Origin of the sequence: Pseudomonas fluorescens, from assembly GCF_001307275.1 — a bacterium.
GTDB lineage: Bacteria > Pseudomonadota > Gammaproteobacteria > Pseudomonadales > Pseudomonadaceae > Aquipseudomonas > Aquipseudomonas fluorescens_AA.
Genome location: NZ_CP012831.1, coordinates 6,649,125 through 6,764,467 on the forward strand (window position 1 = coordinate 6,649,125; position 115,343 = coordinate 6,764,467).

Below are 115,343 nucleotides of genomic sequence, written 5' to 3' on the forward strand. Positions count from 1 at the left end.
ATCAGCGAATTGCCCGGGATCGTCAACGATTTTCGCCAGGCGGCAGCGAACGCCATCGCGGCAGGATTTGACGGCGTAGAGATCCACGGCGCGAACGGCTATCTGCTGGACCAGTTCCTCAAGGACGGCGCCAACGTGCGCACCGACGCCTACGGTGGCTCGATTGAAAACCGTGCTCGCCTGCTGCTGGAAGTGACCGCGGCCGTCGTGAAAGAAGTCGGCGCCGAACGCACCGGCCTGCGCATTTCGCCTGTGTCGCCGGCCAATGGTGTGTCCAGCAGCGCGCCACAAGCCCAGTTCGACTACCTGATCGACCAGCTCAACGCCCTGGACATCGTTTACCTGCACGTGGTCGAAGGTGCGACGGGCGGGCCGCGCGATGTTGCGCCCTTCGACTTCGCCGCGTTGCGCCAGCGCTTCAATAACACCTACATCGCCAACAACGGCTACGACCTGGACCTGGCCACTTCGCGACTCGCCGAAGACCAGGCTGACCTGATCGCCTTTGGCCGGCCGTTCATTGGCAACCCAGACCTGGTGGAACGACTCAGAACCGGCTCGCCGCTGTCGGCGTTCAATCCCGCCACCCTCTACGGCGGCGGTGCGGCGGGCTACATCGACTACCCAACACTCGCGCAATCCAGCGCGCGGTAACACTGCCCCGACCCCAACCGAGCGCCTGGACAACAGCGCGCGATTCACTCATCAATCCCTGAAGAAGAGAATCACCCATGGACACTCGCACAACCGTTCTCATCACTGGCGCCTCCACCGGCATCGGCGCAGTCTATGCCCAGCGCTTTGCGCAACGCGGCCACAATCTCGTCCTGGTGGCCCGCGACGGCGCGCGCCTGCAAGCCCTGGCCGCCAAGCTGCGCAGCGAACACACTGTTGCCATCGACATTCTCCAGGCCGACCTGACCCAGATCAGCGACCTGACGAGCGTCGAAGCCCGCCTGCGGGACGACGCCAGCATCGGTATCCTGGTCAACAACGCCGGCGCCGCCCAGTCCGGCACCTTCATCGAGCAGTCGACCGACAGCGTCGCGAACCTCGTGTCGCTCAACACCACCGCGCTGGTCCGATTGGCCAGCGCCATCGCCCCCCGCCTGGTCAAAGCAGGTGACGGCGCGATCATCAACATCGGCTCCGTGGTCGGCCTGGCACCGGAATTCGGCATGTCGGTCTACGGCGCGACCAAGGCGTTCGTGTTGTTCCTCTCCCAGGGACTCAGCCTGGAACTGTCGCCTAAAGGTGTCTACGTGCAAGCCGTCCTGCCGGCCGCGACCCGTACCGAGATCTGGGAGCGCGCGGGCATCGACATCAACACCTTGAATGAAGTCATGGAAGTCGGTGACCTGGTCGACGCCGCGCTGGTCGGTTTTGACCGTCGCGAGCCGGTGACCATCCCGCCGCTGCAGGAAGAGGCACGCTGGGATGCCTTGCAGGCGGCGCGCCAAGGCCTGCTCGGGCAAATCAAGCAGTCCCAGGTTGCCGAGCGCTATCAAGACCTGGCGTAATCATCGTTCAGCGGGCGCCGGCGCGAAGGACAGCGCTGGCATTCCTGGATGCCTGGCCGGGTGACCAGTCCGCAGCATCCCTTATGAGAGCAAAGCACCATGAAGGCATTTTTAATCGACCGCTACGCCAAGCACAGCGGTCGTATTGGCGACATACCGGCCCCAGCAGTGGCTGACCAAGACGTGCTGGTCCGCGTGCATGCCGCCAGCGTCAACCTCCTGGACTCAAAGATCCGCAAAGGCGAATTCAAGCTGATCCTGCCCTACTCGTTTCCCTTGGTATTGGGGCATGACGTGGCCGGGGTCGTGATGCGGGTGGGATCCCGTGTCGAGCATTTCAAACCGGGGGATGAAGTCTATGCCCGCGTCCCGGATGGGCACATCGGCACCTTCGCCGAGCAGATTGCAGTGAACGAAAATGCCCTGGCCCTGAAACCCACAAACGTCAGCCAGGAGGAAGCCGCCGCCCTGCCCTTGGTCGCCCTGACGGCCTGGCAGGTGCTGGTTGAAACCGCCCAGGTAAAGAAAGGCCAAAAGGTGTTCATCCACGCCGGTTCAGGTGGCGTCGGCACCCTCGCCATCCAACTGGCCAAACACCTCGGCGCCTTCGTTGCGACCACCACCAGCACCGCCAATGTACCTTGGGTCAAGGCGCTGGGAGCGGACGTTGTCATCGATTACAAACAGCAGGATTTCTCAAGCGTGCTGCAGGACTATGACGTCGTGTTGAACAGCTTGGGCGCCGATGAACTGGAGAAGTCGCTGAAGATCCTCAAACCCGGTGGCCAACTCATTTCCATCTCGGGGCCACCCACCCCACAGTTCGCCCAGGCCCAGGGATTTTCCTGGCCGCTGCGGCTGATCATGGGCCTGCTGAGCAGTGGCATACGCCGCAAGGCCCGCCGAAAGGGGGTGAGCTACGCCTTCGTGTTCATGCGCGCCAGTGGTCCTCAACTGCGTGAGATCGCCACGCTCGTCGAGTCCGGCAGCATCAAGCCGGTGGTTGACCGATCCTTCGCCTTCGACGCGACGGCGGATGCCCTGGATTATGTCGAGCAAGGACGGTCCAAGGGCAAGGTCGTCATCAAGATCCACTCGGGAATGGCCGATGAGTGAAACCCATTTGCCTGCGCTCATCACCAAACGGCAATATGCGAATCCGCCCGGGGTTCGGTCCCGCCGCACAGCACACCACTGACCGGGTCACGCAGGATGATCTGGCCGCGCCCATAGTCGGTCAGGTCGCTGGCGATCTGCACCTCATGTCCCCGTCGCGCCAGGGCATTGGCCAGGTCCCGTGAAGCCCCGTGTTCGATCCCGACCTTCATGTCTCCCAGCCATTGCCAACGCGGTGCGTCCAAGGCCGCTTGCGGGTTCAGGCCGAAATCCACCAGGTTCATGACCATCTGCACATGCCCCTGGGGCTGCATGTAGCCGCCCATCACGCCGAAGGGGCCGAGGGCCTCGCCATTACGGGTAAGGAACCCGGGAATGATGGTGTGGAAGGTTTTCTTGCCCGGGGCCAGGCAGTTGGCGTGGCTCGGATCGAGGCTGAACTCCTGCCCGCGATTCTGCAGGGCGATTCCGCTGTCGGGCAGCACCACGCCGGAGCCGAACCCGTGGTAGTTGCTCTGGATGAACGAGACCATGTTGCCCTCCCCATCCGCGGTGGCCAGGTACACCGTGCCGCTGGCGTGGGGGTCGCCGGGCGCGGGCGGTTGGGCCTGTTCGCCGATCTGCCCGCGCCGACGGGCGCTGTAGTCATCGCTGAGCAGGTCAGCCACCGCCACCCGCATGTGCAGGGGGTCGGTGATGTAGTGCAGGCCGTCGCTGTAGGCCAACTTCATCGCTTCCAGTTGACGATGCCAGGTCTGTTGGCTGTCACGCTGATCGAAGTCGAAACCTTCCAGAATCTTCAGCGCCATCAAGGCCACCAGGCCCTGCCCGCTCGGCGGGATTTCCCAGACATCCACGCCTCGGTAATTGACGTGGATCGGGTCGACCCACTGGGCGCGATAATCCCTGAGGTCCGAGGCGCGCAGGTAGCCGCCGCTGGCCCGGGAGTGGGCGTCCAGGCGTTCGGCCAACGCCCCGCGATAGAGGCTTTCACAGCCGGTGTCGGCCAATTCCTGAAGCGTGCGCGCCTGGGCCGGGTTGCGAAAAATCTCCCCGGCCCGAGGCGCCCGGCCCTCGATCAGGAAAGTCTCGAACCAGGCTTCCAGGACGGCATCGCGATGGGGCGTGAACTCGTTCAGCGCGATCTGCCATTGATGGGCAACCACCGGCGACAGCGCAAAGCCGTCCCGGGCCAGGCTGATGGCCGGTTGCAGCAGCTCGGCAAAGGGCAGCTTGCCAAAGCGCTGCGACAACTGCGCCCAAGCCGATGGGCAGCCAGGAACGGTCACCGGTGTCCAGCCATGGATCGGCATCTGCCCATGACCGGCGGCCTTGACCGCCTCGATGCTCAAGGCCGCCGGCGCATGCCCGTTGCCGTTGAGGCCGTGTAGCTGGCCCTTGCACCAGACCAGGGCGAAGGCATCACCGCCGATGCCGCAGCCAGTGGGCTCCACCACCGTCAGCGCCGCTGCCGTGGCGATGGCGGCGTCGATGGCATTGCCGCCTTTTTGCATGATCTCGATGCCCGCCTGGGCCGCCAGGGGCTGGGACGCGGCGACCATGCCCCGACGGGCGAAAACGCTCTGGCGCTGGGATGGATAAGGGTATTCGTGGGCAGAAAATGTCAGCATGGCGAAGACTCTTCAATACGGGAATTGATTGACCGGACTCAAGGGGGTAAACAACTTTGCAGGGGTCATAGCACCCGGCTGAGGAAAGCCCGGGTCCGCGGATGAATGGGGTGACAGAAGATCTGCTCCGGCGGCCCTTGCTCGATAAGCTCGCCCTGGTCCAGGACCACCACACGGTCGGCCACTTCCCGGGCGAAGCCCATCTCGTGGGTCACCACGACCATGGTCATCCCCTCCTCGGCCAGCTCCTTCATCACTTGCAGCACCTCGCCGACGGTCTCCGGGTCGAGGGCGCTGGTGGGCTCGTCGAACAGCATGGCCTGGGGTTTCATGGCCAGGGCCCGGGCAATCGCCACCCGCTGTTGCTGGCCGCCGGAGAGCATCGACGGGTAGTGATCGGCCTTGTCCGCCAGGCCGACCCGCTCCAGCAACCCGCGGGCCTGTTCCAACGCAGCGACACGCGACACCCCGAGCACCTGGATGGGCGCCTCGATGATGTTCTCCAGGGCGGTCATGTGGGGGAACAGGTTGAAGCGTTGGAACACCATGCCGATATCCCGCCGCTGCCGGGCGATGTTGCGCTCCGACTCACGCACCAGGCTGCCGTCGGCCCGCTCGCGGTACCCCATCGCCCGGCCATTGACGCGGATGCGTCCGCCCTGGATGTCTTCCAACAGATTGATGCAACGAATGAAGGTGGTCTTGCCGGAGCCCGACGCACCGATCAGCACCACCACTTCACCACGCCGCACTTGCAGGGAAATGCCCTTGAGAATCTGCAACTCGCCGAAGGACTTGTGAACGTCCAGCGCCTCGATGATCAGCTCTTCGCTTTTATGCGCCATGGTTAACGTGCCCTCAGCAGGTTCAAGGTGCTGCGACCGAACATTCGCGTCGACGCCGGCGGTGGCGACGAAGGCCGATCCGATTGGCCGAAACGGGTCTCCAGCCAGCGCTGGAAAAAGCCCCACAACGTGGTCAGCAACAGGAAGTAGATCGCCACCACCAGGTACAGCTCGAACACCCGGAACGTCGCCGACGTGACCATCTGGGTACTGAGCAACAGTTCCTGGACGCCGATCACACTGACCAGCGTGGTGTTCTTGAGCATCACGTTGAACTCGTTGCCCAGCGGCGGAACGATGACCCGGAACGCCTGGGGCAGGACAATGCGGCGCATCAATTTGGCGAAGGTCATGCCCAGGGAACGCCCGGCCTCGTATTGGCCCTTGTCCACCGCGCCGATGCCGGCGCGGATAATCTCGGCCATGTAGGCCCCCTCGTTGAGGCCCAGGGCGATGATCGCCGCCTGGATATTGCCGGGGATCACCAGGCCGAACAGGTCGATGTCTTCGAAGCGGAAAATTCCGCCGGCGGCCAGCGCGGTGTAGAGAAAGACGATCTGCACCAGCAACGGCGTGCCGCGCATCAGCCACACGTAAAAGCGCACCGGCAAATGCAGCAAGGGGTTGCTCGACAACCGCAGCAACGCGGCGGCCAGCCCCAGGGCACAGCCCAGCAGCATCGCCAGCACACTGATCAGGCAGGTCAGCCAAAGCCCGGTGAGGTAAACCCCACTGGGCTGCAGCAGGTACTGCCAGAACACATCCCAATTGAAATTCATCGATGGTTCACCTCAATCAAGTGTGTCACTGGCGACATGCCATTTGCCAAGCAGTTGGCTGTAGCTGCCATCGCTGCGCATATCGCCGATCACCTGCTGCACGGCGGCGGTCAGTTGCGGATCGTCTTTGCGGATGCCCAGGCCGGTGAGGATCCGGCTGAAGGCCGGCACGCCTTCCTCGAACAGGTCGGGCGCCATGGCCGCGTAGTAACCGGCGGTTTCCACGGTGGTGCCGTAGGCGTCGACCTGGCTGATGCGCAGGGCCTGGAAGGCATCGGTGTCGGTGTTGTAGACCACCAGCTTCATCGCCGGCTTGCCGGCCTTGGCCAGGGTTTCGTTCTCGGCGTCGAGCAGGGTCTTGATGGTGGAACCGTTGAGCACCGCGACCTTGTGCCCGGAGAGATCCGGCAGTGTCTTGAGGCCCTTCGGATTGCCCTTGGGCACCACCACCGCCTGGCTGGAATACATGTAGTTGACGATGTCGATCACCTCGCGGCGCTCGGGCTTGTCAAACAGCTGATCGACGATCATGTCGCACTGGCGGGCCAGCAACGCGGGGAGCAATCCGGAAAAGGGAATGACCCGCCACTCCACCTTCTTGTCACCCAGGCGCTTGGCGATTTCCAGCCCCAGGTCCACGGTCAATCCCTTGGGTTTCTGCGCTTCATCAAAAGACACCAGCGGCGGCGAATCCATGCCTGAGCAGTAGACGAGTTTGTCGACCTTGAGCAAACGCTCCGGGACAACGGGCGCGGCAACCGCCCACTGCGCACAGAAACCCAAGGATAAAACGGCAACCAACAGGCGAGGCTTATGCATGACCAGACACTCCAGTTCAGTAGGTAACGGGCAGTACTCAAAGTCAGAACACGGGCAGGCTCGGGGCCTGCTCTCGTTATTTTTTCGATTGCAGGAACTCGATCAATTCAGGAACGGTGCCTTCGATGTGCCCACGCACCACCGCCTCGGCCTTCTCGGCATCGCCCGCACGCAGGGCATCGAGGATCAACATGTGCTCCTGACGCGCACTCAGGGGCTTTTCCACATGCTGCAGCCATAGGCGCATGGGCGCTTCGATCAGGGAATAAAGCGCGCTGATCTGCTTGAGCAGTCGCGGGCGACCGCTAAGGCTGCACAGATATTCATGGAAGGCGCGATGGCGGCTGACCCACTCGGCGCTTTCCTCGCGGTAGTCGTCCATCTCGTCCAGCAAGCGCTCCAAGGCGGCCAACTGGCGCTCGCCAATTCTTGCTGTCGCGACACGGACCGCCAGGCCTTCCAGGGCGCTGCGCATTTCGAAGACTTCGTGCAGCTCATCAATGTCCAAGCCGCTGACAACCGCCCCGCGATTGGGCCGCAGGGTCACCAAGCCCTGGGCATCCAGACGGCGAAAGGCCTCGCGCACCGGCATCCGGCTCATGCCGATCTCGTTGGCAATGTCCTCGGCAATCAACCGGTCACCCTTGCGTAACCGACCACCACAAATGGCATCGAGCAGGAAGTTGTAGGCCTCCTCCTCGGCGGTCATGGGCGGGCGTTCAGCGTACGTCGGAGCAAATTGCATGGCAGCACCTTCTGCATTTTTGTATCCAATTATCCATGGATTCAAAAAAGCAGAATGCGTGCCAACTTCTCACGCAATCGTGCAAGCGTTTGATTTGAAGGAATTTACCGAGGAAAAGTGACTGGCTGCCGTGAGCCCTGCCACTGGCGAGGCTGCAGCCGTGTGCTACCAAACAGCTCAGTGGCTGCCCTTTACAGGTGCGCGATGGTGCTTCGGTAACACCGCAAACGGCGGCTCATCACGCCGGCGCCCTGGGCGTATCCGAAGGTGACTCGCCAAACAGCGCCCGATAATGGAACGCAAAATGGCTCAGGTGGAAAAAACCCATCTCCACGGCGATCTCACTGACGTTCTGCGCCGCCGCACGGGTCGTGATCAAACGGCGACGCACGGCATTGAGCCGTAGGTTGCGCAGGTACTCCACCGGGCGCATCCCGGTCACCGCCTGGAAACTGTTCTGCAGGGTCCTGCGGCTGACCCGCAATTGCTCGCACAAGTCGAGAATGCTCAAGGGCACATCGGCACTGGCGACGACCAGCTCCTGGCAACGCTTGACCAGGTAGGCACTGACGGCAAAATTGCCGCGTCGGCCACGCACCTCGTCCGAGGCGTGGCTGAACAGATCGAGAAAGGCATTGAGCAGAACGTCTTCGAGGATTTTTTCCGAGGCGGGATTGACGGCGTCCGCCTGTTCCAAAAGGCGACGAAACAGTGGGTGGATGCGTTGTTGCACGCGGCGCAGTACCACCTCATCCACGCTGACCTGGGACACGTTTTTCAAACGCTTGAGCTGTTCGCTCGACAGTTCGTAGGCCGCCAGCTTGGCGAACCGCACCGTGTCGACATTGGCCGCGAAGAAATGCATGCCCTCCGGGGCGTGCAAGACGAAGTCCTCGCCATCACGCAACAACACGACGCTGTGAGCGCCCACCTGGTGCCCCTGGACCACCGGCGCACCGCCCAGCGACATGGCAATGCACAAGCGCCCTTTTGGCGCGCAACCGTGCTGCACCACGCGTTTATCCAACACCTCCTGGAAAATCTGGAAACGTTCGGCGCACACCTGGCGCAGCTCGCTGGAAAGACATCCACGCCCGAGCTGGTCATAGACTTGTTGCCAGCCCAGGATCGAACCGGCGTGTTGCTGAGGATCATTGAAAGTACGGACTTCGGCGAACATGATCATTGTTCCTCGGTGGCCCTGCGTTTATTGCCTGGTACGGTTGTTCAAGGACCTCTAAAACCCGTGGCGAGGGAGCTTGCTCCCGCTGGGTTGCGCAGCAGACCCATTTTTGTGAGCGCTTCGCACTCAAGCGGGAGCAAGCTCCCTCGCCACGGGCTCCTTTGGGTGAACGGTGCTTACTGCCGGAAAACCAAAGCCAGTTCCATGCCAAGCATGTACAACCGGTACTCGGAGGCCTTGATCTCCAACGGTGCCAACAAAGCGCCGGACAGCACCACCTGGCCCGCTTCAACACACTGCCCGTCGGCCAGCAAGCGCCGGACCAGCCAGCACAGGTTGGCCTGGGGCGTGTCTTCGCGCGCCTGGGCATTGCCCTCGCCACAGGGCACCCCATCGCACGCCAAGCGATAGTTCAGGTGGGCCAATTGCTCGGGATGGAACCTGACCCGCGGCCCCAGGCAATACAGCCCCGCGGCGGCATTGTCGGCAAGAAACGCGCCGACGCCGAAACGCCAGCCCTGCCAGCGACAATCGGCAATTTCGAATGCCGGCGCGATCTCGGACACCGCGGCGAGGATGTCCTCGTCGCTGTAGAAACCGGGCACCAGCGTACGCCCCAGGACAAACGCCAGCTCGATTTCCAACTTCGGCTGGATCAGCCGCGCAAGCGACACCCCACGGCCGGGTTCCACGACCATGGCATCGGTCAGTGCGCCCAAGACCGGCTCATCAATACCGAAACGGTCCTGGGCGGCGCGGCCGGCGAAGGCCACTTTCCATCCGGTCAAGCGCTCACCACCGGCCTGGCGCCGACGCAGCGCCTCGCGCTGCAAGGTGTAGCCCATCGGCAGGTCGACGGCCTGTGGCTCCAACGAAGGCAAGGCGTGCACGGCCTGCGCGGCATCGTGAAGCCGGACCAACAGATGATCTTCGCGGCTCATGAGAGTTGCTCCGCCAGTTTGCGCAACACGCCCTCGAGCCGCTCGGGCGTGGTGATCGCGGCCACGAACCGATCCGGCCGCACCACCACGATGCAATCACGCACCTTGGCAAACCATTCGCCGAGGCGGTTATCGACATCCTCGACGCAAATGGCCCCGCTGGCCGACAAGGGTTGGTTGCGCCCCACGCCACTGCGCGAGCGATTGATCTGGATGAAGCGCGTCTCCCAGCGCGCCCACCAGGCGGCGGTTTCTTCGCTGAGTTGTTCGTTCGGATTGACCCGATACCCCAGCACCGCATAGGAATGCCCCAGCACCTCGTCCAGGCGTCGGCGCTGGCCCTGGGCATCTTCGATGGACGGTTGGATGAACAACTGCCCGACCAGATCATCCTCATGCAGCTCGGCGCGCTCGTGATACACCAGGCCCTTGGTGATGGTCGCCTTGGGTTTGAACTTGAACTCCAGCAAATGCGAACGCAGGTTGTCGACGCTGTTGACGGCCTGGAACAACCAGTCCCGCACACCCGCCATCAACGGGTTGGTCAGCCCCAGGACGGCGCCCATGTTGTCGGCCAACGCGATGAGATCGGTCGCATGCCCACGGCGCTCCTGGTCGTAACTGGCCAGGATCGTCGGCGACGCCCGCCCTTGGAGAATCGCGGCGAGCTTCCAACTGACGTTGGCCACATCACGCAAGCCCGAATTGAGCCCCTGCCCGGCCCAGGGCGGGGAAATATGCGCCGCGTCCCCCACCAATGCCACACGGCCCTGGACAAAGCGCGCCGCGACCCGGGAGTTGTGGGTGTAGGCGCGGATCCGGATGATTTCCAGCTGGTCGACCGCGTCGCCGATATGCCCACGGATCAAGTCCCGGATCGTCGCTTCTTCGCACATCCGGGTTTCGTCTTCGCCCTCCAGGAGCATGAACTCCCAGCGCCGCTGCTGATACGGCAGGTAGATACAGACGAAAGGTCGCTGGGGGTCGGCATGCAACGCCGTATAGGGTGCATCCAGGCTGTCGTTGGCCGTGTCGATGACCACCCATTTGCGCGGATGGGTCAGCCCCAGCAGTTCGATGCCGAGTTTCTTGCGCACGCTGGAGCGTCCGCCATCGGCACCGATCACGTACTGCGCCTGCAATTGATAGAGCTCGCCCCCGGCATCGCGCACCTGCAAGGTCACGCCCTCGGCATCCTGCTCCAGGTCGAGCATTTCATGGCCCTGGCGCAACTCGACACTGGCGTGCTTGCCCAACTGCTCGCGCAATGTCGTTTCAAGCAACTGTTGCATGAAGATATTGCGCATCGGCCAGCCATAGTTCGCCGTGCTCGGCTTGACCTCGGCAAAACAGACGCCTCGTGCATTGTAGTAACGCAGGGGCACGTTGCAGATCATGTCGCGCGCGGCCAGCTCGGCGATGCCGATGCCCTGCAACACCCGCAGCGCCTCGTCATCCATGCCCACCGCGCGGGGATACGGCAGGACGCCGTCAGCCAATTCCAGGACGATGCAGTCGATACCGTACAGCCCCATGTAATGAGCGGCCGTGATCCCGTTCGGGCCGCCGCCCACGATGACAACCTGGGTCTTCTCCTGCTTCATCGTTATTCACCGCTTTGTTGTTGTGGTTGTAGGCATTGGTCGTGCAAGTAATCCATGACCACACGGTTGAACGTGTCCTCCTGGTCGTCATGGACATAATGGCTGGCGTCGGCGATTTGCGCTGTATGCACGCGTGGATTGGCCTCCTTCATGGCCTCCAGGGTCGCCTCGGGCAGAAAATCGGAACGCGCACCACGGATGAACAGCGTCGGGCAATCCAGTGCCCGGACCGCCGGCCACAGATCGGTCGGGGTGATGCTCAGGCGCGCCTGGGCAATGCCGGCCTGATCATGACGCCAGCCGATGCCTGCCGGGGTTTCCTTCATCGAATGGGTCAACCTGGACGCCAGCCCCTGGGCGGACAGACCGGGACGTGAGCGGCGCCAGAATTGCGCGGCACTTTCCCAGTCGGGAAACGACAGGGGCGTCTGGCTCATCTCGCGACGGATGCGCTCGGCACCGTCGCCGCTGATCGACGAGCCGGGGCCGATGTCTTCGATCACCAGGGCTTGCAGGCGTCGAGGATTGAGCCGGGCATATTCCAGCGCATTGGTGCCGCCGAGGGAATGCCCGACCAGGACGAAACGCTCCAGCCCCAGGTGCGTGACCCAATCTTCCAGATCGCTGACATAGGCTTCGGTCCGGTAGCTGGAAGCCTCTGCCCAGTCGCTGTCGCCACGGCCGCGCTGGTCCAGGGCGTGGCAACAGAATTGCTCGCCCAAGGCATTGGCCAGGGACGCCCAGGTCTGGGCATAGGCCCGCAGCCCATGCAGCAGCAACACGGGAATGCCTGACGCATTGCCCCACGACAAGTAGTGCAGGCGCATCCCCGAACAATTGGTGAAGAACTGGCTGTTTGCAGACATTCGTTGGCTTCCCACGTCAGCGCACCTCAATACAGGCCGTCATTGCCCTTGACGTCAGCGGCCTGCAGACCACCCAGACGAGCATGCAAACGCCCACGCGTGGCGAAGGCCCAGATGATGATCAACTCGTCGGCCGAGGGACCATCGCCGAACGACAGGGAAATGCTGTCGTAATGGGAGCGGACATACAGCGCGTCCTTGTGGGCCAGCGGTACGTCGATGGTCACGCCAGGCCCGCCACGCTTGCCGGTGGAGGGCACCCAGGACTTGCCACCGCCCAATGCGACACGGATCGGATCCGCCGCCGGATTGGTCAGCAACGCATTACCGTGCTCGTACTCGCCCTGGCTGCCCACCAGGCACGCCTTGCCGTAACTGACAATCTCACGCTCGCCGGCCAGGGCCTGGATACGCCGGCCAAACTCCTGGCCCAGCAAGGGTGACGGCTCTATCAACTCGGCCAGGCTTTCGCTGAAACGTCCGGCATAAGGGTTGGCGATCACCGCCCCAATGGCGTACTTGAACAGCGGCTCGCCATCGGCCAACTGGCCGGTTTCGTTGGCCAGGGTTTCCTCGACGAAGCTGTACCATTTGCGGATGTGATAACTGGCGAAATTTGCGGTCTTCATCAGACTTGCCTCTTTAAAGTGGGTCGAGATCGAAATGCCGGCTGGGGGCCCCAGCAGCCTTGAAGCGGGCCTTGCCGCGCTCGTCGTCGTGTTCGGACTCGAGGAAAAACTCCATGCGATTGCCATCGGGGTCGTTGAAGTACACGCCGTTGCCGATCTCGTGGTCAGTGATCTTCACCACCTCGACGCCCTTGTTCAGCAACATGCCGTAGAGCTTGCGCAGGGTGGTCATGTCGCCCGCGATCTCCAGCCCGTAGTGCTGCAAACCCAGTCCGCCCTGGTGAGCCCCGGGCTCTGCGCGGAGCAACGCGATGTCGTGATGCTTGGCACCAAACGCCATCATGATCCAGCTTTCACCCCGGGCGCTTTCATGCATGCCCAGCACATCGGCGTACCAACGGGCCGACACTTCCGGGTCGCTCACGAACAACGACAGGTGAGTACGAACGACTTCGACTTTCATCGCGCGATACCTCAGTTTTTCTTGATGATGGATTGATGCCCGGACTTGATTTGCGCCACGGCGGGGGTCCAGAGCACATCAGCGATTTCACTGAACTCACGCCACTGCTTCTGCCAGCCGTCACCGCCATTTTCGGAGGTGAACAGATGCCCGTACTTGGTGCCGACGACGATCTGGCGAGGGTCGGCAGGGTTCAAGGCAATCGCCCAGACACAGGAGTTGGGTTGTTGCGGCAGCGGCAGCACTTCCCAACTGAGGGCGGCATCCCGGGAAACCAGGACCTTGCTGGTCGTGCCTGGGGTGCCATCGGAGATGCTCAGGTAGAGCGTATCCTCGCCGCCCAACGGTGCATTCATGGCGCGCACGTAATACAGACCGAAAGCTTCCCGGGCGACGATGCCGGTCCAGGTCTGCCCCTCGTCGAGGCTGCGGTAGACGGCGTTGACGCACACCACGACGATGACCTTCTGCCCATGGTTGGGCAGGACCACGATGTTGTGCACGTCCGAGTTGAAGTCCCACAACAAGCGATCATCGACACGGGTCCAGCTCTCGCCCCCGTCGCGACTGTGGAACAACCCGCCCTCTTCCAGGCCGAACCAGAGCTGGTTGCGGTCCGTCGGATCGTAGGCGAAAGCCAGCAGGCGTGGACGACTGACGCCGTCGCAGAACTCCGGGATCTCCACGGGGGCACGGTCCCAGTGCTGGCCACCGTCGAGGGTGCGCCACAGCACGGCGCGCGAAGGCGCACCGGTGCCCACGAAAATGCGCTGTGCATCCTGGGGATCCACCGCCACCTTCCAGACGGTCTGCCCGTTGAACGGCGAATCCACCCGCTGCCAATGGCCGCCGGTATCACGGCTGATGCACAAGCCAACGTCGGTGCCGGCGTAGATCACCTCGGGCGTAGCCGGGTGGAAACTCAGGGATCGGGTGATCGCATCGAATTCCAGGTCCTGGCCCAGGCCCAGGCGATGCCAGGTACGGCCATCGTCGGCGCTGCGGATCACCGCTTGCCCTACGGTGGCGACCAAAAGGGTTCCGTTACTCATCACTGCTGCTCCTCAAATGAAGATGCCACGGGTCAAGCCGCCGTCGATGCCAATGGATTCCCCGGTCACGGCGCCCGCCTTGGGGGATGCGAGGAAACCGATCAGCCAGCCCATTTCGATGGGCGCCAGGGTGCGCCGGATCGGCGTCGCGTCGATGTAGCCCTGCTCCACCTGCTCAGGCGTCTTGCCCTGCTTGACCCCTTCGCGCTCGTACAGCTCCTGGATGTGCGGGGTGTCGACCACACCGGGGTGGATCAGGTTGACGGTGATGCCGGAAGGGCCCAGTTGGTCGGAGAGCGTCTTGGTCATGTGGGCGATGGCCAGGTTGCGCATGCCCGAGAGGACCTTGCTGCCACGCCCGGTCAAGCCACCGATGTTGATGATGCGACCGAAGCCACCGGCCTTCATGTGCGGGGTCACCGCCTTGGCGCAACGGAAATAGCCGATCACCTTGGTGTTGAGGTCCGAAAGCAATTCGTCGTCGCCGGCATGTTCGATGTCGTTGCGCACCACGCCGGACGGTGCCGCGGCGCCGTTGACCAGGATGTCGATGCGGCCGAAGTGCTTGTGGGCCGCCTCGACCATGTCGGACACTGCCGACATCTGGTTGGTGTCACAGTACAGCGGCAGCACTTCGTTGCCGGTCTCGGCGGTGATTTCCTCGGCGGCTTGCTGGAGAAACTCCATGCGTCGCGCACAGATCACCACCTTGCAACCTTCCTGGGACAAAAAGCGCGCGACCTCCTTGCCGATGCCCATACCGCCGCCGGTGACGATCGCCACGCGGCCTTGCAATTCCAGATCCATAACAGTTCCTCTTGTGATTATTCGGTTCAGGCCAGATCGACGTAGACACTTTTGGTTTCGGTGTAGGCATCGATCACGTTCTTACCCATTTCCCGACCCCAGCCGGATTGCTTGTAGCCGCCAAATGGCGAGGCCGGGTCGACGACGTTCCAGCAGTTGATCCACACCGAACCGGCCTTCAACTGCGCCGCCACGCGATGGGCGGAGCGCAAGTCACGGGTCCAGAGACCCGCCGCCAGGCCGTAAGGCGAGTCGTTGGCGCGCAGCACCAGTTCATCGATTTCGGTCCAGCTCATGACGGTCAGTACCGGGCCGAAGATTTCTTCCCGGGCGACACAGGCGCGCTCGGCGCGGTCGAGAAACACGCTGGGGCGGATGAAATGACCACGCTCCAGGTGGGCCGGCCGATCACCGCCGCAGATCAGTTCGGCGCCCTCTTCCTGGCCCCGTTGCAGGTAGCCACGCACCGTGCCTAATTGCCGGGCCGAAACCAGCGGGCCCATGCTGCTGGCCGGATCCAGGCCCGGCCCCAACACATGGGCGGCCGCGTGGCGCTGGAGTTCTTCAAGCACCTGGTCGAGGACGCTGGCGTGCACGTACAGACGCGATCCAGCGGTGCAAACCTGGCCCTGGTTATAGAAAATGCCATCGGCGGCGCCTTTGGCGGCCCGGACAATGTCGGCGTCCGGCAGGATGATGTTGGGGGACTTGCCCCCCAGTTCCAGGGAGACCTTCTTCATGTTGCCAGTGGCCGCCTGGGCGATCAGTCGTCCCACCTGGGTCGAGCCGGTGAAGGCGATCTTGTCCACGTCCGGGTGCTGGGCCAGCGGTGCACCGGTCTGCGCACCCAGGCCAGTGAGCAGGTTGACCACCCCGGCCGGGAAACCGGCGGCCTCGATCAACTGCACCAGGCGAATGGCAACCAGGGGCGTCTGCTCGGCGGGCTTGAGCACCGCGACACAACCGGTCGCCAGCACCGGGCCGAGTTTCCACACGCACATCGTCAGCGGGAAGTTCCACGGCACGATCAACGCGCAGACGCCCACCGGCTCGCGCAAGGTGTAATTGAGCATCGGCGCGCCACTGGAGGGCGACACCGGCAGCGTGCTGCCTTCGATCTTGGTCGGCCAACCGGCGAAGTAGCGAATGATATTGGCCGCACTGGCCGCTTCGCCCCGGGCCGCGCCGATTGGCTTGCCGTTTTCCAGGGTGATCAGTTGCGCCAGCTCTTCGCGATGCTGGTCGAGCAGTTCCGCCAGGCGAAACAGCAGCAACCCGCGCTGGGCCGGGGACTGCTGTGCCCAGGTCCCCGTGAAGGCCGCGCGGGCGGCAGCGACGGCGGCATCCACGTCGCGTTCGCCACCTTCGGCGACTTCAGCCAGGGTGTGTTCAGTGGCCGGGTTTTCCACGGCAAACCGGCGGCCATTGGCGGCGTCCTGCCAAGTCCCGCCGATAAACAGACGCCCCGGTTGCGACAGGAACTTCTCGACCGCAGGTAACAATTGAATCGGGTTCATATCCGCTCCTTCACAGCGCCATTTCGATCAGGCAAGGACCACCGTCGGCCTTGGCGTTGGCCAAGGCGCGTTGCAACTCACCGTTGGTGTGCACAGTGCTGGCCGGCAAGCCGTAGCCCTTGGCCAGGGCCTTCCAATCGATACGTGGACGGTCCAGCACCGTCAGGCTCAGGGCCTCGGGGCCCAGCTCGGTCATGCCGAAGCGGCGCAGCTCGTTCTGCAGGATGGCGTAGCGGTGGTTGGCCGCGATCAGGATCACCACCGGCAGTTGCTCGCGGGCGATGCTCCATAAGGTCTGGATGGTGTACTGGGCACTGCCGTCCGATTGCAGGCAGAACACCTTGTTGCCACGCTCGGCCATGGCGGCGCCAAAGCCCACCGGGATGCCCTGGCCGATGGCTCCACCGGTGTTGGTCAGGACCCGATGCCGTGCGGCATGGGCCGAAGCGGTGAAGAACGGATAACCGCACGTGCCGCCTTCCACCGAAACGATGCAGTCGTCCGGCAACGATGCGGCCAGCACCTGGCCCACCGATTGCGGTGTCAACGTGGCTTCGCCGGGCGGCAGTTCGATACCGGTTGGCGTAGGCACGTAAGCCGGCGCCTCAAGCGCATCGGCCAGCGCAGTGAGCGCCCCGGCAACGTCATCCCCCACCTCGGCCAGACACAGCAGGCGTTCACGCTCTGCCAGCCGGGAGGCAATGCCTTCGTAGCCGAAGTAACTGATGGGCTCGGGGACGCCGGCACAGACCACCGCGTCGTATTGGTCAAGGATCTCGATGGCCACTTCGGGGAAGTAAGGCAGGCGATCCAGGTCTGGCAGGCCACCGCCGCGATAACTCAGGCGCGGAAAGGTTTCGGCGAACAGGCGCACGCCCGGCAGTTGCGCCAGGCGCCCCGCCGCTTCCAGGCCGGCGACGGACAAGCCTTGGTCGCCGACGATAAATACCAGGCGCCGACCATCGCGCAAGGCCTGGGCGACCGCCTCGACCCGGTCACCGGCAAAACGCCGGACCGGAGCCTGCAATGCCGTGAAGGCTTTCTCGTGCTGCACGGTGTTGGCTTGCAGGTCCATCGGCAGAATCAGGCTGGCGATCTGACCGTTGGCTTGCCAGGCGGCACGCACCGCCTCCTGGAAATCCTCACCGACGCCCGACGCCGTGCGCGAGGTCCGTACCCACTTGGAAACGCTGCCGGCCAAGGCCTGGATGTCACTGGCCAGCGGTGGATCGTAATTGACGTGCCAGGACGCGTGATCGCCGATGACGTTGACGATCGGAGTGTTGGCGCGACGCGCGTTGTGCAGGTTGGCAATGCCATTGGCAAAGCCTGGGCCGAGGTGAGTCAGGGTCATCGCCGGCTTGCCGGCAATCCGGCCGTAGCCGTCCGCCGCACCGGTGCATACCCCTTCGAACAAGGACAACACCGGCTTGAGGGCTGGCGCGCTGGCCATGGCTGCCACCAGGGGAATTTCAGTCGTTCCGGGATTGGCGAAGCAGTATTCGATACCGCTTGCCACCGCCGCCTTCACTATCAGTTGCGCACCATTCATTTCCAGCCCTCTTCATCGAGCGTTTGCAGTGGCTGAGATTTATCACACAGCACAATCGACAAAACAAGCTATTTTTCTGCATTAAAATCATATTTTGAGATTAATGCATATTTTGTAGTGGTAAACGACTGAAAATACGCTTGTATTTCTCAAGCATTGGGTTACCGTGGCGACGCGCTCCTGAGCGAGTGCGCGGGCTTTTCATCAGCGCCGCGGCTACCTATAGTGCTCACCCAACGACCCCCTACGCGCCATTCCCCCCTTTAGGAGCGAAATGAGCAGTCTGAGCAAAATGCTGAGTGTGCTGGACCTTTTCGGCCCGGCCACATTGAAGATCGACCCCGAGACCATCGCCGAGCGCATGGGCCTCTCACGGGCGACCGTGTACCGCTACGTCAAGGACTTGTGCGATGCCGGCCTGCTGGTGCGGGTGGATGCCGGCAGCTACGGCCTGGGGCCACGCATCATTGAGCTGGACTGGATGATGCGGCAGTACGACCCGATCCTCGTGGCAGGCCGCGAGTTGATGCACGAGCTGTCCGACGCCACTGGCCTGGCGGTGTTCGCCAGCGTTTTCTACGACGGCCGCATCATCAACACCTACATCGCCGAACCCAGTGACACCTACCAGTTCTCATTCGGCCGCGGCCAACCACTGCCGTTTTTTCGCGGTGCGCAATCCAAGGTATTGATCGCCTTCCAAAAGGGTCGGCGCCTGCAACGCCTGTTCGAAGAACACCTGGCCAACGACCCCGACAGCGGCCATGACTGGGCAAGCTTTTCCAAGGCCACGAAAAAAATCCGCAAGGATGGCTATTGCATGACCCACGACGAACTCAACCTGGGCCTCACCGGTATCGCGGCGCCGATCGTCAACCCGGAGCTCGACGAGGTGGTGGGCAGCCTTTCGGCCGTGGGCAGCACCCACAGCTTCAAACTGCTGCGCCAGGAAACCGTGGTTGAAATGGTGATGGACACCACCCGGCGGATTGCCGAGCGGATGCATACCCAGCCTGCCGTCGGCTAGAAACCGGAGGTGCAGCCATACCAGTGCCCTGTGGCGAGGGAGCTAACCGCTCTGGGCCGAGTTTCGGGATGACTGCAGGATTTGAATTCCCCCCAAATTCCCTGTGGGAGCGAGCTTGCTCGCGATTGCGGTGGGTCAGTTGAGATGGATGTTGATGGGGCCGCCGTCATCGCGAGCAAGCTCGCTCCCACAAGGTTTTATCGAACAACTCCGGCCTCAGAACGGCACGGCCACCGTCACCTGGCTGTACACGTTGGTGCCATTGCCCGTCACTTGATTGCCTCCCGTCGTCGCATCCCGATCCGGCTTGTAGAGGCCGATCAGCGGGGTGACGATCAAATGCTCGTTGACGACCCACTCGGCATACACATCCAGCTCGCGGGCATCCAGGTTCAGGGCGTTGTCTTTACGTACGGTGTTGTAATCGAAGTACAACGCACCGAGGGTCACGTTCTCCAGCGGCGTGGCTGTCAGGCCGACATGATGAATGCCCGTGTTGCTGTTGAAGGGCCCGGCATAATTGCCCGCGACTTCACCCTGGAACCACGTGCCATAACCCGTGCTCTGCCCGGTGAACAGCGAATCCCACTTCTGCGAATAGCGGCTGTAGCGGTACGTCAGCTTGGGCGCCCAGGCGAGATCGGCAAATCTATAACCGGCCTCGGCGTACCAGGCGTTCTGCGGGCCGGCGTCCTTGTCCTGCCAGGCGTATTCGAATGCCAGGCTGGCGTTCTCGATGCCCACGTCGCCTTCACCACGAATGCTGTAGACATCCATGCCCTTGCGTTGCTTCTGGAAGTCACTGGCCCACTGGTCGCTCACATCCAGGCCATGGATCCAGGTCAAGCCCAATGTCCCGGCCTTGACGGTGTAGTCCAGCGTGCCAGCGGCCAGTTCGGTTTCGGCCTGGGCACGGTTGTCGGACTTGAGCCAGACCGCACTGCCATGCAACCCCTCCTGCCCGCCCAGACGCAATACGGCGGTCTGGTCGAACGCATGCCGGGCGGCCAGGTAATAGGCCCCCCCGCGATTCAAGCGACCATCGGCAGGCCCTTTGCCCAGGTTCGGCCCGTCATCGTTGATCAAGAATCCCCTGCCCAGCTTGACCACCTGGCGACCGCCGGAGATATCGACACCGTCCTGCCCCAACACAGGGAACAGATCGGCGGAGCGCCAGCCCAGGTAAGCGTCTTCGATCTTCGTCGTACGCTCGCTGCCCAGTGTATTGCCGGCCGCGTCGCCATCGCCCCAGGTGGCGGAGCTGACCAGGCTGAACGCACCGTAGGCGCTGCCACGACCGGCCAGGCCCTGGTCGCCGCTGACGCCATACTTGATGAAGCCTTCGCGCCAGGTTGAACCGCCGGGCCTGCCGTCGTAGTTCTTGCGACTGTTGAAATGGCCGAACACCGCTAGCATGTCGGCGTTGAGGTGAGTGTCGTCATCGGCATACAACGCATAGGCCTGGACCTGACTCGCGGCGCAGAGCGCCAGCGTACAGGCAAGGCCACTGCCGAAAAATTCCATACGCGATAGGTTCCGCATGGCGGGAGCTCCTTGTGGTGCGCCTTCAAAGGCTGTCTTTATATTCAGGAGCCGGCGCAGCACGCTGCGCCGGCGGGTCGGGCTAGCGGCAGTCGGCGAGCGCGCCGTCCAACGCACCAACCATCATGGCGGCCTCGTCGGAGGTGAGGGTCAGCGGTGGCGACATCACGATTTTGTTGCCTATCGGGCGCACCAGTACGCCGGCGCGGCGCGCCTGCTCGGCGATACGCGAGGCCAGGCCGTTGGCCGGGTCCAGCGGCTCGCGGGTGACCTTGTCCGCCACCAGGTCCACGGCGATCATCAAGCCCTTGCCGCGCACTTCGCCCACCACGGCATAACGTTCGGTCAGCGGCTGCAGTTGCTCCAGCAATTGGGCACCGACTTTCCCGGCATTGCCCGGCAAGTCCTCGGCTTCGACGATGTCCAGCACCGCCAGGGCCGCCGCACACGCCGTCGGGTGGCCGCTGTAGGTGTAGCCGTGCATGATCACGCTGCTGAAACCCGGACCGTTCTCGATGGCATCGGCGATACGCTGGTTGAACACCGTCGCCCCCATGGGGATGTAGCCGGCGGTGATGCCCTTGGCCAGGCACAGCACGTCGGGCGCGACGCCCCAACCTCGACTGCCGAGCATGCAGCCGGTGCGGCCGAACCCTGTGACCACTTCATCGGCGATCAACAAGATGCCGTGGCGATCACAGACTTCACGCAGCCTCTTCCAGTAATGCGCCGGCGGCACGATTACGCCACCGGCACCTTGCACCGGCTCGGCGATCAACGCGGCAATGGTCTGCGGCCCCAGCAGCGCGATCTGGTCTTCCAACTGGCGAATGCAGTGAGCCGTCAACTCCTCCGGATCGCGGCAGTCCCAGGGATTGCGGTACAGCCACGGCGTATCGAGCAGATGACAGCCGGCCAACAGCGGCCCGTGGTTGTAGTGATAGACCCCGTTGCCGCCCACGGAGGTGCCGCCCACGTGCACGCCATGGTAGCCATTGCGCAACGACAGGAAGCGCGTGCGCCCTGGCTCGCCGCTGGCGATCCAGTATTGACGGGCCATTTTCAGGGCCGTCTCGACCGCATCGGAACCGCCGGAACTGAACAGCACCCGCGCCATGTTTTCCTGGGCGAACATCGACGTCAGCCGCTCGGCCAGGTCGAACACCCGCGGATGGGCGATGCCGTCGAAGGTCTGGTAATAGGCCAATTCGTCCAGTTGCGCGGCGATGGCCGCCTTCACCGAAGGCCGGTTATGGCCCACGTTCACGTTCCAGAGGCCACCCACACCATCGAGCATGCGATGGCCCTCGATATCGGTGATGTAGTTGCCGTCGCCACGGGCGATGATCAACGTCTTGGAGCGGTTGGCTGGCGCCGAAGAACTCATCGGGTGCCAGAACTTCTTCTGCGCTGTCTTGTAGTGCTCGTACATGGTTGCAGTCCTCACTCAGTTTCACGCTTGCGTACGTACAGCAGCTGCTGGCCGGTAAACTCCAGCAGCCCTTCAAGGCCGAACTCGACGCCGAACCCGGACATCTTGCTGCCGCCAAACGGCGTATTCGGCTGGATCTGCGCATGGCAGTTGACCCAGGCCATGCCACATTCCAGGCGACTGGCCAATGCCTGTGCCTGCTCGCTGTCGCGGCCCCAGACCGACCCTCCCAGGCCCATGTCGCCGGCATTGGCGCGGCGCAGGACATCCTCGACATCCTGATAGGCGATCAGGGGCAACACCGGACCGAACTGTTCTTCGTCCACCAGGCGCTGTCCGTCGGTCACATCGGCGACCAGCGTCGGCGGATAGAAAAAGCCCGGGCGGTCCAGACGGGCACCGCCGCACAACACCCGCGCCCCCTGGGCACGGGCGTCCGCCACCAGTTCCTCAACCAGTGTCAGTTGTTCGAGGTTCTGCACCGGGCCAAACGTGACCCCAGGCGCCAGGCCGTCACCCACCACCTGACGCCTGGCGATAACGGTCAGGGCCTCGGCAAAGGCCTCGTACTGGGATTGGTGGATGTACAAACGCTTGAGGGCGGCGCAGGTCTGTCCCATGTTCAGGAAGGCCGCCTGGAAAATGTCTTCGGCCACTGCCTCGACCGGCGTGCCGGGCAGCACGATGGCGGCATCGTTACCGCCCAGTTCCAGGGTCAGGCGCTTGAGGTTGCCCGCGGCGCCGCGCATCACGCTTTGGCCGGTGGCGGTCGAGCCAGTGAAGACGATCTTCTGGATGCCGGCGTGGGCAGTGATCGCGCTGCCGAAACCCTGTTCGCCGGTCACGCTATTGATCACGCCCCGAGGGACATGGCGCGCGATGATCTCCACCAGGCGTAAAGTGCTCAGCGGGGTCAGGCTCGACGGTTTGCTGATCACGCAGTTGCCGGCCCGCAACGCCGGCATGATGTGCCAGACGGCAATCATGAAGGGCCAGTTCCAGGGCGTGATCGATGCGACGACGCCCAACGGCTTGCGGTGCAGTTCAATGCGCTGGCTCGGGGTCTGCTCCACCAACTCCACGGGGATCTGTTGTTCGGCGGCGTAACGCGTCCAGGCCACCGCGCCCATCACTTCGGAAAACGCCAGTTCCAGCGGCTTGCCCTGCTCCAGGACAATCAGCCGGGCCAACGACTCGGCGTCCTGTTCGATGTCCGCCGCGATGCTCTGCAGGCGCTGGCGGCGATCTTCATGGCTGCTGTATCGCCATTCGATAAAGGCCGACTGCGCCGCTTCGACGGCGAGGTCCAGCTGGGCCAGGGAACCGGCCGCGCAACGGGCGAACACGGTGCCGGTCGCCGGATTGATCACATCGAAGTGGCCGTTTTCGCCGTCGACCCGGGCCCCATTGATGAGCATTTGATAATCGTGCATAACATCTTCCTTTCACGCGCGGCCGGACCGTCCCGAACGACAGCGCAATTTTTTGTGTGGTTTGACGTGGTCGCGTGGCGCCCTAGAGCTTGTGGCTGCCCAACGCCATGAACCGCTCGGGCGAGGACTTGCGCAATCGGGCGGCGAGGAATACGCCGACAATCAGCGCGGCGGGAATGACGGCGCAAAGGCCGTAGGACAACAGTTGGCTGGCGCCGGTCAGCACGTCGAAATGCATCACCGCAAGGGCCAGGACCGCCAGCAATGCCAGGCACGAAAAGCCCGGAAGAATCCGTCCACGCCAGAGCCCCAGCTTCAACTCCGGATGCGAGCGGAAATAGACCCATACCGCCGCCGAGGTCAGGGCCATGAGCAGGATCACGCACAACGTGGCCAGGTTGGAGAACCAGGCGAACAGTTGCAGGATCGGATCGGCGTCCAGCGCGGCGAAGATCAGCACCACCACCGCTGCGATCAGGCTCTGCAGGACCGAGCCCATGTGCGGACTCTGGTGCACGCGATGGGTGGTGCCCAACCGGCTATGCAGCAAACCGTCACGCCCGATGGCGTAGAAGTAACGGGCCGCGGCATTGTGGAACGCCAGCAGGCCGGCGTAGATGCTGACCATGAACAGCACACGGATGATCTGGGTCAGGTGTGGGCCGACAAAGTGATCGGACATGCCGTAGATGAACGTGGTGGGATCCTGGAGCGCCTGCAAGGTCGGTACGATCTTGTCCGCGCCTACGCCAACCACCATGGCCCAAACCGACAGGGCATAGAAACCGCCGATCAACAGCACCGAGCTGTAGGTGGCGATGGGAATCGTACGGTGCGGGTTCCTGGCCTCCTCGCCGTAGATGGTGGTGGCCTCGAAGCCGATGAACGCCGCGAAGCAGAACAGCAAGCCGATGGACGGCGTGCCGCTGAACACATGGCTGCGATCGAACGAATCGAGATTGATGCCACTGTCGCCACCGGTCTTGAGGATGGCGAAATCCAGCGTCAGGATCGCCAGGTACTCGGCAATGACCACCACCGACAGCACCCGGGCCGACAGGTCGATCTTGCGATAACCGAGAATCGCGATGCTCGCCATCGCCAGGAGCGAATACGTCCACCACGGCAAATCCAGGCCAAAGACACTGGCCATCGTGCCGCTGACCACGCCACCGAACATGCCGTACAGCCCGACCTGGAGAATGTTGTAGGCGAACATCGCCAGCACCCCCGCCGCGCCACCGGCCAGGCCACCCAAACCGCGAGAGGTGAACGCATAGAAACCACCGGCGTTGGTCATGTGCCGGGACATGGCCGTGTAGCCCGCCGAGAAGGCCAGCAACACCAACAGCGCCAGGAGCAGCAACGCTGGCGTACCCGCGCCGTTGCCCAGCATGATGCCGATGGGGAAACCGCCGGCGATGACGCTCAAGGGGCTCGCCGCCGAAATCACAAAGAAGATGATGAAGCCGACGCCCAGGGCGCCGCGCTTCAACTCCGTCGAGCTGCTGATCGGGAAAGATACACTCATTGTTCTTGACCTTATTGTATGAGGCAGTTGTTGCTGGATCGGAGACGGCCAGTTTCGCCGACTCCAAAAGCTTATTGTTCTGCTTGCACGCTGGATTCGATGCTAGGCCCTTGCCAAAACCCTTCGCTATCCCAAAACGGCAGCATCCGAGGCGGCGCCCCAAAACAGGTCAGCCCAATGCTGTAACGCTGATCATGTCCCTGGACCAAACGACAACCTGTGGCGAGGGAGCTTGCTCCCGCTGGGCCGCGAAGCGACCCCTCTTTTCTGGGCCTGCTGCGCAGTCCAGCGGGAGCAAGCTCCCTCGCCACAGGTTTTGTGTTTTCTTGGCGGAACCGCATTGCCCAACGCCGGGGCACAACGGCTGCCGATTAGGGATAACCGGTAGGCGCTTCCTGCCGCAAGATAGCCTCGCCCGTCGTTCAAACAGTGCGGGGCACAGAACAATAAAAATCCCTAAGCGCAGGAAAATCTCAGCATGTTCTTCGCTCGTCTCTCTATCCAATGGCGGATCACGCTCCTGAGTGGGCTGTGCCTGCTGGCCGTCGTCGGGGCATTGACCGGTACCTCCCTGTATCAGAACCAGCAAGGCGCAACGCTGCTCAAGCAGCAAAGCAGTCAACTGCTCGGGCGCTCGGCCCTGGAAGGCCTGCAGGCACAGGGCCTGGCACACGGTCAGCGGGTGGAGCGCTTTTTCAGCGAAACCGCGATCTATGGGGAAGGTTTTGCCCAGCAGGTCCTGCAACTGCGCGCCCAGGCTTGGAACGGACGACTGACACCGGGGCAACTGCGCCAGGACCTGATCGCCGCGACCCGCCAAGCCCTCCAGAACCGCGAAAAAGTCCTCGGCTTCTACGTGGTGCTGTTTCCCGACGCGCTGGTCGGTGAAGATGCCGGTTTCATTGGCCAGCGCGATCTGGCCGGCAACGAAAAGGGTCGCTTCGCCTTGTACTGGTCGCAAAGCCAACCCGGCCACTTGGTGCAGGAGGTGCTCAGCGAAGCCCAGATCAGCGCCAACACCGCACCACCGGGCAGCGAGCCGGCCAACGCCTGGTACGTCTGCCCGCAGACCCTGGGACGCACCTGCGTGACAGAGCCCTACGCGATCGAGGTCGAAGGCCAGAAGACGTTGATGAGCAGCATCTCCATACCGCTGCTGGACCAGGGCAACGTCATCGGCGTAGTGGGCATGGACATCAGCCTCGATACCCTCCAGCAACTGGCCGCCAGCCTGGCCAACGACCTGTATCCCGGCCACAGCGAGATCAACATTCTTTCCCCATCAGGGCAAGTTGCCGGCCATAGCGGCACGGTTGACGGCACCTCGGTCGACGTTCGGCAAGCCGTGCAAACCGCTCCCGACAATAGCCCCTGGCAATTGCAGATACGCGTACCTGAAGCGCTTGTGCAAGCGCCAGCCCTGCACATGCAAGCGCAGTTGGACGACAAGTATCGCCAGGCCAACTGGCTCAACCTCAGCCTCGGCTTGCTGGCTGCCGGCTTGGGACTGTTGCTCATCTGGCTCACCGCTTACGGCGTCACCCGGCCACTGCTGAGGGTGGCGCATATGCTCGATGCGATTGTCGAAGGCGACGGCGATCTCACCCAGCGCCTGCCCAACGACCGCCATGATGAGTTGGGCCATCTGGCCAGGGGTTTCAACCGCTTTCTCGACAAGTTGCAGCCCATTATCCGCGATATCCAGCAAGCCTCCCTGGACACCCGCAACACCGCCGATACGTCGGCGCAGGTGGCCCGGGAAGTCAGCGCCGGCATGCACACGCAGTACCGGGAAGTCGAGCTGGCAGCGACCGCCTTGCATGAAATGAGCACCAGCGCCCAGGAAGTGGCTCGCCATTCCCACCAGGCGGCCGATGCCGCCACCGTCGCCGAAAACGCAAGCCGATCGGGGCGGGAATTGTTCGCCAACGCAGTCACCAGCATCGACAGCCTCGACCGGCGCCTGGAAACCACACTCGTGCAAGTGCAGGCGCTGGCCGGCAACAGCCAACACATTGGCCAGGTGCTGGACGTGATTTGTGCCATTGCCCAACAGACCAATCTGCTGGCCTTGAATGCCGCCATCGAAGCGGCCAGGGCCGGTGAACAGGGGCGCGGCTTCGCCGTGGTGGCCGACGAAGTTCGCCATCTGGCCAGCAACACCCAGAACTCGGTCGAGCAGATACGCACGGTGATCGAAGCGCTGCAACAGTTGAGCCAGGAGGTCGTGCTCAGCACCCAACTGAGCCGCGAACAGGCCAGGGACAGCGTCGCTCAAGTCGAAAAGACCCATGTGGCGCTGCAACACATCACCGACGCCGTGGAAGTGATCGAACACATGAACCAACAGATCGCCAGTGCCGCCCTGGAGCAAAGCACTGTCGTGGAAGACATCAGCCATCGCGTCAGCGACATTCGGGCAATCAGCGAAACCTTGACCAGCCGGATGCAAGAAGCGTCGCAGGCGAGCCACTCGTTGCATGCCATGGCCAACCATCAACAGCAGTTGGTGGGGCATTTTCGGATCTAGTGGCCTGTGCGCTTACACAATTTCACAGAGCACCTACAAAGCTTCACCCCTGGCATTGGCCTCGATCCCTACCATGGGCGGCTCAATATTGGGGAAGCACCATGTCCAAGATTCCTTTCGTCACACTGGGCTTGTTGGTCGGCGCGCTGCTGCTCAGTGGCTGTGATAGCGCTTCGAACCCGCAAGCCTCCGCCCCCCTGGCAAGCGTGCGTGTCGAAACGGTCCAGGCCCGGCCGCTGTCGATCAGCAACGAGTTGAGCGGCCGGATCGCCGCGCCACGGGTCGCCGAAGTCCGGGCACGGGTCGCCGGCGTGGTCTTGCAGCGGGTGTTTCACGAAGGCCGCGACGTCAAACAGGGCGAGGTGCTGTTTCGCATCGATCCGGCGCCGTTCAAGGCTGACCTGGACAGTGCCGAGGCGGCGTTGCGCAAGGCCGAGGCCAATGCGTTCCAGGCCCGCTTGCAGGCACAACGTTACGCCCAGTTGATCGATGACAAGGCGATCAGTGGCCAGGACTACGACAACGCCAGGGCCAACGTGCGCCAGACGGCCGCGGACGTCGCCGCCAACAAGGCCGCGGTGGAACGGGCGAAACTGAATCTCGGGTATGCCACGGTGACCGCGCCGATATCCGGGCGCATCGGCCGCGCCCTGGTGACGGAAGGTGCTTTGGTGGGGCAGAACGAAAGCACGCCGTTGGCGTTGATCCAGCAACTGGACCCGATCCACGCCGACCTCACGCAATCGACCCGCGAACTCAATGACCTGCGCCGCGCCTTTCGCGCAGGGCAACTGCAAGCGGTCGGCCAGGGCCAGGCCAAGGCCACCTTGATCCAGGACGACGGCAGCCCTTATCCGCTGCCCGGCAAGTTGCTGTTCACCGACCTCAGCGTCGACCCGAGCACCGGCCAGATCACCCTGCGCAGCGAGTTCCCCAACCCCGACCTGGACCTGCTGCCGGGCAGTTTCATCCGCGTGCGCCTGGAACAGGCGGTCAACAGCCAGGGCATCACCGTGCCGCAACGGGCCATCTTGCGCGACAGCGCCGGCATCGCCCAGGTGTTGCTGCTGGACGCCGAGCAGAAGGTCAGCCAGCAACCAGTGCAACTGGGCGCCGCGCAAAACGATCGCTGGGTCGTCACCCACGGTTTGAAACCCGGCGACCGCATCGTCATCGAAGGCCTGCAACACGCCCGTCCCGGCGAGCACGTCCGGATCGACGACTCTCCACTCCCCCTCGCCCAGGTTCCCGGGCCACAGGCAGGACACTAAGCCATGCCGCAATTTTTCATCGACCGTCCGGTATTCGCCTGGGTCGTCGCCTTGTTCATCTTGTTGTCCGGTGTCCTGGCCATCCCACAACTGCCGGTGGCGCAATACCCGGTGGTGGCGCCGCCACAAATCGAGATCTACACCGTCTACCCGGGCGCCTCGGCGCAAACCGTGGACGAAAGCGTGGTCAGCCTGATCGAGGCAGAACTCAACGGCGCCGACAACCTGCTGTATTTCGAATCCCAGAGCAGCCTGGGCAGCGCCACCATCACCGCGACCTTCCAACCCGGGACCAACCCGGAACTGGCCCAGGTCGACGTGCAGAACCGCCTCAAGGCGGTGGAGTCGCGCCTGCCGCAAGCGGTCACGCAGCAGGGCCTGCAAGTGGACAAAGTCTCCGCCGGCTTCCTGCTGCTGATCACCCTTACCTCCAGCGACGGCAAGCTCGACGACGTGGCCCTCAGCGATTACCTGGCGCGCAACGTGATGAACGAGATCAAGCGCCTGGACGGTGTCGGCAAGGCCCAGCTGTACGGGGCCGAGCGCGCCATGCGGATCTGGATCGACCCGCAGAAACTCGTCGGCTTCAACCTGACCCCGGCCGATGTTAATGCCGCCATCGTGGCGCAGAACGCCCAGGTGTCGGCAGGCAGCCTGGGGGAATTGCCGAGCCGCAGCACCCAGGAAATCACCGCGACCATCGTCGTCAAAGGCCAGCTCAACACGCCGCAAGAGTTCGCCGACATTGTGCTCAAGGCCAATCCCGATGGCTCGACGGTGCGCATCGCCGACGTGGCACGGGTGGAGATCGGCAGCCAGGAATACCAGTTTTCCACGCGCCTGAACGGCAAGCCGTCCACCGCGGTGGCGGTGCAACTGTCGCCGGGCGCCAATGCCTTGAACACCGCGACCCTGGTACGCAACAAAATGGACGAGCTGTCGCGCTACTTCCCGGCCGGCGTGGCGTACAAGATTCCCTACGACACCTCGCCGTTCGTCAAGGTCTCGATCACCAAGGTGATCTACACCCTCGGCGAGGCGATGTTGCTGGTGTTCGCGGTGATGTTCCTGTTCCTGCAGAACATCCGTTACACCCTGATCCCGACCCTGGTGGTGCCGGTGGCATTGATGGGTACCTTCGCGACGATGCTCGCGCTGGGGTTCTCGATCAACGTGCTGACCATGTTCGGCATGGTGCTGGCCATCGGTATCCTGGTGGACGATGCCATCGTCGTGGTGGAGAACGTCGAGCGGATCATGGCCCAGGAAGGCTTGTCGCCCAAGGAGGCCACACGCAAGGCCATGGGGCAGATCACCGGTGCGATCATCGGCATCACGCTGGTGCTGGTGGCGGTGTTCATTCCGATGGCGTTCATGCAGGGCTCGGTGGGGGTGATCTACCAGCAATTCTCGCTGTCGATGGCAACGTCGATCCTGTTCTCGGCCTTTCTCGCCCTGACCTTGACCCCGGCGCTTTGCGCGACCTTGCTCAAACCGATCGCCCAAGGTGATCACCACGCCAAAAGCGGCTTCTTCGGCTGGTTCAACCGTGGCTTCGACCGCTTCGGCGACCACTATCAGGGGTGGGTGGCCTATGCGGTGAAACGCAGCGGCCGTTATCTGCTGATCTACGGCGTGCTGCTGGTGGGCATGGGCCTGTTGTTCAGTCGCCTGCCCTCCTCGTTCCTGCCGGTGGAAGACCAGGGCTACACCATCACCGACATCCAGCTGCCACCGGGTGCGAGCAAAAACCGGACGGTGCAGGTGGTGGAGCAGATCGAAGCCCACAACGCCGGCGAGCCGGGGGTCGGCGACAGCACGATCATTCTCGGTTTCAGCTTTTCCGGCAGCGGGCAGAACGCAGCCCTGGCCTTCACCACCCTCAAGGACTGGTCGCAACGCGGCGCCGAGGATTCGGCGGCGTCGATTGCCGACCGCGCCAACCTGGCCCTGGGTCAAATCAAGGATGCCATGGCGTTCTCGGTGCTGCCGCCGCCCGTGGATGGCCTGGGCACCTCCAGCGGTTTCGAGTTCCGTTTGCAGGACCGTGGCGGACTCGGCCATGCCACCTTGATGCAGGCCCGCAGCGAACTGCTCGCCGCCGCCGAAAAAAGCCCGATGCTGATGAATGTGCGCGAAAGCGCCCTGGCGGAAGCGCCGCAGGTGCAACTGGAGGTCGACCGCAAGCAGGCCAATGCCCTGGGCATTTCCTTTGCCGATGTCGGCAGCGTGTTGTCCACGGCGGTGGGTTCGGCCTACATCAACGACTTTCCCAACCAGGGGCGGATGCAGCGGGTGGTGGTCCAGGCCGAGGGCGACCAGCGCAGCCAGGTCGAGGATCTGCTGAAGATCCACGTGCGCAACAACAGCGGGAAAATGGTCCCGTTGTCGGCATTCGTCCAGGCCCGCTGGACCCAGGGGCCGGCGCAATTGACCCGCTATAACGGTTATCCGGCGGTGAGCATTTCCGGCGAACCGGCACCGGGCTACAGCACCGGACAAGCCATGGCCGAAATCGAACGGCTGGTGGCCCTGGGGCCGACGGGCCTGGGCCAGGAATGGACCGGGTTGTCCTTGCAGGAACGCTTGTCCGGCAGCCAGGCACCGATCCTGTTGGGCCTGTCGTTGCTCGTGGTGTTCCTGTGCCTGGCGGCGCTGTACGAGAGCTGGTCGATCCCGACCTCAGTGTTGCTGGTGGTGCCACTGGGTGTGCTTGGCGCGGTACTGGCCGTGTCGTTGCGCGGCATGCCCAACGACGTGTTCTTCAAGATCGGGTTGATCACCATCATCGGCCTGTCGGCGAAGAACGCGATCCTGATCATCGAGTTCGCCAAGAGCCTGTACGACGAAGGCCACGACTTGATCGACGCCACACTCCAGGCCGCACGCCTGCGCCTGCGACCGATCATCATGACCTCGCTGGCGTTCATCCTCGGGGTGGTACCGCTGGCGATTGCCACCGGTGCCAGCTCGGCGAGCCAGCAGGCCATCGGCACCGGGGTGATCGGCGGGATGATCACCGCCACGCTGGCGGTGGTGTTCGTGCCGGTGTTTTTCGTGGTGGTGATGAAGCGTGTCAGGCGGGTTGATCCAAAGTGAGGCCCGGCCGGGCCAGCGCTATCGCGAGCAAGCTCGCTCCCACAGGGGTATTGGTAAGGCATCAATATGTGTAGCGCCTCGGAACAGTGTGGGAGCGAGCTTGCTCGCGATGGCGTCTGGTCAGTTGAATGGATGCCGGCAGACACACCGCTATCGCGAGCAAGCCCGCTCCCACAGGGACCTGAGGGGGCAGCGAGCCCTGCGATCAGTCCGCCTGCACCGTGACCTGACGCTGTTCGCCCAAGCCCTCGATCCCCAGGCGGATGGTCTGGCCCGGCCGCAGGAACACCGGGGCGGGCTTGATGCCCAAGCCGACGCCGGGTGGCGTGCCGGTGGAGATCACATCCCCCGGTTGCAGGCTCATGCAGCGGCTCAGGTAGGCAATCAGTTGCGGCACGCTGAAGATCAGCGTTCGGGTATTGCCGTTCTGATAGCGGTGTCCGTCAACCTCCAGCCACAGATCCAGCGTATGCGGGTCGGCGATTTCATCCCGGGTCACCAGCCAGGGGCCAAGTGGGCCGAAGGTGTCGAAACCCTTGCCCTTGTCCCAGGTGCCGCCGCGCTCCAGTTGCCACTCGCGCTCGGACACATCGTTGATGACGCAGTAGCCGGCGACATGCTCCATGGCATTGGCTTCGTCGATGTAGCGCCCGCCTTTACCGATGACCACGCCCAGCTCGACTTCCCAATCAGTCTTGAGGGAGCCGCGCGGGATCTGAATGTCGTCGTTCGGCCCGCAGATGGCACTGGTCCATTTGTTGAAGATGATCGGCTCTTTCGGCACCTCCATGTTCGACTCGGCCGCATGGTCGGCGTAGTTCAGGCCGATGCAGATGAATTTGCCGACCTGGCCGACGCAGGCACCGATACGCGGCTGGCCGGCAACGAGCGGCAGGCTGCGCGGGTCGAGGGCGGCGAGCGCTGCCAGGCTGTCCGCGCCCAGGACCTGCCCGGCGATGTCCGGCACACGGCCCGAGAGATCGCGCAGCTGATTGTCGGTATCCAACAGCCCGGGTTTTTCCGAACCTTTTTCGCCGTAGCGCAATAGTTTCATGTCGTGCTCCTGCTCAAGTGAAGACCGGGGTTCAGATGCTCATGCCACCGTCGATGACGTGAATGGCACCCGTGGTGTAGGCCGATGCATCGCTGCCCAGGTACACCGCCAACTGGGCGATCTCTTCAGTGCTGCCGATGCGTCCCATGGGCTGACGGTCGAGGAATTGCCGGTAGACCTGCGCCTCATCGACGCCCTGTTGCACGGCCTGGTCGGCGATGCGCTGGCGCAGCGAAGGCGAGTCCACGGTGCCCGGGCAGATCGCGTTGCAACGGATGCCCTGGCTGACGAAGTCGATGGCGACAGCCTTGGTCAGGCCCACCACCGCCGCCTTGCTGGTGGCATAGGCGAAGCGATTGGGCACGCCCTTGACGCTGGAGGCCACCGACGACATGTTGATGATCGAGCCGCCGCCACGGGCCAGCATGCCCGGCAGAAACGCGTGGATCATCCGATACATGGCCGTGACATTAAGGTCCATCGAACGCGCCCAGGCTGCTTCGTCGCATTGCAGTATGTTGCCGCTGTGCACGTAGCCTGCGCAGTTGAACAGCACATCGAGCCCGCCGATGCGCTCGCAGGCGGCGCTAATGGCAGCGGTCGAGGTGACATCCAGGGACATGGCGGTGACCTCTTCGATCCCCGCCAGTGCATGGATATCGATGTCCGTGGCGATCACCTCGGCCCCGGCCCGGGCGAAGGCAATGGCGCTGGCCAAGCCAATGCCCTGCCCCGCTGCCGTCACCAGCACGCGCTTGTTCTGCAGGTTCATGCGGCCTCCAGTTGCGCTGCCGTGGCGGCGTGCTTGGGGACCCTGCCGAGCATCGAAGCGGGGATGGCCAGGATCAGCCCGCCGCTGACCAAAAGACACAAGGCCAGTACATAAGTGCCGTTGTTGATGTTGCCCGTGAGGGTTTCGGCCACGGCAGTGATCATCGAGCCGGTGAAGCCCGACAAGTTGCCGATGGCGTTGATCATGCCAATACCGGCTGCGGCGGCGACCCCCGACAGCACGGTGCCCGGCAGGGTCCAGAAAATCGGCATCAGGCTGAGGATCCCCGAAGCGGAGACGCTGAGAAAGAGCACGGACAACACCAGGTTGTCAGCGAAGAAGGCACTGAGGATCAGGCCGACGCCGCCAATGAACGCCGGGATCGCCGCGTGCAAGCGCCGCTCACCGGTGCGGTTGGAGTGCCGAGCGTTGAGCAGCATCGCCACCACCGCCACCGAATAAGGGATGGCGGTGAGCAAACCGATGTGCAAGCTGTTGGTGATGCCGGTGCTCTTGATGATCGAAGGCATCCAGAACGCCAGGCCATAGAAACCGGTGTTGAAGGTCAGCAGGATCAATACCAGCAACCACACCCGCGGGTTGAAGAACACTTCGCTCAAGCGCGTGGCCTTGCCCTGGTTGTCGGTTTGCAGATTGGCCTTGAGCAGGGCTTTTTCCGCGACCGTCAGCCATTTGGCTTTGTCGATGTTGTCGGCCAGGCAGACGATCACCACGAACGCCATGATGATCGATGGAATGCCTTCGATGAGCAGCATCCATTGCCAGCCGGACAAGCCATGCACCCCTTGCATGCTGTTCATCAGCCAGCCGGAAAGTATGCCGCCCAGGGTCAGGCTGACGGGCAGCGCCAGCAGGAACCCGGACATCACCCGGCTCTGCCGGTGGGTCGGAAACCAGTAGTTGAGGTAGAGGATCACGCCAGGGAAAAAGCCCGCTTCGCAGATGCCCAACAGGAAGCGCAGCACATAGAACATCGTGCTCGATTCGATGTGGAAGAAAGCCGCCAGCGGCACGGTGTAGGCCACGGCCATGGAGATCACCGCCCAACTGAGCATGATCCGGGCGATCCAGAACCGTGCGCCAAAGCGATGCAGCAACAGGTTGCTGGGCACTTCGAAGAGGAAATAGCCCCAGAAAAACATACTGGCGCCCAAGGCATACACCGTGTTGCTGAATTGCAGCTCGTTGAGCATGTCGAGCTTGGCGAACCCGATGTTCACACGATCGAGGTACGCCGCCATGTAGCACAACAGCAACACGGGCAGGATCCGCCAGATCACCTTGCGGTAGGTCCGGTCTTCGAAATCCAGCTGGCCGGCTTGTGCCTGGGCGGGCAACGGCTCGGAGATGGTTTGCATGAGGTAACCCCTGATTGTTTTTATTGGGTCACGTCGAATGAGTGACTCATCCGGCGATTGAACGAGGACTCTACTGTCGGGAATCGATTCTTTCCCAATGGCATTTTTGGATTAGTCGATAACGTATTGTTATCGAGGCTTGGGTTTGGCAAGGGGGCTACTGCGTAGCCCAGCGGGAGCAAGCTCCCTCGCCACAGGGTTCAGTGCAGGCTGATCCGCCGCCATCGCGAGCAAGCTCGCTCCCACAGTTGTTTCGTGTTGACTGAAAGATCCGCGACACTCCCGCCTCCTGTGGGAGCGAGCTTGCTCGCGATGGCGGCGGCACACTCAACCGCTCAGACGGGCGTTGTCCTTGAGAATCTCGGCAAACTCCAGCGCCGCGCCCACCAGCGGTTCGTCCTTTCGCGTGAGGATGCCGTAGTCCTGGGGCACCAGGTGCAGCGGGGTATCGAGGGTCTTGAGCTGGCCGCTGTCGAGCAGCGGATCGACCATGGCATTGGGCAGCATGCCGATCATGGGCCCGCGTTGCAGCACCTGGAGGAAGGTCTGCATGGAAATGGTGTCGATGGTATTGCGCGGCATTCCCACCCCGGCCTCGGCGAAGGCCAGTTCCATGCGTGCACGGATCGGCGTGCCGACCGGGTAGAGAATCCACGGCAGGTCCACCAGTTGCTGCAGGGAGGTCGGCCCGGCGTTCGCCAGGGGATGGCGGTCATTGACCACGATGCAGAACGGTTCCGGGGCCAGGGGCTGGAAGTCGTAGCGCTGTTGCTGGCTTTGCTCGGTAAACCTGGCTACCGCCAGATCGAGTTTTTTCTCTTCAAGCATCTTCATCAGATGGTTGCTGGTCTGCTCCACCACCTCGATGGACAGCAAGGGCCAGCGTTGCTTGATCTGCAGGATCGCCTCAGGCAAGGCCACCGCCGTCGCGGCAAAGATACCGCCGACCTTGAGGTAGCCATGGCCACCTTCGCGCAGGCTGCTGATTTGCTCGACGAACGAACGGGCATCGTTCAAGGCGATCTGCGCGTAACGCAGTACGTGCTCACCCAATGCGGTGGGCGGCATGCTCCGGGAGCGGCGCTCGAACAGGGCGAAGCCGAGCAGGCTTTCGATTTCCTTGAGCATCTTGCTCACGGCGGGCTGGCTGAGGTTCATCTGCTCGGCCGCCAGATGCATGTTGCAGGTTCGCCCCAAGGTATCGATCAACAGCAGATGGCGGAATTTGAGCCAGCCGCAGAAGCTGGAGAAAGACAGATCGGACATGGGCAATCCTCGACGATGCAATAACCGGACGTTATCAGATACTGAATATATCTCATTGGAGTTCATCAACCGCGGGCCCTAGCTTGAAAGCTTTACGAACCCGGAAGACTGCCCATGTCACTGATGCTTACTCCCGAGAACACCCTGCCCGTCGATGGCGTCGCCGGCACCCTCATCGGTCGTGCCTGGGTGCCTGGCCGTGTCGCCGGACCTTCACCCGTCGTGTTGCGCAGCGATGGGGTGTTCGACCTGTCGGACCGTTTCGCGACCTTGAGCGATTTGCTGGAAACGTCCTCACCGTTGGCGGAAGTCAGGCAAACGCCCGGCATTTTCATCGCCAGCGTCGAAGCGCTGCTGGCCAACACCGGCATTCATGCCGACCCGGCCAAGCCATTTCTGTTGCCGCCGCTGGACTTGCAAGTGATCAAGGCCGCCGGCGTGACCTTCGCCGCCAGCATGATCGAGCGAGTGATCGAGGAACAGGCCGGCGGCGACGCGGCAAGGGCCGAGGCGGTACGCGCCACCGTGCACAGCGTGATCGGCGATAACCTGCGGACGATCGTGCCGGGTTCCGAGCAAGCCATGCGCCTGAAAGCCTTGCTCATCGAACAGGGCATGTGGTCGCAGTACCTGGAAGTCGGCATCGGCCCGGATGCGGAGATCTTCACCAAGGCACCGATCCTGTCCGCCGTGGGCAGCGGCAGCCAAATCGGCATTCATCCGGTATCGCACTGGAACAACCCGGAACCGGAAGTGGTGCTGGCGGTAAACAGCCGTGGCCAGATCCACGGCGCCACCCTGGGCAACGATGTCAACCTGCGAGACATCGAAGGTCGCAGCGCGCTGTTGCTGAGCAAGGCCAAGGACAACAATGCGTCCTGCTCTATCGGGCCGTTCATTCGCCTGTTCGACGAACACTTCAGCCTGGATGACGTACGCGCCTGCGTGGTCGACCTCCAGGTACAAGGCGAAGATGGCTACCGCCTGCACGGTTCGAGTTCCATGAGCCAGATCAGCCGTGACCCACAGGACCTGGCAAGCCAGACACTCAACGCCAACCACCAATATCCGGATGGTTTTGTGCTGTTTCTCGGTACCCTGTTCGCCCCCACCGAAGACCGCGACCATCCCGGCAGCGGTTTCACCCACAAACGCGGGGACCGGGTCAGCATCAGCAGCCCCTTGCTCGGCAGCCTGCATAATGAGGTGACCCACAGCTGCGACGCCGCCCCCTGGACCTTTGGCGTCAGCGCCTTGTTGCGCAACCTCGCTGCCCGCGGACTGCTGGGCCGCTGACGCTACGACCGTGACCGATTCATCCAATTACAAGAGAGACATGAATCATGAGTGACACGCCTGAACGCCGCCTGCGCAGCGAGCAATGGTTCAATGACCCGGCTCACGCGGACATGACCGCCCTGTATGTCGAACGCTACATGAACTACGGCATGACCCGCGAAGAGCTGCAGTCGGGACGCCCGATCATCGGCATCGCCCAGACCGGCAGCGACCTGACGCCCTGCAACCGTCATCACCTGGAACTGGCCCAACGGGTCAAGGCCGGCATCCGTGACGCCGGTGGTATCCCCATGGAGTTCCCGGTGCACCCGATCGCCGAACAGTCACGGCGCCCCACCGCTGCCCTGGACCGCAACCTGGCCTACCTGGGGCTGGTGGAAATCCTCCACGGCTACCCGTTGGACGGCGTGGTGCTCACCACCGGTTGCGACAAGACCACGCCCGCCTGCCTGATGGCGGCGGCGACCACCGACTTGCCCGCCATTGTCTTGTCCGGCGGGCCGATGCTCGACGGCCATCACAAGGGCGAGTTGATCGGCTCGGGCACCGTGCTTTGGCATGCGCGCAACCTGATGGCCGCCGGCGAGATCGATTACGAAGGTTTCATGGAAATGACCACTGCGGCATCGCCATCGGTGGGTCACTGCAACACCATGGGCACCGCCTTGTCGATGAACGCCCTGGCCGAAGCCCTGGGCATGTCGCTGCCCGGTTGCGCGAGCATTCCGGCGCCTTATCGCGAGCGCGGGCAAATGGCCTATGCCACCGGCAAGCGCATCTGCGAGCTGGTGCTGCAAGACATTCGTCCGTCACAGATCATGACCCGCCAGGCCTTCGAGAACGCCATCGCCGTCGCCTCGGCCCTGGGTGCTTCGAGTAACTGCCCGCCGCACCTGATCGCCATCGCCCGGCACATGGGCGTCGAACTGAGCCTGGATGATTGGCAGCGGATTGGCGAGGACGTGCCGCTGCTGGTCAATTGCATGCCCGCGGGCAAGTACCTGGGTGAAGGTTTCCATCGGGCCGGCGGTGTGCCCTCGGTCATGCACGAACTGCAAAAAGCCGGACGCCTGCACGAAGACTGCGCCACGGTCAGCGGCAGGACCATCGGCGAAATCGTCAGCAGCAGCCTGACCAGCAACGCCGACGTGATCCATCCCTTCGACACCCCGCTCAAGCACCGCGCCGGCTTCATCGTGCTCAGCGGCAATTTCTTCGACAGCGCGATCATGAAGATGTCGGTGGTGGGCGAAGCGTTTCGCAAGACCTACCTCTCCGAGCCCGGTGCCGAGAACAGTTTCGAAGCCCGGGCCATCGTGTTCGAAGGACCGGAGGATTACCACGCCCGCATCGACGATCCGGCGCTGGACATCGACGAGCGCTGCATCCTCGTGATTCGCGGTGTCGGCACCGTGGGCTACCCCGGCAGTGCCGAGGTGGTGAACATGGCCCCACCGGCCGCGCTGATCAAACAGGGCATCGACTCCCTGCCCTGCCTGGGCGACGGGCGCCAGAGCGGCACCTCGGCGAGCCCATCGATCCTCAACATGTCCCCTGAAGCAGCCGTGGGCGGCGGCCTGGCGTTGCTGCAAACCAACGACCGGCTGAAAGTGGACCTGAATACACGCACCGTGAACCTGCTGATCGACGACGAAGAGATGGCCCGGCGTCGACTCGAATGGACACCGAACATCCCACCGTCGCAAACGCCTTGGCAGGAACTGTACCGGCAACTGGTCGGGCAATTGTCCACCGGAGGCTGCCTGGAGCCTGCCACGTTGCATCTGCGCGTGATCGCCCGCAGTGGCGAGCCGCGTCATTCGCACTGAGTCCAAAGCGGCCGATTGTTCACGTACGTTGAATTCAGATGCCAATCCAGAAGGGTTTATTCCACAGGCGTAAAGGAGAAAGATGCGCGCCAGGGGCCATCGCCCCTGGCGAATCTTTCACACCTACGGAGTCGATCCATGCCATTTGCCAACTACAAATTTCCCGAAGGAATCCTGGACCACGCCCGCAAGGAAGAGATCATCCATCGCACCACGGAAATGTTCGTCGAATACTTCGGCGAAGGGGTCCGTCCATTCACCATGGTCCTGGTCGAAGAGGTGGCAGACGGTGGCTGGGGGCGCGCCGATGAAACGCTGACGCTGGCGAAGATGGGGCTGCCTGCCAAAGGCCAATAATGCTGTTCGCTTAAGGTTTGTCTGGCCACAGGTTCATCGTTTTTCCTAAGTGAACAGCATTACCCTATATAGAAGAGATCGGGAAAGAAAAGTGAGAGGGGTGACCCTGTGCTAGAGCCACCCCTCGCCATGCCTCAGAAATCCACCGTGGCCGACAATTGCAATGTGCGCGGCGAGCCTGGAGAGAAGGCGCCGTACGAGGCGACCCCCGACCAGTACTCGCGGTCAAAGACGTTCTGGACCGTGGCTCGGAAAGTTGTCGGTCGACCTTCGATCTTGGTGGCGTAGCGAGCGCCCGCATCGAAACGGGTCCAGGCATCCAGCTCCTGGGTGTTGGCCTGGTTCACGTATTGGCTGCTGGTGTAGATCGCGCCACTGGTGAGGGTAAAGCCTTCCACCCACGGGGTGTCCCATTCGGCCCACAGGTTGGCTTGTACGTCTGGCACACCCACCGGCTTATTGCCACGGTTGGCCGCGGTGGCGGAATCCGTCAGCTCACCGTCGAGCAATGTCACGCCACCCATCAAGCGTGTGCCGGGGGCCACTTCGCCGAACACGCTCAGCTCCAGGCCACGGTTGCGCTGTTCAGCCTGTACGGAGAAAACATTGTTCGCACTGAGTTCGCCACTGGGCTTCTCGATCTGGAACAGCGCCAGGGTGGTCATGAACGTGCCGTGCTCGTACTTGACGCCCATCTCGTGCTGCTTGGATTCATAAGGTGCGAATGTTTCTAGAGGATTGTTCGCGTTGGCTGGCGCAACGTCACCTTTACTCAGCCCTTCGACATAGTTGTAGTACAGCGACACGTCCTCCCAGGGCTTGACCACCACGCCGACCATCGGGGTCGTGGCACTGTCGTCATAACGGGAACTGACCGAACCCGTCTCGCTGTAATTGCGTGATTCGACCTTCTGCCGGCGCAACCCCAGGGACAGTTGCAGACGGTCATCCAGTACCGACAAGGTGTCGGTCAAGGCGAAGCCGGACAGCTGCGACTCGGAAACCCGCAGCACCTTGGGCGCATTGATGGCCGGCTTGGGCACGTCCACCGGGTGATAGATGTTCGAGCGGACCTCCGGCCCATTGTTGATCCCCCGGGACAGTTCATCCTGGTAAGTGGTCGCCATCAGCGTGGTCGTGTGGCTGACAGGGCCGGTGTCGAACACCCCACGAACCCCCACATCGGCTGTCGAACGGTCTACGTTGAATTTGTAATACCCCGGCGTGTTGCTGATATCGCCGGCGTTGTTGAGGATTCTTGGTACCTGGTCGGACATCCGCTTGACGTCCGAGCGACCACCGCCGGCGTGGGCAAACACCGTGACCGCGTCCGTCAGGTCGTATTCGCCACCCAGCAAGGCCGACTGCTCCTTGGTGTCCGACCAACCCCATTTCTGTGACGCATTGGTACGACCGTTGGGGGCGGATGGAATTTCAACGCCACGCGCGACAGTGAAGGGCCGCGAGGCACCCTCAAAGCTTTCTTTCTGACTGATGAAGTCGAGGTTCAAGCGCAAACGCTCGCCCCGATAATCCAGGGCGATAGCACCGATGTTGAGCTCGCGTTCCTGGTCGTCGATGGCCGTGTCGCCACCCTGGAGGCTGCCGTTGAAGCGCACGCCGAACTGGTTTTCCGAGCCGAATCGACGGCTGACATCCAGGTGCCCACCCACTTGGGAGTCGGACGCGTAGCTGCCGGTAAAGCGCGTCAGGTCTTCGTCCAACGGACGCTTGGGAACGATATTGATCACCCCGCCCACCCCGCTGTTCGGAGACATGCCGTACATCAGCGCACCCGGCCCCTTGAGCACTTCGACCCGTTCGGCGTAGTCGGTGAAGACCCGGTAGTTGGGTGCCACGCCGTATACGCCGTCGTAGGCCAACTCACCGAGGTTGCCCTCGCCGATGGGAAAACCACGGATGAAAAACGAATCGACGATGCCGCCCACCTGCCCCGTAGAGCGCACCGAAGGGTCTCGTTGCAGGGCGTCGGCCACGGTCACGGTTTGCAGGTCGGCCAGGGTCTTTTCGGTGTAGCTGGTCACGCTGAACGGCGTGTCCATCACGTCCTTGTTGCCCATCATCCCCAAGCGTGCACCGCGCGCCACCTGACCGCCGGCCAGCACGGGCGGTAGTGCGCCTGGGTCGTTGTGGGTGCCGCTGATGGTGGTGGCGTCAAGGGTCAAGCCTTGCCCGTTGCCCTTGGAGGCGTCCTGGGTTGTATCGGCGGCAGGCGCCTGTCCGGGGGTTGCCGCCCAGGCGGTGGCGCTTCCTGCGACCAGAATGAAACTCAGCGTGGCGTTACGAATCGCGAGGGATAACGCAGACTCACCACAAGGTCGACGTGCAACAGACATGGCTTAAGGATCCTTTCCAACGAGAGAAAATGGTAATCACTCCTATTGCCAGTCGACCTGCGGAAAAGTATCACCTCCTGGGGATTATTTTTCAGACTGCGCCGGATCCCTCAGGCATACAGGCGTTCCAGCGGTATCGCGACGACGGGCAGGGCCGGGTCGAACGCGTGCCGCGTGGTCTTGTAGGGGAACAGCTCGCCCCGGGCGATGGTGCTGAAAATCCGCGCCACCTCGAACGCCTTGCCGGTCTGCCAATGCCGCACACACACCCGCGGATCCGCGTAGTCGAGCTGGATGCACGGGACCCGCTTCAAGCCCAATTGCAACGCCGCGTTGAAGCGATGATTGCCGTCCATCACGATGCCTCGCGAACGCTCGACGATGATCGGCTCCAGCCAATGCCCGGCACGGATGATCGACTCCCGCAGCCATTGCACATTGGCCGGATCGACATGCTCCGATTGCAGCACTTCGCACAGCGGTCGCAGCGCAATCTGATAACCCTGGTGTTCCATGGCGAATCTCCTGGTCGGCAGCGGGTTCAGCAGGCGTCCGCCTTGGCGGGCACCGCGTAGAGGCTGGCCACGTCCAGCAGGCGCTGGGCATGTTCGATGAGCGGCAGATCCACCATCTCGCCGTCCACCTGCACCGCATGGGAGCCGCTGGCCACGGCACGCATCACGCGATCGGCCCAGGCCAGCTGACCCGCATTGGGCAGGAAGGCCCGCTGGACCGTGTTCAATTGCGCAGGATGGATACACAGCTTGGCGCCAAAGCCCAGGGACCTTGCGTAATGCGCATCGTGATTGACCATCGCCAGGTCGCTGATGGCCGGTGTCACACCATCGATCGGCGCAGGCAAACCGGCCGTGCGCGATGCCAGCACGATCCGATTGCGGGCGAACAGAAACGCCTCGGGCACCTGGCTGCAGTTGATGTCGAGGGAAAAATCCAACGAACCGAACGCCAGGCGCGACAGCCCGGCAATGCCGGCAATCGCCTCGACCTGCTGCAAGCCCTTGGCCGTCTCGATGATGGCGACGATCTGCAACTCGGGCTGCCACGCCAACAACTGCTCGACCACTTGGCACAAGGCCTCGCCGTACTGCGCCTTGGGCAAGAAAATCCCCGCGCAACGCTCGGGATAGCGCATGTCTCCCAGCCATGTCAGATCTTGGCGCAGGAAGGTGCTGTCAACGCTGTTCAGGCGGATGTAGCGCTGGCAAGCAACACTCGGCACGCTTTCCTGCCAAGCCCAAATGGCCGCTCGAGCCGCGGCTTTGCTGTCGGGATGAACGGCATCCTCGAGGTCGAGAATGATCGCATCCGGCGTCGCGTCGACCGCCTTGGCGAACCGTTCGGGGCGGTTGCCGGGAACGAACAGGTAGCTGATGGGAAGCGTGGCGACGGTATGGGGGCGTTCAGTTGTCATGGAGCTCTCCTGGGTATGCGTCAGTGGTGATCAGCGAAAATTTCATGTACCTCAGGCAGGGAAATCCCGGTCTCGGCTGCGGCCTGTTCCAGCGCTCCTTAACTCCTTTTCCATCAAGGCATTAAGGTACTTCTTCAACTGCGCAAGAACGCTTACAAGCACCTGCAAACAAGCGCTTATGCACGCTCGTTCAGCGAGTAATTATTTAAAATTTTTGAAAACCTTACTTGATAATCGTTCGCGTTAGCAATATGGTTCTCGCCATCGAGCTGATGCAAGCCAATCATCAAAGGAAGTCTTTGTCATCACAGGAAGTGCATAGCGGTGATGTCATTTGAATGCCATTCATTGGCTATTTAACACGGACGCGCCATCCGTCGATGGCGGCTGCTCCGCTCTTCGGATAAACCTTAGGGAATGGGTTTCTTATGCCGTGCTTTGTGAAATATTTATTACGTCCGGCCTGATGATTTTATCTTCAGGCTTCGTTTGGCTTACACCGCCAAATACAGAAATTTCTTAAGCCTGAAACGGACGTTTTATATCCGCCTCGACAACAGCGGTTGTCGAACTATGAAAAATGGCATGTTCGACGCCAGGGGTTAACTATGCCTAATGTTTCCACGCCAATATCCAACAACCGAACCAAAGTGCATCAACCCACACTGTTGACACCCCTACTCGACCCGGCGATCGGACAATTTATTCATGATCATTCACAAAGACTTATAGAACTTGTTTCACAACACGGATCACCCCTGAACCTGATGTGGCCCCATGCATTTAAAGCCAATACAACGGCGCTGAAGAGCGTGTTGAAGAAATACGACGTGAATCACGTCATCTTCTATGGTGCCAAAGCCAACAAGTCCCAATGCCTGCTTCGCGCGGCAGAAGATTTGGGTATCGGCGTCGATGTATCGAGCATTCACGAACTGAATGCGGCCCGGCGCGCCGGCACGCCGGGCGCGCTTTTGTGCGCAACGGGGCCGGCCAAAACGGCTGTTTTCCACCGGGCACTGGTAGAGGCTGGCTCACTGATCTGTGTGGATTCGCTGGAAGAATTCGCTCATCTCAAAGCGCTGGTAAAAGCCACGCGCCCTCCCTTACAGGCCAGGGTTTTACTGCGTTACCGGCCGCAGAGCTGCCTGGCGAGCCGTTTCGGAATGGGCACCGATGACTTGCTGGAGTGCCTGCGACAATTGACCGAAGAAGGCGAACATTTTCACTTCGAAGGCTTCCATTTCCATCTGGGCGGCTACGGGTACGAAACCCGGGTACAGGCCTTCCGAGAGGTGACCGCCTTTGTCGAGGCGGCGCACGAGATGGGCTTGACTCCGAGCATGATCGACATGGGTGGAGGGCTGCCTATTCGTTATGTCGATCCCGAGACCTATAACAGTTTTCTGCAGAACGACAATAAACCCGGTCATTACTACAACCATTCAGTGCCCGAGTCGTTTTATCCCTATGGCGGCAGTTTGACAGCCAGCCAGTGGTTGGAATTTTTTCTGGAATCCGATCATTCACCCGGTCGTTCGATAGCGAATTACTTAAAGTCACGCAATATCACCTTGTCGTTGCAACCCGGTCGAAGTCTGGTGGATCAAGCCGCCATCTCGGTATTTCGAGTGACCCGCACCAAAAAGCTGGCCGACAATAAAACCGTGATCTTCGTCGAGGGCAGTAGTTTCAGCGCGTGTGAAACCTGGTTCGCGTCTGAATATCTGGTCGACCCCATCTTGATAAGCGCAACGCAATCGCCCCATAACCCGACTCAAGCATACATCGCCGGCCATAGTTGCCTGGATGATGACGTCATCAGTTATCGCCTTATCAACTTCGAATATTTACCCCAGCCCGGCGACTTATTGATCTACGCCAATACCGCCGGCTATCAGATGGATTTGCTGGAAAACGAATTCCATCGCCACCCCCTACCCCGTCGATTAATGGCGACTTGTTGTACACAAGGCCACTACGCGTTTTCACCTGACTGCTAAAGGGAGTACTTCACATGATACTTAATAAAGTTTCCGACCTGATCGGTAATACCCCCATGCTGGGCATTGATATACCCGACACTCATGCCAGGCTGTTGCTCAAGATTGAAAAGAACAACCCCGGCGGCAGCATCAAGGACCGCATGGCGCGGAACATGGTACTGGCCGCGCTCAAGTCCGGACGCTTGAAGCCCGGCGGCGTGGTCGTGGAGTCCTCTTCCGGCAACACCGGCATCGGCCTGGCCATGGCCGCTGTCGAATTCGGCCTGCATTTTATCGCCGTGGTCGACCACCATGCCGCCCAGGACAAGATCGCCGTCATGAAAGCGCTGGGCGCCGACGTTCGATTTGTCGCCGGCCATTATCGCGAGGATGAAGTCGCGGTAGTCGAGCGCCAACGGATGGCCGCCGAACTCGCGCAACAGATCCCGGGAGCGGTGTTCATGAACCAGTCGGACAACGCCGCCAATGCCGGCGGCTACAGCGACTTCGTCCGCGAAACCATTGCCCAGGTGGAAGGCAAGGTCGGCGCCTACGTCGGTTGTGTCGGCACCGGCGGCTCGATGACCGGCATCGCCCGCGGGCTGAAACTGCACAACCCCGACACCGTGACCGTCGCTGTGGAACCCGCCGGCTCCATTGTCTTCGGTCATCCCGGCTACCCGTACTATCAATCCGGCACCGGTACCCCGGCCGGCGACACCGTGGGCCTGGTGCTCGACTACAGCTGCATCGACCTGGGCGTCCAGGTCACCGATTCCCAAGCCTTCGAAACCGCCCGTTATATCGCTCGCAACCTGGGGCTGCTGGTGGGCGGCTCTACCGGCGGAGCGATTTTCAAGGCCCTGGAATTCATTCACAAAGGTGTGCTGACCGGCAATGTCGTGGTCCCGATCGCCGACGGCGGCGAGAAGTACCTGCACACCGTGTTCGACGATCAATGGCTGCAAGAGCGCGACTTGCTCGACCCAGGCGTCGCCGTGCAACTGGACGGCTGGCTGGGCAAGACCCAATGGCTGGAATCCAGTTCTGCGCCGCTGCAATTGAGCGTCGCATGACCCTCCACCCACACAGGAACGCCTCTTCATGAACGTGCTGAAAGTCGCCATTTGCGGCGGTGGCAGAACCGGCCATCTCAATGCCGTCCTGTTCAAGCAATTGCCTGATGTCCAGGTGTCGCTGCTCACCAGCAATCAGGACATCGTCGACCTCCACGCCCGCCAAACCCCCATTCAGGCGTTGATGCCCGATGGTTCGACGCTGAGCGCGCGGCCGGACCGGGTGACCACCGAGGCAAAAGTCGCCGTCGAGGACGCCGACATCGTCATCATCACGGTGCCGGCCCATGCCCGGCCGCAGGTCCTGCAGGACATCGCACCGTACCTGAGCACGACCAAGCCGGTGTACGTCGGTGCCATTCCAGGCTTCTGCGGTTTCGACTGGCTGGCCCAAGCCACACTGGCGGATAAACCGAACCTGGTGATCTGGGGCATGAAGGACGTCCCGCACACGGCGTTCGACCTGAAACCCGGACGCTCGGTGAAGATGGGCGGCGGCAAAAGCCAGTTGTATGTCGCCACCCACGCCCGGGAAACCCAGGCGTCGCGCCAGCAGCTCCAGCAAATGCTCAGCAGGCTGTACGGCCCTTGCGTGACCCTGCTCGACCATTACCTGGAGATCACCCTGACCCCGGGCAATCCGATCATGCACAGCTCGGTGATCTACGGCTTGATCGGCCCTTACGGCCAGTGGCACCGCAAGATCTTCCCGCAACGCCTGTGCTGGTGGACCGAGTGTCCGGAATTGGGCGCCTATTTCCTCGAACGCATGGATGAAGAAAGCCAGAACCTGTGCGCAGTCATCAGCCAGCGCATGGGCGTGGACCTGTCCTCGGTCAAGTCCTTGAAACAGGAGATCGTCGAGGCCTACGGCGAGCAGATCCGCGACCGCAGCAGCATGCTTTCGATCCTGCGCACCAACCGGGCCTACAACGACATCCTGGCGCCCATGGTGCCGGCCGACGGCAACCGCCCCGGCTATGTGATCGAGCGCCAGAGCCGAGCCTTCAATGAAGACGTCGCCTATGGCCTGGTCCTGCTGGTGGAAATGGCCAAGCGTTTCGAACTGAAAGTCCCCTACATCGAGGAAGTCCTGCAGTGGAGCATCGCCTACATGGAAGGCTTGCGCGACTCGGCGCTGGACTACTTCCCGACCCACTGGCCGCGTTCGGCCTGAACCGGGCTTCACCCTCTTCCTTATTCATCGACGAGCAGATACCGATATGGATGACTTCAAGACACTGGTCACTTATTCACGCAAAAACGCCATGCGACGCTTGGTTCGCTGCCTGTTTGCCGAGAACATCCTGGACCGTTCGGCCCTGAGCTTTTCCGCGGACGGCAGCGAGGCGACCTACCCGTTGAAAAATGCACGGGCCCAGCTGTTTTTCTCGCAGATTACCCTGGCCCCCGCCGACACCTTGATCAGTGACGGTGACGTGGTCCTGCTGACCGACGAAGGCGTACGCCAAGTCATTCACAGCCATCAGGACTTGCTGGACGTGCTGCGCGACAGCTTCGACTTCGAACCCAGCGACGAAGGCGTGGCCGGCCTCAAGTCGGACATGGAAAACAGCCTGATGAACGATGCCCACGCCCGCCAGCATCGCCAGCAATGGAACGCGCGCCTGGCCCAGGCCGCTGAAAGCCACGGGCTCGCCAGCCTGACCGACTACCTGCGCCAACACACCAGCACCAAGGACGCCGCGATCCTGTTGGACCAATGGGGGTCGCTGGAAGGCCATCCGTATTATCCGACCTGGAAATCCCGTCCAGGTCTCAGCGATGCGGAAGTCGAACAACTGTCCCCCGAGTTCAACGCCCAGGTCCCCTTGCGCATCGCCGCATTGCGCGCCGACATGGCCAAAAGTGAAAGCATGCCCCACGTCACCAGCTACCACCGTTGGTTCGCCAGTAACTTCCCGGCGCAATGGGCACAGTGGACCGCCGCCCTCAATGCCAAGGGCCTGGACGAAAACCAATGGCTGCCGCTGCCCATCCATGCCTGGCATCTGCAGGCCTACGTACTCAAGACCTTTGCCGCGGAAATCGAAGCTGGCATCCTGATCACCGAGGGCCCCGACCTCCAGACCCTGCCGACCATGTCCTATCGGACCATGATGCCGGTGCTGGACGAGACCGCGCCGCTGATCAAGTTGCCCATCGCCGTGTGGATGACCAGCGAGCTGCGCAGCCTGCAAGCCAAGTCGATCCACATGGGCCCGCGGATCAGCACGGTGATCACGAAAATCCTCGCCGCCGAAAACGGCTTCGACCAGCGCCTCGAGATCTTCCCGGAAGAGATCGGCGTGCGGTACCGCAACGCGATCACCCAGGACGATGCTCCCGGACGACACCTGTCAGTGGTCTATCGCGCCAGCCGAGCGGCGTTCGAACGCAACGACGACTGCCTGCCCATCACCGTGGCCTCGTTGTTCACCCGCCTGCCCGGCGGCCGTCCGCTGTTTACCGACCTGATCGAGCGCGATGGGGTTCGGGCCGAGGCCCAGGGCGTTGAAGACTGGTTCCGGCAGTACGCCGCCGTGGTCACCCGCCCAGTGGTCGCGATCTACCTGATGTACGGCATCGGCCTCGAAGCCCATCAGCAAAACACCATGGTGCTCTTTGCCCCCGATGGCACAGCGCGTAGCCTGCTGATCCGCGATTTCGGCGATGGCAGGACCTACGCGCCCCTGCTGGAGGAACGCGGGTACACCTTGCAACCTCATGTGCAGCCGGGCATCTTGCCGACCGTGTTCGTGGAAGATATCGAACCGGTGCGCATGTTCGTGCTCGACGCGGCGTTCCTCACCCACCTGCACGAGATCGCCTTGTGGCTGACACGGGAATACGGGTTGGACGACACGCGACTGTGGAGGGTGCTGCGGGAGGAAACCGAGGCGGCGTTCGAAGCCGTGCGCGAGCGTGTCGCCGCGCCATTGTGGGAAACCGAACGCCAGGCGTTCATCCAGGACCCGTGGCCGACCCGATCGTTGTTGCGCATGCACCTGTTGCAGTACTCCAACTATCGTTTACAGCACACGCTGACCAACCCGCTTGCGAGCGTTTAACCACCGAGGCTGAGTCATGTCCCACGCAGGTGCCATCCAGGGTTCGAACGTCAGAATCCTGATTTACCTTCTATTCGCGATCCAACTGATCTCCATGGGCGCGATGGAAATGAGCGGGCCGTTCTGGCCGGTCCACCTGCGCGGGCTGACGTCCTCGGAGTCGGTCTTCAGCTTCGCCAGCATCGCCGTGTATGTCGGCCCGATGCTGGGCATCATTCTGACCAGCGCCTTATGGGGCCGTATCGGTGATCGCTACGGTCACAAGTTGATGATGATCCGCGCCCTGGCGGGCCTGTCATTGACGCAGCTCGGGCTGGCGCTGTGCAGCGATATCTGGATCATCCTGGTGCTGCGCTTCCTGCAGGGCGCCTTTGCCGGGTACATCGCCCCGGCCCAGGCCTATGGCGTCAGCATCGAAGCCCCCTCGCGACGGGCGCGGCTGTTCGCGATCCTGCAAATATCCACCAACGTCGGCTCATTGCTCGGCGCGGTGGTCGGGGGCCTGATCCTCGACTACGCCACCTTCTTCTGGATCAACATCATTGCCTCGGCCTTGTGCGCGGTGTGCACGGTGGTGGCCGCCGTGACCTTGCCGGACGTGCCTCCGGTGAAAAAACCCGCGACCAGCCAGGCCCCGACGACAGCGAGCCGTACCGACAGTGTCTGGCAAGGATCGCCATTGCTGTCATTGCTGTGGGTCATGGGCATCCTGCTGTTGGCCCGGATGCTGCCACAGACCTCATTTTCCTTGTATGTGAGCTCGGTATTCGACGTCAGCAACTCGGTGGTCGGCCTATGCTACGGCTTGCTGGCGCTGGGTTTCATCCTCTCGGCCACCGCCTGGTCGCGCTATTTCGAGCACCGTACCCAGCAGGACACCTTGCACCGCATCATCTACATCGTGCTCGGTTGCATCGCCCTGACTGCCCTGGCGGGGGTCACGCGCAATGCCATCGTCTTTGTCGTCGTCTACTTCATCTGGGGCGTGCTGCTGGGGGCTACCACACCGGTGCTGATGGCGCTGATCTCGAAATCCGCCGACAGCGCACGCCAAGGCCAGGTGCTGGGCATTGCCCAGGGCACCGCGCAATTCGCCTCGATCGCGGGCATCTCGGCCGGTGGGTTGCTCAGCCAGGTCTACGGTCTGCAGTACACCTACCTGTTCGTTTGCCTGGCCTATGTGTTGGCCCTGATTCCCATCGTTGCCTTGCGGTACTGGCCCGCGAGCCTGCAAGCCAGCCCCGCCCCACCCGGGGACTGATCAAGGAGTTTCCCTTTGAACGTTGAACAACTGCGCGCCGATACGCCCGGTGTCGCGCATCTGGTCCATTTCAACAACGCCGGTGCGGCACTGATGCCTGAACCGGTGATCGAGGCCGTGACCAACCACCTGCAACGGGAGGCGCGCCTCGGTGGTTACGAGGCCGCCGGGCAACAGGCCGCGGCGCTGGACAATGTCTACAACGCCATTGGCCGCCTGATCAACGCCCAGCCCGACGAAATCGCGGTAATCGAAAACGCCACCCGCGCCTGGGACATGGCCTTCTATTCATTGCCGCTGCGGCCCGGCGATGTGGTGCTGACGTCCACCACCGAATACGCCGGCAACTACATCCCCTACCTGCAACTGAAGAAACTCCGCGGTATCGAGCTGCGGATCATTCCCAACGATGAACACGGCCAGGTGTCGCTGCCGGCCCTCAAGACGCTGCTGGAGGATGATCGCGTCGCCTTGGTGTCCTTGCCGGTGATTGCCACCAACGGCGGACCGGTCCAACCCGTCGAACAGATCGGCGCCCTGGCACGGGCCGCCGGGGTGCTGTTTATGCTCGATGCCTGCCAAGGGGTCGGGCAAATGCCGATCGATGTGAAACGCATCGGCTGCCACATGCTCGCCGCGACCAGCCGCAAGTACCTGCGCGGCCCCAGGGGCATGGGTTTTCTCTATGTCGAAAAGGCCCTGTGCCAGAACCTTGAGCCGGTTTTTCTCGACCTGCATGCCGCCTCGCTGCAAACACCTGACACGTTCAGCCTGCGTGGCGATGCCAAGCGTTTCGAGAATTGGGAATGCAACGTGGCGGCCAAGCTGGGGCTCGGCGCGGCGGTGGAATATGCTCTGGCCCAAGGCATCGAGCCGATGTGGCAGCGCATCCAACACCTGGCCAGCCATTTGCGCGAACGCCTGACGGCGATTTCGACAGTGACGCTTCAAGACCAGGGCACGCTCCAATCCGGCATCGTCACATTCACTCACCGACACGGCAGCGCGACCCAGGTCCAGCAATGGCTGGCGGGCCAGGCCAAACGGATCAACGTCAGCACATCGACGTTCCGCTCGACGATGCTCGACATGCAGCAACGCGACTTGCTGGAAGTCAGCCGCGCCTCCGTACACGCCTACAATACCGAAGCTGAAATCGACACCCTGGCGGCCGCGCTGGCGCACCTGCCGCGCACCTGAGGGATGGTTCAGGGCTTTGCTCAAAAACGGTGGGAGCGAGCCTGCTCGCGATGGCGTCGGTACAGCCAACATCCCCGCAAGCTGACACACCGCTATCGCGAGCAAGCTCAGCTCCCACAGAGGATCGATGGTGGACGCCTGATCTGTGAACGCTCAAAAAAACTGTGGGAGCTCGCTACCACAGGGGATTCGGGGTGTATCTCAAATCTCATCATCATCCCGAAAACGGTGGGAGCGAGCCTGCTCGCGATGGCGCCGGCACAGCCAACATCCCCGCAAGCTGACACACCGCTATCGCGAGCAAGCTCAGCTCCCACAGAGGATCGATGGTGGACGCCTGATCTGTGAACGCTCAAAAAAAACTGTGGGAGCTCGCTACCACAGGGGATTCGGGGTGTATCTCAAATCTCATCATCATCCGGAAAACGGTGGGAGCGAGCTTGCTCGCGATGGCGCCGGCACAGCCAACATCCCCGCAAACTGACACACCGCTATCGCGAGCAAGCTCGCTCCCAGTCGATGCCGCTTGCGTCGCGAGCAAGTTGTCCTTTAGCATTGGGAATACTTCTCAATTGCAAAAAAGTCGCAGCCATGAGCGAAACCCTGCCCGCGAACAACGACCAGCATCTGCGCGTGATCGAAGACCTGTACGCCGGCCATCACAGCTGGCTGTACAACACGCTGAAGAAGAAGCTGGGCAACGCCATGGATGCGGCGGACCTGGCGCAAGACACCTTCGCGCGCATTCTCGCCTCCCAAGTCACGGCCATTGACCAGCCCCGGGCCTACCTGAGCTGCGTGGCCAAGGGCATTCTCATCAATTGGTATCAGCGCAAGGCCCTGGAACGTGCCTACCTGGAGGCGCTCGCGCATTTGCCGGCCCAGGAAGTGCCCTCCCCGGAATTGCGCTTTCTGGTGCTGGAAACCCTGCACGAAATCGACGCCATGCTCGACACCCTCCCGGCGCCGGTCAAGCGGGCATTCCTGCTGTCGCAGATCGGCGGCCTGAAATACGACGACATCGCCCAACAGCTGAACGTCTCGCTGATCACGGTCAAGCGCTACATGAAGCAGGCATTCGTGCAGTGCTTGATGTTGGTGGAATGAATGCTCACTCGTCGCCGTGAGCCGCCGCTCGACCCCAAGGTCCTCGAAGAAGCCGCCGAATGGCTGATGCGCTTGAGCGAAAGCGACCTCAGTGACACCGAGCGCGCCGAATGGGAATGCTGGAGGGCCAGCAGCCCCGAGCGCGGCCGGGCCTGGTCTCGTGCGCAATTGCTGCAAAGCAAGCTCGGCGGCTTGCCACGCGCATTGGCGATGTCGGCGCTGGATCGCCCAAGCAGCCCCGAACGACGCGCGGCCCTCGGCAAACTGGCGTTGCTGCTGGCAGCGGTGCCTGTCGGTTGGGGCAGTTGGAAACTGGCGCAATCGCAGCAATGGTCCGCCGACTACCGCACCGCCATCGGCGAGCGCCGCGAGTTGACCCTGGCCGACGGCTCTCACCTCACCCTCAATACCGGCACGGCCATCGACGTACTGTTCGACACCCGCCAGCGGCTCCTCCATGTGCGCGAAGGGGAAGTCCTGGTGCAGACCGCGCCGGATGCCTCACCCCAGGCCCGACCGTTCCTGGTCAGCACCCGCGAGGGCCGGATGCAGGCCCTGGGTACGCGGTTCATCGTGCGCCAGCTGCCATCGCGCACCCATCTGGCGGTACTCGAAGGCGCAGTGCGGATTGAATTGACCGAGGCTCGCCAGGCCGCGCCGCTCATCGTCAACGCCGGACAGCGTACCGACTTCTCGTCCCAGGCCTTCGGCCCGTTGACCCCGACAGATCGTAACGCCAGCGCCTGGACCCAAGGCATGCTGATGGCCGACAGGATGCGCCTGGCGGATTTCGTCGCCGAACTGGCGCGCTATCGCCGCGGCTTCGTGCGTTGCGACCCGGCCATTGCCGAGCTGCGGGTGTCCGGCGCGTTTCCCATCAGCGATACCCAGCGCACGCTCAACATGCTGGTGCAAACCTACCCGGTCCTGGTCACCGGTCATTTGAGCGGTTACTGGGTGACGCTTTCCCCGGCCTGACCCCACAAAAATTATTTGCTGCTCGGGTGATACTTTTTTTGATCTCAACTGGCAAAGAAAGGAATAACCATTTCATCTCGTCCATAGGGTCATCCATCCATGCTCGTTGCGCGGCCCCTGCGTCCGGATCGTCCGTCCAAGCCCGTCATGCGCAGTGTGCTGTTGAGCCTTGCGTTGAGCACGGTCACCGGGCCGTTCGCCTTCGCCGCCGTGCCCGCACAACTGGAAGCCGTCGCCCCCCGCGCCTATGACATCGCCCCGGGGCCGCTCGGCCCTGCCCTGTCGAGCTTTGCGGTGACCGCCGGCATTGCCTTGTCGTTCCAGCCCTCGATCACTGAGGGCCTGGTCAGCCCGGGGCTTTCCGGCACTTATCCGGCCACGCAAGCACTCACCCAGCTGCTGGCCGACAGCGGCGTGGAAATGGTTGCCCGCGACGATGGCAGCTACACACTGGTGCTGCGCCAGGTGTCCCTGCCGCAGATCAGCGTCGACGCCGCCGGCAGACGCAGCAGCGACCTGCCACCTACCGACGCCAACGGCCAGGTCGCTCGCGGCGCACGCCTCGGCCTGCTGGGCAACGCCGATGTGATGGATGCACCGTTCAGCGTCAGCAGCTACACCTCGACGATGATCAGGGATCAACAGGCAACCACCGTGGGCGACTTGCTGGAACGCGACGCTTCGGTGCGCTCCACTGGCCAGGCGGGCGGCATCGTCGATTCGTTCTTCATCCGCGGTTTTCCGTTGGGGGAAGGCAACCTCGGGGAGTTGGCTTTCGACGGCGTGTATGGCGTGGCGTCCAATTACCGGGTGTTCACCGATTACGCCGAGCGCATCGAACTGGTCAAGGGGCCCGCCGCGCTGCTGTATGGCATGTCGCCCAACAGCGCGGTGGGTGGAGTGATCAACGTGGTCCCCAAGCGCGCCCTCGACGAGGACCTGACCCGCTTCACCAGCCGCTACGCCACGAACTCGCAACTGGGCGGCCACCTCGACGTCAGTCGGCGCTTTGGCGAGGAACGCCGGTTCGGAATCAGGCTCAACGGTAGCCTGCAGCAGGGTGACACGGCCATCGACAAGCAGTCCCGAGACGTCGGTACCGGCGCCATGTCCCTGGATTACCAAGGGGATCGCCTGCGCATGACCCTGGACCTGATCAGCCAGGATGAAAAATTCGACGCCGCCTCCCGCCCTTTCCTGATCGACTCTGGCGTGCAAATCCCCTCCGCCGCCAACGGCCGCACCAGTGTCAGCCAGGACTGGGGACGCTCCCGGGCCCGGGACAAATCGGCGTTGCTGAGTGGCGAGTACGACCTCAGCGACCAACTGACCCTGTTTGCCCACGCTGGCGGTGGAAAATCCGAGGTCGAGCGCATGTCCGACCAGACCCCGACCATCATCAACGCCGCCGGCGACACGTCATCGGTTCCCGGCTATTACAAATTCAACGTCCAACGCTACACCGTCGATGCCGGCGCACGCCTGGGCTTCGACACCGGGCCGGTCAGCCACCGCGCGGTGCTGCAAGTCAGCCGTTATCGCGATGAATTGTCCCGGGGCATTGTTTCCGGCCCCGTTATCCTCTCGAACATCTATCACCCGGTCGATCGACCCAGGCCCAACATCGCCGAACCTCACACGCCAAAAATCTCCGAGAGCGAACTGTCGGGCGTCGCCCTGGCCGACACCTTGTCGGTGCTCGATGAGCGCCTGCAACTCACCCTCGGATTGCGCCGACAAAACATCCAGTCGGACAACTACAACACCACCGTTGCCACCCCGTCCTACGACAAAAGCAAGACCACCCCACTGCTCGGTATCGTCGCCAAGCCCTGGGACCATGTCGCGCTGTACTACAACTACATCGAAGGCCTGAGCAAGGGCGACATCGCACCGGCTGCCGCCACGAACGCCGACGAAGTTTTTTCACCCTACATTTCCCGCCAGCAGGAGATCGGGCTCAAGCTCGACTACGAGCGTTTCATGGCCACGCTGGCGCTGTTCCAGATCAAGAAACCCAGCGGCGAATTGTCGTCCAGGGTGTTTTCGGTCCAGGCCCAGCAACGCAACCGTGGCGTGGAACTGAACCTGTCCGGCGAGATTGCCAAGGGCACGCGCCTGCTCGGTGGCGTGACGCTACTCGATGGGGAACTGACCCGCACCAGCGTGGCCGCCAACCGCGGCAATACACCGGTGGGCGTGCCCAAGGTCCAGGCCAACCTCTGGGCCGAGTGGGACACCCCGGGCATCGATGGGCTGACGCTGACCAGCGGCGCGATCTACACCGCCAGCCAGTACGTCGACCAGGCCAACACCCAGGAACTGGATGCCTGGACCCGCTTCGACGTCGGTGCCCGCTATGCCACGCGCATTGCCGAACGGCCCACGACATTTCGCGCCACGGTGCAGAACGTCTTTGACCGCGCCTATTGGTCGGGGGTCGCGTCCTATGGCGCGTTTTCCCAAGGCGCACCGCGCACGCTGTTGTTATCCGCCACCGTTGATTTCTGAAACCTGCGGGCCGGGGCGGCGACTTGCGCCGTTGTCCGGTCCGGCTTTCGTAAAGGCATGAACCATGGTTACCGTTTTTCGCCGCCCTCACACCCTTGCCGCCCTGCTGTTCACCGGGCTGCTCGGTGTGTCGTTTCTTTCGCTGACGCCCCGCAGTGCCCTGGCCGCCGAGGCGGACCCTGCCCTGGGCAGCGTGACCGACCTGCTCGGGCGCCAGGTCAAGGTCCATCTCCCGGTCAGGCGGGTGATCCTCGGCGAAGGCCGCCAGTTGTACCTGGTGGCGGCACTGGACACGCAAAACCCCATCGAACGCGTCGTCGGTTGGCGCAAGGACCTGATCCAGTCGGATCCGGACACCTACGGCGCCTACCTGCGCAAATTTCCCGAGATTGCCAAGATCCCGACCTTCGGCGGGTTCGAGGACGGCACCTTTGACATCGAACAGGCCATCTCCCAGCGTCCGGATGTGATCATCCTCAATATCGAAGCCCAGCACGCCACCGAGGATGCGCGCTACATCGAGAAGCTCGACGCCTTGGGCATCCCGGTGGTCTACGTGGACTTTCGCAACAACCCGATGCAGAACACCGAGCCGACCATGCGCCTGTTCGGCCAACTGTTCGGCAAGCAAGCCCGTGCCGAAGCCTTCATCGATTTTCGCAACCAACAGATTCGACGGGTCACCGACGTCATTGAAGCGCGCCACCCTGCCCGGCCCAAGGTCTTCATCGAGCGAATCGGCGGCTACACCGATGATTGCTGCCTGAGCTTCGGCAACGAGAATTTCGGCCTGTTCGTCGAAATGGCCGGTGGCGACAACATCGCCAAAGGCATCATCCCCACCACGTTCGGCCAGTTGAATGCCGAACAAGTGGTGGTCGCCAACCCGGCACAGGTGGTGGTCACCAGTGCCAACTGGGAAGCCTTTGCACCCGGTGGCCATTGGGTCGGCGTCGGCCCCGGGGCGGATATGGCCCAAGCCAGGAAAAAACTGGCGTGGTACACCCGGCGACCGGCCTACGCCGGCATCAAGGCCCAGGACGACCAGGCGTTCCACGCCATTTGGCACCAGTTCTACAACAGCCCCTATCAGTTCGTGGCCATCCAGCAATTGGCCAAGTGGTTCCACCCGACGTTATTCGCCGACCTGGACCCGGACGCCTCGTTCCGTCAACTGCACGAGCAGTTCCTGCCAGTTCCTTATGAGCCGGGTTACGCCGTCAGCCTGGACCAGACCGAGGACAAGCCATGACGTCGTTGAACGAAACCCTGGTGATGCAACGTGACACCTACCGGCGCCTGGTGCTGCGCAAGCGGCTCATTCTCGGCGGGCTCACGCTGTTGCTGATTTGCAGCGTCCTGCTCGACCTGGCCCTCGGGCCGGCACGCTACAGCCTCGACGAAGTGCTCGGCGCACTGTTTTCGCCGGACAGCGCTTCGCCCCAGGTTCGCGTGGTGATGTGGGACATCCGCCTGCCTGTGGCGCTGATGGCTGTCGCGGTCGGCGCCGCGTTGTCGCTGGCCGGCGCGCAGATGCAGACGATCCTCAACAACCCGCTGGCCAGCCCGTTCACCCTGGGCATTTCCGCTGCCGCCAGTTTTGGTGCGGCCATGGGACTGGCGTTTGGCGTGGCCTTGTTCCCATTGGCGGCGCAGTACATGGTGCCGGTGAACGCGTTCATCATGGCCATGTTGTCGGCATTGTTGATCCACTTCCTGAGCCTGCGCCGCGGTGTCACCGCCGAGACCATCGTGCTGCTTGGCATCGCCCTGGTGTTCACCTTCAATGCGTTGCTGGCGCTGGTGCAATTCTTCGCCACCGAGCAAGCCGTGGCCGCCGTGGTGTTCTGGACGATGGGTAGCCTGACCAAAGCCACCTGGCCCAAGCTCGGGGTAATCTGCCTGGTGATCCTGGTCACCCTGCCGGTTTTCGCCCGGCGCGCCTGGGCCTTGACCGCGCTGCGGTTGGGGGACGACAAGGCCGCGAGTTTCGGCATCAACGTGCGCAGCCTGCGCTTTCAGACGCTGATCATGGTCAGCCTGCTCGCCTCGTTCCCGGTGGCGTTTGTCGGCACGATCGGCTTCATCGGCCTGGTCGGCCCGCACATCGCGCGGATGCTGATCGGTGAAGACCAACGGTTCTTCCTGCCGGCGTCGGTGCTGACCGGCGCCCTGATTCTGTCCGCCAGTTCGGTGATCAGCAAAACCCTGATCCCTGGGGCCATTTTCCCCATCGGTGTGGTGACGTCGCTGATCGGCGTGCCCTTCTTCATATCCTTGATTCTCGGCGGGAAGAAAAACTCATGGTAACGATCCGGCTGGAGAATCTCGGAGCCCGCTATGGCCAGCGCACGGTCATTCACGGCGTGACCACGGCAGCTTTTGTCGGCGGCCAGGTGGTGGCGGTAGTCGGCCCCAACGCGGCGGGCAAATCCACCTTGTTCAAGCGCATGGCCGGGTTGATCGACGGCCCCGGGCAGGTGATCCTGGAGGGCTCGAAAAAGGGACCGCAGGGCATCAGCTACATGCCCCAGGGCTTGAACGCCAGTGCCCGGTTGACGGTGTACGAGTCGGTGCTGCTGGCGCGCAAGCAGCTCACGCCGGGCTGGGTCGTCCACGATGACGAACTGAAGCGGGTGGATGACATTCTCGCCGCGCTGGGCATCACTGAGTTGTCGTTCCGTAACCTCGGAGAGCTCAGCGGCGGACAGCAGCAACTGGTGTCGATCGCCCAGACCCTGGTGCGCGAACCGGAAATCCTGTTGATGGATGAGCCGACCAGCGCCCTGGACATGCATCGGCAAGTCCAGGTGCTGAATTTCATGCGGGCCCTGGCGCGCAAACGCCAGGTCATTGTGTTCATCGCCATCCATGACCTGAACCAGGCGCTGCGCTTTGCCGACCAAGTGCTGGTCATCGCCGACAACACCGCCCAGGGCAGCGGCCCGAGCGCCGAGGTGATCACCGAGTCGATGCTGCGCCAGGTCTACAAGGTCGAAGCGCGGATCGAGCAGTGCAGCCGCGGCGAGCGCCACATCCTGATCGACGATATCGTTTGAACGCACAGCCGGGCCTTGCGCCAAAGGCCCGGGGCCGCAGGAATTAGGCGACCTTGAAGCGATTGACCAACTGTTGCTGGTACTCGGCCAGGCGCGCCAGTTCCTGGCTGGTGATGGCCGTCTGCTCGGCACCGGCACTCACCTGGATCACCAGGTCATTGATCTCGTTCACGTTACGATTGATGTCCTCGGACACCGCGTTCTGCTCTTCGGCTGCGGAGGCGATCTGGATGTTACGGTCGCTGATCGTCGCCACGCCCTCGGCGATCTCCACCAACAACGTCCCCGCGCGCTCGACTTTGCTCGCCCCGTCCTGAGCCTTGTCCAGGGTCTGCTGCATGGACAGCGCCGCACGATCCGACCCGGCTTGCAGGTTGCTGATCATCTGTTGAATGTTGCCCGTGGACTCCTGCGTCTTTTGTGCCAGGGTGCGCACCTCGGAGGCGACCACCGCAAACCCGCGCCCATGATCACCGGCCCGCGCCGCTTCAATCGCCGCATTGAGCGCCAGCAGATTGGTCTGTTCGGCAATGCCGCGAATCACGTCGAGCACGGAAGAGATCGCATCGCTTTCCAGCTTGAGATCACCAATGATCCCCGCGGTCTCCTCGGCCTGCCCGGACAATTGGCGAATCAGCCCGATGGTACTTTCGATTTCCACGCGCCCTTGCGCCGTGCTGAGGTTGACCTGTTGCGACATGTGCGCCGCATCGTTGGTACTTTGCGCCACCTCGCGCACCGTGGCGCTCATCTGATTGATCGCGGTGGCCACCTGCTCGGTGCCTTGGCGCTGTTGCTCGACACTCGCACTGGTCTGGACCGTCACCGTGGAAGACTCTTGCGCGGCGGTGGCCACCTGCGCCGTGGCATTGCCGATTTCCTGCACGACTTCGCTGATCTCCTGCGCCATGCGATTGAGGTTGCGCGAGATCTGGCCGAATTCATCCCGACCCTCGTACGTGGCCCTGGCAGTGAGATCACGTTGTGCCAGGCCGTTCAGGGCCCGGTTCACATCGCGTACCGCCAAATCGATCATGCGGATGATCACATACGACAGCACCGTCACCGCCAGCAGCGCCACGACGACCGCACCGAGGGTCAACCACAACGCACGGCTGGCTTCATCGCGCCCGTGTACCGCCAGGCGGCTGACGTTTTGACCGAGGGCTTCCTCCACTTGGCCCATCATGTCGATGCGCTGAGTGGAGAGTTCAAACCAGGCCTCTGGCTTGATGCCCAGCGACTGCCCCAATGGCACTTCGAAAGCCAGGCGCTGCAACTTGCCCACTTCGACCGCAGCGGGTTTGAGCATCTGCTCGGTAAACTGTTGAAGCAAGGCTGGCTGGGCCTGGCGACGGAATGCGTCGGAATAAGCAGAGAACTCACCGAGATTACGGCTAAAACGCGACAACAATGTCTCGTCGAAACGGTCCTGGCTGAATACCAGGCCCAGCACGACCCGCTCGCGTCCAGCCCGTTCTTTCATCTCGATAAACTGATTGAGCGCACCGAGTGCATGAACAATGGTGGCGTTATTGATCGTCGCTTCCAAAGAGTGGGTATAGCCCACGAGCGCTTGAATGATCTCGGTATAACGAACACCCGATTCGGTGCTGCTGATACCCAACTTATCCACTTGCCCACGAATGGCGGGCAGTTGCGCCAAGGCCTGGAGGACGTTGTCCAATTGCGCGCTCCCCGACGCAGACAACCGGCTCACCACCTCGACAGAAGCATTGGAATCCTGGCGCGCCTGGGCCATCCGCTCACCCATGGACTTGCCCGCGCTGCCCAGGAACACCCCGCTGGCGCCGCGTTCACGCTGCAATACCGTAATCAGTTGGCTCAACTTCTGCGCCGTGGCGCTGGCGGTGACCGTGGCGTCCATATCGCGCAGTGTCTTGTAGTTATCCACGACAAAGACGCCGGCCAAAATCAGGAATCCCAACAAGGGAAGGAGCAGGATCAATAAAAGTTTCAGACGCAGCGGTGCATTCCTGAGCATTTCCGTTCAAGCCTCATTTAAAAATGAATTAGTGACGCGTGAACTTATTGTAAGAAGGCTGTTATACACGCTGACTTGACGTGATCTTAGCGCAATACCAAATAGCCATCACCCCTGATATTGCACCGCTTGGCACATATAACGGCCGTGAAGCGGGAATATGTATTTGCCTTGATCGAGGTCAAGCTTTCGACAAATAACCGTAAGTATCCGGTAAGGGAAGACGCTCAACGATAGGCGCGCATTTCATCCTGTCCCGTTGGAGCACCCCATGCATTTGCTGCGCTTAGCCGTTTCCACCATCCCGAGCCTGATCCTACTCACTGCGCCCCCTTCAGCGCTGGCCGCACAGGCCGCCGAACCTGAAACCGCCAAACCGTCTTCGTCCTGGGGGCTGGGGGTCGGCGCCATCAGCAGCCAGCAGCCCTATACCGGCATCGATCGTGACAACAAGGCGATACCGCTGATCTACTTCGAGAACGAATACCTGCGGGTGTTCGGCCCGAACGCCGAGGCCAAGCTGTCGCAGCTCGAGATCAACGACACCCAGCACATCGATTTCAGCCTCGTGGGCCAGTACGACTTCAGTGGCTATGATGCCGATGACTCGCGGGTTTTCGATGGCATGAGCGACCGTAAAAGCAGCTTCTGGGCCGGAGCGAAAGTGCAGTGGCACACCGACTGGGTGGACGCCCACGCCGAGTGGCTGGCGGATGTATCGGGCAACAGCAAGGGGCAGCGCTTCAACCTGGGCCTGGAGCGGACCTGGCGACTCGACGACCGCATCACCCTCACGCCCCACGTGACGGCGATGTGGCAGGACAAGAAATACGTCGATTATTATTTTGGCGTACGCGACAGTGAAGCCCGCATCGATCGCGCGGCCTATGATGGCAAGTCCGCCCTCAATACCGAGTTTGGCGTCCGGGGAAACTACATGTTCGATAAGCACCACTCTGTGTTCCTCGATATCAAGGCGACCCGCTTCGCCAGCGAGATCAAGGACAGCCCGCTGGTAGATCGTTCTACCGAAAACAGCGCGCTGTTCGGCTACCTGTACCGCTTCTGATGAGCCGCATTCTGTTGGTCGAGGACCACGAACGCTTGGCCCAACTGGTCAGCACGGGATTGACGAACGCCGGGATCGCCGTCGATGTGATCAACCGCATGGACGGTGCATGGGCGGCCATCCAGCGGGTGCCCTACCAGGCGCTGATCCTCGATCGCGGCTTGCCGGACGGCGACGGGCTGGTCTTGTTGAAGCGCCTGCGCAGCGCCGGGCTTGGCCTGCCGTGCCTGGTGCTCACGGCACGGGATGCCCTGCATGATCGGGTACAAGGGCTCGATGCCGGTGCCGATGACTATCTGCCCAAGCCGTTTGCCATGGATGAAATGGTCGCCCGGGTGCGGGCTTTGCTGCGGCGCCCCGTGGACTGTCGCCCACTGGCGCCCAGCCACGGTGACCTGAGCCTGCAACCCGAGACCGGCACTCTGTGCTGTGCGAATGAAAGCATTACCCTGGCGCCGGCGGAAATGCAGATCATGTTGCTGCTGTTGCGCAAGCCTGGGGAAATCGTCCGCCGCCCCAGCATAGAGGCGGCGGGCTGGGGCTTGAGCGAGGCGGTCACGCCGAACGCCCTGGACGTGGCCCTGCACCGTATCCGCCGCAAGCTGCTTGCCATCGGCTCCCGCCAACGCATTGTCAACTTGCGAGGTCTCGGTTATGCGCTCCGCCAGGTCGACGTGGTTGAGTAGCCTCCGGTTCAAGGTGCTGCTGGCCTATATCGCCGGCGTGGCGCTGAGCATTCTGTTGATCGTGTCGGCGGCGTTGGCCCTGGTCAGCTCACAGAGCGACATCCTGTCGGTCATGAACATGGCCGAACGCACCCAGGAGCTGGCGGAGAAACTCCAGTTCGATGCTGGCGGGCGCCCGGTCGGATTCGATCCCAGCGAGGCGGATCGAATCTGGACCTATGACAGCATGGGACAGGAGATCGGCTACCGCGTGCTGGACGCCTCGGCAAACGTGGCCCTGGCGTCCACCGATGCGACCTTCTGGCCAGCGAGTGCCTCGCTGCACCCTTTGGAGCACGAACCGTTCAAGTTCGAGCGCCAGGGCATCTTGATGTACGGTGCCACCGCGCCAGTCGAACACGACGGCCAGACCTGGTTCCTGCAGCTTGCCGTCAGCGAACGGTTGATGGACCTCTTTCACGGCGCCTTCGCCCTGCCCTTCATGGGGGCCGGCATCGTCCTGTTCAGCCTGGTACTGCTCTTCGTCTTTGGTGCCTGCGCCTATGTCATCCTGGGTTATACGCTCAAGCCCTTGCGCGAAGTGTCCGAGTCGGCCGCGGCCATATCGCCTCGCTCGCTGCATTCGCGCTTGCAGGTCAGCCGCGTACCTTCCGAAGTCTTGCCACTGGTGGACAGTTTCAATCGGGTCCTCCAGCGCCTGGAAAATGGCTACCGGATCCAGCAGGAATTTCTGGCGACAGCGGCGCACGAGTTGAAGACACCGCTGGCGCTGATACGCGCGCAGATCGAATTGATGGCAGACAGTCCCGATCGCAGCGCGCTCCTCAACGACGTCGCCCACATGACCCGCCAAGCCCAGCAACTGCTGCTGTTGACCGAAGCCAGCGAGGCGCAGAACTATAGGTTTGCCGCGGTCGAACTGGCCGATGTCGCGAAAGAAGCCGCCGACTATCTACAGCGCATGGCCGAAGCCGTCGACGTACGCCTGGTGCTGGCCGACGATTGCACGGGCGTTGCCCCCTGGCAGGCTGATCGCAGCGCCCTCTTCACCTTGCTGAAAAACCTGCTGGAGAACGCCCTCCAACACGCCCCTCGAGGCACCGAGGTGCGAGTGGACATCGGCAAGGATCGCCTGAGCGTACGCGATTGGGGCCCCGGGGTTGATCGGGAGCAACTGCCGCAGCTGTGCGTGCGCTTCTGGCGCGGGCCCCATCGCCGCGACCATGGCGCCGGCCTGGGCCTGACGATCTGCCAGGAAATCGCCCAGGCCCATGGCTGGACGCTTTCAGCCACAAGAGCGGAACCAGGACTGCTGCTTCAGTTGTCTCGCCGGGAACACGCCAGCGACCCCGCCCGGGCTTGAACAGCGCGGGGTCGAACCGGGTACGCGGCCTCAGGCGACCCCGCCGTCGGGCACCGCAAGGGTGTCGGCCTGGGACACGCGGCTTGGCCTGAAGGTCTCGGGCATCGCCAGCAACAGGCCGAATGCCAGCGCGGCAATCGCCGCCAGGGTCAGGAACGCCGCGCTGTAGCCAGCCCCTTGCACCACGAAGCCGGCCAGGCTGTTGCTCAACGCGGCGCCGAGCCCGAACACCGTCGACAACACCCCGAGACTGACGTTGAAGCGCCCGGTGCCCTGGGTCAGGTCCTTGACCACCAGGGGAAACAGCGCGCCAAACAGCCCGGCACCAATACCGTCCAGCAGTTGCACCGCCACCAACCAGTAGGGGTCGTCCGAGAGCACGTACAACACGCCGCGGATGGGCAGGATCAGGAAGCCGGCCAGCAGCAACGGCTTGCGGCCCCAGGCATCGGCCTTGACGCCCACCAGCCACGCCATGGGCACCATGACCAGTTGCGCCGCAACGATACAAGCCGATGTCAACGGCGTGGCCAGGTGCACATTGGCCTGGGCGAGCTTCTGGCTGACCAGCGGGAGCATCGCCGCGTTCGCCAGATGGAACAGCCCGCAGCAAATGGCGAACAACAGCAGCGTACGGTTATCCAGCAGGACCCGCAGCGTCGAGGGTACAGGGCCGTGAACCAACTGCCCCGCCTCCAGGCCCCGTGCCACGTCATGGTCGATGGCCTCGGCGGACACACAACTGACCGCCACGATGCTCGCCAATGCCATGGCGGCCATCAGGTAGAACACCGCGATGGGACCGAACAACCAGGCGAACCCACCCGCCAGCAGCGCGGCGCAGGCATTGCCCGCGTGATTGAATGTTTCGTTGCGCCCCGTGCGCCGTGTAAAGGCCTTGGCGCCGGTAATGCCCAGGGAAATCGCCGCGATAGCCGGCGCAAAGACTGACGCTGCCACGGCGCCGATGGCCTGGGTCAATGCCACCAGGCCAAAGGACGACGTGAACGGAAGTACCAGGCAACCCAGCGTCACCACCAATGCCGCCACGGCCACCACGGCACGCTTGCTGCGCACCCGGTCGATCAACGCGCCGGCAGGCGCCTGGGCGACAAGCCCGGCCATGGCCGCCACCGTCATCACCACGCCAATGCTCGCCGGGTCCCAGCGATGCACCGCCAGCAGGTAGATCGCCAGGTAAGGACCCAAGCCATCGCGCACATCCGCGAGGAAAAAATTCAGGCCATCCAGGGAAAGGTTGTTGCGTCGGTCTCGGTTTCGATCCACAGCGGCCTCGACGGGCATTGCCCCAAAGAAAATTGACGCAATGATGTCGCAAAGAATCGAACCGGGCCACCGTGATGAGCGCGGGGCCACTGAGAAAACCGTGGCGAGGGAGCTTGCTCCCGCTGGGTCGCGAAGCGCCCCCAAAACCTGCCGAACGCGTAACACAGACACACCGCACCCGCCGGTTCACGACTGCTTCGCAGCCGAGCGGGAGCAAGCTCCCTCGCCACAGGTCCATCGTTGTTTCTTAGGTGAACTGCATGACCTACCAAATCCATCGTTGTTTCTTAGGTGAACTGCATGACCTACCAAAGCGCGATGTCGTAGGTAAAGTAGACCCGGTTGCTGTCACGACCACGGGAAAAGTCCGAGCGATAGACGTAGTTTCGCAACTTCACCCCCAGCCCCTTGAACGTTCCCTGTTGCACCACATAGGCGATCTCTGCGTCACGTTCCCACTCTTTGACCGCGGTGTCGGACTTACCGTCGTTACCGCTCAGGTAGCGGGTGGAGAACGTCAGGCCGGGCACACCGAGGCGCGCGAAGTCGTAGCCGTAACCGAGCATCCAGGTCTTCTCGTCTTCCTCGATGAACTTGCCGATCCCGACGTTGCTGAAGGAGTACACCGTGGCGCCGCTGACGTAAGGCAGGCCCGCCTCGCCGCTGAGGGTCTGGTAACCGGCGCTCAGTGTGTGGCCGACAACGGCGTAGGACAGCGACCCGCTGAGCATGTCGTTGTCGATCTTGCCGCCGTAGGCCGACCCCGAATCGACGCTGTTGAAGTAGCGCAGGTCGCTGGTCAATACCCCGGCGCCCAGGGGCAGATCATGCTGGATGCCAACGAAGTTCTGTCGATAGAAATTCTCCAGCTCGCCATAGAAGTAGCTCAGGCGGATGTGCTTGCCCAACTTGTAGTCGGCGCCGGCATAGCTGAAGTCACCGGACTTATCGCCGCCGTAGCCGTCCGGCACGATGGGCATGCTGTCGCTCGAATCCCGCAGCTTGAAACGCTCCAGGTGCCCGCCGGTGACGGTGAGGTTGTCAATGTCGTTGCTGCTGATCTGGGTGCCTTGGTAAGTCTGGGGCAACAGCCGCGCATCGTTGTAGACCAGCACCGGGGTCTTGGGCAGCAAGGTGCCGTATTTGAGCGTGGTCTTGGCCAGCCGGGCCTTGGCGGTCATGCCCGCACTGGCGAACTCGTCGGCGGCGCGACCGTCGTCATGCACCGGCAGCAGGCCGGTGCCACTGCGACCACGCCCGGAATCGAGCTTGACCCCGAGCAGGCCCAGGGCATCGACCCCGAAGCCGAGGGTGCCCGGCGTAAAGCCTGACTGGTAATCCAGCAGGAAGCCCTGGGCCCATTCGGTGCGCTCACTCTTGGCGGTCCTCGCCGCCCGGGCGCTCATACCGTGCTCGTCGCGGAAATTTTCGTTGAAGTAGACGTTGCGCAATTGCAGCTTCAGCTTGCTGTCATCGATGAAACCTTCGGCGCTGGCCGTGGCCAGGGGCAACAGGCCAAGGATTGGAAACAAAGCCCCGCGGGTCAGCAAAATGGTCATGTCTGGCTACTCGTTGTTGTTATTGGGCGTGCAGGCCTTCTCACCCCCATTTGCAGGGGGCGTGTCAGGCAGGAAAACAAGGTTGTCGGGTGAGTCAGGAAAACAGCGTCAGTGCCCCGGTCAGCAAGGCCAGCGCGGTAATCACCAGGGAGGTGAGCACCGCCCATTTGACGGTGGCTTTCTGGAAGTCGCCCAGGTCGCGGTCGACCATGCCCACCAGCAACAGGGTCGAGGCCACCAGCGGGCTCATCAGGTGCACCGGCTGGCCGAGAATGGAAGCCCGGGCAATTTCCACCGGATCAATCCCGTAGGCAGCGGCGGCGTTGGCCAGGATCGGCACGACCCCGAAGTAGTAGGCATCGTTGGACAATACGAAGGTCAGCGGCATGCTGGTAATCGCCACCACCAGCGGGAACAGATGGCCCCAGGAAGGCGGAATCCAATCGACCAGGGTTTGCGCCAGGGCATCGACCATTTTCGTTCCGGAGAAGATCCCGGCGAAGATGCCCGCGGCAAACACCAGCAGGACCACGGTCATGGCGTTGCCCGAATGGGCGAGAATGCGCTCCTTCTGAATATCCAGTTGCGGATAGTTGATCATCAGCGCCAGGACGAAACCGATCAGGAACAGAATCGCCGAGTGCATGAGCCCCATCACCAGCGCGACCATCACCGCGACCACCAGCAGCAGGTTGACGTAGGCCAGTTTCGGGCGCTTGTGTGGCGTGTCCTCGATGATCGCGTTGATGTAGCAGTCACCGCCACCGCTTTGCAGCTGGACGTTACCAATGCGCTTGCGCTCGGCACGGCCCAGCAGGAAGGCCGTGAACACCACCCACATCGCACCACCGATCATGGTCGGCAGCAACGGCACGAAATACTCACCGGCATCCAGGCCCAGCGCTGCGATCGCACGGGTCGCCGGGCCGCCCCAAGGGGTCATGCCGCTCATGATGCTCAGGGAGAGCATGGAAATGGTCGCCAGGATCATCGGGTTCATGCCGATGCGCTTATACAGCGGCAGCATCGCGGCACAGGTGATCATGTAGGTCGTCGTGCCGTCACCGTCCAGCGCCACCAACAGCGACAGCAGCGCGGTGCCCACGGCGATTTTCATCGGGTCGCCATTGACCCGCTTGAGGATCTTGCGGATCAGCGGGTCGAACAGACCGGCGTCGATCATCAGGCCGAAAAACAGGATCGCGAACAACAGCAGTGCCGCCGAGGGCGCGACCATTTTCAGGCCGTCCAGCATCATCTTGCCGGTGGTCCCGCCAAAGCCGCCGAGCACGGCAAAGACGATGGGCACTACCGTCAGGGCGACAATCGGGGACAACCGTTTGGTCATTATCAGGAAAGTGAAGACCACCACCATGGCCAAGCCAAGTAAAGCGAGCATATGTCAGATCTCTTGTTGTTATGAGTAGCTTGGCAGACACCCAGGCACACGCCCTCCCACCCGCCAGGCAACACGCTGAAGTGTGCCTGGCGAGAGGTATCGAGTGAGCTTGCGCGGTGCTGTCGAGTCAGCCGTGAGCGGCTAGATGTGTTTGGCGACCTTCGCGCCGTCCCAGCTCGAGTCCGTTGCCGGGGTCTGTGTCAGGGCGGGTTTGCCATCCAGGGTCTGCAACAGCACTTCGCGGTCACAGGCATTCTCCGAGAGGGAGATCACCACGGTCGCAACGGCGTTGCTCGCCAGGCTGGTCAACGCCCGCGCTTCGGACATGAACCGGTCGATCCCGATCAATAGGGCCAGGCCCGCCAGGGGAATGTCGTGGATGACCGTCAAGGTCGAGGCCAGGGCGACAAACCCGCTGCCGGTCACACCCGCGGCCCCCTTTGACGACAGCAGCATGATCGCCAGCATGGTGATGACCTGGGTCAGCGTCAGGTCGATGTTGCAGGCCTGGGCAATGAAGATCGCCGCCAGCGACAGATAGATCGCCGTGCCGTCGAGGTTGAACGAGTAGCCGGTCGGCAGCACCAGCCCCACGACCCCTTTCTTGCAACCCAGGGCCTGGAGCTTTTCCAACATCCGCGGCATTACCGGTTCGGTCGAGGACGTGCCGAGCACCACCAGGAACTCTTCACGCAGGTAACGCAACAGCTTCCACAGGCTGAAACCGTGGGCGCGGCAAAGGCTGCCCAACACCACAAAGACGAAGAAAGCGCAGGCGATGTACAAGGTCATGATCAACTTGGCCAGCGAGCCCAGCGACGTGATGCCGTACTGCCCCACCGTGAAGGCCAAGGCCCCGAAAGCGCCAATCGGAGCGAAACGCATCAGGTAGGAGAAAATCTTGAACACCATGTGCGAAGCCGACTCCAGGACCTCCAGCACAGGCTTGCCGCGCTCGCCCAGGGACGATAGGGCAAAACCGCAGAGCACCGCGATAAACAGCACCGGCAGCACCTCGCCTTTATTGAAGGCGCCGATGAAGGTGTCGGGAATGATGTGCATGAAGAAGTCCACCACGCTCAGTTTCGCGGCGGATTCGGTGTACTGCGACAGCCCCTGGGTACTCAACTGCGTCGGGTCGATGTTCATGCCTGCGCCGGGCTTGAACAGGTAGACCGACACCAGGCCGATGATCAGGCTGATCACCGTCAGCGCCAGGAACAACAGCATGGTCTTGCTCAACAAACGCCCCAGCGAGCGCTTGTCGCTCATACCGGCGATGCCAGTGACAATGGTGCAGAACACCACCGGCGCGATCATCATCTTGATCAGCTTGATGAAGGCATCGCCCAGCGGCTTCAAGGCAATTGCCTGTTGCGACCAGAAGTGCCCGACGACCACGCCCAGCAGCACGGCGCAGATGATCTGGAAGTAGAGCGATTTAACAACTTTCATGGCATCACCCATTTTTAGAATTGTTCTGATGCAAAAGACCCTGGCAACCAGGGTTATCCGGCCAGCCGTTGGGACGCCGTGGCGTAGACGTAACCCGAGAAAAGCCGGCGCGCGGTACGTACTACCGAAGCCCGAATGGTCTCACCCTTTTCACCGGTGTAGGACAGTACGACATCAATACCGCCGCTTGGGTGTTCGATCCGAACCTGTTGCAAGCGCGGTTCGCTGACGTTGCCGAGCAACTGTGCAACGACGCTGCCTTCGGTTACGCACGCCGTGGCCAAGCCAATGGAGCCGGTGATCGCCAGGGCGCGGTGACAGTTGTGCGGCATGAAGTAGCGCACCTGGATCGTCCCGCCGCACTTGGCCGGAGACACCAGCACCGGCTTGGGAATGACCTTGTCGCTGACATCACCCAGGCCCATCGCCAGGCCGGCTTTCAGCCGCAAGGACTCCAGCCGCTGCAGGAAGGCTTTATCGGCGTCCAGTTCGGCAGGGCTTTCGTCACCGCGTTTGCCGAGCTGGCTGGCCTCGACAATCATCATCGGCATCGCCATGTCGATGCAGGTCACCAGGATGCCGTCGATCAGGTCCAGGAGTTGCCCGGTCGGGAAGAGTTTCCCCGTCTTGCTGCCCGCCGCATCGAGAAACGTCAGTTGTACCGGAGCGGCTGTGCCAGGCACGCCGTCGATGGCGGTGTCGCCTTCATAGCTGACCTTGCCTTGCGGGGTTTGCACTTCGGCATTCACGAACGTCCCGGTGTTGAGGTTGCGAATGCGCACCCGGGTCAGATCGCCAGAAGGCTTGACCAGCCCCTGCTCGATGGCGAACGGGCCGACGGCGCAGAGCATGTTGCCGCAGTTGGGGGCGGTATCGACCCGACGCTGGGAAACCATGACCTGGACGAACAGATAATCGACATCCGCGTCAGGGTGCAGCGATGGGCTGACGATCGCCACTTTGCTGGTTTGTGGGCTGCCGCCACCGATGCCGTCGATTTCCAGCTCGTGGCCGGAGCCCATCAGGTTGAGCAGCAGCTCGTCACGTTCGGCGATGGCGACCGGCAGATCCCAGGCGAGAAACACCGGGCCTTTGGACGTACCGCCGCGCATTAGCACACAAGGAATTCGCTGCATGATCACTAACTCTTGTTGATCAATCTGGATAATTGATGCTCTGGACACAAGAGTGGCAAAGTTTGAAAAGTGTTTCCAATGCAAAGATCAGAGAGATTATTGCGTTTCACAAATGAATTACTTTACGATGATTTGCACTACGCATCCCCTCTGCGGTGAGGTAGAACATGGAATATGAGCTCCAGGACATACGATCTTTCGTGAAAATCGCCGAACTGGGCAGTTTCCACGAAGCCGCCGATGCGCTGCATCTGTCACAACCGGCCCTGAGCCGACGGATGAAAAAACTCGAGGAAGGCCTGGGAACCGCTTTGCTCGACCGCACGACCCGCAAGGTCAGCCTGACGAGTGTCGGCCGTGACTTCCTGCCCAAGGCGCGGCGCCTGCTGGATGATTTCGACGACTCGATTCTCAACATCCGCGAGCTGGCGGAGCGGCAGATCGGCCGGGTGACCTTGGCGTGCATCCCCACGGCGGCGTTCTATTTCCTGCCTTCGGTGATCCGCCTCTACAACGAGCGCTACCCGAAAATCCGCATCCGCCTGCTCGACCTCAGCGCCAACGAAGGGCTCGAAGCCGTGCTGCGCGGCGAAGCCGACTTCGGCATCAACATGATGAGCGGCCAGCACCCGGACATCGAGTTCGTGCCCCTGGTCAACGAACCCTTTGTGCTGGCCTGCCGACGCGACCATGAATTGGCTGAACGCAGTGCGGTCACCTGGTCGGAACTCAGCGACTATCGGCTGATCGGGGTCGGGCGCCTGAGCGGCAACCGCATGCTGCTGGACCACGCGCTGTCGGGCCTGAGCTGGCGCCCACAGTGGTTCTACGAAGTCCAGCACTTGTCTACGTCGCTGGGACTGGTCGAGGCCGGCCTGGGCGTGTCGGCGATGCCCAGCCTGGCCATGCCGGCCGGGGATCATCCAACCCTGGTCAGCGTGCCGCTGATCGAGCCGGTGGTAAACCGCTCCCTGGGCCTGGTCTACCGCCGGGGCGCATCGCTCTCCCCGGCCGCGGAGAAATTCGTCTCGATCCTGCTTGAGCAGTGGCCGCAATGAAGCGAGCGTCTCCACACCACCAGCGCGGCGAGGCTGATCGAGGCGCCCAGCAGGCTGACCGCCATCCAGCCCCACAGCGCATAGACCTGGGTCGCGGCGGTCGCGCCCAATGCGCTGCCTACCGAGTAGAAACACATGTAGGCGCCGACCATGCGACTCTGGGCGTCGGGCCGCGCGGCGAAAATCAGGCTCTGGTTGGTGACGTGCACGGCTTGTACCGCGAAGTCGAGTAGCACCACGCCGCAGACCAGTGCGATCAGGGAGCTCTCGGTAAACGCGATGGGCAGCCAGGAGAACGTCAGGAGCCCCAGCGACCAGCCGGTAACCCGTTGTCCAAAACCTTGATCCGCCCAACGACCGGCGCTTCTGGCCGCCAGGGCACCGGCGACACCCGCCAGGCCAAACAGGCCAATGGCCGTGTGTGAAAGTGACAGCGGCGCGGCGCTCAACGGCAGCACCATCGCAGTCCACAACACCGAAAAAGCGGCAAAGATCAGCAAGGCCAGCAGGCCTCTGGTCCGTAGCATCGGCTCGGTCACGAACAGCACGAACAGCGAGCGGATGAGCGCCAGGTAGGGCTGCCGGTGACGGGGCGACACAGCGGCGGGCACCACGACCCAGAACACTGCCGCGATGGCCAGCATCAAGCCCGAGGACACGAAATAAACCCCGCGCCAGCCCGCCAGGTCGGCGATCACCCCGGAGGTGAACCGCGCCAGGAGAATCCCCAGTACAACGCCACTGGTGACGGTGCCCACGGTCTGTCCCCGTTGGGATGGCGAGGACAGCACGGCGGCATAGGCCACCAGCACCTGGACGACCACCGCCAGCAACCCCATCACGACCATGGCGCCCAGCAAAGCCAACCAATGCTGGGCTGCGCCGACGGCCGCCAGCGCGATGGCTGACAACACCAATTGCGCGAAAACCAGCCGTTTACGGTCGACCCTGTCCCCCAGCGGGACGATGAACAGCAACCCCAGCGCGTACCCCACCTGGGTGGCCGTCACCACTCCCCCGATCAATCCGGAAGCGACACCCAGGCTCTCGGCCATCGAGGCGAGCAAGGGTTGGGCAAAGTAGACATTGGCGACGGCCAGGGCGCAGGTCACGGAAAACAATAACGTGAGCGACGGCGAAAGCCCCGGGCACTGCTGTTCATTCAAAGAGCCCGTGGTGAGGGCGCTTGCTCCCTCGTCACCCTGACTTTCCGAAGGCTGCTGGGTGAAACAGTCGGCCTCTGCTGTCATGCACGTCTCCTTGGCGCTAAACTGGTTTCAATTAAAAACCTGTCTGAATTGTTGCTTGATCAGGTTTCAATTTGCAACCACATAATTCCGACCAACTTGGCAATGCTTTCCAGAGGGTCAATCAAATGGAAACCGCTTCATCGCAAAACAACGAATGCCCGGTCGCCAGGACACTGGATGTGATGGGTGATCGCTGGTCACTGATGATCATCCGCGACGCATTCGACGACATCCGTCGATTCAGCGAATTTCAAAAGAGCCTGGGCGTGGCCAAGAACATTCTGGCTTCGCGACTCAAAGCCTTGGTCGAGGTCGGCGTATTCGACGTTCGACCCGCCTCGGATGGGAGCGCCTACAAAGAGTACGTCCTGACAGAGAAAGGCCGGGAGATCTTTCCGGTGGTGGTCAGCCTGCGACAGTGGGGCGAACGTTTCCTGTTCGAGCCGGGGGAAACTCGTTCCGTACTGTTGGACAACGCCACCGGCCAGGCCCTCATGCCGATGGAAGTGCGCTCGGCAAGCGGTCAGAAACTCGGGCCGACTGATTGCCACAGAGTGAGGCTCATGACCGACGACCTGACGTGAGCATTTTTATCCCTGCAAGACCAGGGACATGTCCGGGTACCTGGCACACATGAAATCGACAAACGCCCGCACCTTCGGCGCAGCAAGTCGTCGGGACGTGTGCAGGACCCAGAGTTCGGCTTCTTTCCCCGATACCGTGCCCCACTGGACCAACTCGCCACTGGCCAGTTGGTTCCATGCCATCGACTGCGGGATAAGGGCCGCCCCACCACCGGCGATGGCCGCATCGCGGATCATCAGGAACGAAGAGAACCGCAGCCTGGGGACCGGTTCCAGAACCAAGTGGCCGCCATCGAGTGCCCATTGGGTGGGCTCGAAACCGGACGCCACAATGCCGGGAACCGAGCGGATGGCCCCGGGTGCAGGCATTGGCAGTCCAGGTGCGGCCACCACCACCAGCCGGTCCTTGGCGAAACAGCGACCGACTAAATCGCTGTCCGGGCCGGGGTTGATCCGGATGGCGACATCAAATTGTTCCTCGACGAGATCCACCACGCGATCCTCCGCAACGACGTCGATCGTGACGTCAGGGTAAGCCGCGCCGTGACGCCCGACGAGGTAACACAAGCCCTCATCACCTTGAACCTCGCTCGCGAGGCCGGCATCGAGCGCATCGTCTACCTGTCAGTGATCCATGCCGACAAGTTCACCTACGTGCCGCACTTCACCGGCAAGCATACGGTGGAGCGCATGATCGAAAGCCTCGACATCCCGGCGACGATCTTGCGCCCGGCTTACTTCATGCAAAACGAATTCATGGTCCAGCAGACGATTCAGGATTACTCGGTGTACCCGATGCCGATCGGCTCGGCGGGCGTGTCGATGATCGATACCCGGGACATCGCCGATATCACCGCTGCCGAGTTGCTGCGTCGCGACAAGGCACCTTCGGCCCTGGATCGGGTCACCCTGGAGTTGGTCGGCCCGCACGCACTGACCGGTACCGCCGTGGCGAAAATCTGGAGCGCCGCCCTGGGTCGCGAGGTTGCCTACGGCGGTGACGATGTGGTCGCCTTCGAAGCACAATTGGCTGCGTACGGCCCTGCCTGGCTGGCTTATGACATGCGCCTGATGATGTCCGGTATCCAGAAGTTTGGCATGCAGGCCGCTGAAGGCACCGTGGAACGGCTCCAGGCGATTCTGGGACGCCCGCTGCGCACCTATGAAGACTTCGTTCGCGAGGCTGTCGCCGGGGTTTGAGTAACCACCACACCGCCCACCATCCGACCTCCCCGTCATCGTCCCAAGGGAAATCGAACTGAAGAAAATGCGTCGGCCAGCCGCCTGGGGCGGCTGCTGTCTGCAGGAGGAGAACATGGAACAACGCTCAACATACTAGGCCAACGGGCCGCTGGATATCGAGCCCGAACTCTGACTGGACCGCCTGGACAATACCGCTGATGACATCGGTCACCAACAGCTTTCCCTTGTTGGCGCTGGACCCCAGCGCAGAGGACAGAACCCCGCTGGCAGGCACCCATTCGATCCGCGTGGGGTACATATCATAGACCGGGAACTCGGCCGGCCCGTGGTCAGGAATCTTGTCCAGGGCAACCATCGCTGGGTAGTAATGCAACATCATCGAGGTTTCGATGACCGCTGCATGTTCCAGGGCGATTCCCGGAAAGCCGTCCATAAAAATCTTGTCGAGTGTCCGTGGGTTGACGAACTCCCAGTGTTCCAGGCGCATGACTTCCAGCCCGCTGTCCGGGCCAATGTCGCGCATTGCCAGCTCTATGCCCTCGGTCACGAACCACTGGTTTTCATAGTGCCCGATCACTAGCACCAGCCGCTTCACACCGTGACGATGAAACTCACGAATGGCATCCCGAACCATGGCGATCAAGGTTGCACCGTCCACGCTGGTTGTGCCACAGAAGTGCTGCCCGCCGCCACACTTGGGCTGGGATTTATAGCCATAGGACAACGTCGGGGCAACGATGCCGTCGATTGCCCGGGCCACATCCTCGCTGATAGCGCTGGCCAGTAAGGCGTCGGTTCCCAAAGGCAAGTGAGGTCCATGCTGCTCCGTTGCGCCGATGGGAAGAAACACCACGACACCTGATTGCACCCGATGCTTGTACTCGACCCAACTGATGTTATCCATCCGAACACTGTTCATGAGGTTGTCCTCCTGATGTCATTTCAAGGTGGCGAGCACCTCGGCGCATGACAGCCATCAGCGCCGAGGTGATGCCGCGTGGGCTTATGCGCGCGGCGGGTACCACGACTCCGGTTCCGGATAATCCCAATCGGAAGGAAATGCATAGGTTTCAAATACGGTGGTGGTATCGGCCTCGGTACCAAAGAACGCGAAATGATTCACGCCCATCCAAGAACCTGACTGAACGCATTTGAAACCACGTCGCTCCAGTTCAGCGAGGCGATCTTCGAACGGAATGTTGTTGCAGTCATACGCGACGTGTTGGATGCCTTCGCCATGCTTGTCCAGGAAATCGGCGAAGATTGTCGGCCCGGAAACAGGCTCCATCAATTCCCAGACCATGTTTCCGGACTGTGCGAAACAGACTTTCAGTACAAAGTCGGCCGGCTCACCGTGGTAAGTCTGGTTCTGGGTGTTTTCCGGGCTGAAGGTGTAGACCCGCCACGGGCCGATCCCCAGCTTGAGCAAGCCATCCATGGTGCGTCTGTGGTCACGCGTCACGATCGCGATTTCCACGACATTGCCCAGAAACGCATCGATCTCGGCACCGCCATTCAACGCCGCCAATACATTGGTTTGTTCAAGATGAGACATTTGCATAACCTCGCTTAATGAATAACAACATTGTTTTTACTTAGCCATGGCCGACGAGCGAGCAACCTCCGCCTGCCGGGATCGGTGCAACACATAATAAATACCGCCGCTGACAGCAAACCCTGCCAACCAAGACAGATCAATGCCGCCCAATGCCATCGCCAGGGGACCTTGCAGTGATTTAATAGTGCCTACTTGGAATAACCAAGCCGCCAGTACGCCAGCTGCAAGTGCAAACAGGCCTTTCCAATTCACGTCCGTGCAGGCACTTTCCAAGTGATGACAATAAAGCGATTGAAGATCGAGCTGACCACGGCGAATCAGGAAGAAATCAACCAATGTGATACCGGCCCAGGGACTGATCCACACCACGAAGAAAACCATCAGGTTCTCAAAGGTATGCACGAATTCACCTGATTGCAGGAACAGATAGAGGATGAACAGCGCGACCACGCCCGAGACGGTTGAAACTACCCAGCGTGGCACTCGCAGATCCAGCGACAACGTTGCCAGTGCCGCCGAATAAATGACCACGATGTTAGTGGCCACCGGACCATGCAGCAGTACCAGAAGCACCGGCAACGCCATGGTTCCGAACACCGCAATGATGAGCTGCGCCGGGTCCGAGCCTGCGCCCGCAGAAGCAATGGCAGCGCCAAGAAAGGCCAGCCATACCGTGGGCAGGAACATGCCGAGGAATGTCGAGCGGAACACCTGGCCATCGGAGAGTTTGCGCTGGGTGAAGCGGGTGTAATCCGAGGCATATACCAGCCAGGAAATACCCCAGCCGATCCCGATCGCCGTCATCAGGCTGCTCATGGCCGACAGTTTGCCAATGCCCTCGGTGGTCGAGGCCTGCCATTGGATGTCCACATGAGTGAAGGCGAGCCCGGTCATCACGACCATGATCAGTAGGATCACCGGCATGGTGTAGCGCTCGAAGCACTTGATAGCATTGAAGCCCCAGGCTGCGATACCCACCTGGATGACCATGACGCCCAAGGCGATGCCGTACTTGAGCTCCATGCCTGCGCTGATACCGACCTTTTCCAGGGCCGCCATCGCCAGGTCCAGGACTATCCAGGTGTTGGTGGCGACCCAGCCCATCGGCATCAGTATTTGCATTATGGTTGGCAGGTAGGCGCCGCGTCTGCCGAAGGCCAGCCGGGAAAGCACCATTTGCGGCACGCCCGTGCGGTGGCCCATGATGCAGATGGCACCGAACAAGGCGGCGCCCAACAGGTTGCCGACGATAATCACCAGCAGAGTTTCAATCAGGCTCAAACCCAACTGGATACCGATTGCCCCCAGCACCCAGTTGATCGGCGCGACATTCGCTCCAGCCCAGATCCAGAACTGGTCCAACGGCGTTGAAGTACGATGGCTATCGGGCACCGGCTCAATGCCCAGCGCATCGTAGTTGGCCTCGTTCGTTAAGTTTCTTATAGATTCGCCACGCATTGACATTATTATTTTCCTCGCTGACCGGCGACACATGAATCGCCCCTGGTCATTAAAGCGAGGTCTATATCTTTATGTAATTGACCATAACTAAACTACCCTTTAGAAAAATTGCCGGGTAAAGCTTTTCTCAAGCCCATCATTCATCCAGACATGAAATACCCACGCCATGTCAAAAACAGAAAGCTTTTCAACCCAACCCGACAAATAAAAATCGCTTATTGAGTTTTACTTAACGCTCTTCAAACAAACATCAATAGCCGAAGCGGCGAGGGACGTGCCAATTTGTTGCAGTCGCTGAAGTAACTCCACTTCAGGGTTAACAGGAATGATGAAATGACCACCCTTCTTCATATTGATGCCAGTGCGCGATCCGACCGTTCCCTAAGCCGTAAACTGTCCCAGGCTTTTGTCCAAGCCTGGGTCGAACGTGATGGCAAGGCGCAAATCATCGCCCGTGACGTCGGGCGCAACCCTCCTCCATTCGTGACCGAAGCTTGGATCGCCGCAGTTTTTACCCCCGAAGAACACATGACGCCGGAAAAACGCGAGGAAATCCGCCTCTCGGATGAACTGATCGACGAGATCGACCGGGCCGACATCATTGTGATCGGTACGCCGATGTACAACTATGGGATGCCGGCGGCCCTTAAGTCCTGGTTCGACAAGGTGATTCGGGTCGGCAAGACTTTTACCTTCGATCTCGAGCGCGGCGACTACCCACTGGAACCCATCATGAGCGGCAAGAAGCTGGTCATTTTATCCTCCCGTGGCGAGTTTGGATTTGGCCCAGGTGGCGTTCGTGAAGCCATGAACCATCTGGACACGCACATTCAGACCTGTGCGCATTACCTGGGCGTGAATGAAACCCATGTCATCTCTATCGACTACCAGGAATTTGGCGACGCTCGCCATGAAGCCTCCATCGCGAATGCGTTCGATGCCGTTCCGGTCCTGGTCAGGCAAATGATCGAGGCACGGCAAAGCCAGCTCTCTCCGGCTTGATGCCGCGTATCCCCGCCAAAACCAACGATGGGGAAGCCGGCTGAACATGTCGGGCGTGGCAATCCCATCCGGAAAGGAAAGTACCGGGTTTGCCACCTCGACCCTGTTTTCGACAACCCGGGGTCACGACGATCAACGGCTCGCTGCAGCCCTGACGATGAAGTCGAGCTTATCTGCCTCAGCGCTCAAGACGTCAGCGCCATTTGATGCCCTGCCACCTCATCAAGCGTGTGCTCCCTGAACGACTTTGCCTCGCCCAGCAGCCATTCCCTGAACAACGAAAGGCTATGGCGAGGATTGCAATGGTTATCTTCTATCAGGTGGTAGGTAAAACCGGCCAAGGTCGGCCCCACCACCCGTCGAATCCGACCCGAGCGAAGCTCATCGTCAATCAATACGTTGCTGCACAGCAAAGGGCCTAATCCCCGCTCCATCGCATGCAGCGCAAGCGTTTCCTCGCTGTACCAGGAGGTGCGCAAGTCCCGGGAGGCACCGTGCTCGGCCCGGGCCAGCCAGGCTGACCACGCGGGAGCTTCGAGAGCCTGATTCTTCCATTTGAACGCCAGCAGTGGTCGATTATGGAAGTCGTCGATCGTTGCCATGCGTTCGACTGGACAGATGCTTTTATCCGCGACCGCAATGTACCGATCCTCGAACAGCACCGGACCTCGCACATCGGCCTCGACTGGACCATATCGAATCGCCAGATCAATCGTCTCGGAACGCAGATCCACCAGTTTCTCCGAGGCGTGGATCGACACCACGATGTTCGGATAGATCTCATTGAACTTCACCAGGCGCGGCATGAGCCATCGCTCCGCAAATGCACGCGTGGTGGACACCTGGATCGCATCGCCCTCCTTCGCCCCATTTAACAGGGCAAAGGCCTGGGCAATCTGATCGAAGCCGTCCCGCAACAGCGGATAGATGGCTTTGCCCGCAGGTGTGAGGGTCACCGTCCGCCCCCGCTCAAGGAGCTTTTGTCCCAACCCGTCCTCCAATTGCCGGACTTGATGACTGACCGCGGCGACTGTCACGGAGAGCTCGTTCGCTGCCACGGAAAAACTCTGGTGGCGTGCAACCGCTTCGAATGCTCGCACCGAATTCAGAGGGGGTATCTTGCGCATGATGGTCTCCTGGCACCTGGACGGTATGACGTGCAGCGGATTCAGAGAATGCAATAGTGAACGTCCCGGGGCTCCATTCCATTTACGGCAGTAATGTCCTGGGGACAAGCAGAGAGCACCACAATCGCGTCCATTTCCGCCGTAAGGCACACATACTGCCCAGGCTCACTGACCGGCGCGGCGAACTCGATACGCCCGTCCTGATGAACCGGCACGTTCATGAACAGGTTCAAGGGACTCGGGGTTTCAGTCACCACCAGGCCGAGGACGTCCAGAGCCAGAAAGAGATTTTCATTACAGCTATCGTGATGGCCCACTACGCCCAACTGCACGTAACGCGTCGGGTCGCAAGCGGCCACCAGCGTGTCATGCACACCGGGCGAACTGTCTTGCGTAAGCGTGAGGATTTTCCGGCGTTTGTTGGTCACCAGGCTGTCCCCCTTGCACGGATTGAGCTTCAACCAAAAAGGTCGACTGTGCTCCATCGACATGACTTCGCAAAGATCATCCGGGTTGAACGCCCAAGTATCAACGACCTGCTTGCCATGTGTGTTGATGAGCTTGAGGGTTCGCCCTTGATGCAACCGGAGCGCAACACCTCGCCGGGCAGGCAAACGGACCAGCTCTGTGCCGTGGATGGTATCTACTGCATTCATGTTCTTGTTTCCTCGCAAGACTAAAGGCCGACGGCCGAGTACTTGCCATCAAGGAAAACACAGCACAAAACCGCAAACCAATAATATAAAGTGGCCTCGGTATAAGTTGAATTTATAGGGCAAGCCATGCGAATCCGTCAGCTTGAGTGCTTCAGGACCTTGATGATCCACGGCACGATGACCCGTGCCGCAGAGCTTTTGAACATCTCCCAACCGGCCATAAGCAGCACCATCGCCAATCTGGAGCATGAGACTGGCCTCAAGCTGTTCGTGCGCAAGGGCGGTCGCCTGCAACCCACACCTGAAGCCCGACTGTTTTTCGTCGAGGCTGAGCGTGCGCTGGAAGCGGTGGAAAAAACCCATCGCATCGCCAAGGAAATCAGAACAGGAAAACGCGGCCACCTGGCAGTGGCTGCCTATGCAAGCATCTCGATCAATCTGCTGCCACGATTGATGGCCGAGTTCGCGAAAGAACGTCCAGGGTTGGAACTCAAGATTATCACCCGAAACTCCCAGTCCGTCCGGGAGCTGATGACGACGCAGCAATTCGACCTGGCCATCGCCGAACTGCCGCTCGATTACCCCACCTCCAACATGGAGGTGATTTCGTATGAGTGCCAATGCATGATGCCGATGGGTCACCCTCTCGCAGCGTTGGACGTGATTACCCCGGCAGACCTGCATGGTGTACCGTTCGTTTCGCTGTTCAAGGGCGATCCTGTCTATCAGCAGTTGGCCATGGCTTTTTCGACCTATGGATCATCCTGGAACGTGGTGGCCGAAACAGAGTTTTTCTCGACAGCATGCGAACTGGTCGGCGCCGGCCTGGGTGTGGGGATCGTCGATCCAGTGGTCAGTAAGTCCTTCACTCGGCACCTTGTCCTGAAACCCTTTTTACCAGCGATCAGATACGAAATTGCGCTGCTGCTTCCCACACAGGAAGAGTCATCACAGTTGGCACGAGAATTTATCCAGTACCTTGGAGAACACCTTCAAGTGCGTGTGCATTCATCCTGAAGGATGGATCAGGTATTCGGTGAGAGCGCAGCGGCGTTGGCTTCCTCCTCCGCCGGGGGTTGAATCCCCAGGGCGAGGGAGCGGGTTCGAATCATTCAGAGAGGCCTACTCCTCGGCAGGCCTCATATGAAAAATCGTATAGGGCAGAATCAACGTATCGGCCACGACACTGAAAGGCAGGTCAATGATTGCAAACGGTGCCAGCGCGCGTGAATACACATCGTTGTCGTTCATCGAGTCCTTGATGATCTCGATATCGGTCGCCGCACCGCAATAAGGCTGCCGGCCGCAAAGCTGCCCCATGCCAAAGGTTTCGTTGGCCGTCGCGCATCCCCCGAGCAGCGCCATCGTCAAAGCCAATACCACGATCTGCATGACGCTTTCTCCCCTGGAAAGACGGGACTGTAGCATCGATGGCGGACGACCTATAGGGGTGACGACTGTTGCCACTGAAGACTGTTGCCCCAGAAACAGCGGCTCAGTTGTTGCCTGGGCAACAGCCATTCAACAATTCATCCGCCAGACCAACAGTTCCGCCCCCTCCCATCCCCGCGAAGCCCAGTAAACGCTGGGCTTTTCGCGTTGGTACGGCCCTTGCTCAAGCCTATGTACCTCGATCAACAGTCCAACAGGAACACCTAGGATGAGCACTCCCTTGAAAGTCGTCGCCGTCTCCGGCGGTACCGCCCGCCCCTCGCGCACCCTGGCACTGACCGAAGCCATCCTGGGCGAGCTCGGCCAGCACTTGGTCATCGATACCCACCTGATCGAACTGGGCAACATCGCCCGTCCACTGGGCGGTGCGCTATGGCGCAAGGAGTTGCCGGAAACCGTCGAGCACGAACTGCGCCTGATCGAGTCTGCCGATTTGCTGGTGGTGGCCGCGCCGGTCTATCGCGGCACCTATCCGGGCCTGTTCAAGCATTTGTTCGATCTGGTCGGCCAGGACGCCCTGATCAACACGCCGGTACTGCTGGCCGCCACCGGTGGCAGCGAACGCCATGCCCTGGTCCTCGATCACCAGTTGCGCCCGCTGTTCAGCTTCTTCCAGTCACTCACCCTGCCCATCGGCGTGTACGCCAGCGAGACCGATTTCGCCGACTACCGCATCGTCAGCACCGCCTTGCAGTCGCGCATCGAGCTGGCGGCCGCACGCGCCTCTCGCCTGTTTGCCGGCCAGGCGCACGCCCTGCGCAAGATCGCCTGAGGAGCCCGCATGAATCACGATTGCATCTGCCTGGAAGGCGTTTTTGCGAGGGACATCGCATGAGAATCCAACCACAACCCACCGTGCTGACCCCGCTGCAGACCGCCCGCCGCCTGGCTGCGGAGTTCGCCGAAACCGCCGTCGAGCGCGACGAGGCCGGCGGCACACCCAAGCTGCAACGCGATGCCATACGCCAGAGCGGTTTGCTGGCCTTGAGCATCCCCACCCAGTTCGGTGGCCTCGGGGCCAGTTGGAGCGAAACCCTTGGCGTGGTGCGCGAGTTCGCCAAGGTGGACAGTTCCATCGCCCACGTCTTCGGTTTTCAGCACCTGATGCTGGCCACCGTGCGCCTGTTCTCGCGCCCCGATCAGTGGCAACCCTGGTTCGAACAGACCGCCCGCAAGAACTGGTTCTGGGGCAACGCGCTGAACCCACTGGACACCCGTACCGTGGTCAAGACCTTCGACGGCTGGCGCGAATTCTCCGGCAAGAAGAGCTTCTGCTCCGGTGCCAGCGACTCGGAAATGCTGATCGCCTCGGCCATCGATGAAAGCGCTGGCGGCAAACTGCTGATCGCTGCGATCCCCAGTGGCCGCACCGGCATCACCCTGCACGGCGACTGGGACAATATGGGCCAACGCCAGACCGACAGTGGCAGTGCCACCTTCGAACGGGTGCGGGTAGAAGAGAACGAATTGCTGCTCGACCCCGGCCCCCTGAGTACGCCTTTCGCCTGCCTGCGCCCGTTGATCGCGCAATTGCATTTCTCCCACATCTTCCTCGGTATTGCCGAAGGCGCCCTGGAAGAAGCCCGGCACTACACCCTCAAGGAGGGCCGTCCGTGGTTCCGTTCCAAGGCCCAGCATGTCAGCGAAGACCCTTATGTGTTGCGCCACTTCGGCGAATTCTGGGTTGGCCTGGAAAGTGTGCGACTGCTGGTGGAACGCGCTGCCGACCAGTTGGATGAGGCCTGGCACAAGGGCCACGCCCTGGGTGCCGAGGAACGCGCCCAGCTGGCGCTGTCCATCGCCACCGCCAAAGTCGCCGCCGTACGCACCGGCCTGGATATCTGTAGCCGCCTGTTCGAAGTCACCGGCGCCCGCGCCACCCATGCTTCGCTGCGCCTGGACCGCCATTGGCGCAACCTGCGCACGCAGAGCCTGCACGACCCCGTGGATTACAAACTCCACGAACTGGGTGAATGGGCGCTGAACCAGACGCGGCCCACCCCCTCCTTCTACTCATAGGGATGCCCATGCAACTGCTGACCCTCCCCCCTTCGCCGACACTGGCTACCTCGATCCGGGCGACCGCACAGGTCTTCGAAGACCCTAGATCGCAGGCGCTGCTCGCCCACGTACAACAGGTCGCCCCCAGCGAGGCCAGCGTCCTGATCATTGGTGAAACCGGCACGGGCAAGGAGCTGGTCGCGCGCCACATCCACAACCTCAGCGGCCGTCGCGCCGGGCCCTTCGTCGCCGTCAACTGTGGGGCTTTTTCCGAATCGCTGGTGGAGGCGGAGCTGTTCGGCCACGAGAAAGGTGCCTTCACCGGCGCCCTCGCCGCCAAGGCCGGCTGGTTCGAGGAAGCCAACGGCGGCACATTGTTTCTCGACGAGATCGGCGACCTGCCAATGGCCATCCAGGTCAAGCTGCTGCGTGTGCTGCAAGAGCGCGAGGTGGTGCGCCTGGGCTCGCGCAAGAGCATCCCGATCAACGTGCGCGTGGTCGCTGCCACCAACGTGCAGCTGGACAAGGCCATCGGCGCCGGCCACTTCCGCGAGGACCTGTATTACCGCCTCGACGTGGTCAGCCTGCAACTCTCTCCGCTGCGTGAGCGGCCAGGCGACATCCTGCCGCTGACCCGGCACTTCATCAAGACCTACTGCAACCGCCTGGGCTACGGCGAAGTGCGCCTGACCTCCGGAGCCGAGCGCAAACTGGCGGACTACAGTTGGCCGGGCAACATCCGCGAACTGGAGAACGTCATCCACCACACCTTGCTGGTGTGCCGCAACGGTCTGGTGCAGGAAGACGACTTGCGCTTGTCGTCCCTGCGCATCGAGCGCCAGGAGCCAGCGCAGGCCGCCCTCGGCGAGAGCGCCGACGAACAACTGCTGCGCACGTTCCACCGGTTGTTCGAAGAACAGGCTGGCGGCCTCCACGAGAAAGTCGAAGACAGCCTGCTGCGCGCCGCCTACCGCTTCTGCCACTGCAACCAGGTGCGCACCGCCAGCTTGCTGGGCTTGAGTCGCAACGTCACGCGAGCACGACTGATTGCCATTGGCGAGTTGGTGGTCAACCGACGTCGCCCGGACATTCACACACGCCCGGATCGGGCGCTGCAACTGTCGATCTGATCAAACTAAAACCAGGCGATGCGACGCCCCCATGGGCGACCGACAACGCCCCAACATGCCAAGCGTTGCGATGCCGGAAGGGCCCATGCGCCCTTCCATACGCCCAACCGCACAAGGACCGAACCTCATGAGCCTGGATATTTTCTGGTTCCTTCCCACCTCCGGCGACACTCGTTACCTGGGACACTCCGACAGTGGCCGACCGGCGACCAACGCCTACATGCGCCAGATCGCCGTGGCCGCCGATCAACTCGGCTACGATGGCCTGCTGATCCCCACCGGGGCCAGTTGCCTGGATCCCTGGGTGACCGCCGCCAGCCTGGTTCCGGTGACCCAGCGCATCAAGCTGCTGGTGGCGCTGCGCACCTCGCTGGGCAACCCCACGGCGTCGGCGCGCCAGGCCGCCAGCCTGGACCAGGCCAGTGGTGGCCGCCTGCTGCTCAACGTCGTACCCGGCGGCGACGCCACCGAACTGGAAGCCGACGGTGTGTTCCTCACGCACGACGAGCGCTATGACGCCTCCGATGAGTTCCTGACCATCTGGCGCCGCCTGCTCCAGGGCGAAACCGTCGACTTCGACGGCAAGCACCTGAAAGTGCGTGGCGCCCAGAACTTCTTCCCGCCCGTACAACACCCCCACCCGCCGCTGTACTTCGGCGGTTCATCAGAGGCCGCCCACGAATTGGCAGCCAAGCATGTCGATGCCTACCTGACCTGGGGTGAACCGCCGGCGGCCGTGGCCGAGAAGATCGCCGACGTGCGCGCTCGTGCCGCCAGGCATGGCCGCAGCGTGCGCTTCGGCGTGCGCCTGCACGTGATCGTGCGGGAAACCAGCGAAGCCGCCTGGGCCGCTGCCGACGAATTGATCAGCCACCTCGACGACGCCACCATCGCCGCCGCCCAGGCCAACTACGTCAAGATGGATTCCGAAGGCCAGCGGCGCATGGCCGCGTTACACGGCGGCGACCGCAACAAGCTGGAAGTGGCGCCCAACCTCTGGGCCGGGGTCGGCCTGGTTCGCGGTGGCGCCGGCACTGCACTGGTCGGCGATCCGGAAACCGTCGCCGCACGTCTGCTCGAATACGCCGACCTGGGCGTCGACAGCTTCGTCCTCTCGGGTTACCCGCACCTGGAAGAAGCCTATCGCTTCGCCGAACTGGTGTTCCCGCTGTTGCCGGGCAAGGGCAAGGTCACCGTGGAAGGCGCCTTCACTGGCGGTGCCTTCGACGTCCGCGCCGGCAAGGAGAAAGTCGCATGAACGTCATCGACCTGCGTTGTCGCCCGGCCTACCTACACCCATTTTTCGGCGGGGTACCGGGCTCGCCCGAACACGCCGTGGCGCGCTGGCTCAACCGGCGCGTCGGCACCCGCGGCCCGGACGATCACTTCGAACGTTCGCTGACACCGGAGGGTTTTCTCGCCGAGGTGCGTGACGCCGGGCTGGACAAAGCCGTGGTGGTGGGCCGCCACACACCGAGCCAGCACCTGCCGAATGAGCGCATCCACGAAATCGTTCGGGGTCACGACGAGCTGATCGGCATCGGCTCGGTAGAGCCGGTGCTACAAGGAATCGAAGGCGCCCTGGCGGAAATAGACCGGGCGATCGATCACCTGGGCCTGGCCGGCATCGACCTGGAACCGGGCTTCGCCGAGCCGGCCCGGCACCCTGACGATGCGCTGTACTGGCCGCTCTACGAACACCTGCAAAAGCGCGGTATCCCGCTGTTCCTGATGAGTGGGCCGACCACCCCGGACCCGAGCTACAACGACCCGGCACGCCTGGCGGCCGTGGCCCGTGCGTTCCCGGACCTGACGATCGTCGTCTACCACGGCTACTGGCCCAACGTTCAGCAGGCCCTCGGCGTTGCTTTCCGCTTTGAAAACATTCACCTGGTGCCGGACATGTACCTGTTCCAGCCAGGCAGCGAGGGTTACGTGCAAGCGGCCAACGGCTACCTGGCCGACCAGTTGCTATTCGGCTCGTCCTACACCTTCCGACCGATCCGTCAAAGCATCGAAGACGCCCTGCAACTGGGGCTTAAAGACGAGGTGCTGGAGAAGTTCTTCCACGGTAACGCGCGCAGGGTATTCGGGCTGGCCTGAGCCGGCGTCGGTTCCGTTCCCCGGGGAACGTTTCCTGCGATTCAAACCGAACCGCAGGAAACGCCAGGTGATCTTCAGCGAACAACCCGGGGAGCACTCCGGCACTCCCCGATTTCATCACGATCCATTGCCTATCCCGCAGCCAGGCGCCCTTCTTGCTCGTCGGCCAACGCGGCGCCGTTGAGGTAGTGGTCGCCCAGCAACCGGCGCTGGGTCAGCAAGGCCGGTTCGGCGCTGTCTGGCAGGGGCCGCGGCAGGCTGCGGCCGGCCAGTTCGAAGTACACGTCACCCGCCAGGCGCGCCGCCTCGGCGGCAGCCAAGCGAAAGGCAATGGCAGCCGACTGGGACTCATCGGCGTACTCCAGCAAGGCGTCAGCAGCGTCGATGCGGATGCGCAGTTCGCCGACGGCGGCAATCACCAGCGCTTCGTGGCGGGCACTTTGCGCACGCAGATAGTCAATCAGCGCCACCTCGACATGCCGAGCATGGGCCAGGTCGCTACGGCCTTGGGAATGTAAGTTGGACATGGGCGATCCTCAGTTCCAGGAATGACGTTGCGGCTTGATGCCGTTGAGCAGTTGATTGCCGACCAAGTGATACTTCCAGCGCACCGGATCGTGCAGGGTGTGAGTCCGCGCATTGCGCCAGAACCGGTCCAGCCCCTGGCTGGCCGAGACGCTGCGGGTGCCGCCCAACTCCAACAGACGGCTGGAAGCCTCCAGGGAAATCTCGGTGGACAGCACCTTGGCCTGGCCGACAATCACCGAAGCTTCAGCAACCCGTTCCTCGCTGGGCTCGGCGACAGCCCGGTCGACCGCGTGCGCCGCGCGACGCAGAATCGCTTCGGCCGCTTGCAGGCGCCAGGCCAACTCACCGATCAGCGCCTGGCTCAGCGGGTCCTGCCAGCCGTGTTGCAGCCCGCTGTCCACCCACGGGCGCGCCTGGCGTGCTACGCGCAAGGTCTCGGCGAAGGCGCCACGGGCAATGCCGGTGTCCACCGCAGCCTGAATGATTTGCGAGATCGGGCCGTCGGAGGTGGGTTGGTCATAGGCCTTCCAGGCCGGCACCACGTCGCTCGCCGGTACCCGTACACCTTCGATGCGCACCTGGCCGCTGGCGGTGATGCGCTGACCGAAACCGTCCCAACTGTCGATCACCGTCAGGCCCGCGGCATCCCGTGGAACGAGGGCGATATGAACGTGCCCCGCCTCGTCCACCCCGGCGACCGGCACGATGTGGGCGAACAACGCACCGGTGCAGTAGGCCTTCTCGCCGTTGAGTACGGCCGTGTCGCCGTCGAAGCGGATCTGCGTCTGGAAGGTGGTGACGTACTGGCTGCGCGCTTCGGAAAAGGCGTTGCCGAAACGATAGCCCTGCAACACCTTGGCGTAGTAGCGGCGCTTCTGCTCCTCGCTGCCGGTCAGGCTGAGGTTGCTGAGCACACCGAAATGGTTCTGCGGCAATTGGCCGAGGGACGGATCGGCAGCGGAAATGATCGCGATCACTTCGCTGAGGGTGGCATAGGACACCTCGGCGCCACCGTAGGCCTTCGGCACGCGGATCGCCCACAGCCCGCTCGCGGAAAAACGTTCGAGCTCTTCCCAGGGCAGCCGTCGCTCGCGGTCGCGCAAGGCCGCCTCGCGGGCGAAATCCTCGGCCAGGCGCTGCGCCACCTCGATGGCCTCGGCGTCGCTACGGATGATGTGAGCCGGACTGCGCGGCGCCGGATGGGCCTGCCCAGGCAGATCGAAAGACGGTGAGTCGGTCATGTGCTACTCCATGCATAACGGGTTCATCCAGCGCTAAAGCACAGCCCGTACCAACATTAAAAACGCTTTATATTCAATGTCTTGAAGATAAATCCAAGTACATTTGAAAGCCCGTGAGCGGCAAACTGTCGATGAACTGTTGCCCAACGAACAGTTGCGTTGCGCCTCTCTCAGCGAGCCTTGCCACCCAGGTAAAAATGCTGGAGGTCTTCCCGCGCCGCCAGCTCAGTGGCGTCGCCCTCGCCCACTACCCGCCCGTTCTCCAGGATGTAGGCGTAGCTGGCATGGCGCAGGGCGACATTGATGTTCTGCTCGGCCACCAGAAAGCTCACGCCCTCCTGGGCATTGAGCTGCGCGACGATGGCGAAAATTTCTTCGACGAGAATCGGCGCCAGCCCCATCGAGGGTTCGTCGAGCAGCACCAGTCGAGGCTGGGTCATCAAGGCCCGGCCGATGGCAAGCATCTGCTGCTCGCCGCCCGAGGTCAGCCCGGCCTGGGTCTTGCGCTTGGTCTTCAACCGTGGGAACCAGGCGTAGATCCGCTCCAGATCGTGCTCCAGCTCCCGGCGCGTCGGCTTGCGCAGGAAACCGCCACTGCGCAGGTTATCCTCGATCGTCAGGTGGGCGAACACATGCCGCCCCTCCAGCACATGGACAATGCCCCGGCGTGCCAGCAGATTGGCTGCAACCCCGGCGGTGTCCTGTCCCTGGAAGACAATCCGCCCACGGCTGACCTGCGCCCGATCGGCTTGGACCAGCCCGGAAATGGCCTTGAGCGTAGTGCTCTTGCCCGCGCCGTTGGCACCGAGCAGGGCGACGATATCGCCCTGTCCGACCCGCAGGGAAACCCCGGCCACGGCGAGGATCGCGCCGTCGTAGATCACTTCGATGTCTTGCACCGCCAGCAACTCACTGCTTTCGGCGCCCGCAAGGGCCGCAATGGTCATGGTTTACTCCTTGGGCGCAGTCGCACCCGGTTGCGTTTCGATTTGCCGAGCCGTGTGCAGGGTCACTGCGCCGCGCAATCGCGAGGGGTCACGCCCTTCTCTTTCGCGTACTCGGCGGCCTTGGCATCGATCAACGGGCGCAACGTGGCGCGGTCGGCCTGGACCCAGTCGGTGATCAGGTTCCACTGCTGGCCGTCCCACTGCTGCACCTTGGCCGCCCCGCCGCCCTCGTGGTCGCTGCAGGACAACCGCAGCGGCTGCATCAGCCCAAGAAAACCGATTTCCTTGAGACGCGCATCGTTGAGGTCGAGATGCTCCAGGCCCCAGCGACCTTCCTCACCGTTGAGCGGCCGGTTGCCGAAATGCTTCTGCCCGGTGCGGATCGCTTCGACGGCAATGGCCGCATTCACCAGGCCGGAGTTGTAGTAGACGCTGCCAAAACTCTTCGGATCCTTGAGGTCGCTCTTGCCGGTATCGAGGATGTGCTGGCGGATGCGCTGGTGAATGTCAAAGTCGGCGCCGCCCGGGTAGGGTGTCAATGCCAGATACCCCTTGCCCGCCTCACCGGCCGGTAGCACGTCTTCGTTGGAGCTGGCCCAGATGTCGCCGACGATGCGTTCCACCGGGTAGCCGAAACGTGCCGCGGTCTTGATCGCCACCGGCGTGGACACGCCCCAGGTCCGCAGGAATACCCAGTCCGGCTTGAGTTGCCGCACCTGGCGCCACTGCCCGGCCTGCTCGTTACCCGGGTCGGCCACCGCGATCTGGATGTTCTCGAAGCCGTACTTCTGCGCCAGCAACGCCAGCGGCCCCTGGGTTTCCCGGCCGTAGGCGGAGTCGTGGTAGACGGTGGCGATTTTCTTGCCCTTGAGCTTGTCCAGCCCGCCCTCGCGCTCGGCCACGTAGTTGATGAACGCCGAGGCCTCGCTGTAGAACGTCAGCATGGCCGGGAAGTTATAGGGAAACACCCTGCCGTCGGTGGCTTCGGTACGACCATAGCCAAGGGTGATCAAGGGAATCTTGTCGGCCTCGGCCTTGTCCGCGAGGGCGTAGGCAGCCGGGGCGCCGTTGGGCTGATAGACCGCCACCGGCGCGCCATTGAGACCGTTCTTGAAGCGCTCGTAGCATTCGATGCCCTTCTCCGCCGTCCATTCGGTCTCGCACTCCTGCCAGACCAGCTTGACGCCGTTGATGCCACCTTCCACCTCGTTGATGTAGCGCAGGTAGTCGATCATTCCGGCCCAGACCGGAATACCGCTGGAGGCATAGGCGCCGACCCGGTAGGTGGCCAGCGGGAAGAACTGTTCGTTGGCCGCCTGGGCAGCCGGTACCAGCGCCGTATAGGCGCCGAGTGCCAGGCCGATGGCGGCGAGGCGACGTTTGAGGGTTGCATGCATGATTATCTTCTCGGCTTGAGTGCCCGACCGCGCGAAGGCGGCCGAGCGACAGTTATCGACGGCGGCTCACTGTTCGCTGGCGCAATCACGCGCGGTAATACCCTTTTCCTTGGCGTAGGCGGCAGACTTGGCTTCGATCAATGGGCGCAGCGTGGCTCGGTCGGCCTGAACCCAGTCGGTCACCAACACCCACTTCTCGCCATCCCACTGCTGCACACGCGCCGCACCGCCGCCCTCATGGTCGGAACAGGACAGTTTCAGCGGCGGCAACAGCCCTTCGAAACCACTGGCCTTGAGTCGTGCGGCATCGATGTCCAGGTGTTCGAAGCCCCAGCGCGCTTCCTCGCCGTTGAGCGGGCGATTGCCGAACTTCGCCTGGGCCGTGCGCAGCGCCTCGACCGCGATGGCCGCGTTGATCAGGCCGATGTTGTAGTAGACCTTGCCAAAATAGCTGCGGTCCTTGAGGTCGCTCTTGCCGGTGTCGAGGATGGACTGGCGCAAGCGCTTGTGGATCTCGAAACCATCGCCACCCGGGAACGGCGCGAGCGCCTGGTAGCCCTTGGCGGCAGGGCCCGCCGGGATCACGTCGGCCTCGGAACCGGCCCAGACATCACCGATGATGCGATCGACCGGGATGCCGAACCGCGCCGCCGTCTTGATCCCCACCGGCGTGGACACGCCCCAGGTCCGCAGGAACACCCAATCCGGCTTGATCTGCCGCACCTGGCGCCATTGCGCGGACTGTTCGTTGCCTGGATCGGCCACCGGAATCTGGATGTTCTCGAAACCGTACTTCTGCGCCAGCAACGTCATCGGCGCCTGGGTTTCGCGGCCATAGGCGGAGTCGTGGTAGACGGTGACGATCTTCTTGCCCTTGAGCTTGTCGAAACCGCCCTCGCGCTCGGCGATGTAGTTGATGCCTACCGAGGCCTGGCCGTAGTAATTGAGCAGCAACGGGAAGGCATAGGGGAACACGCTGCCGTCGGTGGATTCGGTACGCCCGCCGGCACCGTCGATCAGCGGGATCCGGTCGGCCGCGCCCTTCTCCATCAGCGCGTAGGAACCCGGCGTGCTGTGGGTGAAGAAGAACGCTGTCGGCGCGCCGTCGAGCCCTCCCTTGTAGCGTTCATAGCACTCGACGATACGGTCGACGTTCCACTCCGTCTCGCACTCCTGCCAGACCAGCTTGACGCCATTGATGCCACCTTCGACCTCGTTGATGTAGCGGAAATAGTCGATTTCCCCCGCCCACCAGGGGATGCCGCTGGAGGCGTAGGCGCCGACCCGGTAAGTGGCCATGGGGATGAATTGCTGGTTGCTGGCGGCCTGGGTAATGGTCGGCAGCAGGGCCTGGACGCCAGCCACGAAGAGACTGGCGAACAGGAGGCGAGGCAAGGTTCTACGCATGGTCTGTACTTCTTGTGCAGTGTTGGAAACCTCCTTTCCCTGGGTCGGGTCAAGGTCTGTTGGGTCGTGGGTCGGCGCTCAGAACCGCAGCGGCCAGACCCTGATGCGTTCGCGCAAGTCGCCAAGCAGGCGGGCCAGCCCTTCCGGTTCCTTGATCAGGAACCAGATGATCAGACCGCCGAAGAGCACCTTCTGCAGGTTCTGCAATTGCCCGGCGTCGACGTTGCCGTTGAACAGCCATAGCCCGGCATGGCTGAGCAGGATTGGCACAAGGCTGATGAAGGCCGCGCCGATGAAGCTGCCGGCGATGCTGCCCATGCCGCCGATAATGATGATGAACAGAATCTGGAACGAGCGGTTGATGTCGAAGCTGCCGGCACTGGCCGTGCCCAGGTAGGCGAACGCCCAGAGCGCCCCGGCGATGCCCAGGTAGAACGAACTGACCGCGAAGGCCAGGCGCTTGTAGCGTTCCACTGGAATGCCAATCACGGCGGCAGCGGTGTCCATGTCACGGATCGCCATCCAGTTGCGGCCGACCTGGCTGCGCACCAGGTTGGCCGCTATCCAGGTCAGCAGCACCACGCAACTGAGGGTCAACAGGTAGCGACCGACGGGGGTGGTCAGGTTATGGCCCAACAGCTCCAGGCGTGGCGCGCTGATGGTGCCGGACGAGGCGTAGTTGTAGAACCAGGGGAACTTGGCGAACACCCACTCCAGGAAGAACTGCGCGGCCAGCGTCGTGACCATCAGGTAGAAGCCCTTGATCCGCGAGCTGGGGATGCCGAACAGCAACCCCACCAGCCCGGCGATCAAACCACCGCCGATCAGCGCCAGTGGCAACGGCAATCCGGGTACGCGCAGCAGCAGGCCGTAGGTGGCGAACGCGCCCACCGCCATGAAGCCGGCGGCGCCGACCGACGTCTGGCCGGTGTAGCCGGTCAGCAGGTTCAACCCCAGGCCGGCCAGCGACAGCACCAGGAACGGAATCAGGATCGCGTTGAGCCAATAGTCGTTGCCCAGCCACGGCAGGCCGACAAAGGCCACCAGCAGCAACAGCAGCAGGCCCGGCCGCCAACGCCGGCGCACCAGGGTCAGCGGCGCCTCGTCGAAGCTGGCAGTCAGGCGCGGAACAGTAGCGGTCATGGCGTCATACCCGTTCAATGATCCGGTCGCCGAACAGGCCGGCCGGTCGGATGTAGAGGAAGATCAAGGCGAGGAAATAGGCGAACCAGGGCGTGATGCCGCCGCCGATCAACGGGCCGATATAGGCCTCGGCGAGGTTCTCGGCGGCGCCGACGATCAGCCCGCCGACGATGGCCCCGCCAATCGAGGTGAAGCCCCCGATGATCAGTACCGGCAGCGCCTTGAGCACCACCAGCGAAAGCGAGAACTGCACACCCTGGCGCGCGCCCCAGAGCAGCCCGGCGACCAGCCCGACCACCCCGGCCACGGCCCAGACGATCTGCCAGATGCGGTTGAGGTTGATGCCCAGCGACAGCGCTGCACGGGTGTCGTCGGCCACGGCGCGCAGGGCAACACCGATGCGAGTCTTGTTGAACAGCAGGGCCAGCACCGCCACCGTCAGCGCGGACACCCCGGCGGCGATCAGGTCGAACTGGCTGATCATGATCTCGCCGACGAACAGCGGGACGTCCTCGATGCCCAGGTCCAGTGCGCGCACCTGGGCGCCCATCAAGCCTTGGGCCAGGCCTTCGATGATGAACGACAGGCCGAGGGTGGCCATGAACAGGGTAATCTGCGAACGGTTGACCAACGGCCGCAATACCAGGCGCTCGATCAACAGCGCGCCGACGACCATCACCAACACCGTCAGGAGCAACGCCAGGGCAAAGGACAGGCCCTGTTCGCGCAAACTGACGAAGGTCAGCGCGGCGAACAACAGCATGGCGCCCTGGGCGAAATTGAACACGCCACTGGCCTTGTAGATCAGCACGAAACCGATGGCTACCAGCGAATACAAGGTGCCGGCCAGCAGCCCGCCGATCAGGGTTTCCAGAAAGAAGTTCATGAGCGAGGCGTCCCCAGGTAGGCAGCGATCACATCGGGATTGGCCTGGACTTCGGCCGGCGTGCCGTCGCCGACCTTGCGTCCGTAGTCCAGCACCACCACGTGGCTGGACAAGCCCATGACCACCTGGATGTCGTGCTCGATGAGAATCACCGTGGTGCCAAGATCACGATTGATATCGGCGATGAAGCGGCTCATGTCCTGTTTCTCCTCGGCGTTCATGCCGGCCATCGGCTCGTCGAGCAACAGCAGCGTCGGCTGCGCGATCAATGCCCGGCCCAGCTCCACGCGTTTCTGCAGGCCGTAGGCCAGGCTGCCCACGGCGACGTCGCGCCAAGCCTGCAACTCGAGAAATTCCAGCACCCGCTCGGCACGCTCGGCGAAGGCCCGCGCCTCGCGCCGGGCACGCGGCAAACCCAAGGCCTGTTCGAGAAAAAACGTCCGCTGGAAGCGCGACAGGCCGGTGAGCAGGTTGTCCACCACGCTCATTTTCTTGAACAGCGCATTGTTCTGGAACGTCCGACCGATACCGAGTCGCGCCGCCTTCAGCGGATGCGGGCGGCGCAACGGTTCGGCGGCGAAGAACAACTGGCCGGCGTCGGCCCGGTAGACGCCGTTGAGGATGTTCAGCAGCGAACTCTTGCCCGCGCCGTTCGGCCCGATCAGCGCGCAGATCTCGCCAAGCTTGACGCTGAACGAAAGGTCGGAAATCGCTTTCACGCCCTGGAACGACAGCGACACGTTGCGCACCTCCAGCAGCGCACTCATGCCGCTCGCTCCAGGTACTCCTGCAACCACGATTGGCGTGCAGGACCTTGCAGCACCGCGTCTGCGGGCGCGCTCGGCACTTCGATCCGGCGCAGCCGCTGGAAGCCGAGCAGGTGCCGCACCCGCGCCTTGAGCCAGCGGCGCAGGCCACGCCGCGGATCGTCCAGGGTCCATTCGCACAGGCGTCGGCGCCAACTGCCTGGAAGTGGCAGGCGAGCTTCGATTTCCGCCGCCAGGGATTCGACTCGCACGGCGGACAGCAGCAAGGCGGTGGGGGCGATCTCGCGACGATCGCGACTGGCTGACTCGCGCGTTTCCGGAAACGCCAAGCCTTCACCGCCCTCCAGCCAGCGACTGAACAAATGGGCCAGGCCATCGCGCCACTCGGTGCCTTCATCGACCCACACCACCGCGTCCTCGGCGACCTGGGCCCAGCCCTGGCGTTGCGCGGTCGGCGCCTCGGTGACGAACAGCACCGACAGCGACTGCACTTGCCACAGACCACGATTCGCTACGTTGACCTGGGCCGAATACAGCCGCAGCGGCCACTCCTCATCCAGGCCGCACTGCAGCCAGTGCGACACGCTTTCGCGGCGCTGGACAAAGGCGAACGCCGGACGGGTCAGGCGTAACTGACGTTGTAGATCCTCACCCCGGCTGTCGCGGTCGATCACCACGCTGTGCCCACCCAGTTGGCGTGCGGCCAGTGCCAGGATCAGCAGGCTCGGCTCGAAGGCACCACTGAGTGCCAGCCGCGCGCCGGGGGCAAAGCCCTGCTGGCGCAAGCCATCGCACACACGCTCGACCTCGCGCTGCACATCGATCCAACGCCAGGCCTTCCAGAGACCGAGGCGCCGATGGCGCAGGGCGATCTGCGTCGGTCGTTCCCTGGCCCAGCGTTGCAAGGCCGCCAGGGCGTTGTCCGTGACTCGGTCGGGCAGTGGCGAATTGAGTTCGTAGACACTCATGCGCTTACTCCTCAGCGGCCAAGGCCGGTTCAGCGAGGTGGCTGCGCGGGGCGAGGCGCTTCAAGTCCCGATAGCCGGCGCCAGGATGGTTAGCGGGCAGTCGCGGACCGTCGCCGAACAGCTTGTCGCGCAAGGTGCCGGGGCGGTATTCGGTCTTGTACGCACCGCGCTGTTGCAACTCGGGCACCAGCAGCTCGACCACATCGCGGAAGGTTTCATGGGCCAAGGCGTAGGCCAGGTTGAAACCGTCTACATCGGTGTCCTCGACCCAGGCCTGCAGCTCGTCGGCCACGGTTTGCGCACTGCCGACAATCAACGGGCCGAAGCCGCCGATACCGACCCAGTCGGCCAGCTCCTGGACGGTCCACTGCTTGTCCGGGTCAGCGGTAGAGAAGGTTTCCACGGCCGACTGGATGGCGTTGGTATGGATGTGCTTGAGCACCTGGTCGGGCCGGTACTGACCGAAATCGATACCGGTCCAACCGGAGATCAGCGCCAGCGCGCCCTCGTAGCTGCTGTAGGATTTCAGTTCCCGCCACTTGGCCTGGGCCTTGGCGTCGGTCTCGTCGACGATCACCGTCTGCAAGTTGAAGATCAGCACCTTGCGCGGATCGCGTCCGGCTTCGGCAGCACGCCGGCGTATATCGGCCACGGTCTTCTTCAGGATCACCTTGGACGGCGCGGCAACGAACACACATTCCGCGTGCCCGGCGGCGAAGTCCTTGCCACGACTCGACGCTCCCGCTTGATAGAGCACCGGCGTGCGCTGTGGCGACGGCTCGCAGAGGTGGATGCCCGGCACCTGGAAGTGCTTGCCCTGGTGGCGGATCTCGTGGACCTTGCTCGGGTCGCTGAAGATGCCGCGCTCACGGTCGCGCACCACCGCGCCCTCCTCCCAACTGCCTTCGAACAACTTGTAGAGCACCTCCAGGTATTCGTCGGCGTAGTCGTAGCGCGCATCGTGATCGCTCAGGGCCTTCTGCCCGAGGTTGCGCGCCCCGCTGTCGAGGTAAGAGGTGACGATGTTCCAACCGATGCGCCCCTTGGTCAGGTGGTCCAGCGTGGACAGGCGACGGGCGAAGGGATAAGGGTGCTCGAAGGTCAACGAGGCGGTGAGGCCAAAGCCCAGGTGTTCGGTCACCAGGGCCATCGGCGTGATCAACGCCAAGGGATCGTTGACCGGCACCTGCGTCGCCTGGCGGATGGCCGCATCGCCATTGCCACCGAGCACATCGTAGATACCAATCACATCGGCGATGAAGATGCCGTCGAACTTGCCGCGCTCCAACAGCTTGGCCAGGTCGGTCCAGTAATCCAGGTCCTTGTACTGCCAGGCGCGATCCTTGGGATGCCTCCAGAGACCGGGCGACTGGTGACCGACACAGTTCATCTCAAAGGCATTCAATCGAATTTCACGTGGCATGGGAACTCCTGCTCGATAGATTCAGCACCCCTTCCGAGTGCTTCTCACTGCTCTATCAACACAATTCGTGCCAAGTAATAATTCTTTTACTTACAACAAGTTAGATGTGCATTCGATCAACAGGAATGCCTGCATGGTGACAACCGTGTTGATCAACTGTCCGGTGGCAGACAGTGCGCAGGTGATTCCTGTGACGAAACTCGAACCGCCAATATTTAGCTTGACGCCTGAGATGATGATCATCATATTTAGCCAGAATATTATGACCATCATGTGAACCGCCACGGGCCGCAGACTCAGGTTGAGGCACGCCCTCCACCCGCGCAGGAGATGACGTATGGAAGCCAGAACTTCATTGGCGATTACCGCTAGCCAACCGCACGCCTCCACACAACCATTGACCGGCAAAGTCGTGGCGCTGCTTGCAGGCCTGGCGGCGATCAGCATGCTCTCTACCAACATCATCCTCCCGGCGTTTGCGGCGATCGGTGAAGACTTGGGCGTGACCGCTCGCGAGCTCGGCCTGACGCTGTCCAGTTTCTTCATCACCTTCGCCTTGGGCCAACTGGTGGTCGGGCCACTGGCCGACCGCTACGGGCGCCAGAAACTGGTGCTGGGCGGCTTGTCGGTGTTCGTGGTCGGCACCGTCATTGCCGGCCTTGCCAGCACCCTCGATGTGCTGATCGCCGGGCGCGTCGTGCAGGCGCTGGGCGTGTGTGCGGCCTCGGTGCTGTCGCGCGCCATCGCGCGGGATCTGTTCGAAGGCGAGACGCTCGCCCGCGCCCTGTCGCTGACGATGATCGCCACTGCCGCGGCACCGGGGTTTTCGCCGTTGGCCGGCAGCGTACTGGCCGTCACGCTCGGCTGGCGTGCCATCTTTATCCTGGTGGGACTGGCCGCCGTGGTACTGGCGTTCTTCTACGTGCGCGACCTCGGAGAAACCCATCCCGCCGATCGCCGGGCGCCCCACTCGGCCAAGAGCGTGGTACTCGCCTATCGCCGATTGGTACTGGATAAGCGCTTCATCCTTCCTGCCCTCTCAATGAGCCTGCTGATGAGCGGCCTGTTCGCCTCGTTCGCGGCGGCGCCCGCCATCCTGATGCAAGGTATCGGCCTGACGTCGGTGCAGACCGGCCTGTATTTCGCCTCTACGGTATTCGTCGTGTTCGCAGCCGGCATGGCGGCCCCGCGCCTGGCCCATCGTCATGGCACTCGAGTCATCACGCTCCTGGGCATCGCCTGCGCCATGATCGGCGGAGGCCTGCTTCTGGTAGGTCCGGCCGTGCCTGGGCTGTGGTGGTATGCCCTTTCGATGGTCACCTTCCTTTGGGGCATGGGTTTGGCCAACCCACTGGGCACGGCAATCACCATGGGCCCTTTCGGCAAAGAAGCCGGGATGGCCTCCGCACTGCTGGGTTTTCTCTCCATGGGCACGGCTGCGCTGACCACCTGGCTGGCCTCGGTCTTGAGCTTCGCACCGGTCACGACGCTGGGTGGGATTCAGGCGACGGCCTGCCTGCTCGCGCTGGTGCTGTTTCTGTTGCGGGGCAAGCTTTGAGCAAACCGCTTTGCCGGCCAAGCATGATGGAGGGTTGCGCCGGTGAAGCGCCAGTCAATACACCGGCCAGGTTTCGACAATCTTTCCCCCGCGCACGGCCAGCAAGTCGCCAAACTGCAGCAGCACGGACTCAGTCTGAGTCGGCCGTAAAAACACCTGGTCCTCCACGTTCAGCCCCACGGCCGGTGAGCCGTTGACCATTTCCTGGTTGGAACTGCGACCATAGAGTTCGTTACTTTGCAGCCCCGAGGGGGACTCGAACTCGGCCATCCAGTTGCCGCCATAGATGAAGAAGGTTCCGCGCTGATTCGGGTTCCACCAGGAGAACAATCGGGACTTGTCATCCAAAGCGGGAAAATTGACGGCCCCGGTGCTCTTCAACACCGGCGTTGCGATAAAGGCCGCCGGCACATGCTCGGCCAGCGACGGCAAGTCGTAATGGGTCGGTTTGAGAAACGCCGTCCCCACCGAGACCTCGCTGCTCAAGCGCTCCTGTTCATGTATGCGGTAGCTGGGGCTGCCGGCGGTATTGAGCGTGAGCCCGTCGTGCCAAAGCGCCGGAAAATGCTCACGTACGTAGTTCACATGGCCGTTGTAAATGACCATCACCTGGTCGAACAACGCCTGGGACGAACCGAGGACCCGGGGCACGCCCATACCGACAAACGGGTCATAACCCATGAAGCCTGAGAATTCGAGATGCTGTGGATGGGCACTGATCAGCCTCAGCATCTCGCCGAGCACCGCATGGTCAGCGACTCCGCCGCGATGCAGGCCGACATCCAACTCGATATTGACCCGCATCCGGATGCCCAGCCCCTGCGCCAACACCAGGTAATCCATCAGCCGCTGCGGGGTGTCGAGCAGCCATTGCAATTGCCTGGAAGGGTCAAAGGTGCCCTTGTGGGTTTGGTAGAACAGCTCGGCCGAGCGCACCGGCAAAGGCTTGCCGAGCAAGAGGTCGGCCTCGGGAAAGGTCACTGCATCCTGATTGAGGAACGGCTGGTGAAACGACATCAGCCGCTGGCTATCAGTTCGTTTGGCGATATACGCCAACAACCCCGGTGACGGCAGGGACTTCTCCACCAGGCGCAAGTGCTTGCCGGCACGTTTGACCGATTGCATGACCACATCGATGTTGTGATCGAGCCCATCGAGGTCGATCAGCATCACCGGCCGCATCGGCCCATGGACCTTCAGTTCCTGATTCAGCGCGTGGAAGTACTCGGTGTAGGGACTGCCCCGGTCGCTCGGACGCAACAGCGCCCCCGCGCCGACCATCAATGCACCCACTCCTGCGGTGCCGAGCATAAAGGTTCTACGGTTCATCAGGACGCTCCTTCGCGCGCAGTCAGGTGCACGTTACGGCAGCGCTACTCCAGCGTTGAGGTTATGGGAGGCCAGAAAGGGGGCTTTGGCGGCCATGCTTTGCCGATGTCCAGAAGACCTGCCCTCCAGGGTGAGTGGCTGCAACTGGCTCGATCCGTCCATGGCCTGCTCTTAGCGCCAGTTTTTCCAAAATATCCTGATGACATATTCACGTCCGCGATGGCAAGCTTGCGACCGCAGCCCAGCCCCGTATGCAGCCGGGCAAGTCGTCCCTATCCGATGCCCGTTGCCATTCACCTCGGGCACTCATCACCTGTTATCCAACTGAACAAGGATGTCCTCATGAAAATCTCTCTTGGTGTCGTCGCCCTGGCTGGCTGCCTGGCCAGCGTCCCTGTCTTGGCTGCCGGCCCGAGCCACAGCGATTTGTTCAAGGCCCTGGCGCAGTGCCAGGCCAGTGCGCAACAGGTGAGCGAGTTCAACGGCCTGGTTGACGCGGAGCAAGTGTCGCTAGCCAAGGATGAAGCGCACACCCCGTGGGGCGGTGGCGCCTGGCAAGCTTCCCCGGCGCTGACGGTGCACGGCGTGTCATCGACCACTCTGGTGATGACCGACCGCTTCAGCTTCTTTCTCCAGGCCAAAAGCGGCAACCCGAAGGCCGACGCAGAGAAGCTCGCCAGCGCCCTGAAACTGGAAAAGACGCTGGATACCGACGGCTACGTGGATTACCAGCGCAACCTCGACAACGGCGCGACCCTGCGCGTGGTCTCCACCGAAAACAAGGACAGCGATCTCTACGTGGGTTGCACCTATCAGCAGGACGCGTCCTGAGACCAGGCGACCTCGACAAAGCCTTCACCCAGTCGCAAGGCCGGGTCACATACCCAGACCCAATGTGGGAGCGAGCTTGCTCGCGATGAGGCCCGCCCTGCCAACATTTCATCGCCTGATCCACCGCCTTCGCGAGCAAGCTCGCTCCCACAGGAAGATCTGTGCCTGTCGAAAGGCTCGGGCCATGCCCAGCCCCATGTGGGAGCGAGCCTGCTCGCGATGAGGCCCGCCCTGCCGACATTTCATCGCCTGACCCACCGCCTTCGCGAGCAAGCTCGCTCCCACAGGAAGATCTGTGCCTGTCGAAAGGCTCGGGCCATGCCCAGCCCCATGTGGGAGCGAGCCTGCTCGCGATGAGGCCCGCCCTGCCGACATTTCATCGCCTGACCCACCGCCTTCGCGAGCAAGCTCGCTCCCACAGCAGGATCTGTGCCTGTCGAAAGACTCGGGCCATACCCAACCTCATGTGGGAGCGAGCTTGCTCGCGATGAGGCCCGCCCTGCCGACATTTCATCGCCTGACCCACCACCTTCGCGAGCAAGCTCGCTCCCACAGGGGATCTGTGACTATCCGAGCCCGGCCTACACGCCCTTCACCCGTGCCAACAAAACCTGCAGGGGATGAAGCACTGCGACACCCTCTTGCCGCTTCACCTGGCTGCGGCAAGAGTACCCATCGGCGACCACCCTGCCTGACCGGTTGAGTTTCTGCAGGAGCGGCTTCCAGGACTGCCCGTAGATCGTGTCGGACGTTCCAGCATTTCGCGTTTCATGCCCGTAGGTGCCCGACATCCCGCAACAGCCGCTGGCCTGCACTTGAAGCGTCAGGCCCATGCGCTGGAAAATTTTCTGCCATTGCCCGATGCTGCCCGGCTCATTGGTCTTTTCCGTGCAATGGGGCAGGAAGTGGTAAGGCTCTTGCTCTTCCACTGCTGCGTCTTCCGGCAGCGCATTCATCAGCCACTCCTGCGCAAGCATCACCTGGGGAGCGTTGCCGGCATCCAGTATCTTGGCATATTCCTGTCGATAGACCAGGGTCATCGCCGGATCGAGCCCCACCAATGGCACTCGATACTGCTGGAGGCTGAGCAAGGTCTGGCCGTTGAAGCTGGCGGCCTTCTCGAACGCTTTCAGGAAACCCTGCACCTGAAGCGGTTTGCCGTTGGGCGCGTACGGGGCCAGGAAGACTCGGTAGCCCAGCCTCGAGATCAGCTCCACCCAATCAACGAGCAATGGCGTTTCAAAAAACCGGGTAAAAGCGTCCTGAACGAGGATGACACTTTTCTCACGCTGCTCAGCGCTAAGCGCTTCCAGGCGCTCCGGAGTTGCCACCTCCACGTTCCAGCGCCGGCACACGGCGGCAAAATCCACCAGGCTGAGCAGCGGGCTATCGACCATCCCGGCGACTCGTTCGAGCCCCCAGCGGATCGGCCGGGCACTCATCACGAAGTTGTACAGCCGCGGCATCTTGGCGAGATACGGAACCGTGTATTCCAATGAACCAATCAGGTAGTCCTTGAGGGGACGCAGGTAGCGGCTGTGATAAAGCTCAAGGAAACGCGAGCGAAACTCCGGCACATTCACTTTGACAGGGCATTGGCCCGCGCAGGATTTGCAAGCCAGGCAACCACTCATCGCCTCATAGACCTCATGGGAAAAGTCCGGCTGCCCCATCTTCCGGGCCAGGCTATTCACGGCCCGGCGCGCAACGCCCGGCGCCCCGCCAGCCCCTCGAACCCGCTCGCTGGCCGCCAGTACATCGACACCCTGCTCGCCCTGCAACCTCAGCCATTCCCGGATCAGCGAGGCCCGCCCCTTGGGCGAGTGAATGCGATTGCGCGTCGCCTTCCAGGACGGGCACATGGCGTCGTCCGGGTCGAAGTTGTAGCACGCGCCATTGCCATTGCAATGAACCGCCGTGTCATAGCTTTGCCAGACACGTTCATCGATGGTGCGATCCAGGGCACCACGCATTTGCACTTCATCGACGCGGGTCAATCGAGCGCCGGGCAGCGTGTTCGGGGTGGCGATCTTGCCGGGGTTGAGTTGGTTGAATGGATCGAAAGCCGCCTTGAGCGCTTGCAGCGCGGGGTACAAATCACCGAAGTAATCGGGCACGTATTGCGACCTCAAGCCCTTGCCATGTTCGCCCCACAACAGTCCGCCGTACTGTTGCGTCAAGGCCGCGACCGCATCGGAAATTGGCCGGATCAAGGCGGCCTGGGTCGGGTCCTTCATGTCGAGGATCGGCCGCACATGCAAGACCCCGGCGTCGACGTGACCGAACATGCCGTACTGCAGGTCATGGCGATCGAGCAGCGCACGGAACGCCTGGATGAAGTCCGCCAGGTGTTCGGGTGGAACAGCGGTGTCTTCGACAAACGGCTGGGGCCTGGCCTCGCCCTTGACGTTACCCAACAACCCCACGGCGCGCTTGCGCATCGCATAGACACGCTTGAGCGCATCGGCGCCGATGGCCAGTGTGTGGCCCAAGCGGACCACAGAAGTATCGCGCTGCAGGTGCAGGACGAACTCATGAACCTGCTGCTGAACCGCCGCTTCGTCATCCCCACTGAACTCGATGAGATTGATCCCGAGCGTCGGCCTATCAGGGTCTTCAGGGAAATACTCGGCGACGCCGTGCCAGACAATGTCCTTCATCGCCAGCATCAGCACTTTCGAGTCCACGGTCTCGATCGACAACGGCTTCATTGCCATCAACGCCTTCGCGTCACGCAAGGCCTCCATGAACCCGGCGTAACGCACGTTTACCAGGATGGAGTATGTCGGGATAGGCAGGACGTTCAGTTTGGCTTCGACGATGAAGCCCAGGGACCCTTCGGAGCCGCAAAGAACGCTGTTCAGATTGAAGCGCCCATCGGGTTCACGCAAATGGGCCAAGTCATAACCGGTCAGGCAACGGTTGAGTTTCGGGAAGGTGTCCCTGATCAGCTCGGCGTGGGTATCGGCAATGTCCAACGCACACTGGTAGACCTCCCCCACCCGATCCTGGCGTTCGACCAGCGCCGATAACAGCGCGGCGTCGACGGCTGAACTGGTGAGACGAGCACCGCCCAGCAACACCGTCGAAAGTTCGAGCACGTGATCGCGCGTCTTGCCGTAGGTGCAGCTCCCCTGGCCACTCGCGTCCGTATTGATCATGCCGCCAATAGTCGCGCGGTTAGACGTCGAGAGCTCGGGGGCAAAGAACAAACCGTAGGGTTTGAGCGCTGCGTTCAACTGATCCTTGACCACACCGTTCTGTACCCTGGCCCAGCGTTCCTCGACGTTGATTTCCAGGATGTTGTTCAGATGGCGGGAAAGGTCGACCACCACACCATCGGTGAGCGATTGCCCGTTGGTGCCGGTGCCGCCACCGCGCGGCGTGAGCACGACCGCACGGTGCGCGGGTTCGGCGGCCAGGCGTGACAGGATCATAACGTCCTGTTCATCCAGGGGGAATACCGCCGCTTGAGGCAGGCGCTGGTAGATGGAATTGTCGGTGGCCAATACCGTCCGGTCGCCATGGTCGCGGGCAATCTCGCCTTGGAACCCCGCCACTTGGAGCGCATTCAGAAAAGCGTCATAGGTCGCTTTCTGGGGGTCAGGAGGCGATAACCGGGCAATCATGATGTATTCCTACAGGCTGAAAAGCTAATCTATGCATTCACATTACGTATGCTCAGTACAGGACGTATCGAGCAGCTGCATAAGGTTTTCATGATTCTTGCCTGCCTATACGGTCGGAGCAAACGTAATTCCTGCTGTTTTTGCATGAGCTTTATGAATGAACCCTAGACGACTGACGCCCTCGATGTCGCTGCTGGTTGCCTTTGAGGCCGCCGCACGCCATTGCAGCTTCACCAAGGCCGCGGAAGAGTTGGCACTGACCCAAAGCGCCGTCAGCCGACAGGTGCAGACCCTGGAGGCGCAACTTGAAATCGAACTCTTCCGCCGCGAAGGGCGAAAGATTGAACTGACCGCCGCCGGCGCGCTGTATCAGCACGAGCTGGCGGCCGCGTTGGGGCGTATTCGAAGCGCAACGTTGCAGGCCATCGCCTACAAGAGCGACAGCGGCCCATTGAACCTGGCCGTGCTGCCAACCCTCGGTTCCAAATGGCTGCTGCCGCGGATGCATGAATTCTATGCCAGGCACCCGGACCTGCTGGTGCACATACATTCGAGGATCATCCGCGAAGACGTTCAATCCTCCACCCACGACATGAATGCAATCATCTGCGCAGGCTCGGGGGAATGGCCTGGCTACATTGCACATCAGTTGCTCACGGAAAAACTGGTGGTGGTGGCCAGCCCGACCGCATTGCCCGAGTACCGGGCAATGTCGCCGGAGAACGTTGCCGAGCATGCCTTGTTGAACGTCGTATCAAGGCCCGGGGCCTGGTCGGACTGGTTCGACAAGCACAACGTCGACCACCGCAACATGCGATCCGGCCCGAGCTTTGAACTGACTGCCCACCTGATCCAAGCCGTGTCGGCGGGGATCGGGATTGGGCTGGTTCCACAAATCCTGGTCCAGGATGAACTGAAGAGCGGCGACCTGGTTGCGCTGTTTGAACCGATGGAAAGTGGACGCAGCTATTACCTTGTCTATGCGAGCCGATACCAACACCTGCCGGCGTTGAAGGCCTTCAGCGCCTGGCTTCTGTCGTTGCCGTTTCCTGACAACTGAGGCCTGGAGGTCCTTCGCCGGACCGAGGGAACGTGAGCTCTGCACTGCGCAGACGATGTGGCTGACCGGAAACAGCCTCGTGATCTGTGGGCCCCCGTCAAGCATGTTTTTGCGCGATACCTGCCAGCAGAAACACTGATTGGTTTCAAGGGCGGTCTTGGTCTTATCTTTTATTTCTAAAAAATTACGGTGAGTGCAGCCCGCCAAAACCGTATTCGATGTGATCAACCCCGACCAGACGCGAGTGCCCTCATGATTAAAATGCTAGCTGCCGTACGCCGGAAACCCGGCATGACTCATGCCGAGTTCTTGAGCTATATAGAACACCAGCATGGAGAAATCGCCCGGGTCAAACCTCTAGGTGTCAAACGATACGTGCAGAACCATGTCATCGACTCGGCGTTCGGGGTGGACTCCGATAGCGCCTACACACAAACATTTCACCGAGACTCCGTCACGGAATTATTTTTTGACGATATGTCAGGCTTGATCCACACCTTCAGCGATCCCTATACCCAACAAACCGTCGGACCCGATGCAAAAAATTTCGCCGACCTGTCCAAACAGGCCGCTCAGTTGATGGATGAAGTAGAGATCTCCAATACCGGTTCAGCCCCCCACACATGGAAAGCGATCGTCTTCCTGAAAAAAAATCCAACGGTGCAACTGGATACCTTCTTCACCGCTTGGGATTCAGCTCACGACGCTGTTGCCAATCGATACCCGGATTTCCAGAAAGCGCTGCGCAGGCACGTTCGCGCCAGATACCTGCCCGAGGGTGACCGAGTGACGTCTTATTTCGGGCCGGACATAGCGGTATACGAAGGCACTTCCAGCCTGTGGTTTGAACATGAAGCCGATCTTTCTGTTTTTCGTCAGTATCAGCGATCGCTGTTCCAACAGCTTTCAGACGAGGGCGTCGTGCTGCCGTCTGAATCTTTTTTCGTCTATGTCAATGAAGTCGTCATCCTGGATTTGTGCCAGTAGAGATTGATGACCTCCCCCCTCTTCGAACTGGATGCTGAAGCGATTCAAGGTCGCTCTCTACACCTTCTTTTGCAGGGTGCATCCAGCCGAAGAGTCCCGATGACTCAGATAGGCTCGGCCAACGTCGCAGTGGACTCGCGCATGATCTGGGCATGCTCTTCCTTGTCACCCCCACTCTTTTCTATCTCGCACAGACGCGCGGAGTTCTCCACCACCAGTTGGCAGCGCGCCCAACGCCGCGCTTCGAACCGCGTCAGGGCAGCCTGTATATCGCTATCGGCGAGCAGTTCTTCGGCCAGCACGATGGCGCTCTCGATGCCAATGCCAGCCCCGGACGCCAGATGTGGCGTGGTGGCATGCACCGTGTCTCCAATCAGCACGATGCGACCTTTATGCCATGGCAACGGCACCAGCAAATTGGCCAGCGGACGATAGTCGATATTGGCGCCCGCCTCGTACAGTTGCGGCACCAGCCCTTGCAGGACCGGCGCGGGGAACTCACCCAGCAGACGCGCCATTTCACCTGGCCAACTGGCCGGATCGATCCACTCGGAAAATTCGCGGTTTTCCATGAGGAACATGTACATATGCGTTTCGGAGATGGGATTGACGCCGACCTTGGTGCGGCCCAGCCAATGCGTGGGGCGTACGATTTCCGGCGGACGCTTCAGCACCGCGCGCCAGACACTCTGGTGAATGGGCTTTGGCGAGGGCGCCTCCGGGAAAAACTCCTTGCGCATCCGCGAGTGCACGCCATCGGCAGCGATGACCAGGTCATAGCGCCCAGCGGTGCCGTCGGTGAAAGACACTTCAACGCCATTCTCGTGCTCGATGATGCTGTCGAACGTGATGCCGAGGCGCACATGAGTGCCCACCTCCCGCGTCTTGTCGGCAAAGATCCGAGCCAGCACCGGGCGCAGGATGCCGCCGCCACAGGGTATCGGCTTATCGCTGACCGGAGGTCGAAGCGCCAACTGCACGATCAGGTCGCCTGCCGGTGAAAACACATCGAAATTGGTCGACAGATACCCTTCCCCAGCCACCCGCTCAAGAATCCCGACCGTATCCAGCGCCCGCAACGTGGGCCCACTGAGCGTAATACCCGCCCCCAGGGGACACCACAGAGGGTCTATCTCCACCAGGTCCACTTCGACGCCCTGAGAGGCGAGCTGGATAGCTGCGGTCATACCGGAAAACCCGCCTCCGATCACCAGGACCTTACTGACTGCTGCAATCATCACGCTCTCCTAATTATTCTTATTTCAATCGGGCTGACATTGCATGGCGCACCGACAAGCTCTGCAGCGCTATCGACTCAATGCCGCAAACTCATGAAGTTCCGACTGACAATGCCGGATCGACAACGAGACTATCGAATCGGCTATCAGCGCTGAAATCGCTTTCCACAATCAGAGGTATCGCAGGAGGTGATGGGTGTCGGAGGGAAGGCTTGTTCGATTGCTGAACACCCGCAGTCCGCCTGTGGGAGCGAGCCCGCTCGCGATGGCGGAGAGTCAGTTTGCAGTGATGCTCGATGTGCCGGCGTCATCGCGAGCGAGCTCGCTCCCACAGGGGCAGCGCGTGTTCACGGTATCTGGACACAACACAAAAACCTGTGGGAGCGAGCTTGCTCGCGATGGCGGTGGGCAGTTTGCAGTGAGGTTGACTTGCCTCGCGCATATGAAGCGAACTGCGGTTCATATGAACCGCAGACGTGGGTTCACACGTTTTCCAAGCCATCCCAGCAGAGGTATTTCACCTCAAGGAACTCATCGATCCCAAGGTGAGATCCTTCTCGCCCAAGACCGCTCTGCTTGACCCCACCGAAGGGTGCGACCTCATTTGAAATCAAGCCACAGTTGATGCCCACCATGCCCGATTCGATGCGGGCGGCGTTGCGCCAGATACGGGCCGCGTCGCGGCTGAACAGATATGCCGCCAAGCCGAACTCGCTGTCGTTGGCCATCGCAATGGCTTCGTCGTCCCTGTCGAAACGCACCAGTGGCATGACCGGGCCGAAGATCTCTTCGCGGGCGACCCGCATCCCATGAGTCACATCGGCCAACAAGGTGGGTTGGAAGAAACACCCGCCCAGGGCATGGGGCTTGCCGCCGGACAGCAGTCGAGCGCCTTGCGCCAGCGCATCATCGACAAGCGCCTGGGATTTTCGTACCGCCGCGTCATCGATCAACGGCCCAACCTGTACACCCGGCTCCAGGCCATTGCCCACTTTCAGGCGTGCCATGCGCTCGACGATGCGCTCGGCCAATGCGTCATAGACCCCTGACTGCACCAGCACCCGATTCGCGCCGATACAGGACTGTCCACCATTGCGAAACTTGGCCAACATCACACCGTCAGCCGCCGCATCAAGATCAGCATCGTCGAAGACAATGAACGGGGCATTGCCGCCCAGTTCCATGGAGCATTTCTTGACCGTCTGTGCCGCTTGCGCCAGCAGCAGCCGGCCCACTTCCGTGGACCCGGTGAAGGTGAGTTTGCGCACCAGCGGGTTGGCCGTGAGTTCACCGGCAATGTCACGGGTGTCATTGCCGGTGATCACACTGAAAACACCGGCCGGCACACCCGCACGCAGGGCGAGTTCAGCCAGCGCCAGGGCGGTCAGGGGTGTCTGGCTGGCCGGTTTCACGACCATCGTGCAACCGGCCGCAAGCGCTGGAGCGGCCTTGCGCGTGATCATGGCAGCGGGGAAATTCCAGGGCGTTATCGCCGCGCAAACCCCGATGGGCTCGCGCAGTACCACAATGCGCTGTGTGTCCTTTACGCCTGGAATCAGATCACCGCGCACCCGTGTGGCTTCCTCGCCAAACCAGCGTACGAAAGACGCCGCGTAATCGACTTCACCCCGCGCCTCCTCCAGTGGCTTGCCCTCCTCCAGGGTAATCAACGTGGCAATGTCCTCACGATGTTCAACCATCAACTCGTACCAACGGCGCAATACCTCGCCACGGCGTTTAGCCGTCAGGCGGCGCCACGGGCCGAAGGCCTCATGCGCCGCGTCGATGGCGTGCCGAACCTCAGCTTCACCGCAGCGTGGCAACTCGGCCAACACCGATTGATCCACCGGATTACGCAGCGTGTACTGGCCGTTCGGCGTCTCGGTCAGCCACTCTCCAGCGATGTAGGCACCGGTACGCCACAGCGTGGGATCCTTAAGTAAATGCTTCACTTTTCAATCCTCTCAATCAGCACGGGTGACGTCCGATCATGAAGGCGCTGTCAGGGTCCGCAGTCACCGGCAGCCCCGCCGCAACCAACCCTTGACGCAGGGACTTCATGAGGCGATCCGGCACGCGCATCGCCGGGGCACGCAGTGGGCCACCGTTGAAGCCGGCGAGCCAATCCTGGTATTTCCACATCGTGCGGTTGAGTACCCCGGTGCCGCCGGCATAGCTTTGCGCGGCGGCGCCGTTGGCGCTGCGGGCCGGATTGACCTTCCAATACAGCTCCATCGCCTCCTCGAAGCGGCCCGTGCGGGCCAGTTCGAAAGCTTTCGGGTAGTAGTCGCTCATCCAGGCCGTGTTGCTGGTGCCGGAAAACTGCAGTTTCATCAGGCTCATCAGGGGGATCGCGTCAGCTTCGATCGGGCAACTGATCACCACCTGATCACGAAAGTGGTAGTACATTTCGCAAATACCCGCCGGCAGCGGGAACCCTTGCTCCGACTTGATGGCCGCGATGTTCGGGCAATCGGCCAACAGCCGACGAACCAACTCCAACGACATCCCTGCCGGATGCACGCGCTCAAAGCCCCAGAGCGGAATCGGGAACAGCATGACGGCGAGGTCCGTCGCGTCGCAGAACGACTTGGTGTAGTCGTAGATTTCCTGCTCGCTGGTCGGCCAGAACTGCGGCGGATAGGAGAGCAGGACGATGTCTGCACCGGCATTCTCGGCGAGCTTCACCGCCTCGATGTTCTCCGCCAGCGTGCCAAAAGCCGCATGGAAGAACAGGATCAGGTTTTTCCCCGACTCACGGGCCCAGGCCGTGAACTGAGCGTTTTCCTGGGCAGAGATCGCCAGTTCGCTGCACAGCAACGTGCTGCTGTAACCCAGTCCTGCCACCTGTTCGATATCGTGGCGTATGCCCCGTTCATTGAGACGCTTCAGGTCGGCGCTAAAACTCGGAATGGTGACCGCCGAGCAGCCCACCAGGTATTCCCGCGCCCAGGCACGGGCATCCGCTTTCTTGTAAGTGGCCATGGTGATTTCCTTTGAACAGTGAGGGGTTATTTCGAGACAGGGATAATGCTGGCAGGCAGCTCGATGCCGAGGCCTTGTTTCCTGGCGCGCTCGTACAGCGCTTGTGCGATGACGACATCCTGCAGCGCCGAGCCCACCGATTTGTAGAGGACGATGTCGTTGGCGTTCTGGCGCGGGTTGACACGACCCGCCACCAGGTCCGACAGCGCGACCAACTTGTCGGCGACATAAACGCCGGCACTGATCGCAGCAATGGCGTCACCCGTATCGTGAAGCACCTCTTGCGGCATATCCGCGACGATGCAGACGGCTCGCTCCATCGTGACCGGGTCAACCTCCCGTTGCTCAGGCAAGGTGGACCCCAGCGACACGACCGTAGCGCCCGGGCAAAGCCAGGCGCCTTGCAGTACCGGGGACTCGTCACGGCTGCGTGCGGCACAAATCACCACGTCACAATCCCGTACGGCCTCTTGCGCGCTGCTCACCGCTTGGATATCCAGCCCGGGCCTGAAACTTTCGGCAAACCGCTCGCGGCTCGCGGGCGTCGGACTGAAGACCCGGACATGGGCCACATCGCGCACGGACTTAAGGCAGTCCAACGCGCCACGGGCCTCAAATCCCGAGCCAATCACACCCACCCGCAGCGCGCGCTTGGGCGCCAGCAAATCGACCGCCAACGCAGCGGTTGCCGCGGTGCGCAACCCCGTCACCCGATTGCCATCGATCAAGGCGCTGAGTGCCATGGTTTGCTGGTTGAACAATGCGATCAGGTAGCTGGCGCAACGCGCCCGCATCGAGGCCGCGATCAACTTGCAGCCCATATGGCCGCCAGCCGGGGGTACAGCGGTCAAACTGCGCAGCCAGATGCCATCGCCCCGGGCCATGGAACGAGGCGGTACCATGGCATCCGATGCAGGGTGTGCGTACGCCTCGGCGAGCGCGGCAACGGCGGTGCTCCAGTCGGCGAGCGAGGCAACATCGGCGTCGCTGAGAAAAAGCGTCGGGGCCATGGCTTGGGACTCTTGGGGGTGATGCATAGCGCTAACCTCGCAATCGGGTATCAATCGGTGATTGACTGACACCCTACGAGGCCCACACCCCACCGAATACTGCTGGGGATCGAAAGCAGCTATCGCTCAAATCGATGGCATGGCCAGACTGCAGATCAGCCGGCGTACTTCACGGGAGGCACGGGTCAAGGGACGACGGGGCGACTCGACCAGCACGACAAAGCGCTCGAGAAGTGGCTCGACGATACGCGATGACATCAGCCGTTGATCCAGCGAGCCCGGTAGTACAGAAGCAATCGCATAACCGCCACCGGCCGCCACGACTTCGTACTGAAGTTGGACGGAGTCGGCTTCGACGGCTACGCACAACGCCACGCCATGCTCGGCGGCCAGATGATCGAGCCTGGCCCTCAGCAAATGCGGTCGCCCGGGCACGACCAATGGCAACCCCGATAGATTTTTCAGCGCAATATCTCGATTGCCGAACAGAGGATCGACGGCGGGCCCCACCAGATGCAGCGGTAGCCTGGCCAGCAAGTGGGCTTGCCCGATGCTGGCCTCGCTCTCGCGCAGCACCAGTGCCATATCCAGGCGACCATCGTGCAGTTGCTCTTCGAGTTGAGCGCTCGCGCCCTCGATCAGGTGCAACCTCACCCCCGGCATCTGGGCGCGCACCGCAGAAAAAAGCGTTCCTGCAAACCGACGCACCGCGGAGGGCAACATGCCTACGACCACCTCGCCCACCGGTTTGCCACGCAGGTTGCGAATGTCATCGGCAAGCCCTTCAGCGTCCGCGAGAAGGCCCGATATACACGGCAACAACTGCTCGCCAAATTCGGTCAGGACCACCCCGCGCCCCGTACGATGAAACAGGCGCTCGCCACATTGCGACTCGAGCACGGCAATATTGCGACTCACCATGGACTGCGGCATATCCAGCAGTACGGCCGCTTTGCTGAGACTGCCAGCCGCCACGACACGTACGAACAAGGTCCAGCGAGGATCGATGATGGTGAGCGCCGTGGCAGGATGCTGCGTGGCCGTGGCTGGCACCTGGGAGTTCTGGGTATTTGTCATATCAGCAGTTCTTGGCGGGCCTGATGCAGATACTCGCGACTGTCGTGAAGGTGCAGGCGCATGGCAGCGCACGCACATTCAGCGTCCTGATTGAAGATCGCCTGGTAAATCTGTTCGTGCTCGCTTTGCATGCGCTGTTCGTAGTGCGCAGGCTCATCGTGAAACAGTCGCGCACAATCCAGTCGGCTGCGCGGGATGATGACCACGCCCAGGTTGAGCAGTGTACTCGCGATGTAGTGGTTGCCTGTCGCCTGGGCAATGCTCAAATGGAACTGAAAATCCAACGCGGCCCGATCATTGACGCTGACCGCAGGCTGCCCGAGCTGATCGAGGAGCGCCCGCAACCCCGCCAACTGATCCGGGCTGCGTCGCAAGGCGGCGAGCCCGGCGGCTTCTACCTCAAGACCGATCCGAAACTCCATGATCGCCAGCGAATCTGTGATGATGCCGAGGGTCGCCGG

96 protein-coding genes and 4 pseudogenes (2 of these 100 cut by a window edge) are annotated in these 115,343 nt (G+C 62.1%); 42 read left to right on the top strand and 58 right to left on the bottom strand.

Annotated features, from left to right (window positions below):
* From AO356_RS28630 to AO356_RS28640, 3 genes are all read left to right on the top strand, one after another.
* On the top strand, positions 1–654 hold the 3' portion of the coding sequence (locus AO356_RS28630; protein WP_060742703.1) for an alkene reductase. 441 nt of this gene lie to the left of the window's left edge; 654 of the gene's 1,095 nt are visible here — the last part of the coding sequence; the start codon falls outside the window, past its left edge; the stop codon is at positions 652–654.
* Positions 655–731: 77 nt separating this feature from the next.
* Positions 732–1,520 (top strand): SDR family NAD(P)-dependent oxidoreductase, encoded by a 789-nt coding sequence (locus AO356_RS28635; RefSeq protein WP_060742704.1) that lies wholly within the window; start codon positions 732–734, stop codon positions 1,518–1,520.
* 99 nt (positions 1,521–1,619) lie between these two features.
* On the top strand, positions 1,620–2,636 hold the full coding sequence (locus AO356_RS28640) for an NADP-dependent oxidoreductase (RefSeq protein ID WP_060742705.1): 1,017 nt from the start codon (positions 1,620–1,622) through the stop codon (positions 2,634–2,636).
* A gap of 20 nt (positions 2,637–2,656) precedes the next feature.
* On the opposite strand, the gene AO356_RS28645 is transcribed toward AO356_RS28640, so the two are convergent.
* The 5 genes from AO356_RS28645 to AO356_RS28665 all read right to left on the bottom strand — a co-directional run bounded on the left by AO356_RS28645 (position 2,657) and on the right by AO356_RS28665 (position 7,455).
* On the bottom strand, positions 2,657–4,267 hold the full coding sequence (locus AO356_RS28645; protein WP_060742706.1) for a gamma-glutamyltransferase family protein: 1,611 nt from the start codon (positions 4,265–4,267) through the stop codon (positions 2,657–2,659).
* Between the two features lie 65 nt (positions 4,268–4,332).
* The gene (locus AO356_RS28650; RefSeq protein ID WP_060742707.1) at positions 4,333–5,112 is read right to left on the bottom strand and encodes an amino acid ABC transporter ATP-binding protein; all 780 of its coding nucleotides are present in this window, start codon (positions 5,110–5,112) and stop codon (positions 4,333–4,335) included.
* Between the two features lie 2 nt (positions 5,113–5,114).
* On the bottom strand, positions 5,115–5,891 hold the full coding sequence (locus AO356_RS28655) for an amino acid ABC transporter permease (RefSeq protein ID WP_060742708.1): 777 nt from the start codon (positions 5,889–5,891) through the stop codon (positions 5,115–5,117).
* Positions 5,892–5,903: 12 nt separating this feature from the next.
* Positions 5,904–6,710: an ABC transporter substrate-binding protein gene (locus AO356_RS28660; protein WP_060742709.1), complete on the bottom strand. Its 807-nt coding sequence runs from the start codon at positions 6,708–6,710 to the stop codon at positions 5,904–5,906.
* A 76-nt stretch (positions 6,711–6,786) separates the two neighbouring features.
* Positions 6,787–7,455 (bottom strand): GntR family transcriptional regulator, encoded by a 669-nt coding sequence (locus AO356_RS28665; protein WP_060742710.1) that lies wholly within the window; start codon positions 7,453–7,455, stop codon positions 6,787–6,789.
* On the opposite strand from AO356_RS28665, the gene AO356_RS33220 reads away from it, so the two are divergent.
* Positions 7,454–7,576 carry a hypothetical protein gene (locus tag AO356_RS33220; RefSeq protein ID WP_257720542.1) on the top strand — a complete coding sequence of 41 codons (123 nt, stop codon included), beginning with the start codon at positions 7,454–7,456 and terminating at the stop codon, positions 7,574–7,576. The genes AO356_RS28665 and AO356_RS33220 overlap by 2 nt on opposite strands.
* Positions 7,577–7,693: 117 nt before the next feature.
* Here AO356_RS33220 and AO356_RS28670 read toward each other — a convergent pair whose 3' ends face one another.
* The 10 genes from AO356_RS28670 to AO356_RS28715 form a co-directional block, all read right to left on the bottom strand.
* A complete protein-coding gene (locus AO356_RS28670; RefSeq protein WP_060742711.1) occupies positions 7,694–8,635 on the bottom strand; it encodes a helix-turn-helix domain-containing protein in 942 nt (313 codons plus the stop codon).
* A gap of 179 nt (positions 8,636–8,814) precedes the next feature.
* A complete protein-coding gene (locus tag AO356_RS28675; RefSeq protein ID WP_060742712.1) occupies positions 8,815–9,579 on the bottom strand; it encodes a 2-keto-4-pentenoate hydratase in 765 nt (254 codons plus the stop codon).
* On the bottom strand, positions 9,576–11,183 hold the full coding sequence (locus AO356_RS28680; RefSeq protein WP_060742713.1) for a bifunctional 3-(3-hydroxy-phenyl)propionate/3-hydroxycinnamic acid hydroxylase: 1,608 nt from the start codon (positions 11,181–11,183) through the stop codon (positions 9,576–9,578). The genes AO356_RS28675 and AO356_RS28680 overlap by 4 nt, the downstream gene beginning before the upstream one ends.
* Positions 11,184–11,185: 2 nt before the next feature.
* Complete coding sequence (locus tag AO356_RS28685; RefSeq protein ID WP_060742714.1) at positions 11,186–12,049, bottom strand: alpha/beta fold hydrolase; 864 nt, start codon at positions 12,047–12,049, stop codon at positions 11,186–11,188.
* A 26-nt stretch (positions 12,050–12,075) separates the two neighbouring features.
* A complete protein-coding gene (locus tag AO356_RS28690; RefSeq protein ID WP_060742715.1) occupies positions 12,076–12,678 on the bottom strand; it encodes an amino acid synthesis family protein in 603 nt (200 codons plus the stop codon).
* A gap of 13 nt (positions 12,679–12,691) precedes the next feature.
* The gene (locus AO356_RS28695; RefSeq protein WP_060742716.1) at positions 12,692–13,141 is read right to left on the bottom strand and encodes a VOC family protein; all 450 of its coding nucleotides are present in this window, start codon (positions 13,139–13,141) and stop codon (positions 12,692–12,694) included.
* Between the two features lie 11 nt (positions 13,142–13,152).
* Positions 13,153–14,193 (bottom strand): YCF48-related protein, encoded by a 1,041-nt coding sequence (locus AO356_RS28700; protein WP_060742717.1) that lies wholly within the window; start codon positions 14,191–14,193, stop codon positions 13,153–13,155.
* A 12-nt stretch (positions 14,194–14,205) separates the two neighbouring features.
* Positions 14,206–15,000 (bottom strand): SDR family NAD(P)-dependent oxidoreductase, encoded by a 795-nt coding sequence (locus tag AO356_RS28705; protein ID WP_060742718.1) that lies wholly within the window; start codon positions 14,998–15,000, stop codon positions 14,206–14,208.
* Between the two features lie 26 nt (positions 15,001–15,026).
* Entirely contained in the window at positions 15,027–16,517 is a 1,491-nt protein-coding gene (locus AO356_RS28710) for an aldehyde dehydrogenase family protein (protein WP_060742719.1), read from the bottom strand.
* A gap of 10 nt (positions 16,518–16,527) precedes the next feature.
* The gene (locus tag AO356_RS28715; protein WP_060742720.1) at positions 16,528–18,069 is read right to left on the bottom strand and encodes an acetolactate synthase large subunit; all 1,542 of its coding nucleotides are present in this window, start codon (positions 18,067–18,069) and stop codon (positions 16,528–16,530) included.
* A 274-nt stretch (positions 18,070–18,343) separates the two neighbouring features.
* Between AO356_RS28715 and AO356_RS28720 the strand changes: the two genes are divergently transcribed.
* Positions 18,344–19,096 (top strand): IclR family transcriptional regulator, encoded by a 753-nt coding sequence (locus tag AO356_RS28720; RefSeq protein WP_060742721.1) that lies wholly within the window; start codon positions 18,344–18,346, stop codon positions 19,094–19,096.
* 216 nt (positions 19,097–19,312) lie between these two features.
* Here AO356_RS28720 and AO356_RS28725 read toward each other — a convergent pair whose 3' ends face one another.
* The 4 genes from AO356_RS28725 to AO356_RS28740 all read right to left on the bottom strand — a co-directional run bounded on the left by AO356_RS28725 (position 19,313) and on the right by AO356_RS28740 (position 25,034).
* A complete protein-coding gene (locus AO356_RS28725; protein WP_060742722.1) occupies positions 19,313–20,638 on the bottom strand; it encodes a hypothetical protein in 1,326 nt (441 codons plus the stop codon).
* 82 nt (positions 20,639–20,720) lie between these two features.
* Positions 20,721–22,070 (bottom strand): aminotransferase class III-fold pyridoxal phosphate-dependent enzyme, encoded by a 1,350-nt coding sequence (locus AO356_RS28730; protein ID WP_060742723.1) that lies wholly within the window; start codon positions 22,068–22,070, stop codon positions 20,721–20,723.
* 11 nt (positions 22,071–22,081) lie between these two features.
* Positions 22,082–23,503 carry an aldehyde dehydrogenase family protein gene (locus AO356_RS28735; protein WP_060742724.1) on the bottom strand — a complete coding sequence of 474 codons (1,422 nt, stop codon included), beginning with the start codon at positions 23,501–23,503 and terminating at the stop codon, positions 22,082–22,084.
* Between the two features lie 82 nt (positions 23,504–23,585).
* Positions 23,586–25,034, bottom strand: a complete 1,449-nt coding sequence (locus AO356_RS28740) for an APC family permease (RefSeq protein ID WP_060742725.1) — start codon at positions 25,032–25,034, stop codon at positions 23,586–23,588.
* Positions 25,035–25,512: 478 nt separating this feature from the next.
* Here AO356_RS28740 and AO356_RS33515 point away from each other — a divergent pair.
* The 4 genes and pseudogenes from AO356_RS33515 to AO356_RS28755 form a co-directional block, all read left to right on the top strand.
* Positions 25,513–26,658 (top strand): annotated as a pseudogene (locus AO356_RS33515) (cache domain-containing protein); the annotation flags it as partial.
* A 309-nt stretch (positions 26,659–26,967) separates the two neighbouring features.
* Positions 26,968–27,564: pseudogene (locus AO356_RS33520) on the top strand (methyl-accepting chemotaxis protein); the annotation flags it as partial.
* 101 nt (positions 27,565–27,665) lie between these two features.
* Positions 27,666–28,835 carry an efflux RND transporter periplasmic adaptor subunit gene (locus tag AO356_RS28750; protein ID WP_060742727.1) on the top strand — a complete coding sequence of 390 codons (1,170 nt, stop codon included), beginning with the start codon at positions 27,666–27,668 and terminating at the stop codon, positions 28,833–28,835.
* A gap of 3 nt (positions 28,836–28,838) precedes the next feature.
* On the top strand, positions 28,839–31,934 hold the full coding sequence (locus tag AO356_RS28755) for an efflux RND transporter permease subunit (RefSeq protein WP_060742728.1): 3,096 nt from the start codon (positions 28,839–28,841) through the stop codon (positions 31,932–31,934).
* Between the two features lie 205 nt (positions 31,935–32,139).
* On the opposite strand, the gene AO356_RS28760 is transcribed toward AO356_RS28755, so the two are convergent.
* The 4 genes from AO356_RS28760 to AO356_RS28775 form a co-directional block, all read right to left on the bottom strand.
* Positions 32,140–32,988, bottom strand: coding sequence for an ureidoglycolate lyase (locus AO356_RS28760; RefSeq protein ID WP_060742729.1), 849 nt, complete (start codon positions 32,986–32,988; stop codon positions 32,140–32,142).
* 31 nt (positions 32,989–33,019) lie between these two features.
* Entirely contained in the window at positions 33,020–33,760 is a 741-nt protein-coding gene (locus AO356_RS28765) for an SDR family oxidoreductase (protein ID WP_060742730.1), read from the bottom strand.
* On the bottom strand, positions 33,757–35,139 hold the full coding sequence (locus tag AO356_RS28770; protein ID WP_060742731.1) for an MFS transporter: 1,383 nt from the start codon (positions 35,137–35,139) through the stop codon (positions 33,757–33,759). Before AO356_RS28770 ends, AO356_RS28765 begins: the two co-directional genes overlap by 4 nt.
* Positions 35,140–35,466: 327 nt before the next feature.
* Complete coding sequence (locus tag AO356_RS28775; RefSeq protein ID WP_060742732.1) at positions 35,467–36,405, bottom strand: LysR family transcriptional regulator; 939 nt, start codon at positions 36,403–36,405, stop codon at positions 35,467–35,469.
* Positions 36,406–36,519: 114 nt separating this feature from the next.
* On the opposite strand from AO356_RS28775, the gene AO356_RS28780 reads away from it, so the two are divergent.
* The 3 genes from AO356_RS28780 to AO356_RS28790 all read left to right on the top strand — a co-directional run bounded on the left by AO356_RS28780 (position 36,520) and on the right by AO356_RS28790 (position 39,890).
* A complete protein-coding gene (locus AO356_RS28780; RefSeq protein WP_060742733.1) occupies positions 36,520–37,701 on the top strand; it encodes a fumarylacetoacetate hydrolase family protein in 1,182 nt (393 codons plus the stop codon).
* Positions 37,702–37,748: 47 nt separating this feature from the next.
* Complete coding sequence (locus tag AO356_RS28785; RefSeq protein ID WP_060742734.1) at positions 37,749–39,533, top strand: IlvD/Edd family dehydratase; 1,785 nt, start codon at positions 37,749–37,751, stop codon at positions 39,531–39,533.
* Between the two features lie 138 nt (positions 39,534–39,671).
* Positions 39,672–39,890, top strand: a complete 219-nt coding sequence (locus AO356_RS28790; RefSeq protein ID WP_003200762.1) for a tautomerase family protein — start codon at positions 39,672–39,674, stop codon at positions 39,888–39,890.
* 134 nt (positions 39,891–40,024) lie between these two features.
* Here the strand turns inward: AO356_RS28790 and AO356_RS28795 are convergent, their stop codons facing one another.
* The 3 genes from AO356_RS28795 to AO356_RS28805 form a co-directional block, all read right to left on the bottom strand.
* Positions 40,025–42,247: a TonB-dependent receptor gene (locus AO356_RS28795; RefSeq protein ID WP_060742735.1), complete on the bottom strand. Its 2,223-nt coding sequence runs from the start codon at positions 42,245–42,247 to the stop codon at positions 40,025–40,027.
* 110 nt (positions 42,248–42,357) lie between these two features.
* Positions 42,358–42,762, bottom strand: a complete 405-nt coding sequence (locus AO356_RS28800; protein ID WP_060742736.1) for a ParB N-terminal domain-containing protein — start codon at positions 42,760–42,762, stop codon at positions 42,358–42,360.
* 26 nt (positions 42,763–42,788) lie between these two features.
* Positions 42,789–43,679 (bottom strand): HpcH/HpaI aldolase/citrate lyase family protein, encoded by an 891-nt coding sequence (locus tag AO356_RS28805; RefSeq protein ID WP_060742737.1) that lies wholly within the window; start codon positions 43,677–43,679, stop codon positions 42,789–42,791.
* Positions 43,680–44,287: 608 nt separating this feature from the next.
* On the opposite strand from AO356_RS28805, the gene AO356_RS28810 reads away from it, so the two are divergent.
* The 12 genes from AO356_RS28810 to AO356_RS28870 all read left to right on the top strand — a co-directional run bounded on the left by AO356_RS28810 (position 44,288) and on the right by AO356_RS28870 (position 59,927).
* A complete protein-coding gene (locus AO356_RS28810) occupies positions 44,288–45,682 on the top strand; it encodes an alanine racemase (protein WP_060742738.1) in 1,395 nt (464 codons plus the stop codon).
* A gap of 14 nt (positions 45,683–45,696) precedes the next feature.
* Entirely contained in the window at positions 45,697–46,740 is a 1,044-nt protein-coding gene (locus AO356_RS28815) for a PLP-dependent cysteine synthase family protein (protein ID WP_060742739.1), read from the top strand.
* 28 nt (positions 46,741–46,768) lie between these two features.
* Positions 46,769–47,917: an NAD/NADP octopine/nopaline dehydrogenase family protein gene (locus tag AO356_RS28820; RefSeq protein ID WP_060742740.1), complete on the top strand. Its 1,149-nt coding sequence runs from the start codon at positions 46,769–46,771 to the stop codon at positions 47,915–47,917.
* A gap of 46 nt (positions 47,918–47,963) precedes the next feature.
* Positions 47,964–49,811 (top strand): IucA/IucC family protein, encoded by a 1,848-nt coding sequence (locus tag AO356_RS28825; RefSeq protein ID WP_060742741.1) that lies wholly within the window; start codon positions 47,964–47,966, stop codon positions 49,809–49,811.
* 16 nt (positions 49,812–49,827) lie between these two features.
* The gene (locus AO356_RS28830) at positions 49,828–51,072 is read left to right on the top strand and encodes an MFS transporter (protein WP_060742742.1); all 1,245 of its coding nucleotides are present in this window, start codon (positions 49,828–49,830) and stop codon (positions 51,070–51,072) included.
* Between the two features lie 15 nt (positions 51,073–51,087).
* Complete coding sequence (locus AO356_RS28835) at positions 51,088–52,272, top strand: aminotransferase class V-fold PLP-dependent enzyme (RefSeq protein ID WP_060742743.1); 1,185 nt, start codon at positions 51,088–51,090, stop codon at positions 52,270–52,272.
* 591 nt (positions 52,273–52,863) lie between these two features.
* Positions 52,864–53,379 carry a sigma-70 family RNA polymerase sigma factor gene (locus AO356_RS28845; protein ID WP_060742745.1) on the top strand — a complete coding sequence of 172 codons (516 nt, stop codon included), beginning with the start codon at positions 52,864–52,866 and terminating at the stop codon, positions 53,377–53,379.
* On the top strand, positions 53,380–54,357 hold the full coding sequence (locus AO356_RS28850; protein ID WP_060742746.1) for a FecR domain-containing protein: 978 nt from the start codon (positions 53,380–53,382) through the stop codon (positions 54,355–54,357).
* A 99-nt stretch (positions 54,358–54,456) separates the two neighbouring features.
* Positions 54,457–56,868, top strand: a complete 2,412-nt coding sequence (locus AO356_RS28855) for a TonB-dependent receptor (RefSeq protein WP_060742747.1) — start codon at positions 54,457–54,459, stop codon at positions 56,866–56,868.
* A 64-nt stretch (positions 56,869–56,932) separates the two neighbouring features.
* On the top strand, positions 56,933–58,120 hold the full coding sequence (locus tag AO356_RS28860) for an ABC transporter substrate-binding protein (protein WP_060742748.1): 1,188 nt from the start codon (positions 56,933–56,935) through the stop codon (positions 58,118–58,120).
* Positions 58,117–59,178 carry a FecCD family ABC transporter permease gene (locus AO356_RS28865; protein ID WP_060742749.1) on the top strand — a complete coding sequence of 354 codons (1,062 nt, stop codon included), beginning with the start codon at positions 58,117–58,119 and terminating at the stop codon, positions 59,176–59,178. The genes AO356_RS28860 and AO356_RS28865 overlap by 4 nt, the downstream gene beginning before the upstream one ends.
* Positions 59,172–59,927 (top strand): ABC transporter ATP-binding protein, encoded by a 756-nt coding sequence (locus AO356_RS28870; RefSeq protein ID WP_060742750.1) that lies wholly within the window; start codon positions 59,172–59,174, stop codon positions 59,925–59,927. Before AO356_RS28865 ends, AO356_RS28870 begins: the two co-directional genes overlap by 7 nt.
* A 43-nt stretch (positions 59,928–59,970) precedes the next feature.
* Here AO356_RS28870 and AO356_RS28875 read toward each other — a convergent pair whose 3' ends face one another.
* Entirely contained in the window at positions 59,971–61,932 is a 1,962-nt protein-coding gene (locus AO356_RS28875; protein ID WP_060742751.1) for a methyl-accepting chemotaxis protein, read from the bottom strand.
* A gap of 271 nt (positions 61,933–62,203) precedes the next feature.
* Here AO356_RS28875 and AO356_RS28880 point away from each other — a divergent pair, with 271 nt between their 5' ends.
* Genes AO356_RS28880 through AO356_RS28890 form a run of 3 tightly spaced genes read left to right on the top strand, consistent with a single transcriptional unit; the run spans position 62,204 to position 65,050 of the window.
* The gene (locus tag AO356_RS28880) at positions 62,204–63,001 is read left to right on the top strand and encodes a MipA/OmpV family protein (protein ID WP_060742752.1); all 798 of its coding nucleotides are present in this window, start codon (positions 62,204–62,206) and stop codon (positions 62,999–63,001) included.
* The gene (locus tag AO356_RS28885; protein ID WP_060742753.1) at positions 63,001–63,687 is read left to right on the top strand and encodes a response regulator transcription factor; all 687 of its coding nucleotides are present in this window, start codon (positions 63,001–63,003) and stop codon (positions 63,685–63,687) included. Before AO356_RS28880 ends, AO356_RS28885 begins: the two co-directional genes overlap by 1 nt.
* The gene (locus AO356_RS28890) at positions 63,680–65,050 is read left to right on the top strand and encodes a sensor histidine kinase (RefSeq protein WP_237140779.1); all 1,371 of its coding nucleotides are present in this window, start codon (positions 63,680–63,682) and stop codon (positions 65,048–65,050) included. The genes AO356_RS28885 and AO356_RS28890 overlap by 8 nt, the downstream gene beginning before the upstream one ends.
* Before the next feature lie 30 nt (positions 65,051–65,080).
* Here AO356_RS28890 and AO356_RS28895 read toward each other — a convergent pair whose 3' ends face one another.
* The 5 genes from AO356_RS28895 to AO356_RS28915 form a co-directional block, all read right to left on the bottom strand.
* Positions 65,081–66,337 (bottom strand): MFS transporter, encoded by a 1,257-nt coding sequence (locus tag AO356_RS28895; RefSeq protein ID WP_109791147.1) that lies wholly within the window; start codon positions 66,335–66,337, stop codon positions 65,081–65,083.
* Between the two features lie 305 nt (positions 66,338–66,642).
* Entirely contained in the window at positions 66,643–67,896 is a 1,254-nt protein-coding gene (locus AO356_RS28900) for an OprD family porin (RefSeq protein WP_060742756.1), read from the bottom strand.
* A 94-nt stretch (positions 67,897–67,990) separates the two neighbouring features.
* On the bottom strand, positions 67,991–69,295 hold the full coding sequence (locus AO356_RS28905; RefSeq protein ID WP_060742757.1) for a CitMHS family transporter: 1,305 nt from the start codon (positions 69,293–69,295) through the stop codon (positions 67,991–67,993).
* A 141-nt stretch (positions 69,296–69,436) separates the two neighbouring features.
* Positions 69,437–70,762 carry a dicarboxylate/amino acid:cation symporter gene (locus tag AO356_RS28910; RefSeq protein ID WP_060742758.1) on the bottom strand — a complete coding sequence of 442 codons (1,326 nt, stop codon included), beginning with the start codon at positions 70,760–70,762 and terminating at the stop codon, positions 69,437–69,439.
* 41 nt (positions 70,763–70,803) lie between these two features.
* A complete protein-coding gene (locus AO356_RS28915; protein WP_060742759.1) occupies positions 70,804–71,886 on the bottom strand; it encodes a 4-oxalomesaconate tautomerase in 1,083 nt (360 codons plus the stop codon).
* A 167-nt stretch (positions 71,887–72,053) separates the two neighbouring features.
* On the opposite strand from AO356_RS28915, the gene AO356_RS28920 reads away from it, so the two are divergent.
* Positions 72,054–72,944: a LysR family transcriptional regulator gene (locus AO356_RS28920; protein WP_003200706.1), complete on the top strand. Its 891-nt coding sequence runs from the start codon at positions 72,054–72,056 to the stop codon at positions 72,942–72,944.
* On the opposite strand, the gene AO356_RS28925 is transcribed toward AO356_RS28920, so the two are convergent.
* Positions 72,869–74,194, bottom strand: a complete 1,326-nt coding sequence (locus AO356_RS28925; RefSeq protein WP_060742760.1) for an MFS transporter — start codon at positions 74,192–74,194, stop codon at positions 72,869–72,871. The two genes, AO356_RS28920 and AO356_RS28925, sit on opposite strands and share 76 nt — an antisense overlap.
* A gap of 125 nt (positions 74,195–74,319) precedes the next feature.
* On the opposite strand from AO356_RS28925, the gene AO356_RS28930 reads away from it, so the two are divergent.
* Positions 74,320–74,778 carry a winged helix-turn-helix transcriptional regulator gene (locus AO356_RS28930; protein ID WP_060742761.1) on the top strand — a complete coding sequence of 153 codons (459 nt, stop codon included), beginning with the start codon at positions 74,320–74,322 and terminating at the stop codon, positions 74,776–74,778.
* Positions 74,779–74,784: 6 nt separating this feature from the next.
* Here the strand turns inward: AO356_RS28930 and AO356_RS28935 are convergent.
* Positions 74,785–75,315, bottom strand: a pseudogene (locus AO356_RS28935) (LysR substrate-binding domain-containing protein); the annotation flags it as partial.
* Between AO356_RS28935 and AO356_RS28940 the strand changes: the two are divergent.
* Positions 75,316–75,978: pseudogene (locus tag AO356_RS28940) on the top strand (NmrA family NAD(P)-binding protein); the annotation flags it as partial.
* 127 nt (positions 75,979–76,105) lie between these two features.
* Here AO356_RS28940 and AO356_RS28945 read toward each other — a convergent pair.
* The 3 genes from AO356_RS28945 to AO356_RS28955 all read right to left on the bottom strand — a co-directional run bounded on the left by AO356_RS28945 (position 76,106) and on the right by AO356_RS28955 (position 79,003).
* A complete protein-coding gene (locus AO356_RS28945; RefSeq protein WP_060742762.1) occupies positions 76,106–76,900 on the bottom strand; it encodes a creatininase in 795 nt (264 codons plus the stop codon).
* An 84-nt stretch (positions 76,901–76,984) separates the two neighbouring features.
* On the bottom strand, positions 76,985–77,536 hold the full coding sequence (locus AO356_RS28950; protein WP_225613445.1) for a VOC family protein: 552 nt from the start codon (positions 77,534–77,536) through the stop codon (positions 76,985–76,987).
* Between the two features lie 36 nt (positions 77,537–77,572).
* Positions 77,573–79,003 (bottom strand): purine-cytosine permease family protein, encoded by a 1,431-nt coding sequence (locus AO356_RS28955; RefSeq protein ID WP_060742764.1) that lies wholly within the window; start codon positions 79,001–79,003, stop codon positions 77,573–77,575.
* A gap of 330 nt (positions 79,004–79,333) precedes the next feature.
* Between AO356_RS28955 and AO356_RS28960 the strand changes: the two genes are divergently transcribed.
* Positions 79,334–80,002 carry an FMN-dependent NADH-azoreductase gene (locus AO356_RS28960; RefSeq protein ID WP_060742765.1) on the top strand — a complete coding sequence of 223 codons (669 nt, stop codon included), beginning with the start codon at positions 79,334–79,336 and terminating at the stop codon, positions 80,000–80,002.
* A gap of 185 nt (positions 80,003–80,187) precedes the next feature.
* On the opposite strand, the gene AO356_RS28965 is transcribed toward AO356_RS28960, so the two are convergent.
* Both AO356_RS28965 and AO356_RS28970 read right to left on the bottom strand, forming a co-directional pair.
* Positions 80,188–81,129 (bottom strand): LysR family transcriptional regulator, encoded by a 942-nt coding sequence (locus AO356_RS28965; RefSeq protein WP_060742766.1) that lies wholly within the window; start codon positions 81,127–81,129, stop codon positions 80,188–80,190.
* Between the two features lie 41 nt (positions 81,130–81,170).
* Complete coding sequence (locus tag AO356_RS28970) at positions 81,171–81,785, bottom strand: DUF1989 domain-containing protein (RefSeq protein WP_060742767.1); 615 nt, start codon at positions 81,783–81,785, stop codon at positions 81,171–81,173.
* A 126-nt stretch (positions 81,786–81,911) separates the two neighbouring features.
* Here AO356_RS28970 and AO356_RS28975 point away from each other — a divergent pair, with 126 nt between their 5' ends.
* Positions 81,912–82,802 (top strand): LysR substrate-binding domain-containing protein, encoded by an 891-nt coding sequence (locus AO356_RS28975; protein WP_060742768.1) that lies wholly within the window; start codon positions 81,912–81,914, stop codon positions 82,800–82,802.
* A gap of 105 nt (positions 82,803–82,907) precedes the next feature.
* Here the strand turns inward: AO356_RS28975 and AO356_RS28980 are convergent, their stop codons facing one another.
* A complete protein-coding gene (locus AO356_RS28980) occupies positions 82,908–83,177 on the bottom strand; it encodes a YceK/YidQ family lipoprotein (protein ID WP_060742769.1) in 270 nt (89 codons plus the stop codon).
* A gap of 268 nt (positions 83,178–83,445) precedes the next feature.
* On the opposite strand from AO356_RS28980, the gene msuE reads away from it, so the two are divergent.
* The 5 genes from msuE (at position 83,446) to AO356_RS29005 (ending at position 88,471) form a co-directional block, all read left to right on the top strand.
* Positions 83,446–84,009 (top strand): FMN reductase, encoded by a 564-nt coding sequence (msuE, locus tag AO356_RS28985; RefSeq protein ID WP_060742770.1) that lies wholly within the window; start codon positions 83,446–83,448, stop codon positions 84,007–84,009.
* Positions 84,010–84,068: 59 nt separating this feature from the next.
* The gene (locus AO356_RS28990; RefSeq protein ID WP_060742771.1) at positions 84,069–85,256 is read left to right on the top strand and encodes an acyl-CoA dehydrogenase family protein; all 1,188 of its coding nucleotides are present in this window, start codon (positions 84,069–84,071) and stop codon (positions 85,254–85,256) included.
* Positions 85,257–85,264: 8 nt separating this feature from the next.
* A complete protein-coding gene (locus AO356_RS28995) occupies positions 85,265–86,368 on the top strand; it encodes a sigma-54 interaction domain-containing protein (RefSeq protein ID WP_060742772.1) in 1,104 nt (367 codons plus the stop codon).
* Between the two features lie 127 nt (positions 86,369–86,495).
* Positions 86,496–87,626, top strand: coding sequence for an FMNH2-dependent alkanesulfonate monooxygenase (gene ssuD / locus AO356_RS29000; protein ID WP_060742773.1), 1,131 nt, complete (start codon positions 86,496–86,498; stop codon positions 87,624–87,626).
* Positions 87,623–88,471: an amidohydrolase family protein gene (locus tag AO356_RS29005; RefSeq protein WP_060742774.1), complete on the top strand. Its 849-nt coding sequence runs from the start codon at positions 87,623–87,625 to the stop codon at positions 88,469–88,471. The genes ssuD and AO356_RS29005 overlap by 4 nt, the downstream gene beginning before the upstream one ends.
* 131 nt (positions 88,472–88,602) lie before the next feature.
* Here AO356_RS29005 and AO356_RS29010 read toward each other — a convergent pair whose 3' ends face one another.
* From AO356_RS29010 to AO356_RS29055, 10 genes are all read right to left on the bottom strand, one after another.
* Positions 88,603–88,998, bottom strand: a complete 396-nt coding sequence (locus AO356_RS29010) for a hypothetical protein (protein WP_060742775.1) — start codon at positions 88,996–88,998, stop codon at positions 88,603–88,605.
* A gap of 9 nt (positions 88,999–89,007) precedes the next feature.
* Positions 89,008–90,240 (bottom strand): SfnB family sulfur acquisition oxidoreductase, encoded by a 1,233-nt coding sequence (locus tag AO356_RS29015; RefSeq protein WP_060742776.1) that lies wholly within the window; start codon positions 90,238–90,240, stop codon positions 89,008–89,010.
* 170 nt (positions 90,241–90,410) lie between these two features.
* The gene (locus tag AO356_RS29020) at positions 90,411–91,187 is read right to left on the bottom strand and encodes an ABC transporter ATP-binding protein (protein ID WP_060742777.1); all 777 of its coding nucleotides are present in this window, start codon (positions 91,185–91,187) and stop codon (positions 90,411–90,413) included.
* Positions 91,188–91,249: 62 nt separating this feature from the next.
* Complete coding sequence (locus AO356_RS29025; protein WP_060742778.1) at positions 91,250–92,584, bottom strand: ABC transporter substrate-binding protein; 1,335 nt, start codon at positions 92,582–92,584, stop codon at positions 91,250–91,252.
* A gap of 66 nt (positions 92,585–92,650) precedes the next feature.
* The gene (locus tag AO356_RS29030) at positions 92,651–93,991 is read right to left on the bottom strand and encodes an ABC transporter substrate-binding protein (RefSeq protein WP_060742779.1); all 1,341 of its coding nucleotides are present in this window, start codon (positions 93,989–93,991) and stop codon (positions 92,651–92,653) included.
* A gap of 78 nt (positions 93,992–94,069) precedes the next feature.
* Entirely contained in the window at positions 94,070–95,134 is a 1,065-nt protein-coding gene (locus AO356_RS29035) for a branched-chain amino acid ABC transporter permease (RefSeq protein ID WP_060742780.1), read from the bottom strand.
* Positions 95,135–95,138: 4 nt separating this feature from the next.
* Positions 95,139–96,020: a branched-chain amino acid ABC transporter permease gene (locus tag AO356_RS29040; protein ID WP_060742781.1), complete on the bottom strand. Its 882-nt coding sequence runs from the start codon at positions 96,018–96,020 to the stop codon at positions 95,139–95,141.
* Positions 96,017–96,787 carry an ABC transporter ATP-binding protein gene (locus AO356_RS29045; protein ID WP_060742782.1) on the bottom strand — a complete coding sequence of 257 codons (771 nt, stop codon included), beginning with the start codon at positions 96,785–96,787 and terminating at the stop codon, positions 96,017–96,019. Before AO356_RS29045 ends, AO356_RS29040 begins: the two co-directional genes overlap by 4 nt.
* On the bottom strand, positions 96,784–97,755 hold the full coding sequence (locus AO356_RS29050; RefSeq protein ID WP_060742783.1) for an AMP-binding protein: 972 nt from the start codon (positions 97,753–97,755) through the stop codon (positions 96,784–96,786). The genes AO356_RS29045 and AO356_RS29050 overlap by 4 nt, the downstream gene beginning before the upstream one ends.
* 4 nt (positions 97,756–97,759) lie before the next feature.
* A complete protein-coding gene (locus AO356_RS29055; RefSeq protein WP_060742784.1) occupies positions 97,760–99,178 on the bottom strand; it encodes an LLM class flavin-dependent oxidoreductase in 1,419 nt (472 codons plus the stop codon).
* 133 nt (positions 99,179–99,311) lie between these two features.
* Between AO356_RS29055 and AO356_RS32755 the strand changes: the two genes are divergently transcribed.
* Complete coding sequence (locus AO356_RS32755) at positions 99,312–99,455, top strand: hypothetical protein (protein ID WP_160320222.1); 144 nt, start codon at positions 99,312–99,314, stop codon at positions 99,453–99,455.
* A 60-nt stretch (positions 99,456–99,515) separates the two neighbouring features.
* On the top strand, positions 99,516–100,736 hold the full coding sequence (locus tag AO356_RS29060) for a multidrug effflux MFS transporter (protein WP_060742785.1): 1,221 nt from the start codon (positions 99,516–99,518) through the stop codon (positions 100,734–100,736).
* A gap of 54 nt (positions 100,737–100,790) precedes the next feature.
* Here the strand turns inward: AO356_RS29060 and AO356_RS29065 are convergent, their stop codons facing one another.
* On the bottom strand, positions 100,791–101,996 hold the full coding sequence (locus tag AO356_RS29065) for a DSD1 family PLP-dependent enzyme (RefSeq protein WP_162491265.1): 1,206 nt from the start codon (positions 101,994–101,996) through the stop codon (positions 100,791–100,793).
* Positions 101,997–102,407: 411 nt separating this feature from the next.
* Between AO356_RS29065 and AO356_RS29070 the strand changes: the two genes are divergently transcribed.
* Entirely contained in the window at positions 102,408–102,896 is a 489-nt protein-coding gene (locus AO356_RS29070; protein WP_060742787.1) for a hypothetical protein, read from the top strand.
* Positions 102,897–103,477: 581 nt separating this feature from the next.
* Here AO356_RS29070 and AO356_RS29075 read toward each other — a convergent pair.
* A complete protein-coding gene (locus AO356_RS29075) occupies positions 103,478–106,525 on the bottom strand; it encodes an FAD-binding and (Fe-S)-binding domain-containing protein (protein WP_060742788.1) in 3,048 nt (1,015 codons plus the stop codon).
* A 157-nt stretch (positions 106,526–106,682) separates the two neighbouring features.
* Here AO356_RS29075 and AO356_RS29080 point away from each other — a divergent pair, with 157 nt between their 5' ends.
* Positions 106,683–107,585 carry a LysR substrate-binding domain-containing protein gene (locus AO356_RS29080; RefSeq protein ID WP_060742789.1) on the top strand — a complete coding sequence of 301 codons (903 nt, stop codon included), beginning with the start codon at positions 106,683–106,685 and terminating at the stop codon, positions 107,583–107,585.
* Between the two features lie 291 nt (positions 107,586–107,876).
* A complete protein-coding gene (locus AO356_RS29085) occupies positions 107,877–108,572 on the top strand; it encodes an EthD domain-containing protein (RefSeq protein ID WP_237140780.1) in 696 nt (231 codons plus the stop codon).
* Between the two features lie 104 nt (positions 108,573–108,676).
* Here the strand turns inward: AO356_RS29085 and AO356_RS29090 are convergent, their stop codons facing one another.
* The 6 genes from AO356_RS29090 to AO356_RS29115 all read right to left on the bottom strand — a co-directional run.
* Complete coding sequence (locus tag AO356_RS29090) at positions 108,677–109,810, bottom strand: FAD-dependent oxidoreductase (RefSeq protein ID WP_081015446.1); 1,134 nt, start codon at positions 109,808–109,810, stop codon at positions 108,677–108,679.
* A gap of 482 nt (positions 109,811–110,292) precedes the next feature.
* On the bottom strand, positions 110,293–111,762 hold the full coding sequence (locus AO356_RS29095; protein WP_060742791.1) for an NAD-dependent succinate-semialdehyde dehydrogenase: 1,470 nt from the start codon (positions 111,760–111,762) through the stop codon (positions 110,293–110,295).
* Between the two features lie 16 nt (positions 111,763–111,778).
* Positions 111,779–112,795 carry a dihydrodipicolinate synthase family protein gene (locus AO356_RS29100; protein ID WP_060742792.1) on the bottom strand — a complete coding sequence of 339 codons (1,017 nt, stop codon included), beginning with the start codon at positions 112,793–112,795 and terminating at the stop codon, positions 111,779–111,781.
* Positions 112,796–112,821: 26 nt separating this feature from the next.
* Positions 112,822–113,805 carry an ornithine cyclodeaminase family protein gene (locus AO356_RS29105; protein ID WP_237140781.1) on the bottom strand — a complete coding sequence of 328 codons (984 nt, stop codon included), beginning with the start codon at positions 113,803–113,805 and terminating at the stop codon, positions 112,822–112,824.
* 126 nt (positions 113,806–113,931) lie between these two features.
* Entirely contained in the window at positions 113,932–114,882 is a 951-nt protein-coding gene (locus AO356_RS29110; protein ID WP_081015447.1) for a LysR family transcriptional regulator, read from the bottom strand.
* Positions 114,879–115,343, bottom strand: partial view of a FadR/GntR family transcriptional regulator gene (locus tag AO356_RS29115; RefSeq protein WP_060742794.1) — the 3' portion only. It continues 267 nt past the right edge of the window; only the last 465 of its 732 coding nucleotides appear in the window; the start codon falls outside the window, past its right edge; its stop codon occupies positions 114,879–114,881. Before AO356_RS29115 ends, AO356_RS29110 begins: the two co-directional genes overlap by 4 nt.

Coding starts and splice junctions, on each gene's coding strand:
- AO356_RS28635 (WP_060742704.1), top strand. CDS start 732: ATGGACACTCGCACAACCGTTCTCATCACTGGCGCCTCCACCGGCATC.
- AO356_RS28640 (WP_060742705.1), top strand. CDS start 1,620: ATGAAGGCATTTTTAATCGACCGCTACGCCAAGCACAGCGGTCGTATT.
- AO356_RS28645 (WP_060742706.1), bottom strand. CDS start 4,267: ATGCTGACATTTTCTGCCCACGAATACCCTTATCCATCCCAGCGCCAG.
- AO356_RS28650 (WP_060742707.1), bottom strand. CDS start 5,112: ATGGCGCATAAAAGCGAAGAGCTGATCATCGAGGCGCTGGACGTTCAC.
- AO356_RS28655 (WP_060742708.1), bottom strand. CDS start 5,891: ATGAATTTCAATTGGGATGTGTTCTGGCAGTACCTGCTGCAGCCCAGT.
- AO356_RS28660 (WP_060742709.1), bottom strand. CDS start 6,710: ATGCATAAGCCTCGCCTGTTGGTTGCCGTTTTATCCTTGGGTTTCTGT.
- AO356_RS33220 (WP_257720542.1), top strand. CDS start 7,454: ATGGCAGCACCTTCTGCATTTTTGTATCCAATTATCCATGGATTCAAA.
- AO356_RS28665 (WP_060742710.1), bottom strand. CDS start 7,455: ATGCAATTTGCTCCGACGTACGCTGAACGCCCGCCCATGACCGCCGAG.
- AO356_RS28670 (WP_060742711.1), bottom strand. CDS start 8,635: ATGTTCGCCGAAGTCCGTACTTTCAATGATCCTCAGCAACACGCCGGT.
- AO356_RS28675 (WP_060742712.1), bottom strand. CDS start 9,579: ATGAGCCGCGAAGATCATCTGTTGGTCCGGCTTCACGATGCCGCGCAG.
- AO356_RS28680 (WP_060742713.1), bottom strand. CDS start 11,183: ATGAAGCAGGAGAAGACCCAGGTTGTCATCGTGGGCGGCGGCCCGAAC.
- AO356_RS28685 (WP_060742714.1), bottom strand. CDS start 12,049: ATGTCTGCAAACAGCCAGTTCTTCACCAATTGTTCGGGGATGCGCCTG.
- AO356_RS28690 (WP_060742715.1), bottom strand. CDS start 12,678: ATGAAGACCGCAAATTTCGCCAGTTATCACATCCGCAAATGGTACAGC.
- AO356_RS28695 (WP_060742716.1), bottom strand. CDS start 13,141: ATGAAAGTCGAAGTCGTTCGTACTCACCTGTCGTTGTTCGTGAGCGAC.
- AO356_RS28700 (WP_060742717.1), bottom strand. CDS start 14,193: ATGAGTAACGGAACCCTTTTGGTCGCCACCGTAGGGCAAGCGGTGATC.
- AO356_RS28705 (WP_060742718.1), bottom strand. CDS start 15,000: ATGGATCTGGAATTGCAAGGCCGCGTGGCGATCGTCACCGGCGGCGGT.
- AO356_RS28710 (WP_060742719.1), bottom strand. CDS start 16,517: ATGAACCCGATTCAATTGTTACCTGCGGTCGAGAAGTTCCTGTCGCAA.
- AO356_RS28715 (WP_060742720.1), bottom strand. CDS start 18,069: ATGAATGGTGCGCAACTGATAGTGAAGGCGGCGGTGGCAAGCGGTATC.
- AO356_RS28720 (WP_060742721.1), top strand. CDS start 18,344: ATGAGCAGTCTGAGCAAAATGCTGAGTGTGCTGGACCTTTTCGGCCCG.
- AO356_RS28725 (WP_060742722.1), bottom strand. CDS start 20,638: ATGCGGAACCTATCGCGTATGGAATTTTTCGGCAGTGGCCTTGCCTGT.
- AO356_RS28730 (WP_060742723.1), bottom strand. CDS start 22,070: ATGTACGAGCACTACAAGACAGCGCAGAAGAAGTTCTGGCACCCGATG.
- AO356_RS28735 (WP_060742724.1), bottom strand. CDS start 23,503: ATGCACGATTATCAAATGCTCATCAATGGGGCCCGGGTCGACGGCGAA.
- AO356_RS28740 (WP_060742725.1), bottom strand. CDS start 25,034: ATGAGTGTATCTTTCCCGATCAGCAGCTCGACGGAGTTGAAGCGCGGC.
- AO356_RS28750 (WP_060742727.1), top strand. CDS start 27,666: ATGTCCAAGATTCCTTTCGTCACACTGGGCTTGTTGGTCGGCGCGCTG.
- AO356_RS28755 (WP_060742728.1), top strand. CDS start 28,839: ATGCCGCAATTTTTCATCGACCGTCCGGTATTCGCCTGGGTCGTCGCC.
- AO356_RS28760 (WP_060742729.1), bottom strand. CDS start 32,988: ATGAAACTATTGCGCTACGGCGAAAAAGGTTCGGAAAAACCCGGGCTG.
- AO356_RS28765 (WP_060742730.1), bottom strand. CDS start 33,760: ATGAACCTGCAGAACAAGCGCGTGCTGGTGACGGCAGCGGGGCAGGGC.
- AO356_RS28770 (WP_060742731.1), bottom strand. CDS start 35,139: ATGCAAACCATCTCCGAGCCGTTGCCCGCCCAGGCACAAGCCGGCCAG.
- AO356_RS28775 (WP_060742732.1), bottom strand. CDS start 36,405: ATGTCCGATCTGTCTTTCTCCAGCTTCTGCGGCTGGCTCAAATTCCGC.
- AO356_RS28780 (WP_060742733.1), top strand. CDS start 36,520: ATGTCACTGATGCTTACTCCCGAGAACACCCTGCCCGTCGATGGCGTC.
- AO356_RS28785 (WP_060742734.1), top strand. CDS start 37,749: ATGAGTGACACGCCTGAACGCCGCCTGCGCAGCGAGCAATGGTTCAAT.
- AO356_RS28790 (WP_003200762.1), top strand. CDS start 39,672: ATGCCATTTGCCAACTACAAATTTCCCGAAGGAATCCTGGACCACGCC.
- AO356_RS28795 (WP_060742735.1), bottom strand. CDS start 42,247: ATGTCTGTTGCACGTCGACCTTGTGGTGAGTCTGCGTTATCCCTCGCG.
- AO356_RS28800 (WP_060742736.1), bottom strand. CDS start 42,762: ATGGAACACCAGGGTTATCAGATTGCGCTGCGACCGCTGTGCGAAGTG.
- AO356_RS28805 (WP_060742737.1), bottom strand. CDS start 43,679: ATGACAACTGAACGCCCCCATACCGTCGCCACGCTTCCCATCAGCTAC.
- AO356_RS28810 (WP_060742738.1), top strand. CDS start 44,288: ATGCCTAATGTTTCCACGCCAATATCCAACAACCGAACCAAAGTGCAT.
- AO356_RS28815 (WP_060742739.1), top strand. CDS start 45,697: ATGATACTTAATAAAGTTTCCGACCTGATCGGTAATACCCCCATGCTG.
- AO356_RS28820 (WP_060742740.1), top strand. CDS start 46,769: ATGAACGTGCTGAAAGTCGCCATTTGCGGCGGTGGCAGAACCGGCCAT.
- AO356_RS28825 (WP_060742741.1), top strand. CDS start 47,964: ATGGATGACTTCAAGACACTGGTCACTTATTCACGCAAAAACGCCATG.
- AO356_RS28830 (WP_060742742.1), top strand. CDS start 49,828: ATGTCCCACGCAGGTGCCATCCAGGGTTCGAACGTCAGAATCCTGATT.
- AO356_RS28845 (WP_060742745.1), top strand. CDS start 52,864: ATGAGCGAAACCCTGCCCGCGAACAACGACCAGCATCTGCGCGTGATC.
- AO356_RS28850 (WP_060742746.1), top strand. CDS start 53,380: ATGCTCACTCGTCGCCGTGAGCCGCCGCTCGACCCCAAGGTCCTCGAA.
- AO356_RS28855 (WP_060742747.1), top strand. CDS start 54,457: ATGCTCGTTGCGCGGCCCCTGCGTCCGGATCGTCCGTCCAAGCCCGTC.
- AO356_RS28860 (WP_060742748.1), top strand. CDS start 56,933: ATGGTTACCGTTTTTCGCCGCCCTCACACCCTTGCCGCCCTGCTGTTC.
- AO356_RS28865 (WP_060742749.1), top strand. CDS start 58,117: ATGACGTCGTTGAACGAAACCCTGGTGATGCAACGTGACACCTACCGG.
- AO356_RS28870 (WP_060742750.1), top strand. CDS start 59,172: ATGGTAACGATCCGGCTGGAGAATCTCGGAGCCCGCTATGGCCAGCGC.
- AO356_RS28875 (WP_060742751.1), bottom strand. CDS start 61,932: ATGCTCAGGAATGCACCGCTGCGTCTGAAACTTTTATTGATCCTGCTC.
- AO356_RS28880 (WP_060742752.1), top strand. CDS start 62,204: ATGCATTTGCTGCGCTTAGCCGTTTCCACCATCCCGAGCCTGATCCTA.
- AO356_RS28885 (WP_060742753.1), top strand. CDS start 63,001: ATGAGCCGCATTCTGTTGGTCGAGGACCACGAACGCTTGGCCCAACTG.
- AO356_RS28900 (WP_060742756.1), bottom strand. CDS start 67,896: ATGACCATTTTGCTGACCCGCGGGGCTTTGTTTCCAATCCTTGGCCTG.
- AO356_RS28905 (WP_060742757.1), bottom strand. CDS start 69,295: ATGCTCGCTTTACTTGGCTTGGCCATGGTGGTGGTCTTCACTTTCCTG.
- AO356_RS28910 (WP_060742758.1), bottom strand. CDS start 70,762: ATGGGTGATGCCATGAAAGTTGTTAAATCGCTCTACTTCCAGATCATC.
- AO356_RS28915 (WP_060742759.1), bottom strand. CDS start 71,886: ATGCAGCGAATTCCTTGTGTGCTAATGCGCGGCGGTACGTCCAAAGGC.
- AO356_RS28920 (WP_003200706.1), top strand. CDS start 72,054: ATGGAATATGAGCTCCAGGACATACGATCTTTCGTGAAAATCGCCGAA.
- AO356_RS28925 (WP_060742760.1), bottom strand. CDS start 74,194: ATGACAGCAGAGGCCGACTGTTTCACCCAGCAGCCTTCGGAAAGTCAG.
- AO356_RS28930 (WP_060742761.1), top strand. CDS start 74,320: ATGGAAACCGCTTCATCGCAAAACAACGAATGCCCGGTCGCCAGGACA.
- AO356_RS28945 (WP_060742762.1), bottom strand. CDS start 76,900: ATGAACAGTGTTCGGATGGATAACATCAGTTGGGTCGAGTACAAGCAT.
- AO356_RS28950 (WP_225613445.1), bottom strand. CDS start 77,536: ATGTCTCATCTTGAACAAACCAATGTATTGGCGGCGTTGAATGGCGGT.
- AO356_RS28955 (WP_060742764.1), bottom strand. CDS start 79,003: ATGTCAATGCGTGGCGAATCTATAAGAAACTTAACGAACGAGGCCAAC.
- AO356_RS28960 (WP_060742765.1), top strand. CDS start 79,334: ATGACCACCCTTCTTCATATTGATGCCAGTGCGCGATCCGACCGTTCC.
- AO356_RS28965 (WP_060742766.1), bottom strand. CDS start 81,129: ATGCGCAAGATACCCCCTCTGAATTCGGTGCGAGCATTCGAAGCGGTT.
- AO356_RS28970 (WP_060742767.1), bottom strand. CDS start 81,785: ATGAATGCAGTAGATACCATCCACGGCACAGAGCTGGTCCGTTTGCCT.
- AO356_RS28975 (WP_060742768.1), top strand. CDS start 81,912: ATGCGAATCCGTCAGCTTGAGTGCTTCAGGACCTTGATGATCCACGGC.
- AO356_RS28980 (WP_060742769.1), bottom strand. CDS start 83,177: ATGCAGATCGTGGTATTGGCTTTGACGATGGCGCTGCTCGGGGGATGC.
- msuE (WP_060742770.1), top strand. CDS start 83,446: ATGAGCACTCCCTTGAAAGTCGTCGCCGTCTCCGGCGGTACCGCCCGC.
- AO356_RS28990 (WP_060742771.1), top strand. CDS start 84,069: ATGAGAATCCAACCACAACCCACCGTGCTGACCCCGCTGCAGACCGCC.
- AO356_RS28995 (WP_060742772.1), top strand. CDS start 85,265: ATGCAACTGCTGACCCTCCCCCCTTCGCCGACACTGGCTACCTCGATC.
- ssuD (WP_060742773.1), top strand. CDS start 86,496: ATGAGCCTGGATATTTTCTGGTTCCTTCCCACCTCCGGCGACACTCGT.
- AO356_RS29005 (WP_060742774.1), top strand. CDS start 87,623: ATGAACGTCATCGACCTGCGTTGTCGCCCGGCCTACCTACACCCATTT.
- AO356_RS29010 (WP_060742775.1), bottom strand. CDS start 88,998: ATGTCCAACTTACATTCCCAAGGCCGTAGCGACCTGGCCCATGCTCGG.
- AO356_RS29015 (WP_060742776.1), bottom strand. CDS start 90,240: ATGACCGACTCACCGTCTTTCGATCTGCCTGGGCAGGCCCATCCGGCG.
- AO356_RS29020 (WP_060742777.1), bottom strand. CDS start 91,187: ATGACCATTGCGGCCCTTGCGGGCGCCGAAAGCAGTGAGTTGCTGGCG.
- AO356_RS29025 (WP_060742778.1), bottom strand. CDS start 92,584: ATGCATGCAACCCTCAAACGTCGCCTCGCCGCCATCGGCCTGGCACTC.
- AO356_RS29030 (WP_060742779.1), bottom strand. CDS start 93,991: ATGCGTAGAACCTTGCCTCGCCTCCTGTTCGCCAGTCTCTTCGTGGCT.
- AO356_RS29035 (WP_060742780.1), bottom strand. CDS start 95,134: ATGACCGCTACTGTTCCGCGCCTGACTGCCAGCTTCGACGAGGCGCCG.
- AO356_RS29040 (WP_060742781.1), bottom strand. CDS start 96,020: ATGAACTTCTTTCTGGAAACCCTGATCGGCGGGCTGCTGGCCGGCACC.
- AO356_RS29045 (WP_060742782.1), bottom strand. CDS start 96,787: ATGAGTGCGCTGCTGGAGGTGCGCAACGTGTCGCTGTCGTTCCAGGGC.
- AO356_RS29050 (WP_060742783.1), bottom strand. CDS start 97,755: ATGAGTGTCTACGAACTCAATTCGCCACTGCCCGACCGAGTCACGGAC.
- AO356_RS29055 (WP_060742784.1), bottom strand. CDS start 99,178: ATGCCACGTGAAATTCGATTGAATGCCTTTGAGATGAACTGTGTCGGT.
- AO356_RS32755 (WP_160320222.1), top strand. CDS start 99,312: ATGGTGACAACCGTGTTGATCAACTGTCCGGTGGCAGACAGTGCGCAG.
- AO356_RS29060 (WP_060742785.1), top strand. CDS start 99,516: ATGGAAGCCAGAACTTCATTGGCGATTACCGCTAGCCAACCGCACGCC.
- AO356_RS29070 (WP_060742787.1), top strand. CDS start 102,408: ATGAAAATCTCTCTTGGTGTCGTCGCCCTGGCTGGCTGCCTGGCCAGC.
- AO356_RS29075 (WP_060742788.1), bottom strand. CDS start 106,525: ATGATTGCCCGGTTATCGCCTCCTGACCCCCAGAAAGCGACCTATGAC.
- AO356_RS29080 (WP_060742789.1), top strand. CDS start 106,683: ATGAACCCTAGACGACTGACGCCCTCGATGTCGCTGCTGGTTGCCTTT.
- AO356_RS29085 (WP_237140780.1), top strand. CDS start 107,877: ATGACTCATGCCGAGTTCTTGAGCTATATAGAACACCAGCATGGAGAA.
- AO356_RS29090 (WP_081015446.1), bottom strand. CDS start 109,810: ATGATTGCAGCAGTCAGTAAGGTCCTGGTGATCGGAGGCGGGTTTTCC.
- AO356_RS29100 (WP_060742792.1), bottom strand. CDS start 112,795: ATGGCCACTTACAAGAAAGCGGATGCCCGTGCCTGGGCGCGGGAATAC.
- AO356_RS29105 (WP_237140781.1), bottom strand. CDS start 113,805: ATGGCCCCGACGCTTTTTCTCAGCGACGCCGATGTTGCCTCGCTCGCC.
- AO356_RS29110 (WP_081015447.1), bottom strand. CDS start 114,882: ATGACAAATACCCAGAACTCCCAGGTGCCAGCCACGGCCACGCAGCAT.